The 115343-nt window shown below is 61.6% G+C and carries 100 protein-coding genes and 1 pseudogene (2 of these 101 running past the window's edge); 56 read left to right on the top strand and 45 right to left on the bottom strand.

Annotated elements, in window-relative coordinates:
- A protein-coding gene (locus J3P86_RS14320; RefSeq protein WP_434698246.1) for an NAD(P)/FAD-dependent oxidoreductase crosses the window boundary here: on the top strand, positions 1-804 show its 3' portion. It extends 96 nt beyond the left edge of the window; only the last 804 of its 900 coding nucleotides appear in the window; the start codon falls outside the window, past its left edge; it ends in the stop codon at positions 802-804.
- A 3-nt stretch (positions 805-807) separates the two neighbouring features.
- Here the strand turns inward: J3P86_RS14320 and J3P86_RS14315 are convergent, their stop codons facing one another.
- The 3 genes from J3P86_RS14315 to J3P86_RS14305 are packed head-to-tail and all read right to left on the bottom strand — an operon-like array spanning position 808 to position 3841.
- Complete coding sequence (locus J3P86_RS14315) at positions 808-2115, bottom strand: CitMHS family transporter (protein WP_434574031.1); 1308 nt, start codon at positions 2113-2115, stop codon at positions 808-810.
- 53 nt (positions 2116-2168) lie between these two features.
- Entirely contained in the window at positions 2169-2492 is a 324-nt protein-coding gene (locus J3P86_RS14310; RefSeq protein ID WP_434630836.1) for an AtuA-related protein, read from the bottom strand.
- Positions 2492-3841, bottom strand: coding sequence for an acyclic terpene utilization AtuA family protein (locus tag J3P86_RS14305; protein ID WP_434698245.1), 1350 nt, complete (start codon positions 3839-3841; stop codon positions 2492-2494). Before J3P86_RS14305 ends, J3P86_RS14310 begins: the two co-directional genes overlap by 1 nt.
- A 101-nt stretch (positions 3842-3942) precedes the next feature.
- Between J3P86_RS14305 and J3P86_RS14300 the strand changes: the two genes are divergently transcribed.
- Entirely contained in the window at positions 3943-4833 is an 891-nt protein-coding gene (locus J3P86_RS14300; RefSeq protein WP_434698244.1) for a LysR family transcriptional regulator, read from the top strand.
- 132 nt (positions 4834-4965) lie between these two features.
- Here J3P86_RS14300 and J3P86_RS14295 read toward each other — a convergent pair whose 3' ends face one another.
- The gene (locus J3P86_RS14295; protein ID WP_434698242.1) at positions 4966-5817 is read right to left on the bottom strand and encodes a CAP domain-containing protein; all 852 of its coding nucleotides are present in this window, start codon (positions 5815-5817) and stop codon (positions 4966-4968) included.
- 297 nt (positions 5818-6114) lie between these two features.
- On the opposite strand from J3P86_RS14295, the gene J3P86_RS14290 reads away from it, so the two are divergent.
- Both J3P86_RS14290 and J3P86_RS14285 read left to right on the top strand, forming a co-directional pair.
- Positions 6115-7341: an RtcB family protein gene (locus J3P86_RS14290; protein ID WP_434698240.1), complete on the top strand. Its 1227-nt coding sequence runs from the start codon at positions 6115-6117 to the stop codon at positions 7339-7341.
- A gap of 10 nt (positions 7342-7351) precedes the next feature.
- Entirely contained in the window at positions 7352-7987 is a 636-nt protein-coding gene (locus J3P86_RS14285) for a hypothetical protein (protein ID WP_434698239.1), read from the top strand.
- 230 nt (positions 7988-8217) lie between these two features.
- Here the strand turns inward: J3P86_RS14285 and J3P86_RS14280 are convergent, their stop codons facing one another.
- Entirely contained in the window at positions 8218-9990 is a 1773-nt protein-coding gene (locus J3P86_RS14280) for a sigma 54-interacting transcriptional regulator (protein WP_434698238.1), read from the bottom strand.
- 282 nt (positions 9991-10272) lie between these two features.
- On the opposite strand from J3P86_RS14280, the gene J3P86_RS14275 reads away from it, so the two are divergent.
- The 6 genes from J3P86_RS14275 (at position 10273) to J3P86_RS14250 (ending at position 19299) form a co-directional block, all read left to right on the top strand.
- On the top strand, positions 10273-11745 hold the full coding sequence (locus J3P86_RS14275) for a benzaldehyde dehydrogenase (protein ID WP_434630861.1): 1473 nt from the start codon (positions 10273-10275) through the stop codon (positions 11743-11745).
- 46 nt (positions 11746-11791) lie between these two features.
- The gene (locus J3P86_RS14270; RefSeq protein ID WP_434698237.1) at positions 11792-12559 is read left to right on the top strand and encodes a coniferyl-alcohol dehydrogenase; all 768 of its coding nucleotides are present in this window, start codon (positions 11792-11794) and stop codon (positions 12557-12559) included.
- Positions 12560-12629: 70 nt separating this feature from the next.
- The gene (locus J3P86_RS14265; RefSeq protein ID WP_434600860.1) at positions 12630-14279 is read left to right on the top strand and encodes a DUF1302 domain-containing protein; all 1650 of its coding nucleotides are present in this window, start codon (positions 12630-12632) and stop codon (positions 14277-14279) included.
- A gap of 15 nt (positions 14280-14294) precedes the next feature.
- A complete protein-coding gene (locus J3P86_RS14260; protein WP_434574051.1) occupies positions 14295-15656 on the top strand; it encodes a DUF1329 domain-containing protein in 1362 nt (453 codons plus the stop codon).
- Between the two features lie 66 nt (positions 15657-15722).
- Positions 15723-16826, top strand: coding sequence for a WD40/YVTN/BNR-like repeat-containing protein (locus J3P86_RS14255; RefSeq protein ID WP_434698236.1), 1104 nt, complete (start codon positions 15723-15725; stop codon positions 16824-16826).
- A 52-nt stretch (positions 16827-16878) separates the two neighbouring features.
- Entirely contained in the window at positions 16879-19299 is a 2421-nt protein-coding gene (locus J3P86_RS14250; protein WP_434698235.1) for an efflux RND transporter permease subunit, read from the top strand.
- 164 nt (positions 19300-19463) lie between these two features.
- Here the strand turns inward: J3P86_RS14250 and mhpT are convergent, their stop codons facing one another.
- The gene (mhpT, locus tag J3P86_RS14245; RefSeq protein WP_434574056.1) at positions 19464-20690 is read right to left on the bottom strand and encodes a 3-(3-hydroxy-phenyl)propionate transporter MhpT; all 1227 of its coding nucleotides are present in this window, start codon (positions 20688-20690) and stop codon (positions 19464-19466) included.
- 311 nt (positions 20691-21001) lie between these two features.
- On the opposite strand from mhpT, the gene J3P86_RS14240 reads away from it, so the two are divergent.
- Positions 21002-22309, top strand: coding sequence for an OprD family porin (locus tag J3P86_RS14240; RefSeq protein WP_434698234.1), 1308 nt, complete (start codon positions 21002-21004; stop codon positions 22307-22309).
- A 179-nt stretch (positions 22310-22488) separates the two neighbouring features.
- Here the strand turns inward: J3P86_RS14240 and J3P86_RS14235 are convergent, their stop codons facing one another.
- Positions 22489-22977 carry a MarR family winged helix-turn-helix transcriptional regulator gene (locus J3P86_RS14235; RefSeq protein WP_434574059.1) on the bottom strand — a complete coding sequence of 163 codons (489 nt, stop codon included), beginning with the start codon at positions 22975-22977 and terminating at the stop codon, positions 22489-22491.
- 214 nt (positions 22978-23191) lie between these two features.
- On the opposite strand from J3P86_RS14235, the gene J3P86_RS14230 reads away from it, so the two are divergent.
- The 4 genes from J3P86_RS14230 (at position 23192) to J3P86_RS14215 (ending at position 28455) form a co-directional block, all read left to right on the top strand.
- Entirely contained in the window at positions 23192-24022 is an 831-nt protein-coding gene (locus J3P86_RS14230; protein WP_305500902.1) for a p-hydroxycinnamoyl CoA hydratase/lyase, read from the top strand.
- Positions 24023-24127: 105 nt separating this feature from the next.
- Positions 24128-25576 carry an aldehyde dehydrogenase gene (locus tag J3P86_RS14225; protein ID WP_434630879.1) on the top strand — a complete coding sequence of 483 codons (1449 nt, stop codon included), beginning with the start codon at positions 24128-24130 and terminating at the stop codon, positions 25574-25576.
- A 144-nt stretch (positions 25577-25720) separates the two neighbouring features.
- Positions 25721-27592: a feruloyl-CoA synthase gene (locus J3P86_RS14220; RefSeq protein WP_434698233.1), complete on the top strand. Its 1872-nt coding sequence runs from the start codon at positions 25721-25723 to the stop codon at positions 27590-27592.
- Between the two features lie 149 nt (positions 27593-27741).
- Positions 27742-28455, top strand: a complete 714-nt coding sequence (locus tag J3P86_RS14215) for a GntR family transcriptional regulator (protein WP_434698232.1) — start codon at positions 27742-27744, stop codon at positions 28453-28455.
- Between the two features lie 184 nt (positions 28456-28639).
- Here J3P86_RS14215 and J3P86_RS14210 read toward each other — a convergent pair whose 3' ends face one another.
- The 3 genes from J3P86_RS14210 to J3P86_RS14200 all read right to left on the bottom strand — a co-directional run bounded on the left by J3P86_RS14210 (position 28640) and on the right by J3P86_RS14200 (position 31705).
- Positions 28640-29590, bottom strand: a complete 951-nt coding sequence (locus J3P86_RS14210) for a PDR/VanB family oxidoreductase (protein WP_434698231.1) — start codon at positions 29588-29590, stop codon at positions 28640-28642.
- The gene (locus tag J3P86_RS14205) at positions 29587-30672 is read right to left on the bottom strand and encodes a Rieske 2Fe-2S domain-containing protein (RefSeq protein WP_434630890.1); all 1086 of its coding nucleotides are present in this window, start codon (positions 30670-30672) and stop codon (positions 29587-29589) included. Before J3P86_RS14205 ends, J3P86_RS14210 begins: the two co-directional genes overlap by 4 nt.
- A 127-nt stretch (positions 30673-30799) precedes the next feature.
- A complete protein-coding gene (locus J3P86_RS14200) occupies positions 30800-31705 on the bottom strand; it encodes a LysR substrate-binding domain-containing protein (RefSeq protein WP_434630892.1) in 906 nt (301 codons plus the stop codon).
- 156 nt (positions 31706-31861) lie between these two features.
- On the opposite strand from J3P86_RS14200, the gene J3P86_RS14195 reads away from it, so the two are divergent.
- The 9 genes from J3P86_RS14195 to J3P86_RS14155 all read left to right on the top strand — a co-directional run bounded on the left by J3P86_RS14195 (position 31862) and on the right by J3P86_RS14155 (position 38728).
- Positions 31862-32986, top strand: coding sequence for an NAD(P)/FAD-dependent oxidoreductase (locus tag J3P86_RS14195; protein WP_434698230.1), 1125 nt, complete (start codon positions 31862-31864; stop codon positions 32984-32986).
- Positions 32976-33305 (top strand): (2Fe-2S)-binding protein, encoded by a 330-nt coding sequence (locus J3P86_RS14190; protein WP_434698229.1) that lies wholly within the window; start codon positions 32976-32978, stop codon positions 33303-33305. The genes J3P86_RS14195 and J3P86_RS14190 overlap by 11 nt, the downstream gene beginning before the upstream one ends.
- Complete coding sequence (locus J3P86_RS14185; RefSeq protein ID WP_434698228.1) at positions 33298-34671, top strand: FAD-dependent oxidoreductase; 1374 nt, start codon at positions 33298-33300, stop codon at positions 34669-34671. The genes J3P86_RS14190 and J3P86_RS14185 overlap by 8 nt, the downstream gene beginning before the upstream one ends.
- Positions 34668-35018 (top strand): RidA family protein, encoded by a 351-nt coding sequence (locus tag J3P86_RS14180; protein ID WP_434600848.1) that lies wholly within the window; start codon positions 34668-34670, stop codon positions 35016-35018. The genes J3P86_RS14185 and J3P86_RS14180 overlap by 4 nt, the downstream gene beginning before the upstream one ends.
- Before the next feature lie 141 nt (positions 35019-35159).
- On the top strand, positions 35160-35942 hold the full coding sequence (locus tag J3P86_RS14175; protein WP_434630907.1) for an ABC transporter substrate-binding protein: 783 nt from the start codon (positions 35160-35162) through the stop codon (positions 35940-35942).
- 67 nt (positions 35943-36009) lie between these two features.
- Positions 36010-36435 carry a GlcG/HbpS family heme-binding protein gene (locus J3P86_RS14170; protein WP_434600846.1) on the top strand — a complete coding sequence of 142 codons (426 nt, stop codon included), beginning with the start codon at positions 36010-36012 and terminating at the stop codon, positions 36433-36435.
- 318 nt (positions 36436-36753) lie between these two features.
- On the top strand, positions 36754-37590 hold the full coding sequence (locus tag J3P86_RS14165) for an AraC family ligand binding domain-containing protein (protein WP_434698227.1): 837 nt from the start codon (positions 36754-36756) through the stop codon (positions 37588-37590).
- Positions 37591-37644: 54 nt separating this feature from the next.
- Positions 37645-38247, top strand: coding sequence for a LysE family translocator (locus tag J3P86_RS14160; RefSeq protein WP_434698225.1), 603 nt, complete (start codon positions 37645-37647; stop codon positions 38245-38247).
- Positions 38248-38401: 154 nt separating this feature from the next.
- Positions 38402-38728, top strand: a complete 327-nt coding sequence (locus J3P86_RS14155) for a four-helix bundle copper-binding protein (protein ID WP_181288801.1) — start codon at positions 38402-38404, stop codon at positions 38726-38728.
- 64 nt (positions 38729-38792) lie between these two features.
- On the opposite strand, the gene J3P86_RS14150 is transcribed toward J3P86_RS14155, so the two are convergent.
- The 3 genes from J3P86_RS14150 to J3P86_RS14140 all read right to left on the bottom strand — a co-directional run bounded on the left by J3P86_RS14150 (position 38793) and on the right by J3P86_RS14140 (position 42089).
- Positions 38793-40244, bottom strand: a complete 1452-nt coding sequence (locus tag J3P86_RS14150; protein ID WP_434698224.1) for a DHA2 family efflux MFS transporter permease subunit — start codon at positions 40242-40244, stop codon at positions 38793-38795.
- A 139-nt stretch (positions 40245-40383) separates the two neighbouring features.
- The gene (locus J3P86_RS14145; protein ID WP_434568337.1) at positions 40384-41337 is read right to left on the bottom strand and encodes a class I SAM-dependent methyltransferase; all 954 of its coding nucleotides are present in this window, start codon (positions 41335-41337) and stop codon (positions 40384-40386) included.
- A 71-nt stretch (positions 41338-41408) separates the two neighbouring features.
- Positions 41409-42089: a murein L,D-transpeptidase catalytic domain family protein gene (locus J3P86_RS14140; protein WP_434631303.1), complete on the bottom strand. Its 681-nt coding sequence runs from the start codon at positions 42087-42089 to the stop codon at positions 41409-41411.
- Positions 42090-42251: 162 nt separating this feature from the next.
- Here J3P86_RS14140 and J3P86_RS14135 point away from each other — a divergent pair, with 162 nt between their 5' ends.
- Positions 42252-43814: a L,D-transpeptidase family protein gene (locus J3P86_RS14135; RefSeq protein ID WP_434698222.1), complete on the top strand. Its 1563-nt coding sequence runs from the start codon at positions 42252-42254 to the stop codon at positions 43812-43814.
- Here J3P86_RS14135 and J3P86_RS14130 read toward each other — a convergent pair whose 3' ends face one another.
- Positions 43815-44447, bottom strand: a complete 633-nt coding sequence (locus J3P86_RS14130) for an NAD(P)H-dependent oxidoreductase (protein WP_434698221.1) — start codon at positions 44445-44447, stop codon at positions 43815-43817.
- 86 nt (positions 44448-44533) lie between these two features.
- On the opposite strand from J3P86_RS14130, the gene J3P86_RS14125 reads away from it, so the two are divergent.
- The 3 genes from J3P86_RS14125 to J3P86_RS14115 all read left to right on the top strand — a co-directional run bounded on the left by J3P86_RS14125 (position 44534) and on the right by J3P86_RS14115 (position 48814).
- Entirely contained in the window at positions 44534-45163 is a 630-nt protein-coding gene (locus J3P86_RS14125; protein ID WP_434698220.1) for a TetR/AcrR family transcriptional regulator, read from the top strand.
- Between the two features lie 493 nt (positions 45164-45656).
- Positions 45657-47183, top strand: coding sequence for an alpha-amylase family glycosyl hydrolase (locus J3P86_RS14120; protein WP_434657780.1), 1527 nt, complete (start codon positions 45657-45659; stop codon positions 47181-47183).
- Between the two features lie 23 nt (positions 47184-47206).
- Positions 47207-48814, top strand: a complete 1608-nt coding sequence (locus J3P86_RS14115) for an alpha-amylase family protein (protein ID WP_434698219.1) — start codon at positions 47207-47209, stop codon at positions 48812-48814.
- Here the strand turns inward: J3P86_RS14115 and J3P86_RS14110 are convergent.
- Positions 48803-49786 (bottom strand): SDR family oxidoreductase, encoded by a 984-nt coding sequence (locus J3P86_RS14110; protein WP_434698218.1) that lies wholly within the window; start codon positions 49784-49786, stop codon positions 48803-48805. The two genes, J3P86_RS14115 and J3P86_RS14110, sit on opposite strands and share 12 nt — an antisense overlap.
- 564 nt (positions 49787-50350) lie before the next feature.
- On the opposite strand from J3P86_RS14110, the gene nirB reads away from it, so the two are divergent.
- The 3 genes from nirB to J3P86_RS14095 all read left to right on the top strand — a co-directional run bounded on the left by nirB (position 50351) and on the right by J3P86_RS14095 (position 53915).
- Positions 50351-52912, top strand: coding sequence for a nitrite reductase large subunit NirB (gene nirB / locus J3P86_RS14105; RefSeq protein WP_434698217.1), 2562 nt, complete (start codon positions 50351-50353; stop codon positions 52910-52912).
- Complete coding sequence (gene nirD, locus J3P86_RS14100) at positions 52912-53283, top strand: nitrite reductase small subunit NirD (RefSeq protein ID WP_434698216.1); 372 nt, start codon at positions 52912-52914, stop codon at positions 53281-53283. Before nirB ends, nirD begins: the two co-directional genes overlap by 1 nt.
- 191 nt (positions 53284-53474) lie before the next feature.
- Complete coding sequence (locus tag J3P86_RS14095) at positions 53475-53915, top strand: CBS domain-containing protein (RefSeq protein WP_434630940.1); 441 nt, start codon at positions 53475-53477, stop codon at positions 53913-53915.
- A 125-nt stretch (positions 53916-54040) separates the two neighbouring features.
- Here J3P86_RS14095 and J3P86_RS14090 read toward each other — a convergent pair whose 3' ends face one another.
- The 4 genes from J3P86_RS14090 to J3P86_RS14075 are packed head-to-tail and all read right to left on the bottom strand — an operon-like array spanning position 54041 to position 58678.
- Positions 54041-54523 (bottom strand): response regulator, encoded by a 483-nt coding sequence (locus tag J3P86_RS14090; RefSeq protein ID WP_305500942.1) that lies wholly within the window; start codon positions 54521-54523, stop codon positions 54041-54043.
- Positions 54520-56832 carry an ATP-binding protein gene (locus J3P86_RS14085; RefSeq protein ID WP_434698215.1) on the bottom strand — a complete coding sequence of 771 codons (2313 nt, stop codon included), beginning with the start codon at positions 56830-56832 and terminating at the stop codon, positions 54520-54522. The genes J3P86_RS14090 and J3P86_RS14085 overlap by 4 nt, the downstream gene beginning before the upstream one ends.
- Positions 56829-57497 (bottom strand): response regulator, encoded by a 669-nt coding sequence (locus J3P86_RS14080; RefSeq protein ID WP_434630947.1) that lies wholly within the window; start codon positions 57495-57497, stop codon positions 56829-56831. The genes J3P86_RS14085 and J3P86_RS14080 overlap by 4 nt, the downstream gene beginning before the upstream one ends.
- Positions 57494-58678: a sensor histidine kinase gene (locus J3P86_RS14075; protein WP_434630950.1), complete on the bottom strand. Its 1185-nt coding sequence runs from the start codon at positions 58676-58678 to the stop codon at positions 57494-57496. Before J3P86_RS14075 ends, J3P86_RS14080 begins: the two co-directional genes overlap by 4 nt.
- Before the next feature lie 175 nt (positions 58679-58853).
- Here J3P86_RS14075 and J3P86_RS14070 point away from each other — a divergent pair, with 175 nt between their 5' ends.
- The 4 genes from J3P86_RS14070 to J3P86_RS14055 all read left to right on the top strand — a co-directional run bounded on the left by J3P86_RS14070 (position 58854) and on the right by J3P86_RS14055 (position 63467).
- Positions 58854-59375 carry an SgcJ/EcaC family oxidoreductase gene (locus tag J3P86_RS14070; RefSeq protein ID WP_305500949.1) on the top strand — a complete coding sequence of 174 codons (522 nt, stop codon included), beginning with the start codon at positions 58854-58856 and terminating at the stop codon, positions 59373-59375.
- Positions 59376-59525: 150 nt separating this feature from the next.
- Positions 59526-60035, top strand: a complete 510-nt coding sequence (locus J3P86_RS14065) for a sigma-70 family RNA polymerase sigma factor (RefSeq protein ID WP_434568353.1) — start codon at positions 59526-59528, stop codon at positions 60033-60035.
- Positions 60035-60976, top strand: coding sequence for a FecR domain-containing protein (locus J3P86_RS14060; RefSeq protein ID WP_434698214.1), 942 nt, complete (start codon positions 60035-60037; stop codon positions 60974-60976). Before J3P86_RS14065 ends, J3P86_RS14060 begins: the two co-directional genes overlap by 1 nt.
- Positions 60977-61043: 67 nt before the next feature.
- A complete protein-coding gene (locus J3P86_RS14055; protein WP_434698213.1) occupies positions 61044-63467 on the top strand; it encodes a TonB-dependent siderophore receptor in 2424 nt (807 codons plus the stop codon).
- A gap of 181 nt (positions 63468-63648) precedes the next feature.
- Here the strand turns inward: J3P86_RS14055 and J3P86_RS14050 are convergent, their stop codons facing one another.
- Complete coding sequence (locus J3P86_RS14050) at positions 63649-64050, bottom strand: hypothetical protein (protein WP_434568356.1); 402 nt, start codon at positions 64048-64050, stop codon at positions 63649-63651.
- A gap of 248 nt (positions 64051-64298) precedes the next feature.
- Between J3P86_RS14050 and J3P86_RS14045 the strand changes: the two genes are divergently transcribed.
- A complete protein-coding gene (locus tag J3P86_RS14045) occupies positions 64299-65369 on the top strand; it encodes a M42 family metallopeptidase (RefSeq protein ID WP_434698212.1) in 1071 nt (356 codons plus the stop codon).
- A gap of 114 nt (positions 65370-65483) precedes the next feature.
- Here J3P86_RS14045 and J3P86_RS14040 read toward each other — a convergent pair whose 3' ends face one another.
- Both J3P86_RS14040 and J3P86_RS14035 read right to left on the bottom strand, forming a co-directional pair.
- Positions 65484-65963 carry a DUF1348 family protein gene (locus J3P86_RS14040; RefSeq protein WP_434630968.1) on the bottom strand — a complete coding sequence of 160 codons (480 nt, stop codon included), beginning with the start codon at positions 65961-65963 and terminating at the stop codon, positions 65484-65486.
- Between the two features lie 92 nt (positions 65964-66055).
- A complete protein-coding gene (locus J3P86_RS14035) occupies positions 66056-66622 on the bottom strand; it encodes a TetR/AcrR family transcriptional regulator (RefSeq protein ID WP_434657821.1) in 567 nt (188 codons plus the stop codon).
- A 124-nt stretch (positions 66623-66746) separates the two neighbouring features.
- On the opposite strand from J3P86_RS14035, the gene pssA reads away from it, so the two are divergent.
- The 7 genes from pssA (at position 66747) to J3P86_RS14000 (ending at position 74935) form a co-directional block, all read left to right on the top strand.
- Positions 66747-68090: a CDP-diacylglycerol--serine O-phosphatidyltransferase gene (gene pssA / locus J3P86_RS14030; protein WP_434698211.1), complete on the top strand. Its 1344-nt coding sequence runs from the start codon at positions 66747-66749 to the stop codon at positions 68088-68090.
- Between the two features lie 11 nt (positions 68091-68101).
- On the top strand, positions 68102-69118 hold the full coding sequence (locus J3P86_RS14025) for an AraC family transcriptional regulator (protein ID WP_434568361.1): 1017 nt from the start codon (positions 68102-68104) through the stop codon (positions 69116-69118).
- Between the two features lie 251 nt (positions 69119-69369).
- On the top strand, positions 69370-71034 hold the full coding sequence (locus tag J3P86_RS14020) for an AMP-binding protein (protein ID WP_434698210.1): 1665 nt from the start codon (positions 69370-69372) through the stop codon (positions 71032-71034).
- A gap of 16 nt (positions 71035-71050) precedes the next feature.
- Positions 71051-71812, top strand: coding sequence for an SDR family NAD(P)-dependent oxidoreductase (locus J3P86_RS14015; protein ID WP_434698209.1), 762 nt, complete (start codon positions 71051-71053; stop codon positions 71810-71812).
- An 11-nt stretch (positions 71813-71823) separates the two neighbouring features.
- Entirely contained in the window at positions 71824-73011 is a 1188-nt protein-coding gene (locus J3P86_RS14010) for an acetyl-CoA C-acyltransferase (protein WP_434698208.1), read from the top strand.
- Positions 73012-73020: 9 nt separating this feature from the next.
- Positions 73021-74148, top strand: a complete 1128-nt coding sequence (locus tag J3P86_RS14005) for an acyl-CoA dehydrogenase (protein WP_434698207.1) — start codon at positions 73021-73023, stop codon at positions 74146-74148.
- A gap of 13 nt (positions 74149-74161) precedes the next feature.
- Positions 74162-74935 carry an enoyl-CoA hydratase gene (locus tag J3P86_RS14000; protein ID WP_434698206.1) on the top strand — a complete coding sequence of 258 codons (774 nt, stop codon included), beginning with the start codon at positions 74162-74164 and terminating at the stop codon, positions 74933-74935.
- A gap of 213 nt (positions 74936-75148) precedes the next feature.
- Here J3P86_RS14000 and J3P86_RS13995 read toward each other — a convergent pair whose 3' ends face one another.
- From J3P86_RS13995 to J3P86_RS13970, 6 genes are all read right to left on the bottom strand, one after another.
- Positions 75149-76300 (bottom strand): acyl-CoA dehydrogenase family protein, encoded by a 1152-nt coding sequence (locus tag J3P86_RS13995; protein ID WP_434698205.1) that lies wholly within the window; start codon positions 76298-76300, stop codon positions 75149-75151.
- A 2-nt stretch (positions 76301-76302) separates the two neighbouring features.
- Entirely contained in the window at positions 76303-77409 is a 1107-nt protein-coding gene (locus J3P86_RS13990; protein ID WP_434698204.1) for an enoyl-CoA hydratase/isomerase family protein, read from the bottom strand.
- A gap of 134 nt (positions 77410-77543) precedes the next feature.
- Positions 77544-78251 carry an HPP family protein gene (locus tag J3P86_RS13985; RefSeq protein WP_434698203.1) on the bottom strand — a complete coding sequence of 236 codons (708 nt, stop codon included), beginning with the start codon at positions 78249-78251 and terminating at the stop codon, positions 77544-77546.
- A gap of 288 nt (positions 78252-78539) precedes the next feature.
- The gene (locus J3P86_RS13980; RefSeq protein ID WP_434698202.1) at positions 78540-79481 is read right to left on the bottom strand and encodes a LysR family transcriptional regulator; all 942 of its coding nucleotides are present in this window, start codon (positions 79479-79481) and stop codon (positions 78540-78542) included.
- A gap of 59 nt (positions 79482-79540) precedes the next feature.
- Complete coding sequence (locus J3P86_RS13975; protein WP_434631005.1) at positions 79541-80089, bottom strand: hypothetical protein; 549 nt, start codon at positions 80087-80089, stop codon at positions 79541-79543.
- A 24-nt stretch (positions 80090-80113) separates the two neighbouring features.
- On the bottom strand, positions 80114-80917 hold the full coding sequence (locus tag J3P86_RS13970; RefSeq protein WP_434698201.1) for a putative hydro-lyase: 804 nt from the start codon (positions 80915-80917) through the stop codon (positions 80114-80116).
- A gap of 388 nt (positions 80918-81305) precedes the next feature.
- On the opposite strand from J3P86_RS13970, the gene J3P86_RS13965 reads away from it, so the two are divergent.
- Positions 81306-82547: an OprD family porin gene (locus tag J3P86_RS13965; RefSeq protein ID WP_434698200.1), complete on the top strand. Its 1242-nt coding sequence runs from the start codon at positions 81306-81308 to the stop codon at positions 82545-82547.
- An 18-nt stretch (positions 82548-82565) separates the two neighbouring features.
- Here J3P86_RS13965 and phnE read toward each other — a convergent pair whose 3' ends face one another.
- The 4 genes from phnE to J3P86_RS13945 are packed head-to-tail and all read right to left on the bottom strand — an operon-like array spanning position 82566 to position 85796.
- Positions 82566-83333 carry a phosphonate ABC transporter, permease protein PhnE gene (gene phnE / locus J3P86_RS13960; protein ID WP_434698199.1) on the bottom strand — a complete coding sequence of 256 codons (768 nt, stop codon included), beginning with the start codon at positions 83331-83333 and terminating at the stop codon, positions 82566-82568.
- A complete protein-coding gene (locus J3P86_RS13955) occupies positions 83330-84157 on the bottom strand; it encodes a PhnE/PtxC family ABC transporter permease (protein ID WP_434671960.1) in 828 nt (275 codons plus the stop codon). Before J3P86_RS13955 ends, phnE begins: the two co-directional genes overlap by 4 nt.
- A complete protein-coding gene (locus J3P86_RS13950) occupies positions 84151-84948 on the bottom strand; it encodes a phosphonate ABC transporter ATP-binding protein (RefSeq protein ID WP_434698198.1) in 798 nt (265 codons plus the stop codon). The genes J3P86_RS13955 and J3P86_RS13950 overlap by 7 nt, the downstream gene beginning before the upstream one ends.
- A complete protein-coding gene (locus J3P86_RS13945) occupies positions 84945-85796 on the bottom strand; it encodes a putative selenate ABC transporter substrate-binding protein (RefSeq protein WP_434698197.1) in 852 nt (283 codons plus the stop codon). The genes J3P86_RS13950 and J3P86_RS13945 overlap by 4 nt, the downstream gene beginning before the upstream one ends.
- Positions 85797-86198: 402 nt before the next feature.
- Between J3P86_RS13945 and J3P86_RS13940 the strand changes: the two genes are divergently transcribed.
- The 6 genes from J3P86_RS13940 to J3P86_RS13915 all read left to right on the top strand — a co-directional run bounded on the left by J3P86_RS13940 (position 86199) and on the right by J3P86_RS13915 (position 93071).
- The gene (locus J3P86_RS13940) at positions 86199-87062 is read left to right on the top strand and encodes a LysR substrate-binding domain-containing protein (RefSeq protein ID WP_434568379.1); all 864 of its coding nucleotides are present in this window, start codon (positions 86199-86201) and stop codon (positions 87060-87062) included.
- Positions 87063-87181: 119 nt separating this feature from the next.
- Entirely contained in the window at positions 87182-88234 is a 1053-nt protein-coding gene (locus J3P86_RS13935; protein WP_434698196.1) for a putative 2-aminoethylphosphonate ABC transporter ATP-binding protein, read from the top strand.
- A 13-nt stretch (positions 88235-88247) separates the two neighbouring features.
- On the top strand, positions 88248-89951 hold the full coding sequence (locus tag J3P86_RS13930; RefSeq protein ID WP_434700646.1) for a putative 2-aminoethylphosphonate ABC transporter permease subunit: 1704 nt from the start codon (positions 88248-88250) through the stop codon (positions 89949-89951).
- 19 nt (positions 89952-89970) lie between these two features.
- Positions 89971-90798 (top strand): phosphonoacetaldehyde hydrolase, encoded by an 828-nt coding sequence (phnX, locus tag J3P86_RS13925; RefSeq protein WP_434698195.1) that lies wholly within the window; start codon positions 89971-89973, stop codon positions 90796-90798.
- Between the two features lie 31 nt (positions 90799-90829).
- Positions 90830-91849 (top strand): putative 2-aminoethylphosphonate ABC transporter substrate-binding protein, encoded by a 1020-nt coding sequence (locus J3P86_RS13920; RefSeq protein ID WP_434698194.1) that lies wholly within the window; start codon positions 90830-90832, stop codon positions 91847-91849.
- Between the two features lie 64 nt (positions 91850-91913).
- Positions 91914-93071, top strand: a complete 1158-nt coding sequence (locus J3P86_RS13915; RefSeq protein ID WP_434698193.1) for a TIGR03364 family FAD-dependent oxidoreductase — start codon at positions 91914-91916, stop codon at positions 93069-93071.
- A gap of 52 nt (positions 93072-93123) precedes the next feature.
- Here the strand turns inward: J3P86_RS13915 and J3P86_RS13910 are convergent, their stop codons facing one another.
- From J3P86_RS13910 to J3P86_RS13875, 8 genes are all read right to left on the bottom strand, one after another.
- On the bottom strand, positions 93124-93822 hold the full coding sequence (locus J3P86_RS13910; RefSeq protein WP_434657880.1) for an outer membrane protein: 699 nt from the start codon (positions 93820-93822) through the stop codon (positions 93124-93126).
- A 73-nt stretch (positions 93823-93895) separates the two neighbouring features.
- Positions 93896-94372 carry an SRPBCC family protein gene (locus J3P86_RS13905; protein WP_434698192.1) on the bottom strand — a complete coding sequence of 159 codons (477 nt, stop codon included), beginning with the start codon at positions 94370-94372 and terminating at the stop codon, positions 93896-93898.
- 59 nt (positions 94373-94431) lie between these two features.
- Entirely contained in the window at positions 94432-97845 is a 3414-nt protein-coding gene (locus J3P86_RS13900) for a beta-ketoacyl synthase N-terminal-like domain-containing protein (protein WP_434698191.1), read from the bottom strand.
- Between the two features lie 87 nt (positions 97846-97932).
- Positions 97933-98766: an acyl carrier protein gene (locus tag J3P86_RS13895; RefSeq protein WP_434657888.1), complete on the bottom strand. Its 834-nt coding sequence runs from the start codon at positions 98764-98766 to the stop codon at positions 97933-97935.
- An 82-nt stretch (positions 98767-98848) separates the two neighbouring features.
- Positions 98849-100630: an FAD-dependent monooxygenase gene (locus J3P86_RS13890; RefSeq protein ID WP_434631042.1), complete on the bottom strand. Its 1782-nt coding sequence runs from the start codon at positions 100628-100630 to the stop codon at positions 98849-98851.
- Between the two features lie 3 nt (positions 100631-100633).
- On the bottom strand, positions 100634-101245 hold the full coding sequence (locus J3P86_RS13885; protein WP_434631045.1) for an HAD-IB family hydrolase: 612 nt from the start codon (positions 101243-101245) through the stop codon (positions 100634-100636).
- Positions 101235-102740 carry a class I adenylate-forming enzyme family protein gene (locus J3P86_RS13880; RefSeq protein ID WP_434698189.1) on the bottom strand — a complete coding sequence of 502 codons (1506 nt, stop codon included), beginning with the start codon at positions 102738-102740 and terminating at the stop codon, positions 101235-101237. The genes J3P86_RS13885 and J3P86_RS13880 overlap by 11 nt, the downstream gene beginning before the upstream one ends.
- Positions 102741-102807: 67 nt before the next feature.
- Positions 102808-103824, bottom strand: coding sequence for an SDR family oxidoreductase (locus J3P86_RS13875; RefSeq protein ID WP_434698188.1), 1017 nt, complete (start codon positions 103822-103824; stop codon positions 102808-102810).
- A gap of 444 nt (positions 103825-104268) precedes the next feature.
- Here J3P86_RS13875 and J3P86_RS13870 point away from each other — a divergent pair, with 444 nt between their 5' ends.
- Positions 104269-104865 (top strand): TetR/AcrR family transcriptional regulator, encoded by a 597-nt coding sequence (locus tag J3P86_RS13870; protein WP_434631054.1) that lies wholly within the window; start codon positions 104269-104271, stop codon positions 104863-104865.
- A gap of 375 nt (positions 104866-105240) precedes the next feature.
- On the opposite strand, the gene J3P86_RS13865 is transcribed toward J3P86_RS13870, so the two are convergent.
- Positions 105241-106002 (bottom strand): DNA-binding protein, encoded by a 762-nt coding sequence (locus J3P86_RS13865; protein ID WP_434631056.1) that lies wholly within the window; start codon positions 106000-106002, stop codon positions 105241-105243.
- 84 nt (positions 106003-106086) lie between these two features.
- On the opposite strand from J3P86_RS13865, the gene J3P86_RS13860 reads away from it, so the two are divergent.
- The 3 genes from J3P86_RS13860 to J3P86_RS13850 all read left to right on the top strand — a co-directional run bounded on the left by J3P86_RS13860 (position 106087) and on the right by J3P86_RS13850 (position 107754).
- The gene (locus J3P86_RS13860) at positions 106087-106560 is read left to right on the top strand and encodes an antitoxin Xre/MbcA/ParS toxin-binding domain-containing protein (RefSeq protein WP_434631059.1); all 474 of its coding nucleotides are present in this window, start codon (positions 106087-106089) and stop codon (positions 106558-106560) included.
- 444 nt (positions 106561-107004) lie between these two features.
- On the top strand, positions 107005-107529 hold the full coding sequence (locus J3P86_RS13855; RefSeq protein ID WP_434698187.1) for a DUF6088 family protein: 525 nt from the start codon (positions 107005-107007) through the stop codon (positions 107527-107529).
- A gap of 48 nt (positions 107530-107577) precedes the next feature.
- Entirely contained in the window at positions 107578-107754 is a 177-nt protein-coding gene (locus tag J3P86_RS13850) for a hypothetical protein (protein ID WP_434698186.1), read from the top strand.
- A gap of 54 nt (positions 107755-107808) precedes the next feature.
- Here the strand turns inward: J3P86_RS13850 and J3P86_RS13845 are convergent, their stop codons facing one another.
- Positions 107809-108828 (bottom strand): acyltransferase family protein, encoded by a 1020-nt coding sequence (locus tag J3P86_RS13845; protein ID WP_434698185.1) that lies wholly within the window; start codon positions 108826-108828, stop codon positions 107809-107811.
- 210 nt (positions 108829-109038) lie between these two features.
- Between J3P86_RS13845 and J3P86_RS13840 the strand changes: the two are divergent.
- Positions 109039-109242: pseudogene (locus J3P86_RS13840) on the top strand (cell wall hydrolase); the annotation flags it as partial.
- 279 nt (positions 109243-109521) lie between these two features.
- On the opposite strand, the gene J3P86_RS13835 reads toward J3P86_RS13840, so the two are convergent.
- Complete coding sequence (locus J3P86_RS13835) at positions 109522-110397, bottom strand: DNA-binding protein (protein ID WP_434631078.1); 876 nt, start codon at positions 110395-110397, stop codon at positions 109522-109524.
- A gap of 78 nt (positions 110398-110475) precedes the next feature.
- Between J3P86_RS13835 and J3P86_RS13830 the strand changes: the two genes are divergently transcribed.
- Positions 110476-111597, top strand: coding sequence for a tyrosine-type recombinase/integrase (locus J3P86_RS13830; protein WP_434698184.1), 1122 nt, complete (start codon positions 110476-110478; stop codon positions 111595-111597).
- A 2354-nt stretch (positions 111598-113951) separates the two neighbouring features.
- On the opposite strand, the gene J3P86_RS13825 is transcribed toward J3P86_RS13830, so the two are convergent.
- Positions 113952-114896 carry an ATP-binding protein gene (locus tag J3P86_RS13825; protein ID WP_434631083.1) on the bottom strand — a complete coding sequence of 315 codons (945 nt, stop codon included), beginning with the start codon at positions 114894-114896 and terminating at the stop codon, positions 113952-113954.
- Between the two features lie 322 nt (positions 114897-115218).
- A protein-coding gene (locus J3P86_RS13820; RefSeq protein ID WP_434698183.1) for a hypothetical protein crosses the window boundary here: on the bottom strand, positions 115219-115343 show its 3' end. 1468 nt of this gene lie beyond the right edge of the window; the window shows 125 of its 1593 coding nt (coding positions 1469-1593); its start codon lies off the right edge, out of view — the gene reads right to left on this strand; it ends in the stop codon at positions 115219-115221.

The raw sequence follows: 115343 nt of genomic DNA, 5'->3' as shown, positions 1-115343 counted from the left end.
GCGGGCGAGCGTCGCAACCGCTTCGCCGCGACATCCCATGGTTTTCTCGGGCAGGACGGTCGTGCCCCAGGCGATATAGCCGGCGACGCCCATGTTCAGCTCATGGCGTACCCGACGGTTGAATGGGTTCGCGACACCGCGACCCAAGCCAGCAGGGATGCCGAAGCTTTTATTGTCGAGACCGCAAACGGCCTGCGTTACCGTTCTCGCCGGCTGTTGCTGGCCACAGGCGTGATTGATGACTTGCCCGACGTGCACGGGCTGACTGAGCGCTGGGGCAAAAGCGTTTTCCATTGCCCGTATTGCCACGGCTACGAGTTGAACCAAGGGCCGATCGGCGTTCTCGCAACCTCGCCGATGTCACTGCACCACGCCCAGATGCTGCCCGACTGGGGGCCGACGACGTTCTTCACCAATGGCGTGCTGGCGCTTGATCCGGAGCAACAAGCGAGCCTCGATCAGCGTGGCGTCACCGTGGTGACCGAGCGAGTGGCGCGTATCGAAGGCGAGCGGGCCGACGTGGTACTGGCCAACGGTCGGGTGGTCGCCATCGACGGCCTGTTCGTCTTGCCGCGTACGCGGGTTGCCAGTCCACTCGCGGCAGCCCTGGGCTGCGCGTTTGAAGAGGGTCCGCTTGGCGCGTTCATCCAAAGCGACGCGATGACCCGGGAATCCAGCGTGCCGGGCATATTTGCCTGCGGCGATGCGGCCATGCCGTTCGGCTCGGTCGCGCTGGCCGTTGGCGATGGGGTGAGGGCGGGCTCCGGGGTGCATCGGTCGCTGATCTTCCAAGCCCACCCTTGAGTTTCAGACTTGTACAGCCCCGGTTGCCACGGCAAAGGCGAGCATTACCAGGCTGACGCCCCAGGCCCAGAAAAACGTATAGGCCATGTGCTTGCGCAACTCTACGCCGGACAGTGCCAGGGCCAGATACACGCTGGGTACCACCGGGCTGATGGAGAAGCCGGTGTTCTCACCGATCAGCATGGCCCGGGCCACCGCTTCGAGAGGAACGCCAGCGGCGATGGCGACGTCCTTGATCACCGGCAGCAGGGCGAAATAGTAGGCGTCCGGCGAGAAGATCATTCCAAGGGGGACGCCGAAGAACCCGACAATCACATGCAGGTATTGGGCAGCACCGGCGGGCAGGATGTCGATCAGCGCCAAGGCCATGCCGTCTGACATCTTCGCTCCGGAGAGCACGCCCAGCAGCACGGCGGCGGCCATCATCACCAGAACCATCTGTAACGCATCGGACGCATGGGCCTTGAGGCGTTCGGCCTGGGCGTCGAGGGATGGGAAGTTCAAGGGCAGGGCGATGCCCAATCCGACCATGAAACAGGCGTACAGCGGAAAGATACCGGTGAACAGGCACAGCAGAATGCCGCCGGTCAGGGCCACATTCAGCCAGTAGCGCAGCTGCCGGGGAGAGAGACTGAATTCGCGGCTTTGCATTTGCAGGTCGTCCATGTCACGCGTCGCGGCCGCACCCAGCGACATCGGTTGGCGCCGCTGGGCGCGCGACCCCAGTATCGTCGCCACCCCGAGCATGCACACCAGGCCCACCATCTGCACCGGCAGCAACCCCAGCCACAGCTCGGTGGCATCGAGCCCCGACACGGCAGCGGCCCGCGCAGTCGTCCCGCCCCAGGGCACCATGTTGATGACCCCGGCCGTGGTCCCCACCAGGCACAACAGCATCGTCGGGCTCATGTTCAGGCGCTTGTACAAGGGCAGCAGTGCCGGGATCGTCAACAGGAACGTCGCGGCGCCGACGCCATCCAGATGCACCACTGAAGTCACCAGAACGGTAACCAGCGCCACCGCCAGGGGCTTGCCGCCCGTGCTGCGGATCAACAGGTTGACCAGCGGATCGAACAAGCCACGGTCGCGCATGATGCCGAAGAACAGGATGGCAAACAGAAACAGCGCGGCGGTCGGCGCGACGGTGACCAGGCCGGCCTTGATGAACTCGCCGATCTGCGCGAGATTGAAGCCGGCGAGCAGGCAGACGACCACGGGAAGGGTGGTGAACGCCACCACCGGACTGATCCGGCGCAGCAATATCAGCCCGATAATGGCAAGCATCATCAGGAAACCCAGGGTTGTAATCATGTTGCAGCCTCTCTTTTTATTGTTGTCGGATGGTGTTGCAGGCGGCGAGTCGGTCAGTCTTCCGGTCCCGGCAGGCGCAAGGCCAGGAGCAGGTAGCTCAGGCTTTTTCCATGGCGGTCGAGACCGCAGCTTCGATTCACGCCGCCTTCCAGGGCGTCCTCGAGCACGAAGTTCAACGCCTTCAGGTTCGGCAGTTCATAGCGATGCACCCTGGAGGGCTGGCGCGTCGCGAACTGCTCGGCGACGCGCTCGCAGCTCAGCACCCGAAGCAGCCAGGGATAATGGGCCGGGTCGTGGGGAAATACCGCGATGCTGAGGATATTGCCTTTGTCGCCGGCACGGGCGTGGGCGAAGTCGGCTAGGGTGACCAGGCTCATCAGTACCACTCCAGGGCTGTATGGATTTCATCACGCGGCAGCAGGAAGCTGCGGGTGGTAACGGCTTCTGCGAGGTGGCGCCGGACGCCACCGCCGCCAGCCGGTCCGTTGGTGTAGAGCGACTCGACTTCTGCCAGGAGGGTTTCGAGCAGCGATCGGTCGGTATGGGTCAGGCCGATACGCACCCGCACGTCCTCCAGCAAAGGCGCCTGGACCAGGTGTTTTTGCAGATAACGGCCACCCTGGTCGTTGAACAGGCTGGCGACTCCCGACAGGTCGATCCAGGGCTGTACACCTGGCGCCAGACGATCGAAACGCTGCAGCAGGATGTCGCGCGCCAGGGCGGCACGCGCCACGGCACCGGGGCCTGCATAGGAAATCTCGGCCTCGCCGAACCAGAGTCCGCGCATACCCGCCAGGCCCTTGAGGGTGTCGGGGCGCGGATGGCCGATCACGCCAGTGACTTCCACCCGGTCGTTCCCCAGGTCCTGTACGTGGGCCGCGCCCAGATCCAGCACGACGTCCGGCGTCAGATAACGTCGCGGGTCATGGACTTCGTAAAGCAATTGCTCCTTGACGGTCTGCTCGCTGACTCGTCCGCCGCTGTTGCGCGTCTTGCCGATGATCAAGCGGCCGTCCTGGTGAATTTCGGCGATCGGGCAGCCGAGGTTGGCCGGATCCGGGATGTCCTTCATTCCGGGATGGGCGAAATAGCCGCCAGTGACCTGGGCGCAGCATTCCAGCAGGTGTCCGGCGGCGGTCGCGACGGCCATTTTTTGCCAATCGTCGGCCTTCCAACCCAACCCATGGCGGATCGCGCCTACCGCCAGGGACGGATCCGCAACCCGGCCACACAGCACGATGCCAGCGCCCTCGGCCAGTGCCTGGACGATGCCGTCGGCCCCGGTGTAGACGTTCACCGAAACAGGCTGTTCATCGGCACTCGACGACAGCCATCGTTCATAGCGCGGAGGCGTTTCTTCGAGCAGGTCGTCGCCCAGTACGCAGGCGATTTTCAGCGCCGGGAAACGGCCGGCCAATTCGTCGCGCAACCGTTGCGCGGCGGCCCTGGGGTTGGCTGCGCCGCCGTTGGTGATGATCGCAATGCCGGCTTCGATGCAAATGTCCAGCATGGGTTCGAGGAAGTCGAACAGGCGCGCGGAGTAGCCCGACCGTGGATCGAGGCGCTTGCGCAATTGCGCCTCGGCGAGGGTCCGTTCAGCCAGCAGCTCCAGCATTATGTAGCGCTGGCCGCTGCGTTGCGCCATGTCCTGGGCCAGGCGTAGCGCGGCGTCGGGCCGATCATTGGCAAAACCTGCGCCACACCCGACGAGAATTGTTTTTGTCATGTTCGTGTTCCACTGAAGGGTGGCCCCATAGTGGAGAGACAGAATTAATCTGTGAATTTTAAAGATAGAATCAATTGATCCAGTAATTTTATGAGCCGGTCATGAACGTTTCTTTCCGACAGCTTCGAGCCTTCATCCTCATCGCCGAGACTTCAAGCTTCACCCGCACCGCGGAACAGTTGCATCTGTCGCAACCGGCGCTGAGCTACAGCATCCGCAAACTGGAAGAGAGCATGGGGTTGCAGTTGCTTGCGCGTAATACCCGCAGCGTCGAGTTGACGCCAGCCGGCGAGCATTTCCTGCCCCAGGCCAGGCGCATGCTGCGGGACATGGACGATGCCGTGCGCGATGCTCGCGACACCTTGAGCCTGAGTCGCGGCACGCTTCGGCTCGCGGCGTTGCCCACGGCTGCCGCGTCGTTTCTGCCGATCGCCATGGCTGCTTTCCAGCGTGAAAACCCCGGTGTGACGGTGAGCCTGCTGGATGGCCGCGCCGGAGAGATCCTCGGCTGGGTACAGCGCGGCGAGGTAGACGCCGGCATCAGTTCGCTGCCTGACGACCTGGCTGGACTGAGCTTCGAGCGCCTGCTGGATGACAATCTGGTACTGCTGAGCCACAAGCCCTCGCAGGGTGGCGGCCAGGATGAGTGGACGCAGCAGCCCTACATTGCCCTGACGCCTGACACGAGCATCCGGCCTTTGGCTGACGCGGCGCTGCGCTATTTGAACGTGGATGCAGTCCCAGCCTGGGAGGTGGCGCATATGAGCACGGCCACGGCGCTGGTACGGGAGGGGCTGGGATTTTCTTTATTGCCGGCCAGTTGCACGGCGGTGTTCAACATCGGCGAACAGTGCGCTGTAACCCCAATCGATCAGCCGGCCAAGCGTTCGATCGGGCTGTTGCAGCGCAAGCCGGTGGCACAATCGCCGTCGTTGAGCCAGTTCATGGGACATGTGCGGCGGGTTTTGCGGGGGGGTGAGGCGGGCGCTTGATGTGGGGCCGTCTGCGGCCTTCGCGAGCAGGCTCGCTCCCACATTGATTGCGGCGCACGCCGGTTCTTCGTTCACCCGGACCCTTTGTGGGAGCGAGCCTGCTCGCGAAGGCGCAAGCCCGGTCAGCACCGGTCATTGAATACCGAACATCGCCGTCCAGTAGATCCCCGCATCACTTTTCGGGTCCACCGCATACCCGGCTCCCAGTTCGCGAAACTGCGGGTTCATCAGGTTGGCGCAATGCCCGGGGCTGGCCAACCAGCCGTCCACCACTTTCAAAGCCGTGTCTTGCCCAGCGGCGATGTTTTCGCCGATGGCCTGGCCCAGATAGCCGGCCAGTTCGGCGCGGTCGCCGGGCGTGCGGCCATCGCGGTCCTTGTGGTCGAAGAAGTTGTTGTTGGCCATGGCGCGCGTGTGATTCACCGCCGCCAGGGCCAGGGTGGCGTTCCAGGCCAGCGGAGTGGTCGCGCTGTAGGCCTCGGTGCCGCAGCGGCGCGGTTGCGCGCGGGCGCTGTTGATGAGTTTGAGCAGTTTCTGGCCTTCGGCTTGCCAATCGCCCAGTCGTGCCGACAACAGCGGGCGAGCCAGCACGATGCGCCATTCGCGGTCCAGTCGGCTGACACCGACGTCGATGAACTGCGGGTCCAGCACGACCTGGCAGAAACTTTCCTGCACGGCCTTCATCGCCGCTTGCGCGTCGCGCGGCCCGGACAGGCTGATCGCTTGCACGTTGACCATCGGATAGGCCGCCCGGGCCAACGCCTGTTGCAGATCGCCGATGCCATTGGCCGACAGGATCAACCGCGAGTCCATCGCCAGCGGCGGCAGCTCCAGGGACGCCTGGCCGGCGCAGCTCTGGGACTGGCTGCGGTAGAGGTTGATGGACTCGACCAGTTTCGTCTCTTCGGTGGCTACCGCACTGACGGCGAACGTCAGCCCCAGCGACAGCGCGGCAAGACGCATGACGGAAAAAATCGCACGCATGTAAATCTCCCTTGAGCGGACGGCGCCTATGATGCGCAATTTTTGCCCCGCTGGGGCAACGGTATTCACGCTCTTTTGAAATCCCTTGGACGGCACCGTTTGGTACCGTTCGGGACGCTCCTCAAGTAGTGGGATCAATTTTCAGGCGAATAGGTCCATTCCATCGTCTTATTTCCGGCTCGCCACATCCAGACACGCAACCGCATTCGACAAATCCTCGCTGAATCTGCGTTCATGCCCAGTGTCGAAATTGAGCCGGCAATCAAGCGCGGCTCGTCATTGAACAGAACCGCGACCATGCACCAGAAAACCTACGAATTGCTGGAAGTCGCCAACGGCAAGCCCATCAAACTCTGGACCCAGGGCGTGCCGGTGGAGGCCGAAGCCCGCCAGCAACTGATGAACACGGCGAAAATGCCATTCATTTTCAAACACCTGGCAGTGATGCCCGATGTGCACCTGGGCAAGGGCTCGACCATCGGCAGTGTCATCCCCACCGTAGGCGCGATCATTCCGGCGGCGGTGGGGGTGGATATTGGTTGCGGCATGATCGCCGCGCGCACTTCGCTCGATGCCGCCGATTTGCCGGACAGCCTCCAGGCCCTGCGCAGCGCTATCGAAAAAGCCGTGCCCCATGGGCGCAGCCTCAGCCATGGCGGACGCGACAAGGGCGCCTGGAGCAATGTCCCACGCGAGGCTGACCAGGCGTGGGTCGCGCTGGCCGCGCGCTTCAAGGCGATTACCGACAAATACCCGAAGCTGGCCCGGACCAACAACCGTCAGCATCTGGGTACGCTGGGCAGCGGTAATCATTTCATTGAAGTGTGCCTGGATGAGGCCAACCGGGTCTGGTTCATGTTGCACAGCGGCTCCCGGGGTGTGGGCAATGCCATCGGCAATCTGTTCATCCAGTTGGCCCAGGCCGACATGCGCCAGCACCTCGCCAATCTGCCGGACCGTGACCTGGCCTACTTCGAGGAGGGCAGCCGGCATTTCGACGATTATGTCGAAGCGGTGGGCTGGGCCCAGGATTTCGCCCGGCAGAATCGGGCCTTGATGATGGACGCGGTGATACGCGCCGCCCGGCAGGTCATCGGCAAACCGTTCGAAGTGGCGCTGGAAGCGGTGAATTGTCATCACAACTATGTGCAGAAAGAGCGACACTTCGGACACGACGTACTGGTGACGCGCAAGGGCGCGGTGTCGGCCAGGAAAGGCGAGTTGGGTATCATCCCCGGTTCGATGGGCGCCAGGAGCTTTATCGTGCGCGGCCTGGGCAACGAGCAATCGTTTTGTTCGTGTAGCCACGGTGCCGGCCGGGTCATGAGCCGGACCGAGGCGAAAAGGCGTTTCAGCGTCGAGGATCAGGTCCGCGCGACCGCCCATGTGGAATGCCGGAAAGACGCTGCGGTGATTGATGAAATTCCGATGGCATACAAAGACATAGACAAGGTAATGCATGCACAACGTGAACTTGTGGAAGTGCTGCATACGCTGCGTCAGGTCGTGTGCGTGAAAGGTTAGCGGAGCCAGCATGTTGAGCATTGTCGAGCAGGCAGCCAGTGAAGCGTTGCGCCAGCGAATGGAGGCGGCCGGTTGCGCTTTCGAATTCCTGGCGCTTGCTCCCGAGGCGGATGTAATCGTCGATCAGTCGCTGCACCGCCAGGCCGTGGACCGACTGTTCCAGCACATCGAGGCACAATGGCTTGAACGAGATCGCCAACTGCGCCTTGATCCGCGCTATGCCGATATCGCCCCACCGAGCATGCACTGGGACCTGACCAAGGCCATTCCCAAGGCGCTGGGTCAGGATCAGGTCATTCGCCTCATGCGCGCGGGAAAGACTGAACGCAACCCGCAAGCCTATGCCTTGTACGACGCGTTTTGCGAGCCGCCCTACAGCACCCGCTTCAACAACGACACGCCCCAGGCGCTGTTCAAAGAGTGGCTCGATTTGCTGGGGCTTGTGCCGGATAGCGGCGTGGTGGTGCTGGACTGGGTCGACAACTTCAACTTCAACGGATTGGCCAGCGACGAGCCCGATCCCGCCCGGGATCCCTGGAGCGACTATTTCGATGATGGCCTGGAGTGGTGGGGGGTGTGGTGCCTGAGCATCTGGAATCCCGAGCGCCGGACCCTGGGTGTGCTGACGGCGAGCACGACGGATTAAAGGCCTCAATATCGGGCGCAGATACAGAACTGTGGCTAGGGTTCCACACAGCGCGGTCGCGTATTGAACCAGGCTCCGTGGCGAGGGGATTTATCCCCGCTGGGCTGCGCAGCGGCCCTAAAGCAGTTAATTCAATCTGCCTGGCACACCGAGTAGTCTAGTTTTGGGGGCCGCTGCGCAGCCCAGCGGGGATAAATCCCCTCGCCACAGGTTTGGTGCCAGTTCTGTGTTCAGTCTGGATTACCGCGTTGATGTTTCTTCAACCGGTAGGCAAACTGCGCCCGGCTCAAGCCCAGTGACCTGGCTGCCGCCGCCAGGTTGCCGCTGTTCAGTTGCAGGGCTTCGTTGATCAGGCGCGACTCCAGGCCATCGATGGAGAAGTCCGCGTCCCATTGGCTCAGGGACGGCAACAACGGCGCCTTCGCCGTGGCGTCGCTCGCGGCCGGCGCCAATGACGTGAGCCCGCCATTGCCGTCCACCGAATACGCATCCGCCGGCAATCGCTCGTCGCGAAACAGATGCACCAGATCAATGGCCTGGCCTTCTTCACTGGCAATCAAGCCGCGCTCGATGAGGTTCTGCAGTTCCCGCACGTTGCCTGGGAAGTCGTAGCGCAGCAGCATCTTCAAGGCGCGCATGGTCAGGCCCACCGGTGTACGACCGTATTCCAGGCAGAAGCGCTTGAGAAAGGCATTGATCAGCAACGGTATGTCATCGCGGCGATCGCGCAAGGGCGGGAGGGCGATGGGGTAGACGTTGAGCCGGTAGAACAGGTCTTCGCGAAACTCGCCTTGCGCCACGGCTTTGCGCAGATCGAGGTTGGTCGCCGCGACCACTCGCACGTCGACCTTGATGGCATGGCCGCCACCGACCCGCTCGATTTCGCGCTCCTGCAACGCGCGCAAAAGCTTGCCTTGGCCGGCCAGGCTCAGGCAGGTGATTTCATCGAGGAACAACGTACCGCCATCGGCCCGCTCGAAACGGCCGGGGCGTGAATGGGTGGCGCCGGTATAGGCACCGCGCTCTACGCCGAACAGCTCGGCTTCGATCAGGTTGTCCGGTATCGCCGCGCAGTTGAGGGCGATGAACGGCCCCTGGCGGCGCCGGCTCAGTTGGTGCAACTGACGGGCGAACATTTCCTTGCCCACGCCAGACTCGCCGGTGACCAGCACGGTGGCCGGTGTCAAGGCGACCCGTTGCAGAGCCAGCGTCGCCGCGTTGAACGCCGCACTGGCGCCAATCAGCGGTTGTTCGCTGTCAGGCAGCGGATCACTGGCTGCCATTGGGTCGGGCCTGGCGCCGGACGGCAAAGGCGCCGCCGGCTGTGAGGCATTGAGGTAGCTCAGGTCGCGCTCGATATCGCCCCATTGCTCAGCGGTCTTGCCGACGACACGACAGCGTTCATGCCCCATGCCCCGGCATTCCACTTCGCGAAAGACCACCAGTTGCCCGAACAACCCGCTGACGAAGCCGATCGCGTACCCCAGCTCGGTCCAGCACACCGGATCCTGCCCGGTGCCATAGGCGGCGATATGTTCGTCGGCTTCGCAGGAGTGGTGCCAGAGAAATTCCCCCTCGTAGAACCCCGATTCCGCATCGAACTTGAAATGCAGCGGCTCGACCTTGGTCATGCCTTCGAGGGTATGCAGGTGCGTGCCTGCGCGAAACACCGCGGCTGCGTCGGCGTGGGGCCAGCGTTCACGAATCAGCCGGGCGTCCCGGGCGCCGGAGCAATAGCCGGTGCGGGTGAGCATGCCTCGGGCCTGCTCCAGTCCCTGGCGCTCGATGATTTCCCGACGCAACGCGCCGAAGGACGAACTGTGCAGCAACAACATGCGTTGGTCGTTGAGCCAGATACGCCCGTCATCGGGGGAGAAAAACAGGCAGTTGGTCAGTTCTGCCGGGGTTGGCGAGCTGCTGTCGCTCAGTTCCTTGCTATCGCCGCGTGGACGAAAAGGCTCGGCAGCGATCCGCTCCGGCAGCGGACAGTGGGGATTATTCATTGTTATTGCCCCTGAGGTGGTAGTCGAAATGAACACCTGGTCAGATAGTTATTAAGCATAACTTTATCAAATGAACAAGTGGCGATCGGCCAGCGGCTGGTTCGACGCCAGCAACGCTGCCCTTTGCCAGCCGGAGAGCCTTGATCCAGAGCCTTGCGCCAAGTTTATGCAGGACCGCGGGTGAATTCGGCACACGGCTTGCTCAGCCACTCCTACGGCGTTTGCGCCAGCGTCGGCAAGGCGTGGCAAACGATGACAACAACAAAGAGCCGGGAGCTTTAAATGTCTGCATCCGAAAACCACCTGCTAGCCCAGGTGATCGCGTCCGAATGTGTCTTCAACGGGAATTGGGTGCCTGCCTCGGGCCCGTTGCTGACTATCATCGAGCCGGCCACCGGTGAGGCGCTGATGCGCAGTGCTTCGGCCGATGCTGCCGATATCGCCAAGGCCAGTCGCGATGCGGCCCTGGCGCAACCGGCCTGGGCCGCCCTCGGTCCACGGGAACGGGCGGCAATCTTTCGCAAGGCGGCTGACGTCGCCGAACGCTCCTTCGCGGAACTGGCGCTGTACGTCGCACGGGAAACCGGCGCGGCATTGTTCAAGGGCCAACACGAGGTGCGCGAGGCGATCGTGCTGTTGCATCAGGCCGCCGGCATGCTGTCTCAGGCTCATGGCGTGGTGCTGCCCAGCGAGGCGGGGCGCCTGTCTTATGCGCGGCGCTTGCCCCATGGTGTGATCGGAGTGATCTCGCCGTTCAACTTCCCGCTGGTGTTGTCGATGCGCTCCGTGGCGCCGGCCCTGGCGGCGGGCAATGCGGTGGTGCTCAAGCCGGATCCGCAGACGCCGGTCAGTGGCGGTTTTCTGATCGCCCGTCTCTTCGAAGCCGCGGGCCTGCCCAAGGGCTTGTTGCAGGTATTGCCTGGTGCGGCCGACGCCGGGGAAGCGCTGTGCCGTGATCCCAACGTCAAGATGATCGCCTTCACCGGTTCCACCGGCGCCGGTCGCAAGGTGGCCGAAGTGGCCGGGCGCAACCTCAAGAAAGTCGCGCTGGAGCTGGGCGGCAAAAACCCCTTGATTGTCCTCGAAGACGCCGACCTGGACCTCGCGGCCCGCAATGCGGCCTGGGGCGCCTGGTTGCATCAGGGGCAGATCTGCATGGCCACCGGGTTGATCCTCGCCCATGAGTCGATTGCTCAGGCCCTCATTCAGAAACTGGTGGATAAAGCCCAGGCGTTGACGGTCGGCAACGCCGCCCGCGAGGAAGCCGCGCTCGGACCGTTGATCAACCAACGCCAGTTGCAGCGCGTGCACGACATCGTCAATGACAGCGTGCGCGCGGGGGCGAGGCTGGAAACCGGCGGTAACTACGACCGTTTGTTTTATCAACCGACCGTGCTCAGCGGCGTGAAGCCGGGCATGCGTGCCTTCGAGGATGAAGTCTTCGGTCCGGTGGCGAGCGTGGTCAGTTTTGCCAGCGACGAGGAAGCCATCGAGTTGGCCAATCGCAGCGAGTACGGCCTGTCGGCGGCGGTCATTTCACCCTCGGTGGGCCGGGCCATGGCGATTGGCGAGCGATTGCAGTGCGGCATGCTGCACATCAATGACCAGACTGTCGCCGACGAGTGCATCAACCCGTTCGGTGGGCGCGGCGCTTCGGGCAATGGCGGCAGCGTCGGCGGCCCGGCGGACTGGGACGAGTACACCCAGTGGCAGTGGGTCACGGTCAAGGACAAGGCGCCTGTCTATCCGTTCTGACCGGTCGGTTTCAACGGGGCAGATAAAAATAACAAGAGGACTCAACATGAAACTCGACAACAAGATTGTACTGGTAACCGGCGTCTCGTCGGGCATCGGTGCCGCCACGGCGAGCCTGCTGCGTGCCCACGGCGCCGAGGTAATCGGCGTGGACCTCAAGGCGCCGCACCAGACCCTGGACGGTTTTGTACAGGGGGACCTGAGCAGCGCCGAGAACATCGACCGCCTGCTGCCGCAGCTACCCGCACGGTTCGATAGCCTGTGCAATATTGCCGGGGTGCCGGGCACCGCCAGTCCGCAACTGCTGGCGCGGGTCAACTATCTCGGATTGCGCCACTTCAGCCAGGCGTTGCTGCCACGCATCAACGCGGGCGGCAGCATCGTCAATATCGCCTCGATCCTTGGCGCCGAATGGCCGCTACGCGTAGAGCAGCACAAGGCGCTGGCGCGCAGCGAAGGGTTTGCCGCCGGGCAAGCCTGGCTGGCTGACCACCCGGTGCCGGACCAGACCTGCTACCAGTATTTCAAGGAAGCCTTGATCGTCTGGACCTACCTGCAGGCCCAACCCTGGTACCTGGAGCATTCGGTGCGCATGAACTGTGTCGCGCCGGGGCCGGTCTTCACGCCCATCCTCGACGACTTCGTGAGCATGCTCGGCGAGGCTCGGACCCAGGCCGATGCCCATCGCATGAAGCGTCCCGCCTACGCCGATGAGGTAGCGGCGGTGATCGCCTTCCTGTGTGCCGACGAGTCGCGCTGGATCAACGGCGTCAACCTGCCCGTCGATGGTGGATTGGCCTCCACCTACGTTTGAGAACCCAAGCCGCCACCCGAGCGGGTTGCAGCAAAGCCATGCCAAACAATAACAATAATGAGAGCACCCCATGGATAACCTCAAAGACAGCTTTGGTTTCAAGCATTGCGCGCTATTCCTGGCGCTTTGCAGCAGCGGTGTGATGGGCGAGAGGGCCGAGGCCATGCAAATGGACCTGGGTGACTCCGACTGGAAACTGCGCTGGGACAACACCATCAAGTACAGCCAGGCCTGGCGCCTGCACGGACAGGACAGCCGTCTGGTCAACGCGCCGACCGCCAATGGCCTGTACCCCTCGATCCAGAGCCAGGGCGACAAGAACTTCAGTCGCGGCCTGGTCTCCAACCGTCTCGACCTGTTTTCCGAAATGGACCTCAGCCGGCAAAACTACGGGCTGCGGGTCAGCGGCGCGGCCTGGTACGACGATATCTACAACCAGGACACCGACAGCAGCGAGCAGCCACATTTCCTCAGCGAAACCCGCGAGCTGCATGGACGCGACGCTGAGATTCTCGATGCCTTCGTGTTCCTGCGCGGAGACCTCGGGGATGACTCCCAAGGCGTGGCGCGTCTTGGACGCCACAGCCTGATCTACGGCGAAAGCCTGTTCTACGGCGGCAACGGCATTGCCAATGCCCAGGGGCCGACCGATGTGGTCAAGTTGCTCAGCGTGCCGGGAACACAGTTCAAGGAGATCCTGCGGCCGGTCAATCAGATTTCCGGGCAGTTGCAGATCAACCCGCAGCTGTCGGTGGGCGCCTACTATCAGTTCGAGTGGGAACGTTCCAACCTGCCCGGCGCCGGCAGCTACCTGAGCGATGCCGACGCCATCGGTTACGGCAGCGGCCCGCTGCGTGAGGTATTCGGCAACGACACGGTGAACGGCGGCGACCTGAAACCGCGCAATTCGGGGCAGGGCGGTATGCAGATCCGCTTCAAGCCGGCCGGCACAGAGCTGGAGCTGGGTTTCTACGCGGCCCAGTATCACGACAAGGCGCCGATCGGGTTGTATGCCTACCTGGACGGTCCGGCGGCTGCGGCCAGCGGACTGCCGATCCTCGGCTCCTATCGCCAGGTCTACGCCGAAGACATCAAGACCGCCGGCGTCAGCTTTTCTACCGCTTACGGTCCGTTCAACTTTGCCGGTGAATCGTCGGTGCGCTGGAACGCGCCGCTGGTGAGCAACCTGCAAGTAGTGACCCCCGGCATGCAGGCCGATGGTGGCGACGATGCGCTGTTCGCCCGGGGCAAGACCGCGCACGTCAATCTGTCGGCGATCTACCTGCTGTCGCCCACCGCTTTCTGGGACGGCGGCTCGGCCCTGGCCGAGCTGGCCTGGAACCGCACCCTGAGCGTGACCGAGAACGCTGCCGCGCTGGATTCCAATACCACCCGGGATGCCACGGCGTTGCGAGTATTGATGGAACCGGCGTACTTCCAGATCGTCGACGGGATCGACCTCACCGTGCCGGTCGGCATGGGGATCGTGCTTGATGGACGCTCATCGGCGGTGAACAAATCCGGCTTCGGCAATACCCATTCCGGCGACTGGAGCGTCGGCCTCAAAGCCACCTACCTGCAGCGCTGGGATGTCGGCCTCAATTACGTGAACTTCTTCGGCGCACCCAAGGCCGGGCTGCGCGAGGACGGCAATTTCAGTTACGGCCAGTCGTTGGCCGACCGCGACTTCGTCTCGCTCTATGTGAAAACCTCATTCTAACAAGGTGGATTCGCCATGCAGAACCCAGCATTCCTGAACACCTGCGTCCTCGCCCTTGCCCTGGCCGGCATGAGCCTGGCGCAGGCGGCGGTATCGCCTGAGCAGGCCGCGCGCTTGAAAACCGATCTGACCCCCTTCGGTGGTGAGCGCGCCGGCAACGCCGATGGCAGCATCCCGGCCTGGCAGGGCGGTTATACCCAGGTCGCGCCCGGCTACAAAGCGGGTGACAAGCGCCCTGATCCATTTGCCGGCGACAAACCGCTGTACTCGATCAAGGCGTCGAACATGACGCAGTACGCCGGCCAACTGGCCGAGGGCACCCAGCTGCTGCTGAAGAAATATCCGGACTATCGCCTGGATGTGTACCCGACTCATCGCTCGGCCGCCGCGCCGCAATGGGTGTACGACAACACCAGCAAGAATGCCACGCGCGCCGCACTGGACGTGGACAGCGAAAAAGTCTCCAACGCCTATGGCGGCATCCCGTTCCCGATCCCTGAGAACGGTGCGCAGGTGCTGTGGAACTATCGGTTGTCCTGGCAGGGCGGCGACACCATCAGCTCGCCGTTCGATACCTGGCTGATGACCGCCGGTGGCAAGAAAGTCCAGGCGACCCGGGCCCAGTACACCTATCAGTTTCCCTACTACGTCGAAGGCGGCAGCCTGGAAAACTATTCGGGCAAGTACCTGCTGGGCAAGCTGTTCACCGAATTGCCGTCGTCCAAGGCCGGCGAGGGCCTGATGACCCATTGGGACCTGGACCCGGCCAATCGTGCGGCCTGGCAGTACCTGGTCGGTCAACGCCGGGTTCGTCGTGCACCGAACATTGCCTACGACACACCGGACTTCGTCACCTCCGGCGTCGGCCTGTTCGATGAGGCGTTCATGCTGTTCGGGCCCACCGATCGTTATGACCTCAAGCTGGTGGGCAAAAAAGAACTGATCGTCCCCTACAACAATAACCGCGCCGCGCTGGCCAAGAGCGACGAGCTGGTCAAGGTCGGTTTCCTCAATCCTGACCTGGTGCGCTGGGAGAAACATCGGGTCTGGGTCGTCGAGGCCACGCTCAAGTCCGGCAAGCGCCATGTCGTGCCGCGTCGCACCTACTACGTCGACGAAGACTCCTGGCAGATCCTGATGGCCGACGGTTATGACGCCCAGGGCAAGCTCGGTCGGCAGATGTATTCGCTGACGCTGCTGGCACCGGACCTGCCGGCCTTGACCGCACAGGTCATGTGGGGCAGCTACAACCTCGACACCGGGGCCTACTTCCTCAATTCGTCGAGCAACGACCTGACAGTCCAATACCAGAAGGTCGCGAAGCCTTCAGCGTCCTATTTCACGCCGGATGCCATGGCCAACGAAAACATGCGTTGAACCAGTGGTGGCCGTGACGAGGGAGTTCGGCGCGGCCACTGACGATTTTCCAGGCGGGATGACGATATGAACGTTGAAAAAATCTTCGCGAGCCGCGGTCCGCTATGGGCGGTTTGTGTCCTGGTGTGCTGCCTGTGGGCGAGCGTGCCTTGGGTCGCGCACGCCACGACCTTGGCCGTACTGCAGCAACCGGCGCTGCCCACGGCCAAGGCGCCACGCGCGGTATTGCTCGGGCTGGCCCGGGCCGGTGAGCGCCTGGTGGCGGTCGGTGAGCGCGGGATCGTGCTGCTTTCCGACGATGCCGGAATGAATTGGCGCCAGGCCAAGGTGCCGGTCAGCGTCAGCCTGACGGCGGTGCAATTTGTCGATGCCGAACAGGGCTGGGCGGTCGGTCATCTGGGCGTGGTACTGCACACCCGGGACGGCGGCGAAACCTGGGAAAAGCAACTCGATGGCGAGCGTGCGATCGCCCTCGCGATGCAGGTTGCAGAGCGCGATGCCGATGAGCCCGGCGGTGCCAGCCAGTTGACGCAGGCTCGGCATATGCTCGCCGACGGGCCGGATAAACCGCTCCTTGACCTGTATTTCGTTGATCGCCTGCACGGCTACGTCGTGGGGGCGTACAACCAGATCTACCGTACCGACGACGGCGGGCGTAGCTGGCAACCGTGGATGCGTCATGTCGACAACCCGCAGGGCTTGAACCTGTATGGCGTCCGCGGCGTGGGCAAGGACCTGCTGCTGGTGGGAGAGCGCGGCCTGCTGTTGCGTTCGAGCGATGGCGGACAGTCGTTCCACGCCTTGAAGTCACCGTATGAAGGCAGTTTTTTCGGCCTGCTTGGCACCCGCGACGGGGCCTTGATTGCCTACGGTCTGCGTGGCAATGCCTGGTGGTCGGACGATCGAGGCAACAGTTGGCGACGCCTTGAGACCGCTATCGAGTCGACGCTGGCGGCGGCGCTTGAGCTGCGCGACGGCAGCCTGTTGTTGGCCAGCCAGGGCGGTGAGTTTTTATTCAGCCATGACCAAGGCCGCAGCTTTGACAAGCGTCAGAGCCGCAGCGGTGGCACGGTTGCCGCCGTGCAACAGGCGGTCGATGGCAGCCTCGCCAGCGTCGGTTTGAGCGGCGTGGCCGCCGACCAGGATCCGCGAGGCTCCAGTAAACCTTGAAACTTCACGGTGTAGCGCTATCGGGCCACGGCTCGTGCAACAGGAGTCAAACTTGAAAGACGACAGAATCCAAACCGTGATCGGCCGCCAGGAAGACTTCGACCGGACGTCGGGCAATTTCGCCGAGCGGGCGATTTTCAACCATCGACCGCTGGTAATCCTGCTGTGCCTGCTGGTGACCCTGGTGCTGGGCTGGCAAGCCACGCGCATCGGTATCAATGCCAGTTACGAGAAGACCATTCCCACCGGGCATCCCTACGTCGCCAACTTCCTGGAGAATCGCAGTGAGTTGAGTGGCCTGGGCAATTCGCTGCGCATCGCCGTGGAGGTCAGGCAGGGCAGTATTTTCACCAAGGACTATCTCGATACTCTGGCCAGGCTCAATGATGAGCTCTATCTGCTACCGGGCGTCGACCGCCCCTATATGAAATCGTTATGGACCCCGACCACGCGCTGGACCGCCGTGACGGAGGAGGGGCTCGATGGCGGCACGGTGATCCCTGACGATTACGATGGCTCGGCCAGCAGCATCGAACAGGTGCGCACCAACGTCGGCCGTTCCGGTGAAGTCGGCCAGTTGATCGCCGGCAACTACAAGTCCAGTGTGATCTTCGTGCCGCTGCTGGAGATCAACCCGCAGACGGGCAAGGCGCTGGACTATGGTGAGTTTTCCCGGCAACTGGAGGCGTTGCGAGACAAGTACCAGACCGACGACCTGCGGATCCATATCACCGGCTTTACCAAGATCGTCGGCGACCTGATCGAGGGAATGACCCAGGTCCTGCTGTTTTTCGTGGTGGCGGTACTGGTGACGGTGATGGTGCTGTTCGGCTACACCCGTTGTGCGCGCAGCACCCTGGTGGTGGTGACCTGTTCGCTGGCCGCCGTGCTTTGGCAACTGGGGCTGCTGGCACTGCTCGGTTACGAGCTGGACCCATACTCGGCACTGGTGCCGTTCCTGGTGTTCGCCATCGGCATGAGCCACGGCGCGCAGAAGATGAACGGCATCATGCAGGACATCGGTCGGGGCACCCACCGGGTGGTTGCCGCGCGTTATACCTTCCGCCGGCTGTTCGCCGCCGGCATCACCGCCTTGCTCTGTGATGCGGTGGGCTTTGCGGTGTTGCTGCTGATCAACATCCGGGTGATCCAGGACCTGGCGGTCACCGCCAGCCTCGGGGTGGCGGTGCTGATCTTCACCAACCTGATCCTCTTGCCGATCCTGCTCAGCTACATCGGCGTCAGCCCGGCAGCGGCGCAACGCAGCCTGAGCGCGGAAACCACCGAACAGCAAGCGCAGATCAAACATCCGCTGTGGCGCGTGCTCGATCTGTTCACCCAGCGGCGCTGGGCCATTGGCGCCATGCTGGCTGGCTTGTTGTTGGCCGCGTCTGGTTTTGCCGTGAGCCTGCACCTGAAGATCGGCGACCTGGACCCCGGCGCTCCGGAACTGCGTGCCGACTCTCGTTACAACCGCGATGCGCTGTTCATGACGCAAAACTATGCGGCCAGCTCGGACATCTTCGTGGTCATGATCAAGACCCCGGAGGATCAGTGCACCCGTTACGCCAGCCTGTCCGCGGTCGACGCGCTGGCCTGGCAACTGGAGCAATTGCCCGGCGTGGAATCGACCACCTCGATGGCGGCGCTGAGCAAGATCGCCACGGCCGGGTATAACGAGGGCAATTTCAAATGGTATGAACTGATACCCAACGACGGCGCGCTGGGCGCCGTGCAAACCCGCGCGCCACGAGAGCTGTTCAACCAGGGCTGCTCGATGCTGTCGCTGTACGTCTACCTGGCCGATCACAAGGCTGACACCTTGAACCGCGTGGTGGAGGCCAGCGAGCAGTTCATCGCCGGACATCAGCTGCCAGAGGTCAAGTTCATGCTGGCAGCCGGCAGTGCGGGGATTGAAGCGGCGACCAATATCGTCGTGAAGAAATCCATGCGCGAGATGCTCTTCTGGGTCTACGGCGCGGTCAGCCTGTTATGCCTGCTGACGTTCCGCAGCTGGCGCGCCACCCTCTGCGCGATGCTGCCGCTGATGCTCACCTCGATTCTGTGCGAGGCGCTGATGGTGGGGCTGGGCATGGGCGTGAAAGTCGCGACGCTGCCGGTCATCGCCCTGGGCGTGGGCATCGGCGTCGATTACGCGCTCTATGTGCTCAGCGTGATCCTGGCGCGCATGCGTGCCGGCGACACCCTCGCCCAGGCGTACTACCAGGCGCTGTTGTTCACCGGCAAAGTGGTATTGCTGACGGGCATGACATTGGCGGTGGCGGTGTCGACCTGGGCTTTTTCACCGATCAAGTTCCAGGCCGACATGGGGATCTTGCTGGCCTTCATGTTCCTGGTGAACATGCTTGGCGCCCTGATCCTGCTGCCGGCCCTGGCATGGTGGCTGTTGCCGCGGAAGGTGTTTGAAAAGAAGCCTGAACTGAGCCGGCGGGAGCGCTGGGTGAGGGGCTGAAACGGTGATCCTGTGGGAGCGAGCCTGCTCGCGAAAGCGGAGCGTCAGTCGGTGAACAGGCTGAGCGTGCAGGCCCTTTCGCGAGCAGGCTCGCTCCCACAAGGGAACTTGGGGCAGACCTTTGTCATGACCACCGAAAGTCCGATGTGGGAGCAATAGCCCCGTCAGGATTTCTGCGCCACCGGCTCTGCCGTGCCCAACCGTGGCCCGGCCGAACGGCGGATCACGCTGAGGATGGCCAACGTCGCCACCACCAATCCAGGGGAAGTCGCCAGCAGTACCGCAGTGGTCCCGCCGCCAGCCGCGAGGATCTGGCCGGCGGCCAAAGGCCCGGCCACCGAGCCCAGGCGCCCGATGGCAACGGCTGCGCCGACGCCGGTTGCGCGCACCGCCGTAGGGTAGGAGGGCGGCGCCGAGGCATAAAGCACCAGTTGCGCCGCCATGACAAACAGCCCGGCGGCAAACCCGGCGATGCCCATCGGCATGATGCCCACCGACAAACCGACCCCGGCCAGGGCGCTCAGCAGGCCGGCATAGACAAACAGCACTACCTTGACGGCGTTGAAACGGTCCAGCAACAAACCACCGATCAACGATCCCAGGGCCCCGCCGATGTTGAACAGCATCTGCACCAGGCCGGCCTGGGGTTTGCTGAAACCTTGTTCCACCAGCAAAGAAGGCAGCCAGTTGAGCAGCATGTACATCACCGTCAGGGTGAAGAAATAACTCAACCAGAGGCCCAGCGTTGTCAGCCCCCGGCCTTCGCCGAACAGCGCCTGACCGGTCGAACCACGGACCTCGCCCGCGACGTGTCGTATCTGCTTGAAAGCACTGGACTCCGGCAGCCACAGCAGCATCAACGGCACCACCAGCAAGGGCGCCAGGCCACCGATGAAGAACGTCATCTGCCAGTGCTCGCCAAAGGTCATGGCGACCACTGCCGCCAGCGCGCCACCCAGCGGAACCCCGGCGTACATGACACTGATGGCGGTACCACGGCGTTGTTCGCCCACGGCTTCAGCGCACAGGGCGATGAGGTTGGGCAGGGCGGCGCCCAGTCCCAGGCCGGTCATGAAGCGCACCAGCAGCAGGCTGGAGAATTGCTCGACAAACGCGGTGCCGAGGGAAAACACGCCGAACAGCAGGACAGCGGCAATCAGGATTTTCTTGCGGCCGATGCGATCGGCAATCCAGCCGCCGAAAAACGCACCTGGCAGCAGGCCGATGATCCCCGCGCTGAAGACCCAGCCCATCATCTTCGGGTCCAGGGCGAAGGTCTGTCGCAAGCCGGCAGCGGCGGTGCCGGCCGATTGAAGATCAAAGCCTTCGATCAGCGCGACGATGAAACACAGGGCAATGGTCAACGTCGCACGACGCGGCGGATGGTTCATGGCGAATCCTCTTATTGTTTTTGTCGGGACTGCGGCTCGAAGGGGACCCCGCAGCGCGGGATTAAGATTAACAAAGCTAACTAAAAAATGAATCGCGAGGAGCTAACTCGCGAAATCTTTGGTTTCTCTTGGAAATTCAGCAGGTTGACACCTACAGGAGAAACAGTCGTCATATTGGTTAATTATATTAACGTTCGATTATCGGACATTGCCGATTGACGAAGTACCGGGCCGTTTCCATTCTCTGTCCGCACAGCCCTCCACTCGGGGCTGCCTCGATAGAAAACAACAACAAAAAGCGGACATCGAACATGCCAGATATCATCCGGAACGCCCAGGCGGCGATCCCTGTTTCACCGCTCGTTCACTGGTTGGCCGGAACCGGGCTGAGTCTTCTTTGCAGCGTGGCGCTGGCCGAAGGTTTCATCGACGACAGCCACGGCACGTTGACCCTGCGAAATTACTACATGGATCGCGATTACAAGGACGACGGCGCCAAGACTGCGGCCCGGGAGTGGGCCCAAGGCGTGTTCATGAACGTCGAGTCGGGCTTTACCCCCGGTACGCTCGGATTTGGCCTGGATGTACGGGGGCTGCTGGGCATCAAGCTCGACTCCTCGCCGGACCGCAGCGGCACTGAACTGTTGCCGGTGTCGAGCAGCGACAAGCGCGCGGCGGATGAATACTCGCGGCTGGGCGTGACCGGCAAGTTGCGTTTCGGGCAAACCACGGTAAAGACCGGCGATGTCTCGATTTTCCTGCCGTTTGCCTTCGCCAGTCCGTCGCGGCTATTGCCGCAGACCTTTCGCGGGACAACCCTGAGCTCCAAGGACGTCGACGGATTGGCGCTGAACACCGGTTACATCGATCGCATCGCCCGGCGCGATTCTACCGATTACCAGCCGATGAGCATCGCCTCGCCCAATCGTCGTTTCAACGGCGCGGCGACCTCGTCTCACATGGCGTACGTGGGAGGCGATTATCAGGTCAACAAGGATCTCGGCCTGCGCATCTACCACGCCGAAGTTGCCGATCTGTACCAGCAGAATACCTTCGCCTTGCTGCATAACCTGCCATTGGGTGATGGAGTGCTGACCACCGATCTACGGAGTTTTTTCAGCAGCGAGGAGGGTGCCGCCAAGGCTGGCAAGGTGGATAACCGCAACGTCTCGGCGCTGGTCGGTTATCGCCTGGGCGGGCATCGCGTCAGCCTGGGCTACATGCATTCGAGCGGCGATACGGCAACACCGTACGTGTCGGGCACCGAGCTGATGGGTTTGAGCGAAATGACCATGAGTTCGGACTTTCTCAATGCCAAGGAGCGCACCTGGCAAGCGATCCACGATTATGACTTCGCCGCCGTTGGCGTGCCTGGCTTGCGGACCCGGTTGCGTTACGTGCGTGGCGACCATATCGAGCTGGCGGCCCTTAATGCCGAGGATCGCAAGGAGCGTGAGTTCCAGATGGAGTTGGGTTATGTGATCCAGAGCGGCCCGCTGAAAAACGTCGGCCTGCTGGCGCGCAAGTCGATCTACCGAAACGACTTTCCGGGAACGGCGGCGTTTCGCGATGAAAACCAGACCCGGTTCCTGGTGACGTACAGCGTGCCGATCTGGTGAAGCCAGTGAAGAGGTCCATGTGACCAGCCTTTGTGGCGAGGGAGCTTGCTCCCGCTGGGCTGCGCAGCAGCCCCAAGCTATTGGCCGCGACGCTTCAGGCAAACCGCGTCTACTGTGTTGGGGTCGCTGCGCAGCCCAGCGGGAGCAAGCTCCCTCGCCACAGGGAGGAGCGAGGTTCCTTACTGATAAACCTTCTTCAGCAACCGCAGCAGTTCCTCGCGCTCGGCACCATTGAGGGCGGCGGTGGAGTCCAGGTCGCTCTGGGCGGCGATCTGCTTGAGCTCCTTGAGCAGGGTTTCGCCGGTCTTGCTCAGGAAAATCCCGTAGGAGCGCTTGTCCGGCTTGCAGCGCACCCGTACGGCCAGGGCGCGGCTTTCCAGTTTGTTCAACAAGGGCACCACTTGCGGTGGCTCGATGGCCAGCGCCTTGGCCAGATCGGCCTGCATCAGGCCGGGGTTCTGGTCGATGATCGCCAGGGCCGAGAACTGGGCCGGTCGCAAGTCGTGGACCGCGAGACGGCTGATCAGGTTCTGGAACAGTTTCAACTGCGCGCGACGCAAGGCGTAACCGATCAGGTCATCCAGCGCGGAATCCAGCGGCGCCTGCGTGTCGGTACCGTCGGCCAGGGGCGCCGCGGCGGCTTCGGCAAGCTTGGAAGACTTGGCCATCGAAAGGTGCATCCTCAAGGTCAGTGATTAACAAGGCTATCCAGTTTGCCGGGGTTGCCGCTCGGTGGCTACGGTCGCTGGTATTTTTTGTTCTCCGGCGTTGCATCCAGGCCGCCAGGAAAATACAGATAAATCGATTAATAGTTAATTGACATAACTAATATTCAAGGTTAGTTTTTCTCCATCTTCAGCCAAGAACAAGAGAGCACGCGCCATGAGCAATTACGAAGGTCGCTGGACAACGGTCAAGGTCGACATCGAGGAAGGCATCGCCTGGGTAACCCTCAATCGCCCGGAAAAACGCAACGCCATGAGCCCGACCCTCAACCGCGAGATGATCGATGTGCTGGAGACCCTGGAACAGGATCCCGCCGCTGGCGTGCTGGTGCTGACCGGTGCGGGGGAGGCCTGGACCGCCGGCATGGACCTCAAGGAATATTTCCGCGAAGTGGATGCCGGGCCGGAAATCCTCCAGGAAAAAATCCGTCGCGAAGCCTCGCAATGGCAATGGAAACTGCTGCGCATGTACGCCAAGCCGACCATTGCCATGGTCAACGGCTGGTGCTTCGGCGGCGGCTTCAGCCCGCTGGTGGCGTGCGACCTGGCGATCTGCGCCGACGAAGCCACCTTCGGCCTTTCGGAAATCAACTGGGGCATCCCGCCCGGCAACCTCGTGAGCAAAGCCATGGCCGATACCGTGGGCCATCGCCAATCCCTGTACTACATCATGACCGGCAAGACCTTCGGCGGGAAAAAAGCCGCGGAGATGGGCCTGGTCAATGAAAGCGTACCCCTGGCACAGCTGCGTGAGGTCACCGTGGAGCTGGCGCGCAACCTGCTGGAGAAAAACCCGGTGGTGCTGCGCGCGGCCAAGCATGGTTTCAAGCGTTGCCGCGAGCTGACCTGGGAGCAGAACGAGGACTACCTCTACGCCAAGCTGGACCAGTCGCGCCTGCTCGACACCGAGGGCGGCCGCGAGCAGGGCATGAAGCAGTTCCTGGACGACAAGAGCATCAAGCCGGGCCTGCAAACCTACAAACGCTGAGACGACAGCGCGGCGGGCGCCATCGTGGGCCCGCAGGTTGTTCGTCCAAGGCCCTCGGCGCTACTGTGAACGTGTTCCCGATAAAGACAATAAAGAGGAATCACCATGCTGGACGTGCCCCTGTTGATTGGCGGCCAGTCGTGCCCGGCCCGCGATGGCCGGACCTTCGAGCGCTGCAACCCGGTGACCGGTGAAGTGGTGTCCCGCGTGGCCGCCGCCACGCTGGAAGATGCCGACGCCGCCGTGGCCGCCGCACACGCTGCCTTCCCGGCCTGGGCCGCGCTGGCGCCCAACGAGCGTCGCACCCGTCTGTTGCGCGCGGCCGAGCAGTTGCAGGCGCGCAGCGGCGAATTTATTGCCGCCGCTGGCGAAACCGGCGCCATGGCCAACTGGTACGGCTTCAATGTGCATCTGGCTGCAAACATGCTCCGCGAAGCCGCCTCCATGACCACGCAAATCAATGGCGAAGTCATCCCTTCGGACGTGCCCGGCAGTTTCGCCATGGCCTTGCGTCAGCCGTGTGGCGTGGTGTTGGGCATCGCGCCGTGGAACGCCCCGGTCATTCTCGCCACCCGCGCAATCGCCATGCCCCTGGCGTGCGGCAACACTGTGGTACTCAAGGCCTCGGAAGTCAGCCCGGCCGTGCACCACCTGATCGGCCAGGTGCTGCAGGACGCCGGTCTGGGCGATGGCGTGGTCAATGTCATCTGCAATGCGCCCACGGATGCGCCGGCCATTGTCGAGCGCCTGATCGCCAACCCGGCGGTACGGCGGGTCAACTTCACGGGCTCGACCCACGTCGGCCGCATCGTCGGCGAACTGTCGGCGCGTCATCTCAAGCCGGCATTGCTGGAGCTGGGCGGCAAGGCACCGCTGCTGGTGCTCGATGACGCCGATCTTGACGCAGCGGTGCAGGCGGCGGCGTTTGGGGCCTACTTCAACCAGGGCCAGATCTGCATGTCCACCGAGCGCCTGATCGTAGACGCGAGCGTGGCCGATGCCTTTGTCGCCCGACTGACCGCGAAGATTGCGACCCTGCGCGCCGGCGATCCTGCCGCGGGTGATTCGGTGCTGGGCTCGCTGGTGGACACCAGCGCCGGACTGCGCATCAAAGGCCTGATCGACGATGCCCTGGCCAAAGGCGCCAGACTAGTCGCCGGCGGCCAACTGGACGGCAGCATCCTCCAACCGACCTTGCTCGACGGGGTCACCCCGGACATGCGCCTGTACCACGAAGAGTCCTTCGGACCGGTGGCGGTGTTGCTGCGCGGCGACGGTGACGAAGCGTTGCTGCGCCTGGCCAACGATTCCGAGTTCGGCCTGTCGGCGGCGATCTTCAGCCGCGATACCAGCCGCGCCCTGGCGCTGGCCCAACGAATCGAATCCGGCATCTGCCACATCAATGGCCCGACCGTGCACGACGAGGCGCAAATGCCCTTCGGCGGGGTCAAGTCCAGCGGCTACGGCAGCTTTGGCGGCAAGGCCGCCATCGAGCATTTCACCCAGTTGCGCTGGGTGACGATGCAGAACGGCCCACGGCATTACCCGATCTGAAAATCCGTCGCATCGCCGGCGATGGGCCGCCCGAGCCATCGCCCGATGCAGGCCAGACATGACAATCACAAGGCCGCAGCCAGACGCTGCCACGCTCCGCTCGCGTCAAGCGACCCGAGTGTGCCTTGATGGAGGAGATGCACCGTGAGTTCCGAGTTCAGATCATCCTCCCGGCCCGAACCTGCGCGCTATCGCCAGGTGTCGATCGGGCATCCAGCCGTTGAAGTGAAGGAAGAGCAGGGCATCCTGCAGATGCGCTCCCTGGAGCCCTTGGCGCCGTTGCCGTCGCGCCTGCTCGATCGCCTGGTGCACTGGGCCCGGGTGCGACCGGACCAGACGTTCATTGCCGCTCGCGAAAACCAAGGCGATTGGCGTCACGTCAGCTATGCGGAAATGCTCGACAGCGTGCGGGCCATTGCCCAAGGCCTGCTTCGTTATGGCCTGTCGGCCGAAAAACCCCTGGCGCTGCTCTCGGGTAACGACATCGAGCATTTGCAAATGGCCTTGGGCGCGATGTACGCCGGGATTCCCTATTGCCCGGTGTCGCCGGCCTATTCGTTGCTGTCCCAGGATTTCGCCAAGTTGCGGCACGTCTGCGACCTGTTGCAGCCGGGGCTGATATTTGTCAGCGAGGCCGCGCCGTTCGAGCGCGCGATCAATGCGGTATTGCCTATGGATATCCCCCTGGTCAGCGTGCGCGGAGAAATACCCGGCCGCGCCAGGACAAGCTTCGCCAGCCTGCTGGCGCAGCCGGGCGGCAGCGAGGCCGAGCGGGCTTTCACCGCCACCGGCCCGGACAGCATCGCCAAGTTCCTGTTCACCTCCGGCTCCACCAAGCTGCCGAAGGCGGTGATCACCACCCAACGCATGCTTTGCGCCAACCAGCAGATGCTCTTGCAGACCTTCCCGGTGTTTGGCGAGGAACCACCAGTGCTGGTGGATTGGCTGCCCTGGAACCATACGTTTGGTGGCAGCCATAACGTCGGCATCGTGCTGTACAACGGCGGCACCTTCTATCTGGACGATGGCAAGCCCACCGTCCAGGGCTTCGCCGAAACCTTGCGCAATCTCAAGGACATTTCCCCAACCGCTTACCTGACCGTGCCCAAGGGCTGGGAGGAATTGGTCAGCGCGCTGGAACAGGACGCCGAACTGCGCGAGCGCTTTTTCAAGCGCATCAGCCTGTTCTTCTTCGCCGCGGCGGGGCTTTCGCAGAGCACCTGGGATCGCCTCGACAAGGTGGCCGAGCAGCATTGCGGCGAGCGCATCCGCATGATGGCCGGCCTGGGCATGACCGAAGCGTCGCCGTCCTGCACCTTCACCACCGGGCCGCTGTCCATGGCCGGCTACATCGGCTTGCCGGCGCCAGGTTGCGAAGTGCGGATGGTGCCGGTGGACGGCAAGTTCGAAGGGCGCTTTCGCGGGCCACACATCATGCCCGGCTACTGGCGGTCGCCGCAGCAGACCGCCGAGGTGTTCGACGAGGCCGGTTTCTATTGTTCGGGCGACGCCATCAAGCTGGCCGATGCCGCCAACCCGCAGTTGGGGCTGATGTTCGACGGGCGCATCGCCGAAGACTTCAAATTGTCCTCCGGCGTGTTCGTCAGCGTCGGGCCGTTGCGCAACCGCGCGGTGCTGGAGGGCACGCCGTACGTCCAGGACCTGGTGGTGACGGCGCCGGACCGCCCGCACCTGGGCGCGCTGGTATTCCCGCGCCTGCATGACTGCCGGCGCCTCTCGGGCCTGGCGCAGGACGCCAGCGACGCCGAGGTCCTGGCCAGCCCGCCGGTGCGCCAGTGGTTTGCCGACTGGTTGCAGCGCCTGAACCGCGAAGCCAACGGCAACGCCAGTCGTGTGGAGTGGATCGCACTGCTCGACGAACCCGCTTCCATCGACCGTGGCGAAATCACCGACAAGGGCTCGATCAACCAGCGCGCCGTGTTGCAATGGCGCGCGGCGAAGGTCGAGGCGCTGTATCGGGGAGAAGACCCAACGGTCCTGCGCGCTGGCAATTAACACCAAACCCTGTGGGAGCGAGCCTGCTCGCGAATGCGGTGTATCAGCGAGAATTGGATATTGCTGAACCACCGCTTTCGCGAGCAGGCTCGCTCCCACATTTGATTGCAATTACTATGGCGGCTCTCTCTTCTCTGGAAATCACTTGGATGAGCAAGCCCGGCCAAACGGTGCTGGTTGCGTTGCGTCGGATGATCGCCTCCGGCGAGCTGGCGGCCGGCGAGCGGCTGATGGAAATTCCCACGGCGCAGTTGTTCGGCGTCTCGCGGATGCCGGTGCGCATGGCGTTTCGCACCCTGGAGCAGGAAGGGCTGCTGGTGCGTTTTGGCGGGCGGGGTTTCCAGGTGCGCTCGGTCAGCGCCGAGGAGATTGCCGGGGCGGTGGAAGTGCGTGGGGTGCTGGAGGGCCTGGCTGCCCGGCAAGCCGCCGAACGCGGTTTGTCCGAGGAGGCTCGCCGGGCGCTTGAGCAGTGCCTGGTCGATGGCGACGAACTGTTCGCCAAAGGTTATGTGACCGAAGAGGACCTGGAGGTCTATCACGACCTCAACATGCGTTTTCACCAGGTAATCGTCGAGGGCAGCCACAACCCGGCCATCGCCGACGCCCTGGCGCGCAACGATCACCTGCCGTTCGCCTCGGTCACGGCCCTGGCGGTCGACCGCCAGAACATGGCCGGCGAATACCGGCGCTTCAACTATGCCCACATGCAGCATCATTCGGTGTTCGACGCGCTGGTCAATCGCCAGGGCGCCCGGGCCGAGGCGATCATGCGCGAGCACGCCAACGCGACCCTGCGCTACGCCGAGGTGTTTGGCTCGACGCTGGCGGATGAGCGGATGAAGGTAATCCTTAGAACTGAATGACCTTTTAATGTGGGAGCGAGCCTGCTCGCGAAAGCGTCAGTTCAGAAACATCACTGTTTTCTGACAGACCGCTTTCGCGAGCAGGCTCGCTCCCACAGGGTGTTGTGGTGTTCCAGAGATCCAACATCCACACAGAATATTGTGGTGTTCTGAAGGTCGAGCACCACACATAAGGTTTTGGTACTCAGAGATCCAGCACCAACAACGGCGTCCTCGACCTCGAACAGCACGGCGTGAACTGGTCGTTGCAGGCTTGCTCGGCTTCGGTCAGGAACATGTCCCGATGGTCCGGCACGCCTTCCAGCACGCGGGTCAGGCAGGTGCCGCAGACGCCTTGCTCGCAGGAAATCGGAACCTCGATGCCATGGCTTTCCAACACCTGGACCACGCTGCGGTCCGCCGGCACCTCGAAAACCTGACCGCTGCTGGCAAGCTTCACCGAGAAGCGGCCATCGCCTGCGGTGTCGATCGGCGCCGCGGCGAAGTATTCCCGGTGCAGATTGGCTTCCTGCCAGCCCTGGGCCTTGGCGGTGTCGAGGATGTGCTGCATGAACCCGCCAGGACCACAGACATACAAGTGCAGGTCGGCGCTGGGCGAAGCCAGTACCCGAACGGCATCCAGTGCCGTGGCGGGTTCTTCATCGAAATGCAGGAATACCCGGTCGGCGTAAGGCGACTGCTCCAGGCGTTGGACAAAAGCGGCGCGGTCCCGGGACCGGGCACAGTAGTGCAATGCGAACGCAGCGCCGCTCTGGGCGAGGTGCTCGGCCATGCACAGGATCGGCGTGATGCCGATGCCGCCGGCGAACAGCAGGCTGCCCTGGGCCGCAGGGGCCAGGGCAAACAGGTTGCGCGGTTCGCTGATCAGCAGCCGTGCGCCCGGCTGGATTTGTTCATGCAGGCTGCGTGAGCCACCTCGTGACGAGGGATCCCTGAGCACGCCGATGAGGTAGCGATGCCGTTCCTCCGGGTGGTTGCACAGCGAGTACTGGCGAACCAGCCCATCGGGCAAATGCACGTCGATATGGGCGCCGGCGGTAAACGCCGGCAATGGCTGACCGTCGATGCTGGTCAGCTCGTAGCTGCAGATGTCCGGGGTTTCAATAGTGCGTGCCGCGACCTGGACTTCGATCATGGCCGTTGCTCCGCGTGTTGCGGCTGCCGGGTACTGGCGATCAGGGCGGCCTGTTGCTCACGCTCGCGGGCGATCCAGCGTTCCAGTACCCGACGCGACTGCACGCCGCCGGCATCAATGTTGAGCTTGAGCAGATTGCGTTGCGGATGGTCCAGCAGGTTGCGCTGCTGGCGTTCGAGCATCTCCAGGTCTTCGCTGAAGATCTTGCCCTGGCCCTCGCGAATACTCGCGGTCAGCGCTTCGTCCTGAGGCTGGAAGTGGCGGGCCATGCCCCAGAAGTACCAGATGGAGGTCTCGGTTTCCGGCGTGATGAAATCAACGACGATGCTCGACGCCTTGCATTGCGGCGCGGCGTGATAGCCACCGTGGCCGGCATGGGCCACGCCGACTTCGATCATTACGTGGCTGGGCGGGGTGAATCGGCAGATCTGCCAGCGATCCACCGGTACGTCGTCGGCCAGGTTGTTGCCGCGCAGCGCCATGCGCCAGAAGGGCGGAGCCATGATATTTTCCATGTGGCGGGCGGTGACCACCTCGTCGCCTTCGACCGTGGTCACTGGCGGTGCCTCATCGATTTCCTTCTGGCCGATGCTCGAGGCATGCACGTAGGTTTCGTGGGTCAGGTCCATCAGGTTGTCGATCATCAGGCGATAGTCGCACTGGATATGGAAGAGCCCGCCGCCATACGCCCATTCCTGATTCTCCGCCCATTCCAGAGGGTGGATCAGCGAGGGGTCGGCCAATGCCTGCTCACCCGGCCAGACCCAGATAAACCCGTAGCGCTCCTGCACGGCAAAGGTCTTGTTGCAAGGAAATCCCCGAACCCGTTGCCCGGGCATCTCGACAGTCTTGCCGTCGTCCCCCATGACCAGCCCATGGTAGCCACACACCAAGTTGCCATTCTCGACATAACCGAGCGAGAGCGGTGCGCCTCGATGGGGACAGAAGTCCTCGACGGCGGCGACTTTGCCGGCTTGCCCGCGGTAGAAAACCATTTTCTCGCCACAGATCTGTCGGCCCAGCGGCTTGTCGGCAATCTCGTCCGGGGTGCAGGCAACGTACCAGGCGTTCTTGGGGTACATGAGAGGGATCTCCAGGCTGGTTTTGTTTTTATCTGTGGATCCATTAACTCTCTTAACTAATTTGCTTGTCAACGATTTTGGTGGTTGCGCAGATGATCGGTGTTTATCAATGGATCCATTGACAGCTTTAAAACCGATAGGCCGCCGGCACTTGCGCCTCGATGAATCGCTGCATGTGTTCGAGGAAGCGCGCCTGCAGTTTCGACAGCGGTCCATGGATTGGCAGCAGCATGCTGAAGTCCATTTCAATGGCCGGTTCGAAGGCACGGAAGACGATGCCGTTGCCGCGGTATTCAACGGCACTGATGGCGTCTACCAGGGCGACGCCCAGGCCTTGCTCAACAAAAGTGCACATCGGTTGGGACAATTGGGTTTCCAGGCGCAGCTCACGCTCGACGCCGTGAGCGGCGAAAATGGCGTCGATGTGTTGCCGGGAGCCGATGGATTGCGGATAGGAAATGAACCGTTCGCCCTGCAGGTCTTCCGGCTTGATGGACGCGCGGTCCTGTAGCCGATGGCCGGCGGGCAGGGCGCAGAGCATGCGCGTAGCCAGCAGCTTTTCGGCGCGGGGACTCGGGTAGGTATTGGGCAGGACGATCAGGCCCAGGTCACAGCGCTGGCCTACCACCAGGTCGACGACTTCCCGCGAGGAATGCACCACCAGCGAGATCTGCACCTGCTCATGCTCGGCCATGAACGCGGCAATCGCCCGCGGCAGGAACGACAAACCCATGGCCGGCGCGCAGGCAATGTGCAGCGAACCGCGCTTGAGGTTGCGGATGTCCTGGGCCGTGCGCGCGATCCGCTCCACCCCCAGCAGCGAGCGCTGCACCTCCTGATACAGCGTCATCGCCTCGGCGGTCGGTTGCAGCCGGCCCTTGATACGGTCGAACAGGCTGAAGCCGATGTCTTCTTCCAGGCTGGCAATCAACCGGGTCGCGGCGGGTTGCGAGATGTGCAGCATTTCGGCGGCGCGGGTCACCGTCTGGCCGAGGATCACCGCGCGAAACGCTTCCAGCTGGCGGAGGTTCATAAGGATGCTCACCCATAACAAAAAGACATGAGCTATCAAAAATAAAGCATTTTTAATGAGCGTGGCAGCATCCTAGGATCGATCGCATGAACTCGCCCGGCCATGAATCGGCACTTCGCCGTACTTCAAGGCCTTTGGAACAGCGATAAAGCAGTCATGCAAAAAACTGATGTGATCATCGTAGGTGGCGGCCTGGTGGGTATGTCCATTGCCTATGGCCTGGCCCTGCTCGGGCGCCAGGTGAGCGTGCTCGACGAGGGCGACGACGCGATTCGCGCCGCCCATGGCAACTTCGGTTTGCTCTGGGTCCAGGGCAAGGGCTACGGAATGAGCCCGTATGCACAATGGACCCGTGATTCGGTGGCGCTGTGGCCGCGCTTCGCCGAAGCGCTGCAAGCCGACACGGGTATCGATATCCATCTGCGCCAGCAGGGCGGTTTCCAGTTGTGCCTGAGCGAAGCGGAAATGGCCGAGGAAGCCGCGCGCCTGGCCTGGCTGCGCGAGGCCCTCGACGGTGATTATCCCTATGAGCTGCTGGACAGAGCACAACTGCGCGGCCGTCTGCCGGGTGTCGGCCCCGACGTGGTGGGCGGCTGTTTCTCGCCCATGGATGGTCACGTCAACCCGCTCAAGCTGTTGCGTTCGCTGTATGCGGCCTGCAAAGCGCGTGGCGTGACGTTGATCAATGGTCACCGCGTCGAGGCCATCGAACCGCACGCCACGGGTTTGCAACTGCGCGCCGCCGATCAGCGCTGGTCTGCCGCTCAGGTTGTCCTGGCCGCGGGCCTGGGCAATCGGGGATTGGGCGAAAGGGTCGGATTGGACGTGCCCGTGCAACCCAATCGCGGGCAGATCCTGGTGACCGAACGACTCAAGCCGTTTCTCCATTACCCCACGACGTATGTGCGCCAGACCGACGAGGGCACCGTGCAACTGGGCGATTCCCATGAGTCGGCCGGCTTCGACGACAGCACCGGCAGCCAGGTCATGGCCGCGATCGCCCGACGCGCCGTGCAGTGTTTCCCACTGCTGGGTGACGTACGCCTGGTGCGGGCCTGGGGCGCGTTGCGGGTGATGAGCGCCGACGGGTTTCCGATTTACGAAATGCCCCAGGGCTGCCCGGGCCTGGCGGTCGTCAGTTGCCACAGCGGCGTGACCTTGGCCGCTGTTCACGCCCTGCGCCTGGCCCCGTGGATTGCCGGCGAGTTCGATGACCCAGCCGTCAAGCCATTCGGCCTGCAGCGCTTCAATTCGCCAACCGAGGTGCGTCATGTCGGCTGAAAGCCTGTTCCGGCCTTTGGCCGTCTCGCAGAACCAGGTACTGATCGAGTTCGACGGCAAGCCCTTGAGCGTGCCGGGTAATGTCTGCCTTGCGGCGGCGCTGCTCGCCAGCGGAGTTCGGCAAAGCCGTGAAAGCGCTGTCAGCGGCAGGCCCGCTGCGCCGTACTGCCTGATGGGCGTGTGCTTCGAATGCCTGGTGCAAGTGGACGGCCAGGCCAACGTCCAGTCGTGCCTGGTGGCGGTGCGCCCGGGCATGCGTGTGCAACGCCAACGCGGCGCCGTCAGCCTGGCGCCGAACGAGGAGGGGACCGATGAGTAAAGCCGTGATCGACTTGATCATCATCGGTGCCGGACCGGCCGGCATGAGCGCCGCCATCGAGGCCAGGGACCATGGATTGTCGGTCGTGGTGCTGGATGAGCAGGCCAGTCCTGGCGGGCAGATTTATCGCCAGGTGCTTCAAGCCGATGCCCGCAGCCGCGCGGTGCTGGGCGAAGACTACAGCGCCGGTGCGCAGCTGGCGGCGGATTTTCTCCAATGCGGAGCTCGTTACCTGCCCAACGCGGCGATCTGGCAAGTCACCCCCCAGCGTGAGGTGCACTACCTGAACGACGGCTGCGCAGAGGTTTTGCGCGGGCGCAATCTGCTGATCGCCACGGGCGCCTTCGAACGGCCGATACCAATTCCCGGCTGGACCTTGCCTGGGGTCATGACGGCCGGTGCGGGGCAGATCCTGCTCAAGAGCGCGGCGCTGGTACCGGCTGGGCCGGTGGTCCTGGCGGGTTGCGGTCCGCTGTTGTACCTGCTGGCGGCGCAGTACCTGCGCGCCGGCATTGCCGTCGAGGCGCTGGTCGATACCAGCCACCGTCGCGAGCTGCTGCGGGCCTGGCGACTGATTCCCGGTGCGTTGCGCGGCTGGCGCGACTTGTTCAAGGGCGTGGGGCTGCTGGCCGAGTTGAAGCGTGGCGGCATCCGCCACTTTCGCGGTGCCGGCAACCTGCGTGTCGAGGGTGAGGACTGCGCCAGTGCACTGAGCTTCGATTGTGGAGGGCAGCACTTGCGAGTGCCCGCCGGATTGATTTTATTGCACCAGGGTGTGGTTCCGCACACGCAGATCAGTTGGTCGTTGCGCCTGGAGCATGACTGGAGCGAGGCGCAGCTGTGCTGGATTCCACGGCGCGATGGCTTCGGCCAAACCAGCGCACCGGGCATTTTCATCGCCGGTGACGGCGCTGCGATTGGCGGCGCGCAGGTGGCGCGCCTGGAAGGGCGACTCGCTGCGATGGCGATTGCCGGTGTTTCCCGTGGAGCACGCGGCCTTGAGAAAGGCCTGCGTCGTGCTCGTGCTGCGCGGCCCTTGATCGATGCGTTGTATCGCCCCCCGGCAGAAAGTTGCGTCCCACCCGACGACGTCATCGTGTGTCGCTGCGAAGAAGTCACGGCTGGCGCTATCCGCCGCTACGTCGACCTCGGTTGCCTGGGTCCCAACCAGACCAAAGCCTTCAGCCGTTGCGGCATGGGCCCGTGCCAAGGGCGCCAATGCGGCTTGAGCGTCACCCAGATCATCTCCGCCCAGCGCCGCGTGTCGCCCGCTGAAGTCGGTTACTACCGCATCCGTCCCCCCCTCAAACCCATCACGCTGGCCCAACTGGCCGGCGAACGTCACTGCGTCGAGGAACCGTCATGACCATTCAACGTATCGAAAGCAACCCGCGCCTGAGCCGCAGCGTCGTGCACAACGGCGTGGCCTGGCTCAGCGGCATCGTCGCCGCCGATTGCAACCAGGACATCCAGGGCCAGACCCGCCAGGTGCTGCAGCGGATCGACGAATTGCTCGCCGCGTCGGGCAGCGACAAGCGCCGCCTGCTCAGCGTGCAGATCTGGATGAAAGACATGGGCCGCGATTTCGCTGCGATGAACGCAATCTGGAGCGACTGGGTCGACGCCGCGCACACCCCGGCGCGAGCCACCGCACAGGTGGCGTTCGATGACCCGCAGATCCTGCTGGAACTGATCGTGACCGCGGCGGTGTAGGACCGCCGGACGCCGCTGTGCCGCTATCGGGCAAGACCACCGCCAGAGTGGTCGCCCGCGCTTGTTCAGATTGCTGCTGCCATAACGGACGACTTCCCGTGGAGCGTCCGAAATCAATAACATCGCATCCGGAGCTAATCAATGAACGTTAAACGCATTGCACTCAAGCTGGGCTTCGTCTCGCTGCTGGCATTCGGCGCCAATCTGCACGCCGCCGAAACCTCGCTGCGCATCGGCATCGAGGCGGCATACCCACCCTTCGCCTCGAAAACCCCGGACAACGCCATCGTCGGCTTCGACTATGACATCGGCCAGGCGCTTTGCGCCGAGATGAAGGTTCGTTGCGTCTGGCAGGAGCAGGAGTTCGACGGCTTGATCCCGGCACTCAAGGTGAAAAAAGTCGACGCGGTGATTTCTTCCATGTCGATCACCCCGGAGCGGATGAAGTCGGTGGACTTCACCGACCGTTATTATCGGATTCCGGCGCGGCTGGTATTTCGCAAGGGCAGTGGCATCCAGGATATTCCCGCGCAGCTCAAAGGCAAGCGGATCGGCGTGCAGCGGGCGACCAACTTCGATCGTTACGTTACCGACAAATTTGCCCCGGCCGGGGCCGAGGTGATCCGTTATGGCTCGCAAAACGAAGTCTTCCTCGACCTGCTGGGCGGACGCCTGGACGCGACGATGGCCAGTTCGGTGGCCATCGACGAAAGCCTGCTCAAGCGTCCTGAAGGCAAGGATTTCGAATTTGTTGGCCCAAACTTCGTCGAAGAACAATACTTCGGCACGGGCATTGGAATCGCCGTGCGCAAGAATGATCCGCTGGCGGGCCGTTTCAACCAGGCGCTGGCGACCCTTCGCGCCAACGGCACCTACGAGCGGATTCGCCAGAAGTACTTCGATTTTGATATCTATGGCGAATGACCATCGCCGTGTCCATCGCCCGCAGCGTCGGCTGACGGGCCTCACGCTGCACAGCATGGAGTGATTCATGAAAACCAAAGCGGTACTCACCGAACAGGACGTTGCCCAGTTGCTGGTAGCAGCCAAAGAGCTGGCCCACCAGCGTCAATGGGCCGTATCGGTCTGTGTGGTCGACGATGGCGGGCATCCCTTGGGGCTGTTGCGCCTGGACGGCGCCTCGCCCTTGTCAGCCTACATCGCCACCGAAAAAGCCCGCACCGCCGCCATGGGCCGGCGGGACAGCAAGGTTTTTGAAGACATGATCAATGGTGGCCGCATCGCCTTCCTCAGCGCGCCGCACTTGCAAGGCATGCTCGAGGGTGGCGTGGCGATCCGTCACGACGGTCAGTGCATCGGCGCCATCGGCGTGTCCGGGGTCAAGGCCGAGGAAGATGCGGAACTGGCGCGATTGGCGGTGGAGACGGTGTTGCCGGTGATCACGCCGGATGCCTGAGGGCTGGCGCGAACCCTGTGGGAGCGAGCTTGCTCGCGATGGCGTCGGCACTCTCGACATCAATGCAAGCTGATCCACCGCATCGCGAGCAAGCTCGCACACATTGGATCTCCGTCAGCCCGCTAGCTATTGTGGGAGCGAGCCTGCTCGCGAAGAGGCCAGTACATCCGGCATCTTCATCGACTGATACACCGCCTTCGCGAGCAGGCTCGCTCCCACAGGAGGAACACAATGCCGGAGTGAAACTGCACAAATCTTCCAGACCACCCCATCCAAGTCGTTTAATCTCAGCCAGCCGATACATAAACGAGGCAGCCCATGACAGCGCGCAACTGGATCGATCTCAAGCAGGACGCCACGTCCGGCATCGAGACCGTGCGCGCGCATTTCGAGGGGCACGCCTACGATCCGCACTGGCACGATGCCTATCTGGTGGGCGTGACGGAGCAGGGCGTGCAGCAGTTCCATTGCCGTCAGCAGCAACACAACAGCACGCCGGGCAAAGTGTTCCTGCTTGAACCGGGGGAGTTGCATGACGGTAACGCGCCGCACGAAAACGGGTTTACCTATCGCACCTTGTACCTGGAGCCGCAATGGCTGGAGCGCGAACTGCGCTCGTTGTTCGAGGATGCGCCAGACAACGCGCAACTGGGCTTTGCCGTCACGCTGAACGATGACGCGCGGCTGGCAAGGGCTACCGCTGCGGCTTTCCAGAGCCTGCACGAACAGGACATCCTGATCGTCCGCCAGACCGCCCTCGACACGCTGCTGTCGAACCTCACTCAACACCTGCATTGGCGAACACGGATCAATCCCGACCCGCGTCTGCCACTGGTCGCCCAGCAGGCCCGGGATTATTTGCACGGCCACCTGAGCGAGGACATCAGCCTGGACGACCTGGCGCGCGTCACCGGCGTCGATCGTTTTCGCCTGAGTCGTGCGTTCAAGGCGGCCTTCGGCCTGGCGCCCCACGCGTATCTGATCCAGCTGCGCCTGGCCCGGGCGCGGCGTCTGCTGGCCCGTGGCGAAAGCGCCGTGGCGGTGGCCGCCATGCTCGGCTTTGCCGACCAGAGTCACCTCGGCCGCTGGTTCCAGCGCGCCTATCGAATGAGCCCGGTGGACTACCGCAAGCGCTGCTCAATTGTTCCAGACTGAGCCCGGCTGCAACGGGATGATCAGGTTCACGATCATTCATCGAGAAGTTGCGCCATGGATCAGTTGTTGCCGTTTGCCTTGTTTGCGTTTGTCGCCTCCATCACCCCGGGTCCGACCAATATCCTGGTGCTGAGCCATAGCTCGCGCTTCGGCCTGGCGACCACCTGGCCGATCATCCTCGGCGCCTGCGCGGCTGCCGCGTTACTGGTGTTGTTGGTGGGCACCGGGCTGGGCGACGTGCTGGCGCGACATGCGGCGATCCAAACGGCGCTGTCCTGGGCCGGCATCGCCTGGCTGAGCTGGATGGCCTGGCAGATTTTCAGCGCGCCGGCCGAGGCCATCGATCCAGACCGACCGGTCGAAGGCCCACGGCTCGGCCTGGCGGGCGCCGCCGGGTTGCAACTGGTGAACCCGAAGACCTGGATGATGGCCCTGGCGGTGGTCAGCGTATTCGCCGGCGCCGAGGCAGACCGTACGGTGCGGGTGTTCTGGCTGTCCCTGGCGTTCTTTGCCATCTCCATTCCCTGCATGACCGCCTGGGCCTACCTGGGGCGTGGCGCGGCTAAGTTCTGCCGTTCCGCCGTGGCGATGGGGCGCTTCAATCGCGTCATGGCCGTGTTGCTACTGGTGTCGGCGTGGTTGACGCTGGTGGTCTGATCCACGATGCAGGAAGACCGGCAGGGCCGGTCCAGCTGACGAAAATGTAATTTTTCTTTTGAAACCCGCGGTTCATGCGTCAAGTCGCACGCTTATACCTGCCTAGAACAGGCGGTATGCATTTTTTGATCGCCCTTCAAAAAAGGAGAGTGCCATGAACAGCCGTTATCAAACCTGCATCGACGAGTGCCTGGCCTGCGCCATGGCCTGCGAGGCCTGCGCCAGTGCGTGCCTGCAAGAGCAAAACGTCCAGATGATGGCGCGTTGCATCGAGCTGGACCGCGACTGCGCCGACTTGTGCCGTCTCGCGGCAACGCTGATGCAGCGCGACAGCCGGGTGGCGACGGATCTTTGTATCGTCTGCGCGAGCATCTGCCGTGCGTGTGGCGAAGAATGCGCGAAGCACGAAGCGGGTCATTGTCAGGATTGCGCCAAGGCCTGCCAGTCTTGCGCCGAGGCCTGTGAGCGGATGGCCGCCTGAGACTCGATCGGACCGGCAGCAACGTCAGGCATCACTCGATGACTGCCGTTGCCGCCCAGTGCGATCAAGGGGCAGGATGGGCTGCGGAGTCGACCTTCGCCTGCTGTCCCGTCGCGGTGCTTCGCAGCAGCAGTCCCGCCAGTACGGCCGCGGTCAGCGCGAACGCTGCGCCGATCAGAAACGCCAGCTGATACCCGTTATTGAGCGCAACCAGCGGCGCGAGATCGGACGCAGCCGTCTTGGTCCGGTACGCGGCAATACTCGCCAGCACCGCCAGGCCCACCGAGCCGCCCATCATGAACGACGTATTGACGACGCCTGACGCCAGGCCGGAATCCTTGGGTTCCACGTCGCTCATCGCCGCGAGCAACATCGGATTGAACGCCATCCCCGCGCCCAACCCCAGCAGCAACATGCCCGGCAGAACGTCGCCGACGAACTGGCCGTCCAGCGGAGCCCGTGCAAACAGTGCCAGGCCGATGGCGGCGAGCAACAGGCCTGCCGCCAACGGCGTTCGTGTGCCGTAGCGCATCACCAGCCGCGCGGACAGACCCAGGGAAAAAATCGCCATGATCACGTTGGCTGGCAGGAAGGCCAATCCCACTTGCATCGGCGTATAGCCCAGCACCAATTGCATGTAGAGCGCCGACAGGAAAAACCAGGCGAACATCGACGCGGCCCAGAGCACGGCGAGCAGATTGGCGATGCGCAGGTTATGCAGGCGAAACAGGCCCATCGGGATCAACGGATGGGCAATCCGCCGTTCGAGCATGATGAAGCCCAGCATCAACAAGGCCGAGGCTGCCAGCAGGCCCAGCGTGTGGAGGGAAGTCCAGCCCTGCTCATTGCCGTTGACCACGGCGTATACGGCGATCATCAACGACAGGGTGGCGGTTACTGCGCCGGTGACGTCCAGTTGCCCACTGCTTTGCGCGCGCATGGCGGGCAGCAATTTAAGGGACAGGCCGAGGACGATCAGGCCGACAGGCAGGTTGACCAGGAAGATCCAGTGCCAACTCAGCAGATCGGTCAGCAAACCACCCAACAGCACACCGATACTGCCGCCTGCAGCGCAGACGAAACTGTACACGCCCATCGCCCGGGCACGCTCGCCGGGTTCCGTGAACAGGTCCATGATCAACGACAAGGCCACCGCCGTGACCACCGCGCCGCCAAGGCCTTGAACAGCCCGGGCAATGATCAACCATGACTGCGATGACGCCAGTCCACAGGCCAGCGACGCGAGGGTGAACGCCGCCAATCCCAAGGTGAACAGGCGGCGATGGCCATAGAGGTCGCCCAGGCGACCGCCGAGCAGCAGGAAACCGCCGAAGGTCAGTAAGTAGGCATTGACGACCCAGGCCAGTGCCGTGTCGTTGAACTGCAGGTTGTCCTTGATCGAGGGCAGGGCGACATTCACCACCGTACCGTCGAGCACGATCATCAGCACGCCCAGGCACAAGACGATCAATGCGCGCCAGCGCTGGCGCGGGTGAGAGGGATGTGATTGCGACATGGTTCTTCAATCCTTGAACAGTCCGGGTTCGAGGTTGCCGCAGTGCAACCGGACCGGTTCACTGCAGGCAACGTGAAGCAGTCTAGCTGCGAGCAAGATCCATCAAATAGTGGAAATGTGTAATCCCGGCACGAAGTTCTCAGCCGATGGCCGAGTCGTCACGCCTGAACACCAAGGCCTTCAAGCCACAGGCGGGGTCCGCATCTGGAAACTCCGGAGGGTTTGCCAACCGCTCTTCGAACGTCAGGCCAGGCGCCTCGCGCATGACGCCTTCGATGAGGAAGCCGGGGCCGGTCGCCGGGTCGTTGCTACACGCCAGGACCGTACCAGCGGCGGTCAGCAACTCCGGCAGGCGGCGCAGCACTCGCTGATAATCCTTGGTCAGCAGGAAGCTGCCTTTCTGGAACGTGGGCGGGTCGATGATGACCAGGTCATAGGGCCCGCTGTTGATCACCTTGCCCCAGGATTTGAACAGGTCGTGCCCCAGAAAGCTCACTTGGCCCAGGTCATGGCCGTTCAGGCGATGATTGTCACGACCACGGCTCAGGGCTGCGCGGGACATGTCCAGGTTGACCACGTGGCGGGCACCGCCGGCGATGGCCGCCACCGAGAAACCGCAGGTATAGGCGAACAGGTTGAGCACGCGCTTGCCTTGGGCGTGAGCGCGCACCCAGTCGCGGCCATAGCGCATATCGAGAAAGAGGCCGTTGTTCTGCTTTTTGCCCAGGTCGATCCGATAACGCAGGCCGCCTTCGGTCAGGGTCCATTCATCGATCGGTTCGCCCACCAACCATTGGGTCAGGCTGTCGGGCAGGTACCGATGTTGCACCGCGAGGGTGTGGGCGCCGCTGTGTTGCCAGGCGGGCAAGGAGGCGAGGGTGCGCAGCATGGCGAACAGGTCATCGAGTTGCGTAGGATCGGGTTCCTTGAACAGCGAGACCAACACCACGCCTTGCAGCCAGTCGACGGTGATCTGTTCCAGCCCCGGCCAGCAGCGCCCGCGGCCATGGAACAGGCGACGGGTTTCGTCGGGCGCCGATTCCAGCGCCGTCAGCAAAAGGCTCTGCAATGTTTGAAGGGCTTGAGGGTTCATCAGATAAAAAACGCCAGCAGCTCGAAAGGCCGGCATTTTAACCACGAACCCATGCACTGCAATCCGCTTTATCAGCCCCCGCTGGTCGCGAGGATGCTCGCCACCTGCTGCGCCTGGCAATTGAGATAGGCCGAACGCTTGAGCCACGCCGGATCCGGGTACCAGGAAAACATGAACTGCCCGCCCTTGAGCTTGTCGATCACCTGGCGCGCTACTTGCGGGCGCACGGCCGGGCAGCCCTGGCTGCGGCCGATGCGGCCCTGGCGCACGCTCCAGAGCGGGTTCACGTAATCAGCGGCGTGGATGACGATCGCGCGGTCGCGCGCCTGGTCATTGAATCCGGGCTCCAGGCCGTCCATGCGCAGCGAATAACCATGGGCGCCCTGATAACTTTCCTGGGTGCGGAACAGTCCCAGGCTGGATTGATAGCTGCCCAGTCGGTTGGAAAACTGGGTGGCGAAGTTTTCCCCGGATTTCTGCCCGTGGGCCACGAGATCACGCAGGACCAGCTTTTTCTGGCGCAGGTCGAAGATCCACAAGCGCCGGGCCGTCGAAGGTTGCGAATAATCGATCACCGCCAGGTGGCGAGCCTGTCGAGCACCGTTGGCAACTGCGCACTGCATCGCACTCAGGGCACTTTTCAGCGCTTGGGGATTGAGTTCCGGCGCGGCGTGGGCGAGGCTGTTGTAAAGAGGCTGGGTGTTGAGTTTTTCGGCCAGCGCCGGGCTGCACAGGATGCCAAGGCCAGTCACGACCAGGCAGAATCGGCGCAAGAAGGCCGATACAGGTGAAGGCAGCTTGCGGTGGCGTTCGTTTGCGGCATCCCGTCCGGTTTCGTTTGTCTGCATGATGGCGGGTCGTACCTGTCGCAAAATTCACCGTCAACGAGACGGCCATGGATTGGAGTAAAGCAGTTGTTCAAAAAGTCCGCATGTTACCTGAGCCTTTTATTGCTCGTTGCGCCATTGGTCGCCACGGCCGAGGACGGCGATCCGGCTCAGGCGCAAACCACACTGGCGCAACTGTCGGTCAATTGCCCCGAATTGGCCGGTGGCGTCGACTTTCCGACGGTCATGAGCCTGCAGGCCTTGTACCAGCAAAACGCAGGCCAGGCGATCTGGGCGGACGACGGGCGGTTACAGGCGTTGCAAGCCCAGCTACAGCAACTGGCCGATGACGGACTCGATCCGGCCCGCTACGACCTGCCGGGCGATGGCCGTTACGTCAACGTGGCCTGTACCGACATCGCCATCAGCCAACGCTACCTGCAAGCGCTGCATGAGCTGCGTTTCGGCTACCTGCCGCAGAACCGCCTGGAGCCGATTTGGAAGGCCAATCCGCAGTTGCCGGACCGTCAGGCCATGGTGCTGCACTTCGCCGTCGCCGGCTTGCGCGACCCCGCCCAGGCGTTCGAACAGGCGCGGCCGCCCTTGGACCTGTATCGCAACCTGCGCGAACTCTACGCCCGGCAACGGCAACAACCGCTGGCTGACTGGCAGTCAGTGCCGGCCGGCCCATTGCTGCAACCCGACAAACGTGACGCCCGCGTGCCCGCACTGGCCCGGCGCCTGTTCAACGAAGGCTACCTGAGCGTGCCTCCGCTGGAAGCCGATGAGCACTACAGCCCGAGCCTCGTGGAGGCGATGAAAAGCTTCCAGCTCCACCATTCACTGCAAGCCGATGGGGTAGTGGGGCCGTGGACGGTTACCGAGCTGAACGTCAGCCCGGCCATGCGCCGCGAGCAATTGCGGATCAACCTGGAGCGCATGCGTTGGTTGGCTCAGGACCTGGAGCCCGACAGCGTGCTGGTCAACGTGGCGGCGGCGCAGCTGACGGTCTACCAGGCTGGCGCCCCGGTATGGCAGACCCGGACCCAGGTTGGCCGCGCCGAACGCCAGACACCGCTGATCAAGTCGCGTATCACCCGACTGACGCTGAACCCGACGTGGACCATTCCGCCGACGATCATGCGCGAGGACAAACTTCCCGAGATCCGCCGCGACCCGGAGTTTCTCACCCGGCACAACCTCAAGGTGATCGATCGCGATGGATTGCCCCTGGCGGTGGAAAATATCGACTGGGATCACCCTGGCAATCTGATGCTGCGCCAGGACGCCGGCTCGAAAAACCCCTTGGGTAAATTGGTCGTGCGCTTCCCCAACCCGTTTTCGGTATACCTGCACGACACGCCCAGCCAGGCACTTTTCAGCAAAGGCCCGCGGGCGTTCAGCTCAGGCTGCGTACGCATCGAGCAAGTCATGCACCTGCGCGATCTGCTGGTGACCCCGGCCGAACGCACGCGCACCGACACCTTGCTGGCAAGCGAGTTGACCCATGAATTCAGGCTGGCCAAGCCGATGCCGATCCTGCTTGGATACTGGACAGTGCAAGCGGACAGCCAGGGGCGGGCGGTGTATATCCCGGATATCTACCAGCGCGATGTGTCCCTGTCTGCCGCCGACCGTCGAGCACTCTGATCATGCACACGCGGCGCTGGCGCCTACGGGCGTGGTCTGCTCGATGGCCGAGAACACCCGCTGGCCGAGGGCTCGGGCCGTTTGCAGATGTACGTTCGGATCAAGGGTTTCCGAGTCCAGCAAGCGCTCGGAGCTCACCACGCGGGCACCGCAGTAGCCGAAGATCCCATGGTCGATCTGCGTGACCATCGCCTGGTCGTAGCCGTGGCGTTGGAAACTGTCGGCGTCGGCTCCACCGAGGGCGACCAGATGGACCCGCAAATGCTGCAGTTTCTGCACAAAGAACTCGTCGAGCTTGAAGTCGAACGCCCAGCCATTGGAGAACACCCGATCAATCCAGCCCTTGAGCAACGCCGGCATCGACCACCAATAGATCGGGTAGACCAGCACCAGGGCGTCGGCCCGTTCGATCCTGGCCTGCTCGGTCAGCACGTCGGCAGGTGGCAAGGCCTCACGGTGGTGGACGGCATGGTCGGCAAAGCCGAAGCGTGGATCGAAGCCTTCAGCGGCCAGGTCGGCGATTTCGAAGGTATCGCTGGGATTGGCCTGGAGAATTCCATTGCCAATGGCCTGGGCAAGCGCATGGGTCAGAGAGCGGGGGTCATGATGAGCAACCACGATAAGGGCGTGCATGGCGAATCTCCTTCTGGCATTACCCGAGGTCAAGCGAGTATGCTGGGTTAAGTTACGGTTAGTAAGTTACGGTTGGTAAAGTTAGCATGTCAAGCACAGATGAAAATGCACCGCCCATTGCCGCGCCTCGTCGCCGACTGTCCCGCGCCGATCGGCAACGGCAATTGCTGGATGTCGCCTGGCGCCTGGTTCGGGAGGAGGGCAGCGAAGCGTTGACCCTGGCCCGGCTGGCCGACCAGGCAGGCGTCACCAAACCCATCGTCTACGACCATTTCATTACCCGGTCAGGGCTGCTTTCGGCGCTCTACCAGGATTTCGATGCGCGCCAGACGGCGCTCATGGACGCTGCACTCGACGCCAGCGAACCCACGTTGCAGAGCCGTTCGCGGGTGATTGCCGAAGCGTTCGTCGAATGCGTCCTGCTTCAGGGGCGTGAGATCCCGGGCGTCAGTGCGGCGCTCTCCAGTTCACCTGAACTGGAGAGCATCAAAAGGGAGTACGAAAGGCTGTTCCTGGATAAATGCCGGGCGGTGCTGGAGCCGTTCGCCGATAACCGGGGCCTGTCCCAAGCGAGCCTGCGCGCGATGCTCGGGGCGGCGGAAGCGTTGTCCGATGCGGCGGCCAACGGCGAGATCAGCGCGGACGAGGCCAAGCAGGAGCTGTTCGTCAGCATTGTGGCGATGGTCAACCGGGCCGCTGGCATCGCCTCCAACTGATCGGGCGATTCGCGAGCAGGCTCGCTCCCACATGGGCGGCCCGATCCTGAGGCAGGGACATCGGTCTGACTTGATATTTGTCGCGCCGGAGCAGGTTAGCGTGGCGAGGGAGCTTGCTCCCGCTGGCCTGCGAAGCAGTCCCCAGCAACCTTTCAGGCAGACTGTATCCGCCGGTTTGCGACTGCTGCGCAGCCGAGCGGGAGCAAGCTCCCTCGCCACGGGTTCTGAGTTGGTCAGGCTGACGCTTTCGCGAGCAGGCTCGCTCCCACAATGGACCTTTGTGAACCCTGTCCCCTGTGGGAGCGAGCTTGCTCCGGGCGGCGATCCGACGATGACGGCGGCACATCAAACATCTCTTCCGCTGATTCACTCCCCATCAAGAAAAAACGAACCCCAAGCCCCGTTTCCGGTTCTTAACTGATGTCCCTTGATGAAAGGACAGCAGGCGGGGCTGCGGTCTTGCCCACCACACACTGCGATCAGAGGAGGCGACATGCCCAACTCCTTCCCTTCGCCCTGGTGGAAGAACGCCGTGATCTACCAGGTTTACCCTCGCTCCTTCGCCGATGCCAACGGCGATGGCGTCGGCGATCTTCCCGGTTTGACAGCACGCCTGGACCATCTGCAACGCCTTGGCATCGATGCGTTGTGGCTCTCGCCAGTGTTTCGCTCGCCCATGTGCGACGCAGGCTACGACATTTGCGACTACACCGACGTCGATCCGCTGTTCGGCAACCTGGCCGACCTCGATGCGTTGATCGCCAAGGCTCACGAACGGGGCTTGAAGGTCTTGCTCGACTTTGTCCCGAACCACACTTCCGACCAGCATCCCTGGTTCATCGAGTCGCGCTCCAGCCGCGACAACCCCAAGCGCGACTGGTACATCTGGCGTGACCAGCCGAACAACTGGCGAGCCTCGATTGACGGCGGCAGCGCCTGGACCTGGGACGAAACCAGCCAGCAGTACTACCTGCACTTCTTCCTGCCCGAGCAACCGGATCTGAACTGGCATAACCCGCAAGTCGTCGCGGCCATGCATCAAGTGCTGCACTTCTGGCTGGAGCGTGGCGTGGACGGGTTTCGCGTCGACGTGGTGCATTGCGTCGGCAAGGACCAGAGCTTTGCCGATGACCCGCGCTGCATGGCCGGTGAAACCATGGTCAAGATCAACGATCAGCCCTACAGCCATGAAGTGCTCCGCGGGCTGCGGCGCCTGGTGGACAGCTACCCCGGTGAGCGGGTGCTGATCGGCGAGGTGAACATCCGTTCCACGGCCCAGGTGGCGGCCTATTACGGCGCCAGTGACGAACTGCACATGTCGTTCAACTTCCCGCCGCTGGATGCACCGTGGGACCCGGTGGTGTTCCGTATGTGCGTACGCGAGGTGGAAAACGACCTCGGCCCGTTGCAGGCCTGGCCGACCTGGGTGCTGTCCAACCATGACAACAGCCGCCACCGCAGTCGCTACGGCGGCTCATTGCGCCGGGCACGGGCTGCGGCGGTGATGCTGCTGACGCTGCGCGGCACGCCGTTCATCTATCAGGGCGAGGAGCTGGGCCTGGAGGATACTCAAGTGACCGCCCAGACCCGCGTCGACCCCGGCGGACGGGACGGCAGCCGGGCGCCGATCCCCTGGACGGAACAGGCGCCTCACGGTTGGTCGGGTCGGGCGCCATGGCTGCCTTTCGCTGCGGATGCCGGCCGGTTGTCGGTGGAGACCCAAGAGCGCGACGCCGATTCCGTGCTGGCGCTTTACCGACGGTTGCTGGCGTGTCGGCGCAATAGCCTGGCGCTGCGCCTGGGCGGCTGGGAGGAACTGCCCTCGCACCCGCAGGTGCTGGCTTATCGTCGCTCTTGCGAGGGCGACGAACGCCTGGTCTGCATCAATTTCGCCGACAGCGAGCACACCTTTCCGCTGGCCGACCCCTGGCGAGTTGAAATCGCCAGCGATGGCGCGGATGAAGGCCAGCCGTTCAGCGGGCGTCTGGCTGCCGAACAGGCCCTGATCCTGTGTCGATAACCTCTGTCGATAAGGAGTGACCGATGAAAGCCAACTGGCACCGAAATACCTTGATCTACCAGATCGACCCCTCGCTGTTCTACGACAGCAACGGCGATGGCCGTGGCGACCTGAAGGGCATCATTCGTCAGCTCGATTATCTGCAAGCGCTGGGCGTCGGCGCACTCTGGCTGATGCCTTTGTACCGGTCTCCGTTCAAGGACGCCGGTTACGACGTCAGCGATTTCATGGCGCTGGACCCGCGCTTTGGCAGCGAAGAGGACTTGCGCCAGTTGATCGTCCAGGCCGGGGAGCGTGGCATCCGGGTCATCCTCGAACTGGTGGTGCAGCACACCAGCGACCAGCATCCCTGGTTCCTGCGGGCGCGGCGCGACAAGGACAGCGTCTATCGGAATTATTACCTGTGGTCCGACACGCCGGTGGACGACGGCAACCAACCGATCTTCCCGTCGGTGGAAGACAGCATCTGGCAGTGGGACGAACAGGCCGGGCAGTACTTTCGGCATCTGTTCTATCGCCATGAGCCGGATCTCAATCTGGCGAACCCGCGGGTGGTCGAAGAGATCGAGCGGATCATGGATCACTGGCTTGAACTGGGGATCGCCGGTTTTCGTCTCGATGCCGCTTCGCACCTGGTTGAGCAGGCCGGTGGCGGCGATGAAGAGCAGGGCGTGTGGTTATTGGAACGGCTGTTCAAGCACATGACCCGCATCAACCCGGAAGGCGTGCTGATGGGCGAAGTGGATGTCGAGCCCGAGCGCTACAGCCATTACTTCGGCACCGGCGAACGCCTGGGCCTGGTGCTGGATTTCTGGGTCAATAATCATCTGTTCCTGGCCTTGGCCCGAGGCGAAGCCGAGCCTCTGCAACGGGCCATTGCCCGCCGCCCGGCACCGCCTGACGGCGCCAATTATGCGGTGTGGCTGCGCAACCATGACGAGCTCGACCTCGAACGCTTGACCGAGCAGGAGCGTGAGGAGGTGATGCAGGCCTTCGCCCCGGACCAGAACATGCGCCTGTATGGCCGCGGCATCCGCCGGCGCCTGGCGCCGATGCTCGACGGTGATGTGCATCGCCAGGCGCTGGCCCAGGCGCTGCTGCTGTCACTGCCCGGAACACCCATCGTGCGCTACGGCGAAGAAATCGGCATGGGCGATGACCTGTCCCGTCCCGAACGCCTGTCGGTGCGCACGCCCATGCAATGGAGCGATGAAGCCAACGCCGGCTTTTCAACCGCCCAGCGCCTCGCCGCGCCGGTGATCGATGAAGGACCGTTTGCCTACACGCAGTTGAACGTCGAGGGCCAACAGGACGATCCCGATTCGCTGCTGGCTCGGACTCGCCGGCTGCTGCTGGCGCGCAGGCGCTTGCGCGAGGTTGGCGACGGCAAGGCGCAACTGCTGACGGTCGACCATCGTGCAGTCTTCGCCATCGCCCATGAGTGCGAAGCGACCTCGGTGATGCTGGCGAACCTCAGCCCCAAGACAGTCACGGTGCAGTTGCGGGAAGTGGATTTGCAGGGGTTCGAGGAAGTCCTTTCGGACCGCCCGTATCCGGCCTCGACCGCAGCCAGCCTGACATTGCATGGATACGGTTACCGCTGGTTCCGGCGCACCGGCTCAAAACAGTAGCAGCACCACAGCCAGCAACCCACCGGTGGCCAGCAGCAACGCGGACACCTGGGTCGAGCTGAAAGCCAGCGCTGAATCCTTCGAGCGGCCATTGAACCGCCCGCGGGTACGATGCAAGGGCTCCTGCGGTTCGAACAGATTGTCCGGGCGCTGGCTGTCGTCGTCTTCGTCGGTCATTTGCCCGGCGTAAGCGCTGCGGGCCAACAGACGATCGAGCAGGCCCGGCATCAGGCAAGTGCCGACGATCGCCTTGAGCGAGGCCACGCCCAACCACAACTCCCGGGGAGTACGCTTCACCACGCTGAAAATCGCCCGGGCGGCAACGTCCGGGTCGTGGATCGGTGGCACCGGTTGCGGACGCTTGGCGAGCTTGTTGCGGGCCCAATCGAACTGTGGCGTGTTGATCGCCGGCAGTTGCACCATGCAGACCTTGATATCGCTGTGTTCGTGGAGCAGTTCGCAGCGCAAGGAATCGGTGAAACCACGCACCGCGAACTTGGCCGCGCAATAGGCCGCCTGCAGCGGAATGGCCCGGTAGGCCAGCGCCGAGCCGACCTGGATGATCACCCCGCGATTGCGCCGCCCCATCAGGTCCAGCGCCGCGAGCGTGCCATGCACCGTGCCCAGGTACGTGACCTTGGTGACCCGGTGGATTTCTTCAGCGGTCAACTGGCGGATTGGCGACAACACCGTGACCATCGCGCAATTGATCCAGACGCCGACGGGCCCCAGCTCGCGCTCCATCCGTTGCGCCGCCTCGAATACCGCCTCGGCGTCCGCGACATCGACGCTGATCGCCAGGCTCGTCGCGCCCAGCTGCTTGAGTTCTTCTTGCGTCGCCGCCAACGCTTGTTCGCCCCGGGCCAACAGCCCGACGCGGTAGCCGGACGCGGCAAACCGCTGGGCGGTCGCGCGGCCGACGCCGGCAGTGGCGCCGCAGATCACAACGACAGGTGGGTTTCGCTCATCCATTGCGTTCATCCGATCAATGCTGCGCCTGGGGCGCTTATGGTTTCGCTGGGTTGGCCAGGGGCAGGGTCTGGCGCCTGGCGCGGTTTCCATTAATTGTGAAAATCCGCGTCGGCGATGGTTCAGGATTTTTGCCGGCGGGCATCAAGACCTGCACTTTTATGAAGCCCGTGGCGGGGGATCGCACCATCGCAAGGCAATGAGTGGTGCTGTTGAGGTGGGAAGGGCGTCGGTTGGCTTTAAGGGATTGATCTGGCCTCTTCGCGGGCAGGCCCGCTCCCACAGGGGATTTTGGGCGCATGCGAAGGGAGGGCGGGTGGGCAAAAATGAAGTCTGGCACGCTCGCTGCAAGAGGCTTGGCAGGCCCACCGCGAACACAATCGAGTGGGCGGCCCCGTCGGTCAACGAAGATCGAGCGCCAGCAGGCCGGGGATATTACGGTAGGTCAGGGCGCAGTCGCCGGATCGATACCGCACAGAACAGGCAAAGACGCCTGGAACCGCAAGGTTTCAGGCGTCTTTTTTTTGCTTTCAAAAAACCGTGATGGGCTTTTGTCGGGTGCTTTTTATGAATTCCAACGTTGCTTCCCTGAACAAGCTGCAAACGCTGATCGTGATCGGCAATGGCATGGTCGGCCATCACTGCGTCGAGCAACTGATCGAGCGCGGTGCCCTCAATCATTACCGCGTGCATGTGTTCAGCGAAGAGCCGATGCGTGCCTATGACCGTGTGCATTTGTCCGAGTATTTCTCGGGCCGCGATGCCGAGTCGCTGGCCCTGGGCGAAGCCTCGTTGTACCAGACGCCCGGCGTCACGCTGCACTTGGGCGTGCCGGTGCTGGAAATCGATCGCCAGGCGCGCCAGGTTGTCACCGCCGCCGAGCGCCTCAGCTACGACAAGCTGGTGCTCGCCACCGGTTCGTACCCGTTCGTGCCGCCGATCCAGGGCGCCGAAGGTGATTCGTGCCTGGTCTACCGCACCCTTGAAGACCTCGACGCCATCCGCGCCGCCGCGAACAATGCCCGGCGTGGCGTGGTCGTCGGTGGTGGCCTGCTGGGCCTGGAAGCGGCCAATGCCCTCAAGACCCTTGGCCTGGAAGCTCACGTGGTGGAATTTGCCCCACGGCTGATGCCGGTGCAACTGGACGAGCAGGGCGGTCTGGCCCTCAAGGCGCGCATCGAAAAACTCGGTGTCGGCGTGCACCTGTCCAAGGGCACCCAATCCATCAGCGCCGGTGAGCAATACCGTTACCGGATGAACTTCGCCACCGACGACTTCCTGGAAACCGACCTGATCGTGTTTTCCGCCGGTATCCGCGCCCAGGATGCCCTGGCTCGCCAGTGCGACTTGCAGATCGGCCCGCGCGGTGGCGTGGTGATTGACGACCATTGCCAGAGCAGCGACCCGGACATCTATGCCATCGGCGAATGCGCCGCCTGGAATGGCAGCATCTTCGGCCTGGTCGCGCCGGGCTACCAGATGGCCCGCAATGTCGCGGCGCGCCTGTGCGGCGAGGCTGGCGAGGCGTTCACCGGCGCGGACATGTCCACCAAGCTCAAGCTGTTGGGCGTGGACGTCGGTTCCATCGGCGACGCCCATGGCAACACGCCGGGTGCGCGCAGCTTCCAATTCATCGACGAAACCAGCGCCAGCTATCGGCGCCTGGTAGTGGACGCCGACGGCAAGCGCGTGATCGGCGCGGTGCTGGTGGGCGACAACAGCTATTACGACACCCTGCTGCAATACATGCAGAACGGCATCGCCTTGCCCAAGGACGCCGCCAGCCTGATCCTGCCATCGTCCGAGGGCGCTCCGACACTGGGCCCGGCGGCGCTGCCCGAAGCGGCGACCATCTGCTCGTGCCACAACGTCACCAAGGGCTCGATCTGCGCGGCCATCGACGGCGGCTGCAGCGATCTCGGCCAGCTCAAGTGCGATACCAAGGCCGGTACCGGTTGCGGCGGCTGCGCGGCCCTGGTCAAGCAGGTATTCGAGCACGAGCTGATCGCCCGTGGCGTCAGCGTCGACAAGAGCCTGTGCGAACACTTCGCCTATACCCGCCAGGAGCTCTACGCACTGGTGCGGGTGGAAGGGACTATCAGTTTCGAAGAGCTGCTGGCCAAACACGGTCGCGGCCATACCGGTTGCGACCTGTGCAAGCCGGCGGTGGGTTCGATCCTGGCGTCGTGCTGGAACCAGCCGATCATGGACGCGCACCTGGTGCCGTTGCAGGACACCAACGACACCTTCATGGCGAACATGCAGAAAAACGGCACCTACTCGGTGGTGCCGCGCATCGCCGGCGGTGAGATCACCGCGGACAAACTGATCGCCATTGGCGTGGTCGCGAAGAAATATGACCTCTACACCAAGATCACCGGCGGCCAGCGCATCGACCTGTTCGGCGCGCAGTTGCACCAGTTGCCGGACATCTGGGCCGAGCTGATCGAAGCCGGTTTCGAGACCGGCCACGCCTACGGCAAATCGACGCGTACGGTGAAGTCCTGCGTCGGCAGCACCTGGTGCCGCTACGGCGTGCAGGACAGCGTGCAGATGGCCCTGACCATCGAGGACCGTTACAAGGGCCTGCGCTCGCCGCACAAGCTCAAGTTCGCGGTGTCCGGTTGCACCCGTGAATGCGCCGAGGCGCAGAGCAAGGACGTGGGTGTGATCGCCACGGAGAAGGGCTGGAACCTCTACGTGGCCGGCAACGGCGGCATGCGTCCACGCCACGCCGAGCTGTTCGCCACCGACCTGGATGACGCCACGCTGATCCGCTACATCGACCGGTTCCTGATGTTCTACATCCGCACCGCGGACAAGTTGCAACGCACCTCGGTCTGGCGCGAGAGCCTGGAAGGCGGCCTGGACTACCTCAAGGACGTGATCATCCACGACAGCCTGGGCCTGGGCGCCGAGCTCGAAGCGCAGATGCAACTGGTGGTCGACCGCTACGAGTGCGAATGGGCCAACGCCTTGAAGGATCCGGAAAAACTCAAGCGCTTTCGCACCTTCGTCAACGACAAGCGCGACGATCCTGACGTCCACTTTGTCCGCGAACGCGGCCAGCGCCGGCCGGTGCATGCCGGCGAACTTCACCTGATTCCCGTCACCGAGGAGGTACTCTGATGAGCCAGTCAAACGTCGTTCGTATCGCTCAAGAACCCGTCCAATGGCGCGCCCTGTGCAGCCGCGAGGACCTGGTGCCCAATTCCGGCGTGGTTGCCTGGCATGACGGCCGCCAAGTGGCGCTGCTCTACCTGCCGGAGCATACGGACAAGCCGCTGTACGCCGTCGACAACCGCGACCCCAAGTCCGGCGCGAACGTCATCGGTCGTGGTCTGCTGGGCAGCATCAAGGGCGAACTGGTGATCGCCTCGCCGATGTACAAGCAGCATTTTCGCCTGGAAGACGGCCATTGCCTGGAATATCCCGAACAGCGCCTGCGGGTCTGGCCGGTGCGGTTGAACGGGGATGTGGTGGAGATTGGCGAGGACTGACTCACTCCAGTGGATGAGTTGAAAGATGCATGAATACCTGTGGGAGCGAGCTTGCTCGCGATAGCGGTACGTCAATCACTATGGATGTGGCTGACCCGACGCTATCGCGAGCAAGCTCGCTCCCACACAGTAATTCGTTGACTGTCAGGCCTGGGTTAAAACATGCCTTTCGCTGAATGTGGGGATGGAAAATGAAAACCGCCGCTCAACTGGTAAAGCTCAAGAGTGTGCAGAACCGGCAGGTCCACAGCATCGCGCCGGACCAGACCGTGCTTGAAGCGCTGCAGATCATGGCCGAGAAAAACGTCGGCGCGCTGCCGGTGATCGAGGCCGGCGAGGTGGTGGGGGTGTTCAGCGAACGGGACTATGCCCGCAAGATGGTGCTCAAGGGGCGTTCGTCAGTGGGCACCACGGTACGCACCATCATGAGCGCGCCGGTCATCACCGCCGACAGCCAGCAGAGCATCGAACGCTGCATGGAAGTCATGACCGAGAGCCACCTGCGCCATCTGCCGGTGCTGGACGACGGCCAGTTGATCGGCCTGCTGTCCATCGGCGACCTGGTGAAGGAAGCGCTGGTCGAGCAGGCGGACCTGATCCGCCAGCTGGAGCATTACATCCGCGGCCACTGAACCCGCTCACTGCTGGGAGGTGAAGCTCTTGTGGCGAGGGAGCTTGCTCCCGCTGGGCTGCGTAGCGGCCCCAAAAAATCTTACAGTTGCTGCGCAACTGAGCGGGAGCAAGCTCCCTCGCCACGCTACGCTGACGGCTCGATGCGCTGGTCAGCCGTCCCTCGATGCTGGCGCAACAATTCGATCTGCTCGGCGGGAATCAATGTACGCAGCGATTTGTACAGGGCTCGGGTTTCCAGCAGATTCCAGACCCGCAGCATGGTTTCCAGGGCGTCGAGGGGCTTGCTGATGAAGTCCCGGGCGCCTAACGCCAGGGCCCGCAGGCGGGTGTCGCGCGTGGCGTCGGCGGTCAGCACCAGGATCGGCAGGTAGTCATTGGCCGGGATGCGCCGGTTGAGCTGCTCCAGCACGGCAAACCCGTCGAAGGCCGGCATGTGCAGGTCGAGGATGACCAGGTCCGGCTCAAAACTGTTGAACAGGTCGAGTGTGCGCAACGGCTCGGTGCTGCTCAGCACGTTGTGCAGCCCTTCACGGGCCAGCAGTTGTTCCATCAACTCAAGGTTGGGGCGCTGATCGTCGATAATCAGGATGCGCAGATCGCGATTCATGCGGACTCCGGTAAATAACGTTCAAGGTGGCCGAGGAAGGCCTGGATATGAATGGGCTTGGTCAGGATCGCCGTGGCGCCGGCCTCGCGCAGGGCGCGGTGAGTGAGGTCGCTGGCATCCGCGGTGATCATCAGCACGGGCGTGGACGCGGTCGCCGCAGACTGGCGCAACCGACGCAGGACTTCCAGCCCCTCCAGGTCCGGCAATGTCACGTCGAGCAGGATCAGCTGCGGCGCGTGCTGGCGCGCCAGGTCCAGGCCCAACTGGCCTTGCATGCTCGATAGCAGCTGGATGCCCGGGCGACGCTGCATCAGGGTTTCGATCAAGGCGAGGCTCGACAGGTTGTCTTCGATGCACAGGACCTTGCCGTCGAACTCGGTGCGCGGGCGGGTGGTTTCCAACGCCGCCAATGGCGGCAGCTGGGCGCCGGACACCTGGGCAGCGGGCAAGCGCAAGGTGAAGCAGCAGCCTTGTCCCGGTTCGCTAAGTACCTGAAGGCTACCCTGCATCATCTCGAGCAGGCTTTTGCTCAGGGAGAGTCCCAGGCCTGTGCCTTCGACCTGCGGGTCGGCGCCCAGGCGTTCGAACGGCTTGAACAACTGGTCCAACTGTTCGGGGGCGATGCCGTGCCCGGTGTCGCTGACGGCAATGCCCACCTGATGGCCCTCGACGTTCACTTCGATGCGCACCTCACCGCCGGGCCGGTTGTACTTGATGGCGTTGGAGAGCAGGTTGAGCAATACCTGGACCAAGCGTTGGCGATCGGCAAGCACGCCACTGCCTTCGGGCAGCGCGGGCAGGGCGGCCAGATGAATTCCTGAATCCGCGGCCATCGGCGACACCAGCGTCAAGGCTTCGTGCAGCACGGTCGGCAGGGCAATTGGCTCGATGTTCAGGGGCAGCCGGCCGGCTTCGATCCGGGCGATGTCGAGCACTTCGTTGATCAACGCGAGCAAATGCTGGCCGGCGCGCAGGATGTGGCTGACCTGCGGGCGCTGGCCGGCGACCGAGTCCATGTCCAGCAATTGCGCGAAGCCGAGGATGGCGTTCAGCGGCGTGCGCAACTCATGACTCATGCGCGAAAGAAATTCGCTCTTGGCCCGGCTCGCGCTTTCCGCTTCCTCACGGGCGGTACGCAGGGCGATTTCAGCGGTGCGCCGGTCGGTGATGTCGCGGGTGATCTTGGAGAAACCACGCAGCGCGCCGGTGCTGTCGTATTGAGTGGTGATGACCACGCTGGCCCAGAAGCGACTGCCGTCCTTGCGGCAACGCCAGCCTTCTTCCATGTAATGGCCGTCGCGGGTGGCCTCGCGCAGGGCCATTTCGGGGTGGGCCGGGCACTCTTCGGCCAGGTAGAACAGCGAGAAATGCCGGCCGAGTACCTCCTGTTCGGTATAGCCCTTGATCCGCTCGGCCCCGGCATTCCAGGTGATCACATGGCCCTTGGCGTCGAGGGCGAAAATGCCGTAGTCCTTGACGCCATCGATGATCAGCCGCAGGCGTTCCTCGTTATCGCGCAGGGCGCGCTCGCGTTCGGCGAGCAACTGCCCGGCTTCCACCAGGCGAGTGCCCAACTGGCCGATTTCGTCTTTCTCCGGCGGTTGCGGCAACAATGGCTGGCCCAGCGCCAGGCGCTGGGCGTTGCCTTGCACCTGCTGGACCCGGGCGACAATGCCCTTGGACAGGAACAGCACCGCGACGATGGCCCCGAACAGCCCGCACACCGCCGCCAGCAACGTCGCGAACAGCAGCCGCATACGCGTTGCCGACGCGGCGGCGCTGCGGTCGGCGAGCAGGGCATCCTCGCGGATGCGCATGGCGCTGATCTGCTCGCGCAGTACGTCGAGCACCTGTTTGTTTTCGATCAGGATCGCGGTGATGGCCGCGGTGTCGTCGGCCTTGCCGGTGCGCAACGCCTGCAACCCGGCAAGCTTTTCGGTAATCAGCGGGGTAATGGTCTTGAGGTGCTCGCGCATCCTCGCGTCACGGATATTGTGATCCAGGCGTTGCAATGCAGCCTGGATCCTCGGGGTGGCCTGTTCGTAGCCGGGCAGGAAATCTTCACGCCGGGTCAGCAGGTAACCGCGCACGCTGGCCGCGGCCTCGGCCAGCAAGGTGTGCACGGCCTGGATGTCGCCCTGGACCAGCAGCACCCGGCGCACATCCTCTTCGGCACGGGCCGTCTGGCGTTCGGTGATGTAGATCAGCACCAGCGACAGCAGCAGGACCACCAACGGCAGCGAGATCACCACCAGCGCCTTGCCCCGCAACGGCAAGTCGGCCCATCTCCGGGCGGCCAGAAACCTCATGGCCATTGTCCGCTGGGTTGCGCCACCAGGCCCAGGGCAACGCCGCGCACCGCCGCCTGGGTCCGGTCGGCGGCGCCGAGCTTGCCGATGACCCGCTCCACATGCGCTTTGGCCGTGCCGGGGGCGATGCCGAGCTTTTCGCCGATCTCGCGATTACTGAACCCACCGGCCACCAGCCCGAGTACCTGGCGTTCGCGCGCGGTCAGGGCCTGGACGGGCGTTGCACCGTTGGCGCTGCGTTCGGCCATGCGGCGCAACAGGCGGGCGCTGACCGAACTGTTCAGTGCCTCTTCTCCCTGGGCGACCCGCCTGAGGGCCTGGAGCATTTCCTCGCGGCTGGCATCCTTGAGCAGATAGCCGACGGCGCCCGCACCGATGGCCGCTTCGAGGTGGTCGGGGCTGTCGTCCATGGTGAAGATCATCACTTTGATCTGCGGCTGGCGTTGTTGCAGGATGCGCGCCGCGCCGAGGCCGTTGAGCACGGGCATGCGGATATCGAGGATGGCGATGTCCGGCTGTAGCCGCTCGCACAGGTCGAGCGCTTCCTGGCCGTCGCAGGCCTGGCCGACGACTTCGAACCCTTCGGTACCGGCGAGCATGGAAATGAACCCGGTGCGGGTCACTTCGTGGTCATCGGCCAACAGCAGGCGCAAGGGACGACTCATGGCTGTGCTCCGTGGGCTGGCAACGGCACGCTGGCCAGCAGTCGAGTGCCGCGGTCGGGTGCACTACGACAGTTCAACTGGCCACCCAGCAGGCTCGCGCGCTCCTGCATGGCGGCCAGGCCGAGGTGGCGGGTGCCATTGGTCTCGATGGGTTGTTCCAGGGCGAAGCCGCAGCCATCGTCCTGGACCCGCAGCCAAGCCTGGCCGTCTCGCACCGCCAGCCCGAGGGAAACCTGATTGGCCTGGGCGTGCTTGAGAATGTTGTTGATGCCTTCCTGGGCGATGCGAAACAACGCAATCTCGGTATTACCCGGCAGGCGCGCAATGCTGTGCTCGACCCAATCGACCCGGAGCCCGGCGTCACGCAGACGATCCGCCTCCTTGTCGACGGCTTTGTACAAGCCGAAATCATCGAGCACATGCGGACGCAGGCCGCCGATCAGTTGCCGACCTTCGCCGACGCAGCCCTGGGCCAGTTCGAGAATGCCCCGCAGTTCATCGGCCAGCGCCGCCGGCAAAGGCGGGCAGCGACCGGCGAAGCCCTGGAGGCGTTGATGCAAGCCGGCGAGGTTCTGCGCGAGGCCATCGTGCAGGTCATAGGCGACGCGCTTGCGCTCGTCCTCCTGGGCGCTGAACAAGCGATGGACCAGCTCGGACATGGTCCGCTCGCGGGCCTGGAGCGTTTGCAGCAGGCGGCTGTTCTCCAGGTGCGCCGCCAACAGCGTGGCCAGCAATTGCAGCGATTCGATGTCTTCATTGTCAGGGGCGCCCAAGGGCACGCTGTTGCCCAATAGCAGCGCGCCGAACGCAACGCCGTCGGACCCGCGCAGAGGGATCCGCAGGATCTGCGGCAACGGCGTGCCGGGGCGATCCATCCACTGCGAAGCGGGCGAGGGCGGTTGGGCCAGCTCGGCGAGCAGCTCGAGGCGCTCGCCGCTGCCGTGGCTGGCGACGGTCTGCAACTGGCTGTCAGCGGTCCATTCCAGCAACAGACCGTGATCCATGGCGACGAACGCGCACGCACGTTCCACCGCGCGTTGGCGCATCTGCGCCAACGGCAGGCGGGTCAGTTCGTGCCCGGTGCCCAACAACAGGCCCAGGCGCGCCGCCCGGCTTTGCGACTGGCGGTACTGGGTGCGGATCGCCAAGGCGCTGCCAGGGTCATGGGGTGGGCTTTGCATGGGGAACTCCAGCGTGGAAGGGCAAACCGGCGCGGTTGGTGATGGTTTCATTAAACCCTGTGATCGACACCCGGCCTATCTGCCGAATGGCATAGGCGATCGGCACCGGTTGGCCGATGGCGAGGCTCGCGAAGGCCGGCACAGTGGGCTCATTGAAACCCAAAGGAACGCTACGATGAAAATGAAAACCTGTGCCATTGCCGCTTTTCTCCTGCTGGGCGCACCCCTTGCCCAAGCGCTGGAGACCACGCCGTTTGTCTACAGCACCGTGGCCGAGCAGCCGCAGAACGTCAACGACCGTGAAATCGCCGGGCTGTTCGACCGCTGGAACGCTGCGTTGAAGACCGGCAGCGCCGTCGCGGTCACCAGCCTGTACGCCCCGGATGCGATTCTGCAACCGACCGTCTCTAACAAGGTGCGCAGTACCCCGGCGCAGATCCAGGACTATTTCGTGCACTTCCTGGCGGCCAAGCCGGTCGGGGTGATCAACTACCGGGAAATCCGTCACCTGGGGCCTGACGCGGCGATGGACAGCGGAGTCTATACCTTTACGCTGACCCAGGCCGACGGTTCCAAGCGGGAAGTGCAGGCGCGCTACACCTTCCTTTACGAGCGACTCGACGGTCAGTGGAAAATCATCAACCATCACTCGTCGGCCATGCCGGAAGTACCGAAGACCCTGCAGGCCAGCCACTGACCGCAGGCAATATACGGCGCGCCCTGGGTGTCCAAGGGCGCCTGCTTCGCCGGACGTTTTGACCTTCGATGAATTAAAGCCTTGGATTCATCTGGGAACATTAATTAGAATCAGTCTCATTTAAGACATTCTTGCCCAGGGCCACTTCACATGCTTGATGCAGCTAAGCCGGCGGAGCACGCCCTCGACGCGTTATACCGTGATCATGGCGGTTGGCTGGAAGGCTGGCTGCGACGGCGCATGGGCAATGCCTGGGATGCCGCCGACCTGCGCCAGGATACGTTCCTGCGCGTACTGTCCAGCGCCCAGTCGCTGGCCGACCTGCATGAACCGCGCGCCTACCTGTTGACGGTGGGCAAGCGCTTGTTGAGCAATTTCTACACGCGCCGCCATCTGGAACAGGCTTATCTCGACGCGTTGGCCAGCCTGCCCGCCGAATGCGTGCCGTCTCCAGAGCAGCGGTGGCTGCTGCTGGAAACCCTGCAGGCCCTGGACGAGTTGCTCGATGGCCTGCCGCCGGTGGTGCGTCGGGCGTTCCTGTGGAGCCAGCTCGAAGGCCTCGGTTATCGCGAGATCGCCGAGCGCCTGCAAGTCTCCGAACGCACCGTGAAGCGTTATATGGCCCAGGCCTACGAACATTGCCTGTTGGTGGACTTCTGATGCGCCAGGCTCCGTCGGCCGAAGCCCGTGAAGTCGCCCGGGCGGCGGCCCGCTGGCTGGCGCTGATCGAGTCAGGCGCCGATGAATTCGATCATGGCGCGCTGCAGCGCTGGCGCGAAAGCAAGGCCGAGCATGAAGCGGCCTGGCAAAAAGCCCAGCGCCTGCGCCAGCGGTTTGCCGAGGTGCCGTCATCGTTGGGCCTGGCCACCCTGGATCGTCCCGCACTGTCCCGTCGCAGCGTACTCAAGCGCGCGTTGGGTGTCGCCGCGCTGGTACCGACCGCGTGGTTGCTGGGACGTGAACTGCCGCTGGACGCCTGGCGCGCCGACCTGCACACCGCCACCGGGGAACGCCGTCGGTGGACGCTGGCCGGTGGCAACGTTTTGCAGTTGAACACCGATAGCGCTGTCGACCTTGACCTTGAGGCGCGCCGCCTGATGCTGCTGCGCGGCGAGATCGCGCTGAAAGTCGTCGACGTCCCCTTGGCGGTCCAGCTGCCCTACGGTGAGGTGAGCGTCGGCCGAGGCGAAGTCTGTATTCGGCTGGATCAACGCAACTGCCGGGTTTCGGTAGTCAGCGGCGCGGTGCAACTGCAACCTGCGCAAGGGCCAGCGCTGAGGCTCGAAGAAGGCCAACAGGTCGACCTGAGTGCAACTGGCGCGGCTGCGACCAGCACCTTCGACGCCGGGCAGATGGGCTGGCGTGAAGGCGTGCTCGTGGCGCAGAACCAGCCGCTGGGGGATTTCCTTCGGGAGCTGGACCGCTATCGCCCCGGCGTGTTGCGCTGGGACGAAGGGCTGGAAGCGCTCCGCGTCACCGGCAGCTTCCGCCTGGAAAACACCGACCGGATCCTCGCGCTGCTCTCGGCCAGCCTGCCGCTTGAGGTGCACATGCGTACCCGCTACTGGGTCACCTTGACGCCGCGAAAAAATATCGCCTGAAGCCTGTCCCCTTTTTTTGTCTCGCTTGTCATTCAAGGCAACTGAACAAAAAACGAGAGTTGCTCCAATGCCCGCAGCAGTATCTTTACGTTTTCGTCCGGCCCTTGCTGGCTGGCGCCCGTTGCTGAACCTGAGCCTCATGCTGAGCCTGAGCTCCGGTGCGTTTTTCATCTCGCCCAGCCAGGCCGAGGAAAGCGCCCGGCGCAGCTATCAGGTTCCCGCCGGCAGCCTCGGCGCCGCGCTGACCCGGTTCGCCGGCCAGGCTGGCGTCAACCTCTCGGTGGACCCGGCCCTGGTGAGCGGTCGCAACAGTGCCGGGCTCGCTGGCGAGTTTGGCGTGGAGGAGGGATTTGCCCGGCTGCTGCAGGGTTCTGGCCTGCAGCTGCAGCCAGTAGGGGAACAGGCCTACATGCTCACTCCTGCGGCGCAAGGCAGCAGCCTGCAACTGGCGCCGACCTCGATTTTCGGCGCCACCGGCGCGACGCAAGGCGATCCCTACGCAGGGGGACAGGTGGCACGGCGTGGATCCCAGGGCTTGCTCGGCTCCCGTGACTTCATGGAAACGCCGTTCAGCATGACCACCTACACGGGGGAGACGGTCAAGAATCTGCAAGCCCGGACCCTCGGTGACCTGGTCGCCAGCGACCCCTCGGTGCGCGCCACCAACCCGGCGGGCGGGCGTTATGAGCAATTCACCATTCGTGGCTTGAGCCTGTTCAACAGTGACGTGGCCTACAACGGCCTTTATGGCGTGCTGCCGACTTATACAATCGACATGGAGATGGCCGATCGCGTCGACATCCTCAAGGGCCCGACCCAACTGATCAACGGGATCTCGCCACGAGGCAGCGTCGGCGGCGGGATCAACGTAGTGCCCAAGCGGGCCACCGACAAGCCGATCACGTCCCTGACCGGCAGCTATGCCTCCGACAGCCAGCCCGGCGCTGCCGTGGATGTCGGCCGCCGTTTTGGCGAGGACAACCAGTTTGGCGTGCGCTTCAACGGCGTCAAGCAGGCCGGCGATACCGACTGGGATCATCAGCGCGTGGATCGCCAGATGGCCGTGCTGGGCCTGGACTTTCGTGGCGAGCGCCTGCGTCTTTCTACCGATATAGGCCACACCGAGCGTGACACCGACGCACCGCAGGAGCGCGTCCAGGTCGGCGCCGCCGCGCCGGTACCGCATGCCAGCGATGTGCGACGCAATTACGCGCAGCATTGGAGCAAGGCGCGTACCGAGGACACCTTCGGCGCTGTGAACGGCGAATTCGACGTCAGCGATTCGGTCGTGCTCTACGGCGGTGTCGGGGCGCGTAAAAGCAACCACGACTTTCTGCGGCACAACGTGTCGGTCACTAATGCGGCCGGCGATTTCACCGTGTCGCCCCGCGACTTTACCCGGGACGAGAATGTGCGGACGGCCAATGCCGGGGTGCGCAACTGGTTCCAGACCGGCCCGGTGAGCCACGAGCTGAACCTGGCGGCCAGTTATTTCTACATGGATTTCGAGAACGGCGGCGCCCGTTATGCCAACGGGCGCAGCAACCTCTATGACCCGGTGCCGACACCGACGCCGAACACCCCCACACGGCCGGACCCGAAGGTCTACACCGAGAACCACTTCAGCGGCGTGGCGCTGTCCGACACCCTGGGGTTCTTCGATGACCGCCTGCTGCTGACCCTGGGCGCCCGCTGGCAGCGGGTGGAAGTTGACGACTGGTCCGATGGGATCAAGGGTCCCACCGCCTATGACGAGGAAAAAGTCTCGCCGTCGGGCGGCATCCTGTTCAAGGCCACCGACAAGCTGTCCCTCTATGCCAACTATATGGAAGGCTTGAGCCAGGGCAAGATCGCGCCGACGTCCTCGGACAACAGCGATGAAATCTTCCCGCCGTTCATCAGCCGCCAGGTCGAGGTCGGCGCCAAGTACGATGCCGGCGCGCTGGCCGTTACCGCCGCCGTGTTCCGGATCAAGCAACCGGCCTATGCCACCGACGCCACGACCAACGTCTTCGGGCCGAACGGCAAGCGCGAGAACACCGGCGCGGAAGTCAGCGTATTCGGTGAACCGGTCAAGGGATTGCGCCTGCTCGGTGGCGTGATGTACATCGACAGCGAACTGACCGACACCACCAACCCTGCGTTTGACGGCAACCGCGCGCCGGCGACACCGGAGTACAACGTCAACCTGGGCGCCGAATGGGATGTGCCGACTGTGCAGGGGTTGACCCTGACCAGCCGCGGCATCTATTCCAGCTCGCAGTACCTGGACCCGTCCAATACCAAGGAAATCGATTCCTGGGAGCGGTTCGACGTTGGTGCGCGGTATGCCTTCAAGGTCGATGACAAGCACATCACCTTGCGCGCCAATATCGAGAACGTGGCGGACAAGCGCTATTGGAGTTCGGCCGGGGCTTCGGACGACAGCGAGCCGGGGCTGACCCTGGCGACGCCGCGCACTTACCTGGTGTCGGCGACTGTCGATTTCTGACCGGAGCTGCTGTTTATCCTGTGGGAGCGATCAGCCATGAAATTCTGGTCGCCCAATCCAACTGTGGGAGCGAGCCTGCTCGCGAAGAGGCCGGTACATTCAACATCTTATTGACTGTGCCACCGCTTTCGCGAGCAGGCTCGCTCCCACAGGGGATGCATTGGCATTTTAAAAAACGATATCAGCCGTCGCGAAACAAGTCGTGGGCATCCAGCAGCCGCCAGGCGATTTCAGGGCGTTTCTCCAACCCCCGACGGATCGCCGCCGGAATCGACTGGCGGATCTTGCGGCACAGGCCTGGCTGCTCCTGGAATTCGATAGCAATGCCGCGCATGGTCCGCACTTCGTTGTAACCCGGCTCGATGGTCACCCGTACGCCGAGGTTCTCATACAGCCGCTGCTGCAAGCGTTCAAGCTCGTCCAGGCTCTGGATGTTTTCCAGTCGCTCAAGCAGGCGTTTTTCTTCCTGGCGATTCAGGCAAAGGATGCGCAAATCGCTGCCTGGCGTTTGCAGCAACGCATCACGCCCGCAATCACAGACGCCGGGCGGGCAGGGGGGACGGATCGGCATCGACGCGGTCATGGGCTCCACAAGTTCTGCGACACAACAAAACCGCCTTTGGGCGTAGGGACGACCCCGGCAATGTGATGCCTCGCGGCGCGCTGGTCAACCCTCCACAGGGGCCGCTTGTCCGCGTCCGGATAGGGGCCGCTCGTCTGTTTTGCCGCAATCCGATCAAATTTTTCAGCACCGCGCGGGCTCAAGAAGACAAACACGTCGCGGCTCGCTCCGATAGCTGGGCCGCTCCTGGAAAAAGGAGAACCCATCGTATGCAACCCGATCCGTCCACCTTACCGCTGCTGGAAGAATTGCTGATGGCCCGTGGGCCCGGCGGGCAGGAGCATGAAGTGCGCGACATCTGCCTGCGGGAACTGCGGCCGCATTGCGACGAGACCCGGGTCGACCCGGCCGGTAATGTCATCGGCCTGATCAAGGGCACACACCCGAGCGGCGAGGCGAACCAGCCCATCCGGATCATGGCGCACCTGGACGAAATCGCCATGCTGGTCAAACGCATCGAGCCGGACGGCACATTGCGCGTGGTGGCCCTGGGCGGCGCCAATCCGATCAATTTCGGGGTGTGCCCAGTGGACATTCTCGGCGACCGGGATTTCATTCCCGGCGTACTGTCGTTCGGATCGATGCACAGCACCGGTGAAACCCATCAGGGCGCCGATGTGCTGTCGGGGAGCGTCAATTGGGGCGATGTCCATGTGATCACCCGGTGCTCCGGTGAGCAACTGCAAACGCACGGCGTGCGGCCCGGTACCCGGGTAGTGCTGAGTCAGCATTGGCGACGTCCGTTCCGGGTCGGCGATGCCATCGCGGCGCATTTCCTCGACGACCGCGCGCCGATGGTCGCGACATTGCAAGCCGCAAGGTTATTGGCTGAGCGCCGCGAAGAACTGGCAAACGACGTTTATCTCGTCTTCACCACGCAAGAGGAAGAGTCCAATGCCGGAGCGCTTTATGCCGCCAGCCATCTGCCGGGGGATGCCACGGTAGCGGTTGAGGTGGGCCCGATCATTTCCGAGTACGCTACCCGACTGAGCGTCGATCCGATCATCAACACTGGCGATAAAAACGGTTGCTACAACCGCGAGATCGTCGACCAGCTGTACCAGGCCGGCAAACGTCGCGGGTTGACGCCTCAGTTCGCGCTGCTGGTGGATTTTGCCAGTGACGCCAGCGCAATCATGAGCAGCGGCATGTCGGCCCAGGGTGGCTGCATCGCCATTCCGACTGAAAACACCCACGGTTACGAGCTGATTCTGGAAGGAAGTATCGAGGCCTGCGCGGTAACGTTGCTGGAATTCCTGCTGGATCGCGGCCACGACTGACACGCCATTTGCCAATGTGGGAGCGAGCTTGCTCGCGATAGCGGTGGGTCAGCCAACGGAAATATCGACTGTGCCATCCCATCGCGAGCAAGCTCGCTCCCACAGGGGCTTGTGTTACAGCCCCAATTCGGACAGCCCCGGATGATCATCCGGACGACGACCCAGCGGCCAATGGAATTTACGCTCGCTTTCCTTGATCGGCAGGTCGTTGATGCAGGCGTAGCGATTGAACATCAAGCCATTCTCGTCGAACTCCCAGTTTTCGTTGCCGTAGGAGCGGAACCAGTTGCCTGAGTCGTCGTGCCATTCATAGGCATAACGCACGGCGATGCGGTTGTCGGTGAACGCCCAGAGTTCCTTGATCAGCCGGTAGTCCAGCTCCTTGGCCCATTTGCGGGCCAGGAAGGCCTTGGCTTCTTCCCGGCTATGGACGAACTCGGCGCGGTTACGCCACTGGGTGTCGAGGGTGTAGGCCAACGATACCTTCTGCGGATCACGAGAGTTCCAGCCGTCTTCGGCCAGGCGAACTTTCTCGATCGCTGTTTCACGGGTGAACGGCGGCAGCGGCGGGCGAACTTCAGCAGAGGACGACATGGTTAAGCTCCCGATAAATGAATGATGAATTGCACTATTGCCTGTCTCAACGGCAGTCTGTCTCAACGACGGTCTTGCGATACGCGTGTTGCTTATTCGATAGCCAGCAGGGTTTTCAGAACGTGCTGTGCCTGATCGGCTGCATTGTGATCGCCCATGACCAGTGCAACGGTGATGGCCCCATCGATCAGGATAAGCAGCTTCCCCGCCAGCACTTGCGGTTGCTCGATGCCTTGATCGCTGCACAGGCGGGTTACATAGTCGAGCAGCTTCTGTTTGTGCATCTTTGCAACCTGGCGGACCGGGTCCTGCGGGTCGCCGGTTTCGCCGCTGGTGTTGATGAAGGCGCAACCGCGAAAACCTTCGCTGTCGAACCAGCCCTTGAGCACCGGAAACAGGTTCAGCAACCGCGCGAGCGGCGTCGGCGCCTTGTCCACTTCGCTGCAGAACCAGTGCATCCAGCGTTCATCGCGGCGCTTGAGGGCGGCGACAACCAGGTCCTCCTTGTTGGCGAAGTAGCGGTAGATGCTTTTCCTCGAGACGCCGGCGGTTTTCACCAAAAGGTCCATGCCGGTGGCGGCGATGCCACTTTTGTAGATCAACTTTTCGGCGACATCGAGGATGATGTCGCGTGTTTCATTGCTAGTGATTTCGTTCATGTCTCGAACAGTAGAACGATCGTTCTCCTTGGTCAATTGTTTTTTCGTCGCGAAGGGGAGGCCCAAACCCGCGCGTCATGGTGTAAGCTCATCCGTTCTTCGGATTCGACCTTTTGCGAGCCCTATGCCGTCGCTTTTCAAACGCTCCCTGCTGCCCAAGCTGCGCAGCTTTCCACTCACCGCCGAGGCTGTGACCATCCTCGACGGCGCCGCCGAGTTTCGCCGTTGCCTGCTGGAGAAAATTGCCCAGGCGACCCAGCGCATCTACATCGTCGCGCTCTACTTGCAAGAGGACGAGGCCGGCCAGGAAATCCTTGATGCCTTGCATGCCGCCAAAGCCGCGCGCCCCGAGCTGGACATCGCCGTGGTGGTGGACTGGCTACGGGCCCAGCGCGGCCTGATCGGCGCCAAGAAGCAGCCGGGCAACTCGGCGTGGTACCAGCAGCAGACCCGCGTCCATGACAGCGAAGTGCCGATCTACGGCGTGCCGGTGCAGACTCGCGAGCTGTTCGGCGTGCTGCACTTGAAAGGATTTGTGATCGATGATTGTGTGCTCTACAGCGGCGCGAGCCTGAACAACGTCTACCTGCACAAGTTCGACAAATACCGCTACGACCGATATCACCTGCTACAGAACAGCGCGCTGGCCGACTCGATGCATCATCTGGTGCAACATGGCCTGATCGCATCCAGGGCGGTGCATCGCCTTGACCTGCCGAACCTGCCCAGCACCCGCAGCTTGCGCAAGGACATCGGCGACCTGCGCAGCCGCCTCAAATATGCAACCTATGACACTACCGCCGGCAGCCTCGATAAAGACGGCCTGTCGGTGAGCCCGCTGCTGGGCGTCGGCAAGAATAATCCGCTGAGCAAGGCGATCAGCGAGCTGATCGCCAGCAGCCGTCAGCAACTGACCATCTGCACGCCCTATTTCAACCTGCCGCTGGCCGTGACCCGGGACATCAACCGTGCCCTGGCGCGCGGGGTACGGATCGACATCATCGTCGGCGACAAGACCGCCAACGATTTTTATATCCCGCCCAGCGAGCCGTTCAAGATCATTGCGGCGTTGCCCTATCTGTACGAGATCAGCCTGCGCCGCTTCGCCAAGCGGCATCAGCGCTACATCGACAGCGGCCAGTTGAACCTGCGTTTGTGGCGCGACGGCGATAACACCTACCACCTCAAAGGCATGTGGGTCGACGAGCGCTACACCTTGCTCACCGGCAACAACCTCAACCCGCGGGCGTTTCGCCTGGATCTGGAAAACGCCCTGTTGCTCGACGATCCCAAAGGGGAGTTGCTGGGGCCGCGGCAGGCTGAGCTGGAGCGGATCTATCAACACACCCGGCGGATCGAACGCTACCTGGACCTGGAGACCCTGCCGGACTATCCCGCCGCGGTGAGCAAGTTCCTGAAACGGGTCAGCCGGGTGCGAATAGAGCGACTGCTTTACCGGATCCTGTGAACCGCCGCGCCATGTCGGAAAAAGACACCATCTCCATCCAGCTGGTGCGCGAGGCGCTGCTGCAAAGCTGCGCCCCTGGAGCCGCTACCGAAGAAGTCCTGAGCAAGGTCGGTATCGACCCTGCATGGCTCGACGAGCCCCAGGCGCGCGTGCCGGCCCACGCCTATGCGCGACTCTGGCGCCTGCTGGCAAGGCGGCTGGATGACGAGTTCTTCGGCATGGACCCGCGCAAGCTCAAGTCCGGCAGCCTGGCCTTCCTGTGCCAGTGCGCCATGGCCCAGCCGACGTTGGCGACCGGGTTGACGGCGGGTCTGGGTTTCCTCTCCTTGATGCTTGAACACCTGCCGGCGCAGTGGGTTCGCCAGCAAAGCCTGGCGGAAATCGTCCTGCTCGAAGACGACCAGGACCCGCGCCGGGCCTTTACCTATTTCACCTATTGGATGATCGTCCATGGCGTGGCCTGCTGGCTCGCCGGGCGGCGCATTCCAATCCTGTCCGTCGAGTTGCGTTGCCCGGCGCCGGATTTCTGCGATGACTACCGCGTGATGTTCTCGCAGAACCTGCGCTTCGACCGGCCCCGTACGCGGATGATCTTCTCCGCCGACTGCCTGGACCTGCCCATCCGCCGCAGTCCGGAGGAGCTCAAGCGCTTTCTGGCCCAGGCCCCGGCGAACATCCTGGTCAAATACCGCGACCCGCAAAGCCTCGCCAGCCGTATCCGCCATGATCTGCGCCAGCTGCCCGCCGAGCAGTGGCCGGAAACCGAGGCCCTGGCGCAACAACTCTGCGTTTCCGCATCGACCCTGCGCCGCCGCCTGGCGGATGAGGGCCAGACTTACCAGGGCCTGAAAGACAGTGTGCGCAAGGAGCTGGCGATCGCCTGGCTGGCCGAACCCTCCATCAGCTTCGTCGAGATCGCCGCGCGGCTGGGTTTTGCCGATGCCAGCTCGTTCTACAAGGCGTTTCGCAAGTGGTCCGGGTCCAATCCCGGGCACTATCGCAGCCTGATTCTCAACGAGGCTGACTGATCCGGATTTGTTGTTGAATGGGCTGCCGTCTTCGCGAGCAGGCTCGCTCCCACATTGGAATATTGGCTGTCCCATGTGGGAGCGAGCCTGCTCCCGAAGAGGACCTCACTGACAACACATCCCCCGAACCATGGCCAAACCAGTCAAGCAACTTGAAAGCTTTGACCATTGCCCCGCAGCCCCTTCGGCGCGAGTATTTCCCTGCTATTCACGGTTCCCCCACCAATAAAAAGTACAGAGGGATTCTGGTCATGCGCGATTATTCGTCCGCCACGTCGCAGTTCGATTACCTGCACACCGCCAATGCCGCTTTGCACGGTTCGCTCGAGGCGCTCAACGCCTGCGTGGAATGTTGCGACCGGCATGCCTTGCCGGGGCGCATTGCCTTGTTCTGGGAGGGGCGTGACGGCAGCGATGCGACGTGGACTTACCGTGGCCTGCAGGACAACGCGGCGCGTTTCGCCAACTTCCTGCGCGCCCAAGGTGTTGGCAAGGGTGACAAGGTCGCCGGCCTGCTGCCGCGCAATGCCGAACTGCTGATCGTGGTGCTCGCCACCTGGCGTATCGGCGCGGTCTACCAGCCCCTGTTCACCGCATTCGGACCCAAGGCCATCGAGCACCGCCTCGGCAGTTCCGGCGCGCGTGTGGTGGTCACCGACGCCAACAACCGGCCCAAGCTCAACGAAGTGCTCGGGTGCCCCACCATCGTTACGGTCGGCGGGGCGAAGGGCCAGGGCATCGTCCGCGGCGACTACAGTTTCTGGGCCGAACTGGCCAACCATTCCGACCAGTGCGAACCGCTGATGCTGACCGGCGAAGATCCGTTCCTGCTGATGTTCACCTCAGGCACCACCGGGCCGGCCAAGGCACTGTCGGTTCCGCTCAAGGCCATCGTCGCATTCCAGAGCTACATGCGTGACGCCGTGGACTTGCGCCCCGAAGACGCGTTCTGGAACGTCGCTGACCCGGGCTGGGCCTACGGCATCTATTTCGGCGTGACCGGGCCTCTGGCGCTTGGGCATCCGATCACTTTCTACGATGGCCCCTTCACGTTGGAAAGCACCTGCCGGGTGATCAACAAATACGGCATCAGCAACCTGGCGGGCTCACCAACGGCCTACCGTTTGCTGATCGCTGGCGGCGAGCAGTTCGCCCGCTCGATCCAGGGCAAGCTGCGCATCGTCAGCAGCGCCGGCGAGCCGCTGAACCCGGAAGTGATCCGCTGGTTTGCCGAGAACCTGAACGTGGTGATCCATGACCATTACGGCCAGACCGAGCTGGGCATGGTGCTGTGCAACCACCACGGCCTCGACCACCCGGTGCATTTGGGCGCGGCCGGTTTTGCCTCGCCGGGCCACCGCATCGTGGTGCTGGATGAAAATCAACGGGAGTTGGGGGTAGGGCAGCCAGGCATTCTTGCCGTCGATCGCAGCCAGTCGCCGATGTGCTGGTTCGCCGGTTACGAAGGCGGGCCGACCAAGGCGTTCGTCGGCGATTATTACTTGAGTGGCGATACCGTCGAATCCAACCCCGACGGCAGCATCAGCTTCGTCGGCCGCAGCGATGACGTGATCACCACGTCCGGCTATCGCGTTGGCCCGTTCGACGTGGAAAGCGCGCTGATCGAGCACCCGGCCGTGGTGGAAGCCGCGGTCATCGGCAAACCCGACCCTGAGCGCACCGAGCTGGTGAAAGCTTTTGTGGTGCTCAGCGCTCAGTACCGCGCAGCGCCGGAGCTGGCCGAAGAATTGCGCCAGCATGTGCGCAAGCGCCTGGCGGCCCATGCGTACCCCCGTGAAATCGAATTTGTCAGCGACTTGCCGAAGACCCCCAGCGGTAAGTTGCAGCGCTTTATCTTGCGCAACCAGGAGATCGCCAAGGCTCAAGAGGCCGTGGCGCAGAACGTTTCAGCTTGAATCCAAGGAAACCATGATGCAGATCGACAACAAGATTTTCCTCGTCAGCGGCGGTGCTTCCGGCCTCGGCGCGGCCACCGGCGAAATGCTCGTCAAGGCCGGCACCAAGGTGATGCTGGTCGACCTCAACGCCGATGCGGTGGCCGCCCAGGCGCAAAAGCTCGGTTGCCGGAGCGTGGTCGCCGACATCAGTAACGAAGCGGCCGCAGAAGCGGCAGTCAAGGCCACGGTGGATGCGTTCGGCGGCTTGAACGGTCTGGTCAATTGCGCCGGTATCGTGCGCGGCGAGAAGATCCTCGGCAAGAACGGCCCGCACGCACTCGAAAGCTTCAGCCAGGTGATCAACGTCAACCTGATCGGCAGCTTCAACCTGCTGCGCTTGGCTGCAGCGGCCATCGCCGAAACCGAGGCCAATGCCGACGGCGAACGCGGGGTGATCATCAATACCGCCTCGGTAGCAGCTTTCGACGGTCAGATCGGCCAGGCCGCCTACGCGGCGTCCAAGGGCGCGATTGCCAGCCTGACCCTGCCAGCCGCCCGTGAACTGGCGCGCTTCGGTATCCGCGTAATGACCATCGCGCCAGGGATCTTCGAAACCCCGATGATGGCCGGCATGACGCCGGAAGTACGTGACTCCCTGGCCGCCGGCGTGCCGTTCCCGCCGCGCCTGGGCAAACCCGCCGAGTACGCCGCGCTGGTCCGGCATATCATTGAAAACAGCATGCTCAACGGCGAGGTGATCCGTCTCGACGGCGCCTTGCGCATGGCCGCCAAATAGGAGGATTTGTCATGTCCAACGATCCGATTGTCATTGTCAGCGCCGTCCGCACCCCGATGGGCGGCTTCCAGGGCGAACTGAAAAGCCTCAGCGCGCCGCAGCTGGGTTCCGCCGCCATCAAGGCCGCCGTGGAGCGGGCCGGCATTTCGCCACAGACGGTTGAAGAAGTGCTGTTCGGTTGCGTGCTTGCCGCAGGCCAGGGCCAGGCACCGGCACGCCAGGCGGCGCTGGGCGCCGGGCTCGACAAATCGACCCGCTGCACCACGCTCAACAAGATGTGCGGTTCAGGCATGGAAGCGGCAATCCTCGCCCACGACATGCTCGTCGCCGGCAGCGCCGAGGTGGTGATGGCTGGCGGAATGGAAAGCATGTCCAACGCGCCGTACCTGCTCGATCGTGCCCGCAGCGGCTTGCGCATGGGCCATGGCAAGGTGCTTGACCATATGTTCCTCGACGGCCTCGAAGACGCCTACGACAAGGGCCGCCTGATGGGCACTTTTGCCGAAGACTGCGCCGAGACCAACGGCTACAGCCGTGAAGCTCAGGATGCCTTCGCCATCGCGTCCACCACCCGTGCCCAGCAGGCGATCAAGGATGGCAGCTTTGACGCCGAGATCGTGCCGGTGCAGGTCATGGTCGGCAAGGAACAGGTCACCATCCGTCACGACGAGCAGCCGCCCAAGGCGCGGATCGACAAGATCGCCACGCTCAAGCCGGCGTTCCGCGACGGTGGTACGGTGACGGCGGCCAACGCCAGCTCGATTTCCGATGGCGCCGCCGCCCTGGTGCTGATGCGCCAGAGCCAGGCGCAGCAGCGCGGTCTGAAACCGCTGGCGGTGATTCACGGCCACGCCGCGTTCGCCGACGCCCCGGGCCTGTTTCCCACGGCACCGATTGGTGCGGTGAAAAAACTGATGAGCAAGACCGGCTGGTCGCTGGACGAGGTCGATCTGTTCGAAGTCAACGAAGCTTTCGCCGTGGTCGGCCTGGTGACCATGGACAAGCTGGAAATTCCCCACGACAAGGTCAACGTCCACGGCGGCGCCTGTGCCCTTGGCCACCCGATCGGCGCATCCGGCGCGCGAATCCTCGTGACGCTGCTCTCGGCCCTGCGCCAGAAAGGCCTCAAGCGCGGCGTCGCGGCGATCTGCATCGGCGGCGGCGAAGCCACCGCCATGGCCGTCGAATGCCTGTACTGAGGAATCACAATGCTTGCGACTGAAGAACAGACCCAGATCCGCGACATGGCCCGGCAATTCGCCCAGGAGCGCCTGAAGCCGTTCGCCGCCGAATGGGACCGTGAGCACCGCTTCCCCAAGGAGGCCATCGCTGAAATGGCCGAACTGGGCTTTTTCGGCATGCTGGTGCCGGAGCAGTGGGGCGGCTGTGACACCGGTTACCTGGCCTATGCGATGACCCTGGAGGAAATCGCTGCCGGCGACGGTGCCTGCTCCACCATCATGAGCGTGCACAACTCGGTGGGCTGCGTGCCGATCCTCAAGTTCGGCACCGACGAGCAAAAGGCCCGTTTCCTCACGCCGCTGGCCAGTGGCGCGATGCTCGGCGCTTTTGCCCTGACCGAGCCCCAGGCTGGCTCCGACGCCAGCAGCCTGAAGATGCGGGCGCGGCTGGAGGGCGATCATTACGTGCTCAACGGGTGCAAACAGTTCATCACGTCCGGGCAGAACGCCGGGGTGGTGATCGTGTTTGCCGTCACCGATCCGAGCGCCGGCAAGCGTGGCATCAGTGCGTTCATCGTGCCCACCGATTCGCCGGGCTACAGCGTCGCGCGGGTCGAGGACAAACTCGGCCAGCATGCTTCCGATACCTGCCAGATCCTTTTCGAGGATGTGAAGGTGCCGGTGGCCAATCGTCTCGGTGAGGAGGGTGACGGCTACAGGATCGCCCTGGCGAACCTCGAAGGCGGGCGAGTCGGCATCGCGGCGCAGTCGGTGGGCATGGCCCGCGCGGCGTTCGAAGCCGCTCGCGACTATGCCCGTGAACGGCAGAGCTTCGGCAAGCCGATCATCGAGCATCAGGCCGTGGCGTTCCGCCTGGCCGACATGGCGACCCAGATCGCCGTGGCGCGGCAGATGGTGCACTACGCCGCCGCGCTGCGCGATGCCGGCCAGCCGGCGCTGGTAGAAGCGTCCATGGCCAAGCTGTTCGCCTCGGAAATGGCCGAGAAGGTCTGTTCCATGGCCTTGCAAACCCTCGGTGGCTACGGTTACCTCAACGATTTCCCGCTGGAGCGCATCTACCGCGACGTGCGGGTCTGTCAGATCTACGAAGGCACCAGCGACATTCAGCGCATGGTCATTTCGCGCAACCTTTGAACAGGAGTCCCGCATGAGCTACGAAACGATTTTATTGGAGATCAAGGACCGTGTTGGCCTGATCACTCTCAACCGTCCCCAGGCGCTGAACGCCCTGAATGCGCAGATCGTCAGCGAGCTGAACCAGGCACTGGATCGCCTGGAGGCGGATCCGAAGATCGGCTGCATCGTCCTGACCGGCTCGAAAAAAGCCTTTGCCGCCGGCGCCGATATCAAGGAGATGGCCGAACTGACCTATCCGCAGATCTACCTGGACGATCTGTTCAGCGACAGCGACCGGGTTGCCAATCGCCGCAAGCCGATCATCGCGGCGGTGAACGGTTTTGCCTTGGGCGGCGGCTGCGAACTGGCCCTGATGTGCGACTTCATCCTGGCCGGTGACAACGCCAGGTTCGGCCAGCCGGAAATCAATCTCGGCGTGCTGCCGGGCATGGGCGGCACCCAACGCCTGACCCGTGCGGTGGGCAAGGCCAAGGCCATGGAAATGTGCCTGACCGGACGTTTCATCGATGCGGTGGAAGCCGAGCGTTGCGGCATCGTGGCGCGCATCGTTCCGGCTGACGAGTTGCTGGACGAAGCCCTCAAAACCGCGGCCTTGATCGCCTCCAAATCGGTGCCCATCAGCATGATGATCAAGGAGAGCGTCAACCGAGCCTTTGAAGTCAGCCTGTCCGAGGGTGTGCGTTTTGAACGCCGGGTATTCCACGCGGCGTTCGCCACGCTGGATCAGAAAGAAGGCATGGCGGCGTTCGTGGCCAAACGCGCGGCGGAGTTTCAAGACAAGTAATGCGACGTTGAACCGATCCCCCGTGGCGAGGGAGCTTGCTCCCGCTCGGCTGCGCAGCAGTCGCAAAACCGGTCAATGCGATTCACCTGGAGAAATGCAGGGGCCCGCTTCGCAGGCCAGCGGGAGCAAGCTCCCTCGCCACAGGGGATGGTCTCCAGGCTGACGCTTCCCCTGAGCCCTGTGGGAGCGAGCTTGCTCGCGAAGCTTTTGGCGTTACACCAGGTAGTGCCTGAGCTCCCGAGCAATCACCATCCGCTGAATCTCGCTCGACCCTTCGTAGATCTGGGTGATCCGCGCGTCGCGGTAATAGCGCTCCACCGGGTAATCCTCAAGATAGCCATAGCCGCCATGGATCTGAATCGCCGAGGAGCAGACCTTCTCGGCCATTTCCGAGGCGAACAGCTTGGCTTGCGATGCTTCCGACAGGCATGGCTTGCCGGCGCTGCGCAGCCGCGCGGCATGCAGGATCAGCAGGCGAGCGGCGTTCAGGCGGGTGTGCATGTCGGCCAGCAGATTGGCGATGCTCTGGTGTTCGATGATCGGTTTGTCGAACTGCACCCGATCCCGGGAATAGGCCAGGGCCGCTTCGAATGCCGCACGGGCGATGCCCAGGGCCTGGGCGGCGATGCCGATGCGCCCGCCTTCGAGGTTGGACAGGGCGATGGCCAGGCCCTTGCCCCGTGCGCCCAGCAGGTTGGCTTCAGGAATGGTGCAGTTGCTCAGCGTGACGGCACAGGTGTCCGAGGCACGAATGCCCATCTTGTGTTCGGTGCGGTCAACGATGAAACCGGGCGTGTCGGTGGGCACCAGGAACGCCGAAATGCCTTTTTTGCCAAGGTCCGCATCCGTCACGGCAAACACGATCGCCAGCTTGGCGCGCTTGCCATTGCTGACGAACTGCTTCGCGCCGTTGATTACCCATTGACCATCTTTCAGTTCCGCCCGCGTACGCAGGTTGTGCGCCTCGGAGCCGGCCTGTGGTTCGGTCAGGCAGAAGCAGCCGATGGCCTGGCCGCTGGCGAGATCCGCCAGCCAGGTCTGTTTCTGCTCATCGCTGCCGAAATTCAGCACCGGCCCGCAACCTACGGAGTTGTGGATGCTCATCAGTGCTCCAGTAGCACCGTCACCTGCCGAGATTTCCTCCACCGCCAGGGCATAGGCCACGTAGTCGACATAGGTACCGCCCCATTCCTCGGGCACCACCATGCCCAGCAGGCCCAGCTCGCCCATTTTTGCCACCAGCCCATCGTCGATCCAGCCGGCTTTTTCCCAGGCCTGGGCGTGGGGCGCGATTTCACCGCGGGCGAAATCACGGGCCATGTCGCGGATCATCACTTGTTCCTCGGTCAGCTCAAGGTCGTGCATATTCAGTTCCCGTGGTAGTCGAAGCCGTCGAAAAAACTCGCCACATGGTCGGCGTCCAGCGCCTCCAGGGTCGGTGGGTTCCAGCGTGGGTTCTTGTCTTTATCGATCAGCAGGGCACGTACGCCTTCGATCAGGTCGCCGCGCGTGAACCATTGCCGGTCCAGGTGCAGCTCCAGGGCAAAACAGTCTTCCAGGCTCAGGTGCCGGCCGCGTCGCAGCATTTCGAGGGTCACCGCCATCGCCAGGGGTGAGCGGGTTTCCAGCAGCTCGGCGGTCTTCAGCGCCCATTCGTGGCTGTTGGCGACCGTGACCTGGCGCAACTGCTCGACCATGCTTGGTACATCCGGCAGGGCGAAGAAATGATCGATCACCGGCCGCAAGTCGGCCAGGGGCGGGGCAGGCAACTGTTGGACCGCCATTTTCGCCAGCAGGCTTTGCAGGTCCTTGAGCGGTGAATCGCGCCAGTCCAGGCGGTCGAGACGTTCATCGAGCTGGGTGATTTTCTGGCTGTCGAGATACCAGTCGGCCAGCCCGCAGTACAGCGCGTCGGCAGCGCGGATCTGCACCCCGCTGACGCCCAGGTAGATACCCAGTTCACCGGGAATGCGCGGCAGGAAATAGCTGCCGCCGACATCCGGGAAATAGCCAATGCCGACCTCGGGCATGCCCAGTCGGCTACGCTCGGTCACCACCCGCAGATCGGCGCCTTGCACCAGACCCATGCCGCCGCCCAGCACGAAGCCGTCCATCAAGGCGAGGATCGGTTTGCGGTAATGGTGGATGGTCAGGTCGAGTGCATATTCCTCGACGAAGAAGTCTTCGTGCAGGGTGTCGCCCTGCTTGTGGCTGTCGTACAGCGAGCGGATATCGCCGCCCGCACAAAACGCCTTGTCGCCGGCACCGCGCAAGACAACGGCGCGGATCTGCGAATCGGTGGCCCAGCTATCGAGTTGCTGCTGCAAGCTGCGCACCATGCCCAGGGTCAGGGCATTCAGGCCGGCGGGGCGGTTCAGGGTCAGGTGGCCGATGTGGTTGCGAACGTCGACCAACACCTCGTAGGGCGCGGTTTCGATGCTGCCCGCAGCTTGGGATGAAACCTGAACTGTCATCGCTAACTCCCTGCTTTTATTGTTCTTTATAAATTTTTAAGCGCGTACCCGGTCGGGATCGTAACAGCGCAAATTTGCATTGCACAACCGGGATACGTGCAGGTCCTGTCTGCATATTTATAGCAGCCACAGGCTCAGCCGCGACCCGACAGCACCTCCGTGATGCTGCGACGCTTGGCATGCCGCTCGCTTGCGTGGATCAATTGTTCGAGATCTTCGGGGGTTACGTCGAAGAATGCTTCCATTTCCTCAAGCGCAAGTTTCAAGTCTTCGGCGGTGATCGCCTGGCGATCGATGGGGGGATGGTCGGCGGGAATCACCGCTGCCGGCTCGCTGGCTCGCTTGGGATAGCGCACCCGCGTGAAGTTGTTGTAGGCCAGCGCGAAGACGAGCAGGCCGGAGCCGGCCAGCATGGCGGCGCCAAGCGCCTGCCAGTCGAGGGCGACGATGGATGCGTCCGCCAGCACCAGCGTCGCCGCCAGGGCGCCGGCCGGTGGATGCAGGCAACGCAGCCAGCACATCAGCACCAGCGCCATGCCGGCCGCCAGGCATGCGCTACCCAGCGTGCGGCCGAGCACATGGGCGACCAGCAACGCCACGACCGACGCGCACAGATAACCACCGAAGATCGACCAGGGCTGGGCCAGGGCACCCGATGACACCGCAAACAACAGCACGGCCGAGGCGCCGAGCGGGCCGATCAGGTGTTGCGCCACTTCAAGACCGAATACCTGGCCACAGAGCCAGACACTGAACATTGTTCCAAGGGCCATGCCGATGGCGGCGCGACTCCATTCGGTGGGGCGGGTATTGATAGCAGCGGGGAACCAGCGAGCAAACATCAAGCAAACATCCAAAAAACGAACAAAAAAAGGGGCTTACGGGAGAATCCCTGAAAGCCCTTTAAGTGTTCCAACAGTTGGGGGAGGAACAGCGCACAGTGTGCCGCTCGCCAACCCAGCTTACAAATTCATATTAATGCTGGTTGAGTGCATTTATTTTGAAGCTATGCGTTCAAGCACTTCTGGCTCGCGGCCACGCCCGCTGCGCGATGGGTAATTCGCAGGATTGCCCCCGGCCCATCGGGATGCGCGCTCGCAGGATGTCGCCGGTGCCCGGGATGTTGCAGTTCACTGACAGTTCGCCGGGGCCTCGCTTGCCACCAACCGGTACGGCGCCGGCAGTTGCCCCACGTAGTCGTCCACCACTTCCCGCGTCAGGCTGACGATGTCTTCGACCCGCTCCATGCCGGCGCCGGTCCGCCAACTGGCGACGATGTCCATCACCGACGGCAACGGCACGCCGTCCACCAGCGTCAAGCTGCCCTGGTTCAATTCGCCTACCACCAGCGCCGCCGGCATGGCGCCGATACCAAAGCCGTCACGAACCAGGCGGGTGATCGCCGAGGCGGAGTTCACGCAATTGATCCGCGGCGAGACGATATTGGCCGAGTGCAGCATGTTCAGGAGGTCCTGGTGGGGCCGGGAGTTGCGCGAGAAGGTCACGATGCGCTCCTGGGACAGTTCGTCCAGCGATGCGTAGTGGCGGTCAAAGGATGAGCCGCTGCGCACCACCCAGTGCATCGGATAACGCGTCAGGAGCGCATTGCGCACGCTGTCGAGGCGCAGGATGTCGGTCTGGAAAATGATGTCCTGGTAGCCTTTCTCCAGTTGCGTGCACAGGTTGCTCGCGGTGTCGGCCGACAATTCGATTTCCAGCGCCGGGTAGCATTCCATCAGGCGCGTGACCAACGGGCTGAGCCAGGTATGGATCACCGTGTCCATCGCGCCGATGCGAATCCGCCCGCGTACCTGGCGCGGGTCCTTGATCACGGCTTTCATGCTGTGCATGGTGTCCATGATGCGCTCGGCGTACTCCAGCACCCGCTGGCCTTCGGAAGTCAATGACACGCCCTTGGAATCACGCACGAACAGACGCACGCCCAACTCGTCTTCCAGAGCTGCAATCCGGCTGGAAATCGACGCCTGGGTGGTGAACAGCTTTTCCGCCGTGAGGCGAAAGCTCTTCAGGCGGGCGACCCAGACGAAGGTTTCCAGAAACTTGATATTCATGGGCGGCGGCTCCTGAAACGGGCGGGGCAAGGTATTGGATTGTCCGGGAGCGCCGGTGATCAACCGGTCCTGCAATTCCTGGACGAGAGGTATTGGACCACGTCTTCAAGCGCCCTTGAATCCGGCACCTCGCCGAGGACCGCAGCGGCGTCGCACCACGGATATTCCAGACCCGACACCCAGGCCATGACTTCCGTAAGCTCGGCTGGCGGCAGGGTCTTCATGTGTTCGATGGTTATCGTGAGCCCCTCGGACAGCCCGGACTCGGCGCTGAATCGCCAGTCGTAGCGGCCACAACCGACCCTGACCTCACCGTTGTGTTTGTCCGACATCGCGACCAACCATTTGCACTCGTAGGTGCGCACGTTGGCGTGAGGAGGGCTGCCCAGGCAGAACGTGTAGACGTTTTCGAACGCCTGGTTGAACCGGCTCACCAGCACGTCACCCATCGCGCCACGACCTTCGACATGCTCCGGGAAGGCGATGGAGCCGGTGCGGACCACCATGTTCAGGACTGCGCCCTGGATGAAGGCCTGGTCCAGCAGGTGAGGGCGGTTGCCGTCCTTGGCGCGGATGTAATGTTCGATTGATCGCTGCGGGCTGTTCATCAGATCTCCATTTCAGGTCGGGTATCACAACGCGCTGTTCAAAACGTCGGTCACCAGCATACAACCCGGTGCGTGGGTGATGCACAGCGGCGGTCGCGAAGCCTGCACCACCGATTGCGGCGTCACGCCACAGGCCCAGAACACCGGGACCTCGTCGGCTTCCACCGGCACCGCGTCGCCATAGTCCGGCCTGTCCAGGGAATCAATGCCGATCAGCGACGGATCACCGATGTGGACCGGGGCGCCATGGACGCTGGGCATGCGTCCGGTGATCTGGATCGCCTGGATCGCCGCGGCGGCCTTCATCGGGCGCATGCTCACGACCATTTTGCCAGACAGGCGCGCGGTGGGGCGCGTGTCGATGTTGGTGCGGAACATGGCAACGTTGCGCCCCAGGTCAATGTGCCTCAGGCGTATACCGGCCTCCAGCAAGGGTTGCTCGAACGAGAACGAGCAGCCGAGGGCGAAGGTCACCATGTCGTCCTGCCACAGGTGTTCGATGTCCATCGGCTCTTCGCTCAACTCGCCGTGACGAAAGACCCGATAGCGCGGTACTTCGTGGCGGATATCGATGGGCGCGCCGAGGTTGCGCAGGAACGGATCCCCCGGTTCGCTCACGTCCAGCACCGGACACGCCTGGCGGTTGAGCGTGCAGTAGCGCAGGAATTCGTCGGCCCAGTCACCCGGCAGGATCACGATGTTGGCTTGCACCCGGCCCTGGCCCAGGCCGCTGGTGTGGCCGTGGTAGCGACCGGCCGCGATGTTCTGGCGCAGGGCCTGGGGTGAACACTGCTGCAGTTGTTCGAATGTCAGGGCGGACGGCGGCATCTGAGATCTCCATTGGTTTTTTGTTAGAGCTCCTTTGTAGAAGCCCCGGACGACGGCGTCCAACAAGGAAAACTGGTACCCCCTGACAACAAAAAGTTATCCGACGGTCGAGGCAGCGAAGTCAGATCAATTGCGACCCGCCATGCATCAGATTTTCTTATGCCCGAGCCGACTTTTTTCCCGTTTGACGCTGTCCGGCGCCGGTGGGAAGAATCTGCCTCGACGTCAATGTTGTTCGCTTGAGCAATCGAGCTCCCTCGCCACGAGGACCAGTTTTGCCTGGGCAGACAGCTGAGGACGTCGTTCCAAGACACTGCCCCAAACAATAAGCGAGGCGCGCCAGCCGTCCCCGACGGGAACACTCGCGCCCATAAAAAAGGAGCACGCCATGTACCGTTTCATCGCTAATCACTTCAACCGTAAACCCGTGGGCACTTTGCTCGGCCTCGGTCTGATGAGCGCGTCGAGTGCTCACGCCGATTTCATCAGCGACAGCAAAGCCAGCCTGGAAGCCCGCAACTTCTATTTCAACCGCGATTTTCGGCAGGAGGGCGCGCGGGACAAGGCCGAGGAGTGGACGCAAGGCTTTCTGTTGCGCATCGAGTCGGGCTACACCGCCGGGACCTTGGGTTTCGGGCTGGATGCGTTGGCCATGGCCGGTTTCAAACTGGATTCGGGCGGCGGCACGGCAGGCACCAATTTGCTGCCGGCAGACTCGTCCGGGGGTTCCCAGGACCGCTACGGCGAACTTGGCCTGACCGCGAAGGCACGCTTGTCCAACAGCACCCTGAAAGTGGGCACCCTGCAAATCAAGGACCCGGTGGTCAATTCCAACGATACGCGCCTGCTCCCCGGGACCTTCAAGGGCGGGCTGTTGAGCGTGCAGGAAGTCGACCGCCTGAAGCTGACCGCCGGGCAGCTTACACAGATCAATTTCGTCGATTCCACCCACTATCAGGACATGACGGCCAACCGCATTGGAGGCATCAGCGACCGCTTCCAGTTCGCCGGAGCGGACTACCAGTTCCTGCCGAATCTCACGGCGCAATACCGCTACGGCAAACTGGAGGACATCTACCAACAGAACTACCTGGGCTTGGTCCATAGCCTGGACCTGGGCGCGGGCCAATCATTGAAAAGCGACGTGCGTTATGCCCGCAGCACCGAAGACGGCAGCTTCCGCGCTATCGACAACCAGGCGTTCGGCGCGATGTTCACCTATAGCCTCGATGGGCACGCGCTGGGCCTGGGTTACCAACGCATGAGCGGCGACGACCCATTTCCCTACATCTCGCGCAGCGATCCGTATCTGGTCAACTTCGTCCAGATCGGTGATTTTGCCAATGTCGACGAGCGCTCCTGGCAGGCCCGTTACGACTACAACTTTGCCGGCCTCGGCGTGCCGGGATTGACGTTCATGACTCGCTACATCCGTGGCGACAACGTGCAACGCAGCGCGCCGGGTGAAGGCAAGGAATGGGAGCGCAACAGCGATATCGCCTACGTGATCCAGGACGGCACGTTGAAGGGGCTGGGGCTCAAATGGCGCAATGCCTCGGTGCGCTCGAACTTTGGCAATGACCTGGACGAAAATCGCCTGATCGTCAGTTACACGATGGCGCTGTGGTGACGGCGCGCCGGGCAGCCGTCAGGCCTTGACCCAGCGCTGGCGGCTCCAACTGCTCAGGGTATCGACAATGAACACCAGCAACAGCATGGCCAGGATCACCGTGCTGCCTTGGGCTTCCTGGAACAGGCTGAGGCTGACATAGAGCATCTGGCCCAGGCCGCCGGCGCCGACGAAGCCCAGCACACTGGCCATGCGGATATTGTTTTCCCAGCGGTAGAGGGTGTAGGCGAGGAGCTGCGGCATCAGGTTGGGCAGGGTGCCGTAGCAGAAAGCCGCGAGCGCGCTGCCACCTTGCAAACGGATCGCATCGGCGGGTTGCGAGGGGGTGTTTTCCAGCGCCTCGGCAAATAGCCGGCCGAGCACGCCGATGGTGTGCAGGGTCAGCGCCAGCGTACCGGCATTGGGGCCGAGCCCGGCGGCAAACACCATCAGCGCCGCCCACACCAGTTCCGGAACCGCGCGCAACGCGTTCAACACCAGGCGCGAGGCGCTTTGCAACGGCCAGCCAAGGCGCCCGGCGGCCGGCAGTGCCAGTGCCAGCCCCAACACCGCCGCGAGCAACGTGCCGATGGCGGACATGGCGATGGTTTCCAGCGCGCCGTGGCCGATCGCCTTGAGGTACGCCGGGCTCAGGTCCGGACTGAGGAAGCGTTGCGCATAAGCGGTCATCTGCTTGAGGCTCGCACTGTCTCCCAACGCGCCCAGGTCGATGCCCAGATAGCCGAACGAAGCGACGACAGCCGCACCGATGCACAGCAGCAATAGCGCGTTGAACAGCCGACTCATGCCAGTCTCCAGCGCAGCAGGCGGCTGAGCTGATCGGCGAACATCACCAGCACCAGGAAGGTCAGCAACAGGCTGGCCACTTCACCGCCGGCGAACATGCGCAACGACAGGTCCATCTGCTGGCCCAGGCCACCCGCGCCGACAAAACCCATCACCACTGACGCGCGGATGGCGCATTCCCAGCGGTACACGGTGTACGACAGCAGCTCGGCGGCGACGTTGGGCAGGATCCCGTAGCAGAACGCCGCGAGCCGGCCGCTGCCGGCCTGCATCAATGCGTGTGCCGGGCGCTGGTCGACCGATTCGAAGATTTCCGCATAGACCTTGCCCAGCATGCCGCTGTACGTGATGGCGATGGCCAGCACCCCGGCCGTCGGACCCAGGCCGACAGCGCGCACGAAGAGCAAGGCCCAGACGATTTCCGGCACGCTGCGCAGGAAGATCAACAGGCCGCGTATTGGCCAACGCAACCATTGACCGAGATTGCCAGGCCTGCCGGAGCGGTAGGCGGCCGACAACGACAATGCGCGACTGGCCAGCAGGCTCGCGGGGACCGCCACCAGCAGCGCCAGGGCCATGCCGGCGGTGGCAATCGCCAACGTCTGCAGGGTGGCTTGCAGTAGCAGGTCGACAAACGTTTCGTCATGGGCCGGTGGCCAGAACGCCGCGACGAACCGGCCCATCTCACTCTGGCTGTCGCTGGCCAGCAGCACGCCGAGGTCGACCTCGCTGAACCGAATGCCCGGCCACAGCAGGGCCAGGGCCAACAGGGTCAGGAGCAGGCGAGGGCGGCTGGCGGGGTCCCGGGCGTCACGCTTCAGCATCGCGGAATCTGCACGCTCGTAGGGAGTGGAGGGCTCGACATGGACTCCAATTGCTCGTTGGCATAAAGCGTGTCGAGCAGTTGGCGGTCGACCGCTTCGGTCGGCAAGTCGAACAGAATCTGTCCGTCACGCAGACCGATGATCCGGGAAAAATGCGCCAGCGCCAGCTCCACCGCGTGCAGGCTGGTGACCAGGGTCACGCGGTGCTCCCGGGCATGCTGGCAGAGCACCGCAAGTGTGTGCTCGGCCAACACCGGGTCCATCGCCGATACCGGCTCGTCCGCAAGCAATACCTCGGGCGCCTGGTACAACACGCGGGCAATGCCGACACGTTGCAGCTGCCCGCCGGACAACTGCTGGCATTGCGCGAACAGCTTGTCGCCCAGGTCCAGCCGGGCCAACGCCGCCCGAGCCCCGGGAATGTCCAGCGGGTGCAGCAGGTTCAGCAGGCTCTTGCCCAGGCTCCACTGGCCGAGCTTGCCGGCCAGCACTGCGGTGACCACCCGTAGGCGCGGCGGCAGGGGAGGCGCCTGGTGGACCAGGCCGATGCGTGCGCGCAGACGCTGCCGCCGGCGCGCGGACAATTGCCAGACTGGCTCGCCCAGTACCTGCACCTCGCCAGCGCCCGGCCGCAGGGCGGTTGCGAGCACATTGAGCAGGCTCGACTTGCCCGCGCCGGACGGGCCGATGATGGCGACCCGTTCCCCCGCGCCAATGTGCAGATCCACGCCACGCAGCGCCTGCGCACCGTTGGCGTGGATGACGCTGGCTCGGGTCAGACGTAATGTCATTTCAGCAGTTCGGCGGCGCGTGCGGCTTCTTCGATGCCTTTGTAGTTCTCGGGCTTGGTCTCGATGAAGCGGCTGGCGGCCTGCAGATCAAGGATTTCCTTGTCCTTCGGGTTCGCCGGATCGAGGTCCAGGAACGCCGCCTTGATCTTCGCCGCCAGCGCCGGGTCGAGCGTGCCGCGCACGGTCCAGTTGTAATCGAAGTAGGCCGGGGTAGTCGCGAACACCTTGACCTTGCTAGTGTCGACCTTGCCGGCCGCCACCAGTTTGTCCCAGACGCTGGCGTTGAGCACGCCGGCATCGACCTTGCCCGCCTGGACCCAGGCCGCCGTCGCATCATGGGCGCCCGAGTAGCCGACGCGGCTGAAATAGGTTTCCGGCTTGATGCCGTCCTTGAGCATGAAATAACGCGGCATCAGGCTGCCCGAGGTGGAAGAGATCGAACCGAAGGCAAAGCTTTTGCCCTTGAGGTCGGCCAGGGATGTGACTGCAGGGTCGGCGGTGATGAATTTACTGGTGAACTGGGCATCCTGTTCGCGCTGCACCAGCGGAATGGCGTTACCCGTCTTCAGGCGGGCCTGCACGAAGGTGAAACCGCCCAGCCAGGCCAGGTCGATCCGGTCGGTGGCCAGCGCCTCGACCACGGCGGGGTAATCGCTCACCGGTACGAACTCGACTTTCATGCCGATTTTCTGCTCCAGGTACGCCCCCAGCGGCTTGAACTTGCGCAGCAGTTCGGTCGGCGCTTCATCGGGGATCGCGCTGACCTTCAAGGTGTCGGCCGCCTGCGTCAGAAGGGAGCTCAGGGACAGGGTCAAACCGACGGCCAGTGCCAGGGTACGCTTGAGCATGTAAATCTCCGGTGCATGTAGGGCGTGAGTGTCAAGCGCCGGGCACGCGTTGAGGAGCCGCGTTGGCCTGGCGCATTGTGAGGGTAGACGAACAGGTGCAATCTTGATCGTTTCTGCCGACCAGGTAAATCCTGGCCCGTTTCGATGCCGGGATGCTACAAGGTCAACGCCGCGATGCAAGCGTAATGCTGTTCGACCAAGGCAATCGACAAACCCGTGGCGAGGGAGCTTGCTCCCGTTGGGCCGCGAAGCGGCCCCAAAACCTGCCAGATCGGAGTATCAGACACACCGCACCCGGCGCTTTACGACTGCTTCGCAGCCGAGCGGGAGCAAGCTCCCTCGCCACAAATAGATCATTTATCTCGAGTAAATTGTCCCGTCACTTTTCTGGAGCGTCACAACATGCTCAGCGCCGAGCTGAAGTCTTTCCACATGGTCGCTCGCCTGGCCAGCGTCACCCAGGCAGCCAAGAAGCTCGGGCTCAGCCAGCCGACGGTGACCACGCAGATCCGCAGCCTGGAAGCCCAGTACGGCGTTGAATTGTTTTATCGCGGCGGGCGCCGCCTGACACTCAGTGACCAGGGCGCGCAGCTGTTGCCGATGGTGCAGAAACTGCTGCAGCAGGAGGCCGACATCGAGTTTTTCCTGCGCAACAGCGGCCAGGTGCAAGGCACGTTGCGCATCGGTGCCACCGCGCCGTATTACGTGCTGGATATCATCAAGGCTTTTCGCGAGCAGTTTGCGCTGTGCGAAGTGACCCTGGAAATCGGCAACTCACTGCAGGTCATCGAGGCGCTGGAGGAATATCGCGTGGACTTGGCCGCGTCCTCGCAACTGGTCGAGGATGCGCGCCTGACCCGGCTGGTGCTGGGGCACGATCCGCTGGTGCTGGCGGTACATCGCGAGCACCCATTGGCCAGCCACGACCGAGTCGCGCCGAGCGCCCTGGCCGGGCATTGCCTGCTGATGCGCGAAACCGGTTCCACCACCCGCGCGCTCACCACAACGCTGCTGCGCGAGGCCGGGGTGGCGACCGGGCCGCTGCTGGAGATCGGCAGTCGCGAGTCGATTCGCGAAGCGGTCCTGCGCAACATCGGCATCAGCATCATCGCCCGTCACGAGGTGCCGGAGAATCCACAGCTCAAGGTGGTCGAGCTGGAAGGCGCGCCGCTGATCGCCGAGTATCTGTACTGCCTCAAGGAGCGCCGCCAGGCCCGGCTGCCGTCGGCATTCCTCGGCCTGGCACGAGAGACCAGCGCATCCTGAATTCGCTACACAAATCCGCCGATGCCACTATCGGCAGCTTTTAGCCAACTGCAATCAAGCCTTCGTACTGCCTGCCTACCATGACCCTCGTCGAGCTGACAGCTCATCGAGGTTATGTCATGACAAGAACACCTTCCGTAGACCTGCAGATACGCGACATCCATAAAGGCTTCGGCGCCTTCAAGGCGTTGGATGGGGTATCGCTGGAAATCGCCGCCGGTGAGCTGGTGTGCCTGCTTGGGCCTTCCGGCTGCGGCAAGACCACCTTGTTGCGCTGCATAGCCGGCCTGGAACGGCAAGACCGCGGCACGATCATGATCGGCGCGCGGGATGTTTCCGCCCTGGCACCGCAGGCTCGCGACTACGGCATTCTGTTCCAGTCCTATGCGCTGTTTCCCAACCTGACCGTGGAGCAGAACATCGGCTACGGATTGGCGGGCAACCACCGCGAGACGATCCGCAGCCGGGTCGGCGAGATGCTGGAACTGGTCGGGCTGCGTGGCAGCGAGAAAAAATATCCCGGCCAGCTCTCCGGCGGCCAGCAGCAGCGGGTGGCGTTGGCTCGCGCCCTGGCTCCGGCGCCCTCGCTGTTACTGCTCGATGAACCGATGTCGGCCCTCGATGCCCGGGTGCGCGAGCACCTGTGCGGCGAGTTGCGTCAGCTGCAGAAACGCCTGGGCATTACCACGTTGATGGTCACCCACAACCAGGACGAGGCGATGCTGATGGCCGATCGCATCGCGGTGATCAATCAGGGCCGCGTCGAACAGTTCGCCAGTGCGCAACAGATCTACCGCGCGCCGGCGAGCGCCTTTGTGGCTGATTTCGTCGGCCAGGGCAACTGGCTGCCTTTCGAGCGCGGGCACGACGGACAGGTTCGCGTCGGCGGGCTCAGCCTCAGCGTGGAGGCCGCTGACGTGGGGCGCAGCGGTCGACTCTTCTGCCGTCCGGAAGCCATACGGATCAATCCGTCGACGCCCGAAGCCAACCTGTTCGATGCGCAGTTGCGCGAACTAACCTACCTCGGCAACCGTTGTCGCCTGAGCTTCGAGCTGGACGCATTGCCCGGCCACACCCTGCTCGCCGAGTTGGAGCCGCAGGCCATGCCTGGGCTGCCCCAGGCGCGGCTGAAAATCGCGCTGCCGGCCCACAGCCTACAGGTGTTCAATTGATATGCAAAACACGATGATTCTCAAGCCGACCGCAGTGCAGGTACCTCAGGTGCCCGGTGACCTGGCAGACCGATTGTTCATACGCGGCGGTCAGTGGCTGCTGCTGGTGTTGCTGGCGCTGGCAGTATTGCTGCCATTGCTCGCCATGCTGTGGCGCGCCTTCAGCGGTGATGCCAGCCAGGGTGGCGGCGTGCAAGCGGCGCTGACGCTGCTGGCCAGTGCCAATTTCCGCTGGCTGCTGGGCAACAGCCTGACGGTTTCAATGACCGTCGCGCTTATCGTCGTGCCGCTGGCCTATGCGTTCGCCTACGCATTGCAGCGCACCTGCATCGTGGCAAAGCCGCTGTGGCGGGGCATTTCGCTGCTGCCGCTGCTGGCGCCGTCGATGCTGCCTGGCATTGCGCTGATCTATCTGTTCGGCAACCAGGGGCTGCTGCGCGATTTCAGCGCCGGCAACATCTATGGTTTCTGGGGCATTGTCCTGGGGCAGGCGATCTACACCTTTCCCCACGCCATGATGGTGCTGATGTCGGCGCTGGCGCTGGCGGATGCGCGGCTGTTCGACGCGGCCTCAAGCATGGGCGCCTCGCCATGGCGGGCATTTCGCACCATCACCTGGCCCGGCAGCCGGCAAGGGGTGTTCGCGGCTTTCTGCCTGGTGTTCACCTTGTGCATCACCGACTTCGGCGTGCCGGTCACGGTCGGAGGCGACTATCAGGTGCTGGCGCTGGAAGCCTACAAGTCTGTCGTTGGCCAGCAGCAGTTTGGTCGCGGCGCGCTGATCGGCATGATTCTGCTGCTGCCCGCATTGCTCAGTTTCGCCGTGGACATGTGGCTGCGCCGTACTCAACGCGAAGCCATGGGCGGCCGCGCCCAAGTGTATCACCCGCAACCGTCGCGGGGGCGGGATGCAGCCTTCCTGAGCATAACGGCACTGATCGGCGGCGTTCTGCTCGGCGTGTTCGGCATGGCAGTGTACGCATCGCTCGTGCAGTTCTGGCCGTACGACTTGTCCCTGTCCCTGGACAACTATGCCTTCTCCGAACTGCCCGGCGGTTGGCTGGCCTATCGCAACAGCCTGCTGCTGGCGGTGTGCAGTGCGGTGTTCGGCAGCCTGGCGATCTTCACCGGTGCCTACCTGATCGAGAAGACCCGGCAGAGCGCATTGACGCGCGCCCTGCGGCTGCTCAGCTTCGTCCCGATGGCTGTGCCCGGGCTGGTGCTGGGCCTGGGCTACGTGTTCTTTTTCAATCTGCCGGGCAATCCGCTCGGCAGCCTCTACGGCAGCCTGGCCTTGCTGGTGGTCTGTACGGTCGCGCACTTCCTGACCACCGCGCATATGACGGCCAGTACCGCCTTGCGCCAGCTCGACGATGAGTTCGAGGCCGCCGCCCTGGCGCTGAAAGTCCCGCTGGTTCGCCACTTCCTGCGGGTGACGCTGCCCATTTGCCTGCCGGCGTTGCTCGACATCGTTCGTTATCTGTTCGTGTCGGCGATGACCACGGTCTCAGCGGCGATTTTTCTCTACAGCCCTGACAGCGTCCTGGCTGCGGTGGCCGTGCTGAACATGGACGACGCCGGCAACGTCGGCGGGGCCGCCGCGATGGCGACTCTGATCCTGCTGACCTCGGCCAGCGTATCGCTGCTGCTGGCGATGCTGTCGCGCCGCCTGCTGCGCCGCTCCCAGGCCTGGCGCCAGCCGGCGCCGGGTCTTTGAACAACTTCTGGAGATGCTGATGCACTACCAAACACCAACTCACCTGCAGGCAGCGATTCTCGATTGGGCCGGAACCGTGGTGGACTTCGGTTCGTTCGCGCCGACGCGGATTTTCGTCGAAGCCTTCGCCAGCTTCGACATCGAGATCAGCCTGGAGGAGGCCCGTGGCCCGATGGGCATGGGCAAATGGGACCACATCCGCACCTTGTGCAATCAACCGGGCGTGGCCGAACGGTTTGTGCGCCGCTTCGGGCGTGCACCGAGCGATGACGACGTGACGGCTATCTATGAGCGCTTCATGCCGCTGCAGATCGCCAAGGTCGCCGACCACTCGGACCTGATCCCCGGCGCTCTGGAGAGCATCGCCGCACTGCGCCAGCGCGGCCTCAGGATTGGCAGTTGCTCCGGCTATCCCCGACAGGTCATGGACAAAGTCGTCGAACTGGCCGCCACCAAGGGCTACAGCCCCGACCATGTGGTCGCCACCGACGACGTGCCCAAGGGCCGGCCAAGCCCTGCGCAGGCCTTGGCCAACGTGATCGCCCTGGGCCTGGACGATGTCGCCGCCTGCGTGAAAGTCGATGACACCGAGCCCGGCATCCTCGAAGGCCGCAGGGCAGGGATGTGGACCGTGGCATTGAGGTTTTCCGGCAATTTTCTCGGCCTCGACTGGGAGCAGTTCCAGGCTCTGTCGGCGCCGCAGTTGGCGGCCGAGCGCGAGCGCATCGACGGCTTGTTTGCCGCAAGCCGTCCGCATTACCTGATCGACACGATTGCCGAACTGCCCGCCGTGATCGACCACATCAACACGCAACTGGCCCGCGGCGTATTGCCGTCCCATTCCTGAAAAACTTCACTGACTGACACGGAGCCGTACCATGTCCAAACGCACTGCCTGGGCCGCCGGCCTGCTTGCCGCCTGTGTTCTGCAAGCCCATGCCAATACCGAACTGACCGTCTACACGGCCCTCGAAGTCGAGCAGCTCAAGGCCTACAAACAGGCCTTCGAGCAGCAAAACCCGGACATCGAGATCAAGTGGGTGCGCGATTCCACCGGCATCGTCACCGCCAAGCTGCTGGCGGAAAAGGATCGCCCCCAAGCCGATGCGGTCTGGGGTCTGGCAGGCTCGAGCCTGGCGATTCTCAAGCAGCAGGGCCTGCTGGACGCCTACAGCCCGGCGAACCTCGGCCAGATTTCCACCCAATACCGCGACGCCGACACGCCACCCACCTGGGTCGGCATGGACGTCTGGGCCGCCGCCATCTGCTTCAATACGGTGGAAGCGCAAAAGCTCGGCCTGCCCAAGCCCACCCGCTGGGAAGACCTTGCCAACCCCGTGTACCAAGGCAAGATCGTCATGCCCAATCCGGCGTCGTCCGGCACCGGTTACCTGGACGTCAGTGCCTGGCTGCAGACCTTCGGCGAGACCAAGGGCTGGGCCTACATGGACAAGTTGCACGCCAATATCGGCCAGTACACACACTCCGGCTCCAAGCCCTGCAAGCTGGCCGCCGCCGGCGAGTTCCCCATCGGTATTTCGTTCGAATACCCAGCCATCCAGCTCAAGCGCAAAGGCGCGCCGCTGGACATCGTCCTGCCTGCCGAAGGCCTGGGCTGGGAAATCGAAGCCACCGCCATTATCAAAGGCACGCCGAAGCTGGCGGCTGCCAGAAAACTCGCGGACTTCTCCGCCAGCTCCGAGGCGATGCAGTTATACAAAGCGAACTTCGCGGTCCTGGCGCAACCGGGCATCGCCGAACGCCTGCCGGAGCTGCCGACGGACTACGAACAACGCTTGATCCGCAATGATTTCGCCTGGGCGTCGGAGAACCGCGACAAGGTGCTGGCCGAGTGGCGCAAGCGTTACGACGGCAAGTCCGAGCCGGTCGCCAAATAACCTTCTTCACAGGCCCGGCTGTTTCGAGCGCGCCTTACTTGATGATTGTTTTCAAGGAGTTTTCATGTCTGAGCACAACTGTGACCTGCTGATTGTCGGCGCCGGCATTCTCGGCCTGGCCCACGCCTGGGCTGGCGCCAGGCGCGGCCTCAAGGTCAAGGTGTTCGAGCGTAGCCATACGCCCCTGGGCGCCTCGGTACGCAACTTCGGCCAGGCCCTGGTCGGCGGCCAGGCGCCGGGTGTCATGCTCGACCTGGCACGCCAGGCGAACGGTTTGTGGAAAACGCTGGGCCAGGCTGCCGGGCTGCACATGCATCAGCAAGGCTCGCTGCTGTTCGCCCGTACGGAAGCCGAAGAAGCGCTGCTCGAAGCGTTCCTGAGCGGGCGGGGCGCAGCATTGGGTTATCGCACCGAGCTGTTGCGTGGCGAGGCGTTGGCGGCGCTTTACGATGGCCGTTTTGCCCATCACCGCGCGGCATTGCTCGGCCTCGACGATCAACAGTTGTATTCCCGCGAGGCACTGCCGCAGATCGTCGATTACCTGGCCCGGGCATTGGGCGTCGAATTCCATTTTTCGACGCTGGTCCGCGATGTCGAACCCCACCGTGCGCTCACCAGCGCCGGACGCTTTACCGCGCGGCACATTGTGGTGTGCTCGGGCCATGACTATCAGACGCTGCTGGCCGAGCAAATCGCCGGGCTCAACCCGCAAGTGTGCGGCTTGCAAATGCTCCGCGTACGGCCGCGCCAGCCCCTGGCGTTACGCCACGCGTTGCTCACGGGGCTGAGCTGCGTGCACTACGGCGCCTTTGCCGACCTGCCTGAAGCGCAGGCCATCCGCACGCAGATCCGCACGCACCAGCCAGAGCTCGAAGCCCATGGCATCCATCTGCTCATCAGTCCAACCCCCCACGGTGACCTGATCATCGGCGATTCCCATGTCTACGGCAGCGACATTTCACCGTTCAACGCCGAGCAGGTGGACCGCATCCTGATTGACCTGGCGCAGCACACCCTGGGCGGCGAGATCGATGTACTGGAACGCTGGCAGGGTGTATATGGCGCGCGGGGGCCGGGACCGTTCAGCGTGATTTCGGCTGCGCAAGGCGTCACCGCAGTGCTGATGCATACCGGCTTGGGCATGAGCGTGGGACTGGCGCTGGGCGAACGGACGATCGCCGCAGCGCTGGGGGAGGGGCCGTGGCAAAGCTCGGCGGCTTGACGTCGCCGAGGAGGGCGCCTCGTCGAGGCAAGGCGCCGGTCTGGCTGCCGATTCAGAGCCAGTAACGCAGGCCCAGCATCACCGATTGGGCTTCATATTCGGTGCTGACATCGCCTTGGGGCAGCCGTTCGATGTCGCCGAAGTGCGCCTCGCGCGTTTTCAGGCAGCGGTAATCCAGGGACATCGACCAGTTTTCGTTCAGCTCATAACCCACCCCGGCACCCAGTTGGTAGGCCGAGACGGTGTCGCGGTGAGTACCGCCGAACTCCACGCCACCGGCTTCCAGACCGCTGACCGTGAGGGTGGCGTAACCCAGGCCGCCGCCCAGGTAAGGGGTAAACCGGTTGAAAGGCGCGGGCAGGTTCAAGACGTCGTACCAGAGGTTGACCATCAGGCTGGCCGCTTTCTCTTCGCCTTCGCCATCGATGCTCCCGCCGCCCTCATAGACCCGGTTGTTGAACTGGGTCAGGGTATTTTCGCGATAACCGAGTTCCACCTCCGGGCGCAGCCCGACCGGGAAACGCCAGCCTAACGCCAGGCCGGTGGCGTAGCCGGAATGGAGCGGCTGGTTGAATTCCATCTCGACGAAATCCAGGTTGTTCTGGTTGAGGTCCTGCGCCGATACCCAGTTCAGGCCGCCCATGAGGCTGGCGTAGGGGCCCAGCGTGTCGGCGAAGGTGGACGTCGGGGCGACAGCGCCCATGCCGATGATGCCCATCACCAGGTATTGAGTGTTTTTCAGTAAGTTCATGCTCGGTCCGAAGTGTGCCGTTATTCAAAAGATTGCGAGAGCCGGCGCGCGCGGCGCTGGCGTCGCGAACAGGTCATACGAGGTGCAGATGTGCTTGCGCTTTGTCGCGCTCCGGGGCGTCGACAGCGTTGGCGCGTTGTTCGGCAAGGGCTCTGAGATTGCCCAGCGCCGTGGTCATTACCGTCGTCAGCATTTTGCGCAGCAGGCCGCGGTACACGAAGCTCAACGGGCCGGAGATCCTGGCGCTATGGATGACCTGGGTTTCGTCCGGAGACAGCCTGCGCATCCGGTGGTCGAATTCGAGCCGTATCCAAAGCAGTCTCGCGCTGTTGCGATAGCTTTCCTGCGGTTCCACGGCCAGCAGCCTCAATGGCATTTTCAAGCCATTCCTTAGCACACACTGACCCGCGGTTCCCGCCTGGAACGGGCCCTCGAGTTGGCAATGGCTGACGTCGGTATCCCAGAGCGGGGCTTCCTGGAAATTGCTCCAGATCTTCCAGATTTCCGACGGTGGTGATTTGACTATGAGTTGAACCTTGACATCGTTCACGGCGACACCCTGTCTGTTGCGGGCACACTTGTGCCCCTGAGTTTGATCAACGCCCGGCCTCAGGCAGCAGGCGCGGCCTGGCTCAATACTTGAGCGGTGATATTGGCTTGGCCGATCTTTTCGCCCCGGTTGAACAGGTCGATATGGATACGGTTGGTCTTGAATGATTGAAGCTGCGTCCCGAGGCTCGCTTGCGGAGCGAGTGACAACGGGCTGTTCCTCGGAATTGGCCGGTCCAGGGTGAAACTCAGGGCCAGCAGATTCATCGGGGTCTTGAGCGGAATACGCAGATGACCGTGGGCAATCTGCATGTAGCACTGGCGGGCAACCTCGAGGAAATACACCATCGAGAAATGCTCGGGATCGCCCTCGTGGAAAAAATGCCCATCCGGCAGGCTGACCGTATCCACGCTCAGCCCCTGGGCGAGGCTGCTCATGGCGCTGACGATGACATTTTCCTCCCGGGCCTTGTGCAGCAGGGCCTTGTCGACACAGCGCGCGGCCGTGAACTCAGCCGCCGGCGAGGTCTCGAAGGCCGAGCTGTAGGCCATGCCCAGAACGCAGGTGCACATGACTTTTCCAGCCTGCGTGACGGTTGCCTGAAATTCCTGGCCATCGCGGCCTTGCTCCAGAAGCAGGTCGATCACGTCCTCCTTCTGGACGTATTGCTGGAACTTGATGCTGAGCGTCTTCACGTAGGCGACGCGACCATTCAGCGGGGGCATGGCCAGTTCGACCAGTTGCATCACCCCTTCGAGCAACAGGATGCCGGGGATGTGATCCAGCGGATGGTCGAAGAAATACGGGTGACCTTCGTCTACCACCAGCCGTGCCCGCAGCGAACGCGGCTCGCGCTGGATGTGGGAAATCACCACGTGTTCCGCTCGACGCTGCCAGGGCGCCGGGCGCTGGGTACGAGCCCCCCGGTGCAGGGCGAACAGCCCCTCCATGGCCCGGACTCGCACCCGCAACCCGGCCAGAACCGTGCTGGTCAGCATGTCGCTGAGTTGCAACACATCGACACCGTCGTGTTGTGGCTCGCGGACGATTTCGCCGGCATGCACCGGCGTGATGACCTGCTGCAGCTCATGGGGCTCGTGGGCAAAGCGCAACGTGAACGGGTGTCTGATCGCAGGGGCGGGGCTCGCCGTCGCGGGGTTCCATTCGCGCAGTTTTTCAGTGAACAGCCACATCACAACCTTGCCGGCCTCACGCACCTCGATCACCGTGTGAACCGCGGAGTTCATCGTCACCGACAAGAGCGTTTCGATGCCGCAGGCTTCAGCCAGAAAACCGGTCATCTCCTGCAACGACCCGTCCACCGGGACGTTATCAGGCTGCAACTCACAAACCTCTACTGCCGCGTACTGGGCGCGCTCCTTGCCGGCCAATCGGCACGCTTCGTCCAGCGAAGCCGCGGCATGGGCGAGGACCGCTGCGCGAATCACCAGCAGGGGCGTGTCCGTTGAACCCGCTCGATAAGGACGCAGCGCAAGCAGCCCGAGCCCTTCACCTTGCGGCGTAGCGCTGCGGCGAGCACGATCGACCTCGATTTCGCCGCTGATGAAGCGGCCGGCTCCGAGCAGCAGCGTCGTGATGCCGTCGTCGAACCATTGCCGGGATGCCAGCAGGGTTTGCCAGAACAGCCCTGGTGAGCCGGCCAGGGTCTGATGAAAACCCTTGAAATCGAAAATCTGCGCCGGGTAGCCGGACAACATGTTCGGCAACATGGTTGCCACGTCGGTCACTTCCACGCCCGGCGGGCTGCCTTGGGCCCGTGAATAGAATTGCTCGGCACTGCTGTAGGCGTTGCTGAACCGCTCCCCGCCCATGTTGCAGCACATGACCATTGCCGTACCGGCCGATCCGGCAACGCCCGGCAGGCGCCGCAACAGGTGATTGACGCGGTCGGTGATCAACAGTTTGAAGGGATCGACGTAGGCCAGGGGCTTTGGCCCCATGCCAAAACCGTCGATATCGATGACGCGGTCCTGGGCGAGGAATCTCCCCGACAACGGCCCGGCCGAGGGCCCCTTGCCATCGACGAAACGCCCGTAAGGGAAAGTGACCGGTCGAGTAGCCGGTTGCTCAAGCCGCCGTTTGAACGAGTGCAGTGAATCGCAACCGCCCAGTGCGGCTTCCGCCTCGACTATCGCGAGGTCCAGGATCTGCACGCCTGAAGCCACCGGCGTGGGGGCAGGGAGGCCATCGGGCACATATTCATCCACCACCAGATGGGCGTTGGCGCCACCGAAGCCGAAGCTGGAAATGCCTATGCGGATCGGCGATTGACGATCCTCCAGTGGCTGGACTCGCTGTGTCGCCAGGCGCAGGCAGGTGTCGTCGACTTTCAGGCTGGGACGGTAGTCCGGCTGGGGTGGGATGCCCTTGTGGCGCAGGATCATCAACGCCTTGGCCAGCGAAGCGCCTCCCGCCGCAGCCAGGGGATGACCGATGACAGCCTTGATCGAACCGATGGCGATTTTTTCGTCGGCGCTGCGATGGGCAGCGAAGAAGCTGTTCAGCGAGGCCAGTTCGGTCGCATCCCCTAACGGGGTGCCGGTGCCGTGGGTTTCGATGTAATCCACGCGGCCTGGATCAAGGTCCATGTAAGCCCGTTGATAGGCGCGATACTGGGCCTGCCTGCCCGGTGCAAACACCGACCCTTCGGCACCATCGGCGGAAAGCCCCAACCCTCTCAGCACGCCCAGCGGCCGGCGTCGGGCGTTCAGGGCATCGGCCACGGGCTCGACCAGAAACGCCGTGGCGCATTCGCCCGGGACAATACCGTCGGCATCCTCGCCGAACGCCTGCATGCTGGCCCGGGCGGAAAAAGCCGTCAGTTGGGAGAAACCGAGGAACAATGCCGGGGGCAGAACGGTGTTGAGCGCCATGATGATCGCCTTGTCCGCCTGGCCACTGTTGAGCAGAGCCTTGGCCATGTCGATGGCATAGGGGAACGAACTGCAAGCGGTGTCCACCGATAAGGCCGGGCCTCCCAAGGCAAAAGCGCGCGCCAGCCCGGCCACCTGTTCACCGGGCGTGAAACCGGATGGCGTGTCGGTACCGCCGGGCACTGCCGTGGCGAAATAACTTTCATCGCTCCAGGACGTCGCGACCACCAATGCGGTTCGCTCGGTATTCAATACCGTGCCTTGCGCCGCGAGTTCGGCAAAAAGCGTCCGGAGCACGTTCTTGCCGATCGCGACTTGCCGACCTTCATAACGGGAAGGCATCGATGGGTCATCTGAAAGGCAGAATGCGCTGTCCAGGTAGACACGATCCTTTTCGCCGGCCTTGCTCGAAAATATCGACGCCTTCTGCAACCCCCAGCGCGCCGGCATTGCCTGGATGGGCGCTATGCCGCCCTGCGAGAGCAAGTGCCAAAGTGCGTCGGTGGACGACGCCCCTGGAAATTCGCCGGCCATTGCGCTGAAGCACAACTCGCCCGCTGTCGTTACCGCGCCACTCATACCCTGTCTCCTGATTGCCAAAAAGCGGGGTGACCTGGCGATCACCCGGTGTCCATTCCATGTGCGGGCAGCGTGTGCCGTCGGGCCTCAGCCCATTCTTGCCAGAAGCGCCAGTGCGTCTTCCGGGGTACGACGCGACATCAATGCCTCACCAGCAAACTCGCTGACGGGGCACTCTTGTGCCATTGATTGGCAAAGGGCTTGCCGGTCGAAACCGTTGAGTCCCAAATCGGTAAAAGGCGTGTTGACGTCCAGTGACTGCGGTGCGTCCGAAACCAGCGGTGAGAGAGCGTTGAACAGCACCGCGCCGAGCTGCGTCTGCGCATCGGCGGAGCCAGGCAGCGGCGCCTCGGAAGGTGCGGCAGGCGGCTTCGGATCGGTTTCAAGCCTGGCCAGCAGGGCCGTAGGGGTCAGGGCATCGAAGAGTTCCGAGGTCTGTTCTTTCTTGTCCGGGAAGTGCTGGGCCAACGACTCGAAAATATCAACCAGCCCTAGCGAGTCGATGCCCAGGCTTTCGAAACTTCGTTCGAAGTCGATTTGCTCGTTCTTGAAACCGGTGACCGAACTGATCTCGGCGCGCAACCATTGCTCATAGCTGAGGGCGACAGGTTCCTCCGTCGAGGGGGCGGCGGCCAACACGGTCGAGTGTGCAGGCACGGGCTCCAGCGTTGCGACGCTTCTACCAGCAGCCGCCTCGATGCCATGGGCATAGACGCCTTCCAGCACCTGCTGGTGGGCATTGAAATAATGGGCGGTGACCGATTCAGCCTGTTCCAGCAGGCGCATCAGGATGGATTCCTTCGCCATGTTGGATTCGCAAAGTGAATCGATGATTTTTTCCGAAAGGGAGAAATAGCTATGGGCTATTTTCCCGTTGGACACGATGAATTCCTGCACAACTTCATTGAGTTGCAAGCGCATGAGGTTCTCCTTAACCGTAAATCGGTAGGTGTTTTAGACGAGTATCGAAAGTCGTGGGCCCGGGCAAGGCGCCGTCAAGCAATCAGTGAGCGGTTGCGACTGGCCGCTGGATTTGCACTGCCTCGCTTGTCGGGGAGGCGGTTTCCCTTGGGGCCTTGAGCAATCCGGACCTCACGCTCAGGTACGTCACGAGTGTCATCGCGTCGGCGCCCTGGAACGCGATGTACCCGTCAGGACGAATCAGCATCAGCGTGCCTTCGCTGGCGTGATAACGCTTGTGCAGCCTCCAGTCGGGGTCGAGCAATGTCGAGTGCCATGCCGGCAGTTCCGCGCTGTTGAGGGCGTCGACCACGCAGTAGGCCTTGATGCCCGGATAATCTTTTTCTACTGACTCGGCCAGTGCATAGTGGCCTGGCAAGATGGGAGAAAATTGATCCGCCGCGGTGAAGATCAACAACGTGTACGTCCCGTGGAACAGGTCGATCAAGCGCGCCGGCAGCGCCCCTTGCTGTTGCCAAAGCTCGACATCGGGTGCCAGTTGCCCCGCGCGAGGCACCGGCGGCTGGAACGCCGTCCGGGCTCCTTTCCTGGCCCAGTTGCGGCGCTGCTTTTTCGTCAGCGCCTCCTGGATGCAGTCACTTTTGGCGTAGTGGTACTGATGGCCGGAGATCATCGAGGGCAGTTTGCGCTGGACCTTGGGCCTGCTGCTCAGCAGTGGCAGGACGTTATCTCGCAGCCACACCAGGGCCCGTTGCCTTACGGTGATCAACCCGGTCAACCGATGCGCGGTCTTCTCGACTTCCAGGGCCACCGGATAACGTTCCTCGTTATAGCTGTCGAGCAGTGACGGATCCGCCAGGCCTTGATCGACATAGGCGATCTTCCACGCCAGGTTGTAGGCCTCGGAAATTCCCAGGTTCATCCATTGGCCGCCGATCGGGCTGCCGATATGCGCAGAATCGCCGACCAGGAACACCGAGCCCTGCTGCAATGACTGCACCCGGCGATGCTGGAAAGAGGCAATGGTGGTGGAGGAGATGTTCGACAGGGTCATGTTCTGCCCACGTCCCTCGCACAGCCGCTGGAAGTTCTCCAGGCTCAAGGAGGGGCGCTCGCCTTCCGGTGGCAAGTCGTAGGGCATCTCGATGAACAGCCGATAACGCGATTGTGCGCTGATCGGCGCAACCGCCACGTACCCATCCTGCGCGCCAAGAAAAAAAGCGCCTTCGTCCTTGCTGCCGGACCACTCGATGTCAGCGTCGGCGAGCATGAAAAAACGATCGTAGGACGATCCCTCGAAAGTCATCTCCAGGCGTTTTCGGATGTTGCTGCGAGCACCGTCACAGGCCACTGCCCAGCGGCTGGCGCAGGATTCCTCGCGACCGTCGCCATGACGCAGCGTGACCCGTACGGACTCGGGCTGGTTCTCGATGTCCACCAGCTCGGTGTTCCATTCGACTTCCACGCCCAGCTCAGTCAATCGTTCCAGCAGGATCTTTTCCGTTTGCGGCTGCGGCAGGCTGAGGAGCAGGGGATAGGTAGCATCCAGGCAGGAAAAGTTGTAATTCAGTACCCGCCGGGCGTTGGACTGCACCGAAAACTGATTGATGGTAAAACCATCGTTGATGGCCTGGTCGGCGACGCCGAGGTCGCGGAAGATTTCCAGGGTCCTGGAATGGATCGCCATCGCCTTGGTCGCGGTGGAGGGACCGGCGTTTTTCTCGATGATACGAAAAGCGACGCCCCATTTCTGCAACATGATCGCCAGCGACAAGCCGATAGGGCCGGCGCCTACGATCATTACCGCCGGCGCCTTGCCCGGCTGTTTGTAATGCGCGGGGACAAAAGTGCTCAGAGTATTCATCTGTCAGTACCAGTTTCTATAGAAGGGAGAGTTGGCAACGCTGAGCAGGGCCTCGTCGCCTGACGAGTCGCCATAGGCATAGACGTAGAAATCTTCAAGGTTGCCGACGCAGCCTTTGAGGCGCCTGACTTTCTCCCCATCGACACAGTTGGCTCCCGATATGCCCCCGGTCAGCTTGTTCCGGGCCGTCGCCAGGCGGGTGCCGCACACGTAGTCGAAACCAACTGCCTGCCCCCACGGGATCAGGTAGTTCTCCGGCGAATTGCTGACCAGCGCCGTGACGTGTCCCATGGATTGATGCCACTTCAGCCGACGCAGCGCTTCGGGCCTGAGCCAGAGCGGCAGCTGTTCACTGATGAAGTACCTGGCATGTTCGCGCTCCTGCTCGACGCTCAGGCCTCCCAGATAGCAGGCGATAAACGCCAGTCGCGCCTGCATCAGCGGTGTGATTCCCAGGATCACGCTGAGCATTTTTGGCAGCAGGGGGATGATCCTGAGCCAGAAGGGCCGGGTTCCGACGATAAAACGCATGTAGCGCCAGAAGGTATGCCTGTCGGTCAATGTGCCGTCGAAATCGAAAACGGCCAGCACCGGTCGCGTGTGATCAGCGTGCATGAATCTCTTCCTTGAGCGGGACAATCTCGATGTTCCTGGGTAGTTTGAAGGCGGAAAGGTAACGGGCGAGCAGGGTGGATACGCTGTTCTGGCTAAGGTCTGCGCTACCTTCCACAGACAAGTGCAGTACGTTGATGGCTTTATGGTCCGGGACGATGTAGGCCTTTGCCCGCACTGCACCGGGATGCTTGAGGGCAATGGACTCGATTTCTTCCAGGTCGATCATCTGCGCTTTGATTTTCGAGATGCGCAGGCGCTGGCAGTAGAAAAATACGTGCCCGTCGTCGTCCTGCCAGACCAGGTCGCCGGTGTGGAACCAGCCGTCACGGAAAAACCGGGCATTTATCTGCGGCGCATCGTCATAGCCCGGGATAACCATCGGGCCGCGTACCAGCAGCTCGCCGATACGCCCCACGGCCACGTCGCGGCCCTGACCATCGACAATTCGCAACTCGACACCACTGATCGGTTGGCCCATCGCACCGCGATGCACCTCGCCGACCGAACTCTGGACAATCACCGGCATGCTTTCCGTCAGTCCGTAGCCTTGCAATACAGGGCCGCACCCCAGCAAATCGCCAAGCTTTTGCGCTTCATCCGCCGGCAGATGGCTGCCGCCGGAATAAATCATCAGTTGCGGATGCAGCGGCAGCCGTGGGCCCTTGCGTTTGGCCAGTCGGGTATTGAAGTAGCGGATGACATCCGGCACCAGGCAGGCAAAGGACACCTGGTGCTCGGACAAGACTTGCGCCAGGTCCCTGTTGAGCAGGCTGTTGGTCATCAGCAGCGTAGCGCCGATGCTGAGCGGGAAAACCATCATCACGGACAGGCCGAAGATCGCGTACAGCGGCAGGGTCACCAAGTGGACCGACCCAAGGCCTTGAGGGTGGAACTGCTCGTGCAAGCCATCGCTTGACTGCGTCAGGTCCAGATAACGATGAGAAACAGCCAGCGGCATGCCAACGCCCCGATACGTGAACTGTACCGAAACGACCGGGTTGCCTTCAGGCAGCGACAAGGGCCAGAGCTGATGCGGAAGATCAGAGGCTGCCGTTGCGTGTTCGGGCAACGACAACGGCTGCTCATCGGCGGTGCGGACGACGAGGCAACGGACCGACTGAAAGACTTCGCGGTGTTGCTCGAACAACGAATCGGTCGTGACGGTCAATGCGGGCCCGGCGAGGCCCAGCACGTTGCTCAGTTCGTACGTCGTCAGCTTGTGGTTGAGGATGACGGGGATAGCACCATGGCCAATGATCGCCAGATAATACGCGATGAAATCCACCCCATTGGGTAAGACAAGCGCAACTTTCTCTGCGGACGACACCCCAAGGGCATGGAGCAAACCGTTGCACGCTTCGGCCTTGTTCAGCAAGTCGCGGTACGTGAAGGTTTCTTCCGCATCTAGATTCCTGATAGCGATGGCGTCGGGGTGCAAATCCGAAAAACCAACAAAGCGATGCAGGAAACCTTCTTTACAGGTAGGGCTTTTCATTCCACCAACCTCTCAATCCTTGAAGTCATGGCCAGATAAATAAGTACTGCAGAGGCAGGCTAATTTTTCAGTTGAGCTTTATGTAGTTATTGTTCCGATACCAGTCCAGCGTATCGGTCAGGGTTTCAGTAACCGGGCGGAACGCGCATTTCAGTTCACTTGAACTTTTGCTGTGGCTGAAGTGAGTCCTCCCTTGTTCCTGCTCAATGAGCTTGACCGTGGAAGTACTGATAAGCACCGGCTTTTTAGTAACCCGGTAATAAATTTCATAGGCAAAAGCAATAAGACGCAGCATGAACAACGGAACAGGCCGTTCCGGTGCCTTTATCCCGCTGACGTTGGCCAATGCCCGAAAGATAGTCTTCATGTCCATATGATTGCCGGCAGCCAGATAACGCTCTCCCGATCGGCCACGTGTTATCGCTGCGATTTGATGTTCCGCCACGTCACGGGCGTCCACGACTGAAAAACTCCCGGGAAGAACCCCCGGCAACTTTTTTCCTACGAAATCCAGCAGGAACTGACCTGACGAGGTAGGACCGATGTCGCCTGGGCCAAACATCCAACCGGGTAAAACCATCGCCACGAACATGTCCGGATGCAGCGACAAGAACTCCTGAACCTTCTGTTCAGACAGGATCTTGCTCAAGTAGTAATCGTCTGCCTCGGACTCGTCGCGCGACATGGTCTCGTCGATTACCTGATCGCGGTTTCCCTTGAGGACCGCGATGGAGGAAGTGTGGACCGCACGGCGAATGCCCGCGGCATAGGCGGCCTGCAACAACCGCTCGGTGCCGGTTACATTGGTATCGTAGAGCTTTTGCCAATGTTTTCCGCCTTTATAGCTGTCGCGAAAATAGGCCGCTGTATGAAACAAGGCATCACAGCCTTCAAAGGCATGGCTGAATGCATCAACATCAAGCATATCGCCCTGGACAAGTTCGACGGGCAAACCGTCGAATTGCTTCTTGGCTTTTTCAATGGAACGTACCAGCGCCTTTACTTTGATGTCTCGTTTTAAAAGTGCATGGACGACATTGTTCCCAAGCAGGCCTGTAGCACCTGTAACAAAGGCATATTCCATTAAAATCCAGCTCCTGTGAGATAGCCTGCTCGTGCAGCTTCGTCGCTGAACAGGCGTTGGATGACCCAACGGCGCCAGTAAAAACCATTCGGTATCTGGAAATCAAGCGGTATTTCACTATCGAGTGAAAGCCGAGGTGTCTGGGGCGGGCCTGAGACGCAATGTCTCAATGAGTTCGCCAGGCTGATGACGCCATTTTTCCGGCATGTGAGCGGTTTTTTCCCCAAAGGGGGCAGGGCAGTGGTCGCTCTGAATCCGTTGCATTTCGATGAAAACCGTCACCTTGCTGTCGTCCGATCCAGCCAAAAATAGGCGGCGATTACATGCCAGATTTAAAACTTTAAATGCAAAGGACGGGTACGGATGGTAAGGTGCAAACAGCTGATTCACTGAACTGTTTGATCTAGTTACAAACAAACATATTGGGCCAAAGGAGCCGAGGGCGTGATTAAAAAAAGATTAGGTCGCGAGGAAAGCCAGCAAATAACACGAGACAAGTTATTTGATACCGCCACTGACCTCATGATCAAAAAAGGCTTTCACGCCGCCAGTGTCAATATTATCTCTGAAGAGGCAGGTTATTCGAAAGGTGCGTTCTTTTCCAACTTCTCAAGCAAGTCGGAACTGCTCCTGCAACTGACCCAGCGTTTCAAACGGGTTGAAATAGACCGCTTGGGCGAGACGTTGGCCGCGGGTTATACCGCAGAGCAACTCGCGCACGGATTGAACGCCTACATCGATACACTTAAAAACAATACGAACTGCGCCATCCTCGACGCCGAAATGCAACTGATCGCGTTACGCGATGAAGCGTTCGCAAAGCATTACTACGATCTGCATGAAGAAAACAGCGAGGCGCTGGGCAAGCTGATCACTATCATTTTCAACCATGCCGGCAAGAAACCTCCGTTGGCATACGCAGCACTCGCGAAGACTTTCACGGCGCTGTCGGAGGGTTTGATATTGCAAGGACATAAAGATCCAGCGGCGGAAATCAAACTGGTGCTCAATTCGCTCATTGAAACGGCGGAGCCATTGTAGGAATGCAAGCTGGTCAAGCAGTCGGCGATCAGCGTGAAGCTACCGCACGAAGCGTTGGCAGGCCGGCTTTTTCGGAGCGTCTTGAGCCAGACGGTCCGGGTTCAGGTTGCGGGGAAAGCCAGAGCTGCCGTGAGTATTGAAAAGGAGCCCGGCATGGCCGCCAAGGCGAAACATGTTGTTACGCATAATGTATATTATGTTAAACGAGATGTTTACGTCCGACGTTTAGAATCCGGATCCGCCAGTACCAGTACCCGGAAGTGAACATCGAAATTTTTGAGACCTAAAGATCGAAATTCAGATTTTTTGCCCGATTTTGGATCTTACCTTCAATGCAACGCCTAGCAAATTTGTTGAGCAGTATGGTCACGTGGTTTAACCGTCTTCGGATTTCCCCACTAATGCCACCGACAGCTCCAATACGCGAGCCTGACTACTCATCAAGTTTTGCTCGAGTTTTGCAACCTTAAGCAGATGCATCTGGTTATCTGCGTGTCTTTGCTGAAGTACCTGCTTTTCGAAATACTCAATGTGCCTCTCACGTTGTTTTATATCATTCTTCATCTTTTCCGTTAGTTCTAACAGCTGCACATTTTCACACTCCGCTTTAACCAGTCGTGCGGTAAGGTTCGTTATGACCTCCTGATTTTGCAAGTTGTTTTGAGTCGCTCGTGTCAGCTCAGCTCTGAGTTCGGCGCAGGCATTTGTTTCGATCTCCAGACTTCGAAGCGCTCTAATTTTCTCCTTGATGTTCGCTGCCCATCTGCTTCGAAGTCTTTCTTCAATCTCCTGAATTTCGTTGAGTTTTTTGTTTGCTTCAGCATTTGCAGCTTTGATTAGTTCTTTGTAAACCGACAGAAATGCTGTTCTGATCTGATCTGGAAACTGAGCGAGCCGTTCACTAGGAGAGAGATTTTCCTTCTCTACCAAAGACGCTTCTCTAAGAAACTTTGAAATGGTCGTGTATGAACCATAACCCGTCTGATTTCGTACAGCCTTGATGGTTATTTTAAGGCCTTGTTTTTTTAAATCGGCAACAGCGCACATGACTTTTTCTAATGTGAGCACATTTGATTTAGGATTTATCATGCTGTTCCCTGCCCTTACAATTCGGATTTTGGAGATGGCAACTGGCAATTATAACTCTCATGGTGAGCGTCTTTCGTGCGTTTAGTATCGAATCGAGCTAATCTAGTGATCCGTTGCAGCGGAGTCAGTCCCATGGCAGACCCTTTTACAGAGGCAGAGAAACCGACACCTTTGGCCCGGAAACCAACGGAATACCTAACCCGGGTCAGCATTGAAAATCTTAGCCCGCTCGGCGTTTTCTTGCTTGCTAAGGAGGGTTTCGCGTTGAGCGACGTTTACTCAATGGTTTCGCTTTCCGAGCTTTACTTGTCATGGAACGTCATCAAGCGGATCGTTGGTAAGCCTAGCCGAACGATGCAAGGTAAAAACGATAAAACCACGACTGGTCGACTTGGCGTTTTTGAGAGTGCGATAGCCTTTCAATACGCAAAGGTTCTCGAACACGCAATGACTGTTTTTGGCACCCTGCGACTTGCCGAGGAGTGGCTTGCCAAGCCCTGTAGATATTTGGACGGTAACATCCCCCTTGATCTGGTGGGTAACCCACTCGGATTTCAAGCTGTCGAAGACTACCTAGAACGAGTCGAACTGGGGGTCTATCAATAACGTGCCGCTTTGGTCTGGATGCCTGGCCGGTGACGAAGGGCTGCAAGCTATCGGGCGCCTTTCTTCCCTTCCCTTCCTTTCTTGGTCAGCTCCAGCAACTCGGACCCCAAGGTTTCAACCTGAACGGAGGTTCAAGGATCTTTCTACGCAACGGATGAAGACTATAGATACTCCTTTCGGAGGTAAGGTGCAGATAATCCCTGATGTCTAGGTCAGTCCACCCATTTTCATTAGCCCAATCTGCAAGCATTATGTCAATCAGCAGCTTCTTAATAAAATAGAAAATCTACAGGATCAGAATTCACATCTAAAAGGTCATATAGCGCAACTCAATGATTAACACTTCATCAAAACGCCAAGATCGGAAGGCTCATGTTTTGCTGCTTGCGCTGAGATTGGCGGGGTATAATTCAGGGCTGAATTAAAAGGGTTAGGGAGGCATTCATGTCTGTCGCTAAGGATATCTCTAAGCGTATCAAACACATGCAGAAGGGCAAGCCATTTACTAACGCAGTGTTCGCAGAGGTGGGATCCCGTACCTCAGTTGATAAAGCGCTGTCACGGTTGGTGCAGAGCGGCATTTTAGAGCGCATTGCTCGCGGCATCTATATGCGCCCTAAAATTAGCGCGTACACTGGTAAGAAGGTTCGAGCGAATCCAATAGCAGTCATGGAGGCAGTCGCAAGGAGCAGGGGCGAGATCATCCAGGTCCATGGTGTAGAAGCTGCTCGCAGGCTAGGAATTAGCACTCAAATGCAGGTTCTACCGACCTATTATACCAGCGGATCGACACGTGAAATTAAGATTGCTAACGCGGTGGTGCGGTTGCGTCATTCATCTTGGCAACGTCTCCAGCAAGCTGGTAGCCAAGCAGGCCTAGCTTTGACCTACGCCGGTTCGATTCCGACCTCGGCCTCCACTATCAAAAACCCCGTAGATCAACGATCTACGGGGTTTTTTGTTGTCTGAGAAATTTTTGCGAAATTCACGGATCAGAAGAAAAAGATCATCGGCACTATGTTTGCCATTCAGCCAGATAGTGAGTATTGGCCTGATGTTGTCGAAATCGAGGATGACGATCCGCGCCACATCGCATTCCTCAATCCGCCACCGATTGTGGTTGTAAGTGATCCACTAGAAAAGCTGAAGGCCTTTCTCCTGGCAAACCCTGACGTCGCTGAAATTCTGCAATAGTTTTCAATATAAACAAATGTGGAGGCCTATGTATCGGTCATTAACTCTCATTGGTTATCCTGACTTGATGGCGTTAAATTTGTTGTCGGCTATGAATGAGTTAAGTGCTGGGCGTATTTTCAGGTTGTAAATCATATGCTCTAATTTCCCGAATCCTATGGATATAGGCAAGGCAATCAAAACCATCATTGAAAGTGATATTGAAAAATTCGCGCCAGCACCTCTCATTGCTAGGAAAATACAATAGATCATAGGAAGATGAATTAAGTAAATTCCATAAGAGTAGTCGCCAAGTTTGTTGATTGCCTTCTTGAAAGGTTTCGATTTTGCAAAGAAAACAATTGCACAAACACCAAGTGCGCACACAGTTGCTTGATACCGCACTGATAGGAAAAAGCTTCCTGAGGCGGCAATTATCAATAGGCCCGAGAAAGCTATTTTATTATCGTTTGACAATAGTACTCTAGAAAGAAAATATCCGCACATGAAATAGATATTCATGGGTGAAAAAATAATGTCTTTGAGCGAGGGCGCGTGTATGTCTAGCTTTAGTCCCATTTGGGTGGTGAAAATCACGACAGCAAGCCAAATCAAAATAGATCCATCTATCAGAGATTGCCTACCTTTCAAAATAACCATCAACAAAAGTATTAGTGAATAAAAGAAAATTTCGTAGATTAATGTCCAGTAAGGAATCTGAAATGAGCTGTTGAGTGTTCCTGTTGGAATTAATAGCATCGAAAGTGAGTCAGTGTTGAGGCTTGGTGTTTGAGTAGAGAATAGGTATAAAATAACGAATGACAGTGCGACGGCTGAAAAGTAAGCGGGATATATTCTGAATGCTCGATGCAATAAAAACTGCAAAGGTTTTTTCTCTGTTTGCATGGCAATAACGAATCCTGAAATGATAAAGAATACGTATACCCCGATGCCACCGAAGTTATAGCCCCTGAAACTCATCATTGAGTCTCCAGTGGTTTGTCCTGCAAAAAAAATAGAATGTTGCATAAAAACGAGTGCCGCAGCTAGCCATCTCAGGGACTGTATATTCTGAAGTGTTAAGTTGTTTCCCATTTGCGAAAAGCTTCCTTGTAGGCTTCGAGTTGATTTAAATCATCGATTTTTTGTCAGTGAAAACAAAAGCTAAGGATTATACACGCTCGGGTTTGGCGCCGCCGCAAAAATAGAATTGCGGCTTTACCAGTTAGATTTCCGTGGTTACACGAAAGTTTGTAAACATCTCAACCCGCCATTGAACGGGTTTATTGTTGCCTGGAGAAAAGCATGATCGTCACTGAAAGAGATCGTAACATCCTTGCCCAGACCCTGTGGGGTGAGGCTCGCGGCGAAAGCCTGGCCGGCCAGATCGCTGTGGCTTGTGCGATTCGCAACCGAGTGTTTGACGGCAAGACCAACTCTTGGTGGGGGGAGGGATACGCCGGCGTGCGCCAGAAGCCGTACCAGTTCAGCTGCTGGAACAAGGGAGACTTTGTCTGAAATTTGCCGAGCCTCGCAGACCTTAACGAAGCATTTGGAAAAAAAGCGTTCCGCAACCTAAAAGGCGGCCCAGTAAAAACGCGGGGTTCTAGCTTATGAAAATCAGTAGCTTGCGGAACTGGAATAGCACTCCGATTGGCCATGCTTGCCTCCTTTCTGATGGCGCGATGGTATCAAAAGAAGTGCGGCGGTGGACACGAGCGTTTCGAACTTAACGGCCAACGTGCGAGTTGAAGTGACCGCTTCTGGCCGTTAGCTGACACCCTGCGATCAGTCTTTTGGACTGCTTGATGCAGATTTTCTTCTAACTCGCGGTTTGCGCTTGGCCTCGGGCAGCTGCCGCAGCTGTTTCAACTGCTGCTCCAAGGTTTCAGCCCGCGCGAGTTGTGCCGCGGCGCGCTGCATTGCTTGACTGAGCTCGTCCTGGGCCGACTCCAGTTTTCGTTGTAGGTCGTCATTTTTTCGACTCGCTACTTTGAATTGGCTTACTGCGGCTTTGCCCTCTTCCCGGGCCCGATCAACCTCTCTGTGAGCCCGATCTTCAAATCCACGCAAATAGTTCTCCTGTGTGATTCGCTCCTGCTCGACCGTGAGTCGCAACGCCTGTAGTTCCTGCTGCAATACCTGATTGTACTGCTGGGCTTCGCGGCGCTCGTGCACCAAGCTCTCCCGTTGCTGCTGCAGATCCTCGATCTGCCTCTGACGTTGAGAAAGAAGAAGTTCCAAGTCAGCCAAACGTAGCTCCATAGCCTGACGCCCAGCGACGGCGTCGGAAACTTGCTGGCGCGCTTTGGCCATGTCCTGACGCGCTTGATCTTCCGCCGCCGCAATCCGTTCACGTTCAGCATCGAGCACTTGCCGCTGCTCGGTCAAACCCCGTTCGACGACGCCCTGCGCCAGTTGAATCGCCTGCTGCCATACCGCGACAAAGGCCTGCGACACCTCGCCGGGAAGTGCCGGCAGGCGGGTCTCGCCGTTCAGCCGTTCAGCAAGGCGCGCCCACCAATGGTCAAGCAAACCGCCGACTCGCGCAGGGCTGCCGCGTCCCAGTTCCAGGCGCACACGTTCGACCGTCGGGCGTTCACCGCGCGCCAAGACGGCATCCGCCGCGGCAAACACGTCGTTTTCCGGCACCCCTACTGCCATGACTCATCTCCCGCTATATTAGGTCTGATAATAGAATGTTATCCGACCTTAATTTCTATATAGTGGAATTATCATACGTTGAACGTATTGAATATTACAGATCAATTGACCTTGGTCGACGAAACGCCGTTGGACCTGCAATCCTTGGCGCTCCACGCTCAGGAAGCAGCGGCGGCGTTTATTGCCGCCGGCACCGCGGCAAATACTGTACGCAGTTACCGCAGCGCCCTCGCCTACTGGTCGGCTTGGTTGCAGCTGCGTTTTGGCCAGGCGTTGGGCGATGCGCCCCTTCCCCCAACTGTAGCCGTGCAGTTTGTCCTCGATCACCTAGCACGGCCGTTGGCAGGTGGCGGCTGGGCGCACCTATTGCCGCCCGGCATCGACGCCGCCTTGGTCACCGCCCGGGTCAAGAGCAAGCTGGGACCACTGGCGTTCAATACCGTCAGTCACCGCTTGGCGGTACTCGGTAAATGGCACCGAATCAATGAGTGGGACAGCCCGACCGAAGCGCCGGCTTTAAAAACACTGCTGCGCGAAGCACGCAAGGCACAATCGCGCCAGGGCGTGAACGTGCGTAAGAAAACCGCGATCGTGCTCGAGCCATTGCAGGCGCTGCTCGCCACCTGTGACGACGGCGTGCGCGGGGTTCGTGATCGCGCGCTGCTCCTGCTGACCTGGAGCGGCGGCGGTCGTCGGCGCTCGGAAGTGGTTGGACTGCAAGTGGACGATGTTCGCCGACTGGATGCCGACACTTGGATGTATGCCTTGGGCACCACCAAGACCGTTACCGGTGGCGTACGCCGTGAGAAGCCGCTGCGCGGGCCGGCGGCAATCGCATTGGCCGCTTGGTTGGCGGCGGCACCCGCAAGCAGTGGACCGCTATTCCGTCGCCTGCACAAAGGCAACAAGGTGGGCGCTACAGCGCTGTCGGCCGATCAGGTCGCGCGCATCGTCCAGCGCCGAGCCAAAATGGCCGGACTGGAGGGGGACTGGGCTGCGCATAGCTTGCGTTCTGGCTTTGTAACCGAAGCCGGACGGCAGGGAGTGCCGCTCGGCGAGGTGATGGCCATGACTGAGCACCGTAGCGTCGGCTCGGTAATGGGCTATTTTCAGGCAGGCTCGTTGTTGGGCAGCCGAGCCACTGAGTTGATACCTGCTGTCGCCCCGACAGAAGAGATTGGGATAACTGGGAAAAATTAACGCTTTCCACTATAACGGAAAACAAGTCAGCTCCTTCCTCGTCCTGCCCCACATTTCTGGCCATAGCTAAGTTGAGTCGTTATGCATCAACCGCAGAGGAAAAACGGGCATTACGGGCATCCTTAAGTGAATCCCACGCACCGATGCCATCGCAGAAAAGTTTGATCTTTTCGTCGGAGGGGCGAAGGAGTTGTACGCCAGGCATCCCTTGTTTGAATATCTCCGCGAAATCTTGTTGCTCTGCCCGCCCATTTCCGGGCTGCCAGTATGCAAGGTAGAAAGTATAGGAGCGTAGATGAATCGCCCTAAGGGTCTTTTGCCCAATTCCATGGGCTCGAAATATCACATGCCCCAATCTATGTATTGACGGGTCAATCACGACCTTCGTTTGCGGGTCGCCATCCTTGCTAGTCTCGCTCTCAGAAATTACTTGAGGATGTACGAGGCGGACGAAAAGTTGTATTGAGCGGCCCATTCGAAGGTCAGCGCCTAAAATATACGGAAGAACGCATTTAAGGGCGCCGCGGTCAGGTGAATTGTGTATCCGTGCGGAATTGTAACTCATTTTCAGTAGCCACCTTTTGAGAAGGTGGTAGTCGTATTCGAATACGACCTCTGCGTAGCGCTCCACGATCCTGGTGAAAGCAGAGTCGAAAAGCCTGCACATATAATCGTCGAGCGTGGAAAGCGTGACATTGTTGCAATACGCGCATACATCACGTATTTGTGGTTCGTTTGAAATTTCGCGCTGTAGCCTGCTTAGCCAGAAAATGTTTTTTGTCTGCTGGTTGACAGCATGGAGCCGCCTGTGCAGGGAGGTTGGCCATAAATGCTCCTTCGTTAAGGGGCCTGGTTGACGGCAGTATTCACAGTTTGGCATCGAAGTAGAGCCTGAAAGAAATAAGGCAGAATTTAGCAAACAAAATTACTGATTGAACAGGCCGATCACTAAAATATCGGTTCGGTAGCCTAAAGGTAGAATATCTGAACGCGTCCACACTAAACGACAAGCGTTTTTAACTTAGAGTGAGGGTCAGCGTGGTCTCGTTGCGGAGTGCATATGATCATCAGAGCTCCCCCCAATCCATCGCGAGCTATTAAAAGTTTCTCAGAGGGGATCCGACAGCTAAAACGGAATTTGTACGAGGCTTTCCTCAAGACGGTCAAGCCGCGCCGGCTTGGGAAATAGACCGTTTCAGATCTACAGATTACAAAAAAGTTGGCCCCCTCAGAAACGTAGTACTCTAAGCGCGCTAAGATTGTAAAAAATACCAGTACCGCCTCACGATAGGTCCAGCAAGATACAAAAGAGGGCGCGGAACTGCCTAAGGACGCCAACAACGAAAAATCTTGACAAATACTTCCAGGGGACGGCCAAACATTATAGCGAGCCTTCATGCAAAGAAGAATATAAGCCGTCGCTACAGAGCACATTGGTCTTATAACTAACTTTCCATCAGGATAGTCTGCTATCTTACACATATCGCGACAACAATCGGCGTGTTTCCCCAAGTACCGTTCTTTTACGCGAATCAATATTTCAATTTGCGAGTGCAATCTCAGATGGTCTCCCAAAGCAAATCTTGAAGCGGCCATATATAAACGACAATGCAGGTAGGTCCTGAAGCTTCCAACACAAGTGATCGGAGGCGAGATGTATTGACGACCCGAGAGTTTTTCCGGACTATGCATATTGAAGAAACGTTCACACGGCCCTGAAAGCTCAGCACGCCCCAACTCTGACTGATAATAAAGTTCGCTATAGCCAGGCTCACGGGCATGGAAACTGTAAATTTCTTGATACCATCGAGCTTGGGCTCTTCCGAAATGCTCTAACGCAATCGCAAGTCCAGGTGCGCGACGCTTTTTTATTTCATCGCGAAGTCCCATATCTTGAAATCCGCAGGTGCTGCAGATCCCAATTGTATTAGGTATGGTTTGACAAGTGGTAAATCCTTTCAGGAAACGCTGTCGGCAGGTAACGCATGCCAAGCTTAGCGCTCGTTTATGTAAAGGACACATGCGATGAAATTGGATCGAATTAAACACGGAGTGGTAACCAAATTTCACGCATTCAGCGCAGAATCTTAGCGCAGATGCTGGACTACTCAGTGCGATCGCAGGCGCATACTTCCATGGCAGGTGATGCGCAATCTCGTGAATTTCCCTCTCTAGACATTCTTCTATCTTATAATTGATGAGCAGGCGGCCGCTTTCGCCATTTGTCCAAAGCCCACCAAGGTTCCTTCGAAGGTCGGCTAACTCTATAAAATTACTGTGGGAGAGTTTCAAGTAGATGGACAGAATAGACTCGTAAGGCATTGGACCACACTCGGGATAGAATAAGGTTCTCATCACCCCCCCTTCCAGTCAGTAATTTTTCTGCAGAACTCCTTGAAGTTACTTTCACGCACTGCTTCTTCAACTAGATCCGGAGGCACCACAAGAGAGCAAGAGTCGTCACACCCCAAGATCACGAATAGATAAGCAATAACTTGCGCAACGTGCTCCATCGGCAAGTTATTCACATAATTTCCAGAGGAAACGCGAGACATTTCCCGCCATACATCGCTCGCAAGGTTTGTAATTCTAAAGCCATCCGCATAAGCCTTCGGAAGCACATTTCTTGTGAAGCCATGACTAAAAGGTTTTTCCTCTAGGTTGTCATCATAGAGACGCATTATCTGCGTAAGTTGCGCCGCTGTTGTTACGCCATATAAAGGACGGATATCGGACAAAAATCTCCCAATTATATGCCTGTCATCGTTGCGAAGAAAATCTTCTGCAACTTTTTCTATGGATGGCATTGCAAACGATATAACGGTCAGTGTGAATTTGTCAGCCCGAAGCTTATTGTAGATATCAGCAAGTTGCTTAAAGTCACCGATCGATAATCTTGAAAGCTCATCAATAAGTAGCACTATTTGCTTCGCGTGTCGCGCCTCGGCTCTAGTCTTAAGTCGCTCTACCAACATTGATTGACGCTGAATAAATGTAGCTCGCGCTTTGGGAGTAATACCTTCCTGTTCAATAAGCTGATGCACGATTGAGGAGTAGCGAGGCGATGACGCATCCTTGTTCGTCGCGGGTATCATAAAAACGTAGATATTCGGAAACCGCTTGGGTATTTCTTCAAGGAGCGCTTCACAACACACAGTTTTACCAACTCTTGGCTCTCCGGTATAAACAACACCTGTTTTCCGCATGAGCACCTTGAAACAGGCGTTTTGAACCACTGCAAGCAAAGCAGGTGTGTTCAGCCTGTACTCTCTACTCAAAATTGGGTGAGAATGATCCATCTTCAGTACCTATTTAAGAATACCAAGATCTTTCCATCGCTCATTCATTACCTGTGTGTGTGGCATCTCCTCCTCTACCAAATATAACGGCTCTTCCCTAAGATGCCCTTTGGTTTCCTCCTTGAGCCGCTGCAGTTCACGATTTGTTTTAGGACTGGCATTCATTTGCATATGCCTTTGCCACGCAATAACAGGGTTTTCGCCTTCCATAATTTCAAACTCTCGCTTATAGAGAGCTCGGTTCACTAATCGCCTGGTAGTCACGCTGTGTTTAATCTTTCGCCAAGCGGCCTCCACTATCAACGTACCGAAATAAACTCCATCAGGTAGATAGGCTTCTACGTACCGATAGTCGTTGGGTGCTATCCGAATCGTCAATATTTTTCCTATAAGTCCCGCGGGATTTTGCTAAATCTGGGCTGGTATAAATAGCTTGGTCGAGTTTGA

The organism is Pseudomonas sp. D1-1, assembly GCF_051132225.1.
Classification (GTDB): domain Bacteria; phylum Pseudomonadota; class Gammaproteobacteria; order Pseudomonadales; family Pseudomonadaceae; genus Aquipseudomonas.
This window is presented reverse-complemented; position numbering and strand designations above follow the sequence as displayed.

Coding starts and splice junctions, on each gene's coding strand:
- J3P86_RS14315 (WP_434574031.1), bottom strand. CDS start 2,115: ATGATTACAACCCTGGGTTTCCTGATGATGCTTGCCATTATCGGGCTG.
- J3P86_RS14310 (WP_434630836.1), bottom strand. CDS start 2,492: ATGAGCCTGGTCACCCTAGCCGACTTCGCCCACGCCCGTGCCGGCGAC.
- J3P86_RS14305 (WP_434698245.1), bottom strand. CDS start 3,841: ATGACAAAAACAATTCTCGTCGGGTGTGGCGCAGGTTTTGCCAATGAT.
- J3P86_RS14300 (WP_434698244.1), top strand. CDS start 3,943: ATGAACGTTTCTTTCCGACAGCTTCGAGCCTTCATCCTCATCGCCGAG.
- J3P86_RS14295 (WP_434698242.1), bottom strand. CDS start 5,817: ATGCGTGCGATTTTTTCCGTCATGCGTCTTGCCGCGCTGTCGCTGGGG.
- J3P86_RS14290 (WP_434698240.1), top strand. CDS start 6,115: ATGCACCAGAAAACCTACGAATTGCTGGAAGTCGCCAACGGCAAGCCC.
- J3P86_RS14285 (WP_434698239.1), top strand. CDS start 7,352: ATGTTGAGCATTGTCGAGCAGGCAGCCAGTGAAGCGTTGCGCCAGCGA.
- J3P86_RS14280 (WP_434698238.1), bottom strand. CDS start 9,990: ATGAATAATCCCCACTGTCCGCTGCCGGAGCGGATCGCTGCCGAGCCT.
- J3P86_RS14275 (WP_434630861.1), top strand. CDS start 10,273: ATGTCTGCATCCGAAAACCACCTGCTAGCCCAGGTGATCGCGTCCGAA.
- J3P86_RS14270 (WP_434698237.1), top strand. CDS start 11,792: ATGAAACTCGACAACAAGATTGTACTGGTAACCGGCGTCTCGTCGGGC.
- J3P86_RS14265 (WP_434600860.1), top strand. CDS start 12,630: ATGGATAACCTCAAAGACAGCTTTGGTTTCAAGCATTGCGCGCTATTC.
- J3P86_RS14260 (WP_434574051.1), top strand. CDS start 14,295: ATGCAGAACCCAGCATTCCTGAACACCTGCGTCCTCGCCCTTGCCCTG.
- J3P86_RS14255 (WP_434698236.1), top strand. CDS start 15,723: ATGAACGTTGAAAAAATCTTCGCGAGCCGCGGTCCGCTATGGGCGGTT.
- mhpT (WP_434574056.1), bottom strand. CDS start 20,690: ATGAACCATCCGCCGCGTCGTGCGACGTTGACCATTGCCCTGTGTTTC.
- J3P86_RS14240 (WP_434698234.1), top strand. CDS start 21,002: ATGCCAGATATCATCCGGAACGCCCAGGCGGCGATCCCTGTTTCACCG.
- J3P86_RS14235 (WP_434574059.1), bottom strand. CDS start 22,977: ATGGCCAAGTCTTCCAAGCTTGCCGAAGCCGCCGCGGCGCCCCTGGCC.
- J3P86_RS14230 (WP_305500902.1), top strand. CDS start 23,192: ATGAGCAATTACGAAGGTCGCTGGACAACGGTCAAGGTCGACATCGAG.
- J3P86_RS14225 (WP_434630879.1), top strand. CDS start 24,128: ATGCTGGACGTGCCCCTGTTGATTGGCGGCCAGTCGTGCCCGGCCCGC.
- J3P86_RS14215 (WP_434698232.1), top strand. CDS start 27,742: ATGAGCAAGCCCGGCCAAACGGTGCTGGTTGCGTTGCGTCGGATGATC.
- J3P86_RS14210 (WP_434698231.1), bottom strand. CDS start 29,590: ATGATCGAAGTCCAGGTCGCGGCACGCACTATTGAAACCCCGGACATC.
- J3P86_RS14205 (WP_434630890.1), bottom strand. CDS start 30,672: ATGTACCCCAAGAACGCCTGGTACGTTGCCTGCACCCCGGACGAGATT.
- J3P86_RS14200 (WP_434630892.1), bottom strand. CDS start 31,705: ATGAACCTCCGCCAGCTGGAAGCGTTTCGCGCGGTGATCCTCGGCCAG.
- J3P86_RS14195 (WP_434698230.1), top strand. CDS start 31,862: ATGCAAAAAACTGATGTGATCATCGTAGGTGGCGGCCTGGTGGGTATG.
- J3P86_RS14190 (WP_434698229.1), top strand. CDS start 32,976: ATGTCGGCTGAAAGCCTGTTCCGGCCTTTGGCCGTCTCGCAGAACCAG.
- J3P86_RS14185 (WP_434698228.1), top strand. CDS start 33,298: ATGAGTAAAGCCGTGATCGACTTGATCATCATCGGTGCCGGACCGGCC.
- J3P86_RS14180 (WP_434600848.1), top strand. CDS start 34,668: ATGACCATTCAACGTATCGAAAGCAACCCGCGCCTGAGCCGCAGCGTC.
- J3P86_RS14175 (WP_434630907.1), top strand. CDS start 35,160: ATGAACGTTAAACGCATTGCACTCAAGCTGGGCTTCGTCTCGCTGCTG.
- J3P86_RS14170 (WP_434600846.1), top strand. CDS start 36,010: ATGAAAACCAAAGCGGTACTCACCGAACAGGACGTTGCCCAGTTGCTG.
- J3P86_RS14165 (WP_434698227.1), top strand. CDS start 36,754: ATGACAGCGCGCAACTGGATCGATCTCAAGCAGGACGCCACGTCCGGC.
- J3P86_RS14160 (WP_434698225.1), top strand. CDS start 37,645: ATGGATCAGTTGTTGCCGTTTGCCTTGTTTGCGTTTGTCGCCTCCATC.
- J3P86_RS14155 (WP_181288801.1), top strand. CDS start 38,402: ATGAACAGCCGTTATCAAACCTGCATCGACGAGTGCCTGGCCTGCGCC.
- J3P86_RS14150 (WP_434698224.1), bottom strand. CDS start 40,244: ATGTCGCAATCACATCCCTCTCACCCGCGCCAGCGCTGGCGCGCATTG.
- J3P86_RS14145 (WP_434568337.1), bottom strand. CDS start 41,337: ATGAACCCTCAAGCCCTTCAAACATTGCAGAGCCTTTTGCTGACGGCG.
- J3P86_RS14130 (WP_434698221.1), bottom strand. CDS start 44,447: ATGCACGCCCTTATCGTGGTTGCTCATCATGACCCCCGCTCTCTGACC.
- J3P86_RS14125 (WP_434698220.1), top strand. CDS start 44,534: ATGTCAAGCACAGATGAAAATGCACCGCCCATTGCCGCGCCTCGTCGC.
- J3P86_RS14120 (WP_434657780.1), top strand. CDS start 45,657: ATGCCCAACTCCTTCCCTTCGCCCTGGTGGAAGAACGCCGTGATCTAC.
- J3P86_RS14115 (WP_434698219.1), top strand. CDS start 47,207: ATGAAAGCCAACTGGCACCGAAATACCTTGATCTACCAGATCGACCCC.
- J3P86_RS14110 (WP_434698218.1), bottom strand. CDS start 49,786: ATGGATGAGCGAAACCCACCTGTCGTTGTGATCTGCGGCGCCACTGCC.
- nirB (WP_434698217.1), top strand. CDS start 50,351: ATGAATTCCAACGTTGCTTCCCTGAACAAGCTGCAAACGCTGATCGTG.
- nirD (WP_434698216.1), top strand. CDS start 52,912: ATGAGCCAGTCAAACGTCGTTCGTATCGCTCAAGAACCCGTCCAATGG.
- J3P86_RS14095 (WP_434630940.1), top strand. CDS start 53,475: ATGAAAACCGCCGCTCAACTGGTAAAGCTCAAGAGTGTGCAGAACCGG.
- J3P86_RS14090 (WP_305500942.1), bottom strand. CDS start 54,523: ATGAATCGCGATCTGCGCATCCTGATTATCGACGATCAGCGCCCCAAC.
- J3P86_RS14085 (WP_434698215.1), bottom strand. CDS start 56,832: ATGAGGTTTCTGGCCGCCCGGAGATGGGCCGACTTGCCGTTGCGGGGC.
- J3P86_RS14080 (WP_434630947.1), bottom strand. CDS start 57,497: ATGAGTCGTCCCTTGCGCCTGCTGTTGGCCGATGACCACGAAGTGACC.
- J3P86_RS14075 (WP_434630950.1), bottom strand. CDS start 58,678: ATGCAAAGCCCACCCCATGACCCTGGCAGCGCCTTGGCGATCCGCACC.
- J3P86_RS14070 (WP_305500949.1), top strand. CDS start 58,854: ATGAAAATGAAAACCTGTGCCATTGCCGCTTTTCTCCTGCTGGGCGCA.
- J3P86_RS14065 (WP_434568353.1), top strand. CDS start 59,526: ATGCTTGATGCAGCTAAGCCGGCGGAGCACGCCCTCGACGCGTTATAC.
- J3P86_RS14060 (WP_434698214.1), top strand. CDS start 60,035: ATGCGCCAGGCTCCGTCGGCCGAAGCCCGTGAAGTCGCCCGGGCGGCG.
- J3P86_RS14055 (WP_434698213.1), top strand. CDS start 61,044: ATGCCCGCAGCAGTATCTTTACGTTTTCGTCCGGCCCTTGCTGGCTGG.
- J3P86_RS14050 (WP_434568356.1), bottom strand. CDS start 64,050: ATGACCGCGTCGATGCCGATCCGTCCCCCCTGCCCGCCCGGCGTCTGT.
- J3P86_RS14045 (WP_434698212.1), top strand. CDS start 64,299: ATGCAACCCGATCCGTCCACCTTACCGCTGCTGGAAGAATTGCTGATG.
- J3P86_RS14040 (WP_434630968.1), bottom strand. CDS start 65,963: ATGTCGTCCTCTGCTGAAGTTCGCCCGCCGCTGCCGCCGTTCACCCGT.
- J3P86_RS14035 (WP_434657821.1), bottom strand. CDS start 66,622: ATGAACGAAATCACTAGCAATGAAACACGCGACATCATCCTCGATGTC.
- pssA (WP_434698211.1), top strand. CDS start 66,747: ATGCCGTCGCTTTTCAAACGCTCCCTGCTGCCCAAGCTGCGCAGCTTT.
- J3P86_RS14025 (WP_434568361.1), top strand. CDS start 68,102: ATGTCGGAAAAAGACACCATCTCCATCCAGCTGGTGCGCGAGGCGCTG.
- J3P86_RS14020 (WP_434698210.1), top strand. CDS start 69,370: ATGCGCGATTATTCGTCCGCCACGTCGCAGTTCGATTACCTGCACACC.
- J3P86_RS14015 (WP_434698209.1), top strand. CDS start 71,051: ATGCAGATCGACAACAAGATTTTCCTCGTCAGCGGCGGTGCTTCCGGC.
- J3P86_RS14010 (WP_434698208.1), top strand. CDS start 71,824: ATGTCCAACGATCCGATTGTCATTGTCAGCGCCGTCCGCACCCCGATG.
- J3P86_RS14005 (WP_434698207.1), top strand. CDS start 73,021: ATGCTTGCGACTGAAGAACAGACCCAGATCCGCGACATGGCCCGGCAA.
- J3P86_RS14000 (WP_434698206.1), top strand. CDS start 74,162: ATGAGCTACGAAACGATTTTATTGGAGATCAAGGACCGTGTTGGCCTG.
- J3P86_RS13995 (WP_434698205.1), bottom strand. CDS start 76,300: ATGCACGACCTTGAGCTGACCGAGGAACAAGTGATGATCCGCGACATG.
- J3P86_RS13990 (WP_434698204.1), bottom strand. CDS start 77,409: ATGACAGTTCAGGTTTCATCCCAAGCTGCGGGCAGCATCGAAACCGCG.
- J3P86_RS13985 (WP_434698203.1), bottom strand. CDS start 78,251: ATGTTTGCTCGCTGGTTCCCCGCTGCTATCAATACCCGCCCCACCGAA.
- J3P86_RS13980 (WP_434698202.1), bottom strand. CDS start 79,481: ATGAATATCAAGTTTCTGGAAACCTTCGTCTGGGTCGCCCGCCTGAAG.
- J3P86_RS13975 (WP_434631005.1), bottom strand. CDS start 80,089: ATGAACAGCCCGCAGCGATCAATCGAACATTACATCCGCGCCAAGGAC.
- J3P86_RS13970 (WP_434698201.1), bottom strand. CDS start 80,917: ATGCCGCCGTCCGCCCTGACATTCGAACAACTGCAGCAGTGTTCACCC.
- J3P86_RS13965 (WP_434698200.1), top strand. CDS start 81,306: ATGTACCGTTTCATCGCTAATCACTTCAACCGTAAACCCGTGGGCACT.
- phnE (WP_434698199.1), bottom strand. CDS start 83,333: ATGAGTCGGCTGTTCAACGCGCTATTGCTGCTGTGCATCGGTGCGGCT.
- J3P86_RS13955 (WP_434671960.1), bottom strand. CDS start 84,157: ATGCTGAAGCGTGACGCCCGGGACCCCGCCAGCCGCCCTCGCCTGCTC.
- J3P86_RS13950 (WP_434698198.1), bottom strand. CDS start 84,948: ATGACATTACGTCTGACCCGAGCCAGCGTCATCCACGCCAACGGTGCG.
- J3P86_RS13945 (WP_434698197.1), bottom strand. CDS start 85,796: ATGCTCAAGCGTACCCTGGCACTGGCCGTCGGTTTGACCCTGTCCCTG.
- J3P86_RS13940 (WP_434568379.1), top strand. CDS start 86,199: ATGCTCAGCGCCGAGCTGAAGTCTTTCCACATGGTCGCTCGCCTGGCC.
- J3P86_RS13935 (WP_434698196.1), top strand. CDS start 87,182: ATGACAAGAACACCTTCCGTAGACCTGCAGATACGCGACATCCATAAA.
- J3P86_RS13930 (WP_434700646.1), top strand. CDS start 88,248: ATGATTCTCAAGCCGACCGCAGTGCAGGTACCTCAGGTGCCCGGTGAC.
- phnX (WP_434698195.1), top strand. CDS start 89,971: ATGCACTACCAAACACCAACTCACCTGCAGGCAGCGATTCTCGATTGG.
- J3P86_RS13920 (WP_434698194.1), top strand. CDS start 90,830: ATGTCCAAACGCACTGCCTGGGCCGCCGGCCTGCTTGCCGCCTGTGTT.
- J3P86_RS13915 (WP_434698193.1), top strand. CDS start 91,914: ATGTCTGAGCACAACTGTGACCTGCTGATTGTCGGCGCCGGCATTCTC.
- J3P86_RS13910 (WP_434657880.1), bottom strand. CDS start 93,822: ATGAACTTACTGAAAAACACTCAATACCTGGTGATGGGCATCATCGGC.
- J3P86_RS13900 (WP_434698191.1), bottom strand. CDS start 97,845: ATGAGTGGCGCGGTAACGACAGCGGGCGAGTTGTGCTTCAGCGCAATG.
- J3P86_RS13895 (WP_434657888.1), bottom strand. CDS start 98,766: ATGCGCTTGCAACTCAATGAAGTTGTGCAGGAATTCATCGTGTCCAAC.
- J3P86_RS13890 (WP_434631042.1), bottom strand. CDS start 100,630: ATGAATACTCTGAGCACTTTTGTCCCCGCGCATTACAAACAGCCGGGC.
- J3P86_RS13885 (WP_434631045.1), bottom strand. CDS start 101,245: ATGCACGCTGATCACACGCGACCGGTGCTGGCCGTTTTCGATTTCGAC.
- J3P86_RS13880 (WP_434698189.1), bottom strand. CDS start 102,740: ATGAAAAGCCCTACCTGTAAAGAAGGTTTCCTGCATCGCTTTGTTGGT.
- J3P86_RS13875 (WP_434698188.1), bottom strand. CDS start 103,824: ATGGAATATGCCTTTGTTACAGGTGCTACAGGCCTGCTTGGGAACAAT.
- J3P86_RS13860 (WP_434631059.1), top strand. CDS start 106,087: ATGGCAGACCCTTTTACAGAGGCAGAGAAACCGACACCTTTGGCCCGG.
- J3P86_RS13855 (WP_434698187.1), top strand. CDS start 107,005: ATGTCTGTCGCTAAGGATATCTCTAAGCGTATCAAACACATGCAGAAG.
- J3P86_RS13850 (WP_434698186.1), top strand. CDS start 107,578: ATGTTTGCCATTCAGCCAGATAGTGAGTATTGGCCTGATGTTGTCGAA.
- J3P86_RS13845 (WP_434698185.1), bottom strand. CDS start 108,828: ATGGGAAACAACTTAACACTTCAGAATATACAGTCCCTGAGATGGCTA.
- J3P86_RS13835 (WP_434631078.1), bottom strand. CDS start 110,397: ATGGCAGTAGGGGTGCCGGAAAACGACGTGTTTGCCGCGGCGGATGCC.
- J3P86_RS13825 (WP_434631083.1), bottom strand. CDS start 114,896: ATGGATCATTCTCACCCAATTTTGAGTAGAGAGTACAGGCTGAACACA.